At 55.8% G+C, this 115,343-nt stretch carries 95 protein-coding genes, 1 tRNA gene and 3 pseudogenes (1 of these 99 running past the window's edge); 49 read left to right on the forward strand and 50 right to left on the reverse strand.

What is annotated here, in order from left to right:
• Nucleotides 1-166: 166 nt before the first annotated feature.
• The 4 genes from pabB to AU511_RS02755 form a co-directional block, all read right to left on the reverse strand.
• On the reverse strand, nt 167-2,167 hold the full coding sequence (gene pabB / locus AU511_RS02745; RefSeq protein ID WP_205756403.1) for an aminodeoxychorismate synthase component I: 2,001 nt from the start codon (nt 2,165-2,167) through the stop codon (nt 167-169).
• A complete protein-coding gene (locus AU511_RS17515; protein ID WP_205756405.1) occupies nt 2,160-2,792 on the reverse strand; it encodes an anthranilate synthase component II in 633 nt (210 codons plus the stop codon). The genes pabB and AU511_RS17515 overlap by 8 nt, the downstream gene beginning before the upstream one ends.
• A gap of 1,180 nt (nt 2,793-3,972) precedes the next feature.
• Nucleotides 3,973-4,509: a hypothetical protein gene (locus AU511_RS02750; protein WP_094108692.1), complete on the reverse strand. Its 537-nt coding sequence runs from the start codon at nt 4,507-4,509 to the stop codon at nt 3,973-3,975.
• A gap of 362 nt (nt 4,510-4,871) precedes the next feature.
• Nucleotides 4,872-5,756 carry a LysR family transcriptional regulator gene (locus AU511_RS02755; protein WP_094108693.1) on the reverse strand — a complete coding sequence of 295 codons (885 nt, stop codon included), beginning with the start codon at nt 5,754-5,756 and terminating at the stop codon, nt 4,872-4,874.
• 1,493 nt (nt 5,757-7,249) lie between these two features.
• On the opposite strand from AU511_RS02755, the gene AU511_RS02760 reads away from it, so the two are divergent.
• On the forward strand, nt 7,250-8,017 hold the full coding sequence (locus AU511_RS02760; RefSeq protein ID WP_094108694.1) for an SDR family NAD(P)-dependent oxidoreductase: 768 nt from the start codon (nt 7,250-7,252) through the stop codon (nt 8,015-8,017).
• A 248-nt stretch (nt 8,018-8,265) separates the two neighbouring features.
• Here the strand turns inward: AU511_RS02760 and potF are convergent, their stop codons facing one another.
• The 6 genes from potF to AU511_RS02790 all read right to left on the reverse strand — a co-directional run bounded on the left by potF (nt 8,266) and on the right by AU511_RS02790 (nt 15,546).
• The gene (gene potF, locus AU511_RS02765) at nt 8,266-9,378 is read right to left on the reverse strand and encodes a spermidine/putrescine ABC transporter substrate-binding protein PotF (protein ID WP_094108695.1); all 1,113 of its coding nucleotides are present in this window, start codon (nt 9,376-9,378) and stop codon (nt 8,266-8,268) included.
• 270 nt (nt 9,379-9,648) lie between these two features.
• The gene (locus AU511_RS02770; protein ID WP_094108696.1) at nt 9,649-11,130 is read right to left on the reverse strand and encodes an aldehyde dehydrogenase family protein; all 1,482 of its coding nucleotides are present in this window, start codon (nt 11,128-11,130) and stop codon (nt 9,649-9,651) included.
• A 145-nt stretch (nt 11,131-11,275) separates the two neighbouring features.
• Nucleotides 11,276-12,121: a helix-turn-helix domain-containing protein gene (locus tag AU511_RS02775; protein ID WP_094108697.1), complete on the reverse strand. Its 846-nt coding sequence runs from the start codon at nt 12,119-12,121 to the stop codon at nt 11,276-11,278.
• A gap of 87 nt (nt 12,122-12,208) precedes the next feature.
• The gene (locus AU511_RS02780; protein ID WP_094108698.1) at nt 12,209-13,606 is read right to left on the reverse strand and encodes an FAD-dependent oxidoreductase; all 1,398 of its coding nucleotides are present in this window, start codon (nt 13,604-13,606) and stop codon (nt 12,209-12,211) included.
• Nucleotides 13,607-13,942: 336 nt separating this feature from the next.
• Nucleotides 13,943-14,019 (reverse strand) — tRNA-Val (locus AU511_RS02785).
• A 153-nt stretch (nt 14,020-14,172) separates the two neighbouring features.
• On the reverse strand, nt 14,173-15,546 hold the full coding sequence (locus AU511_RS02790; protein WP_094108699.1) for an MATE family efflux transporter: 1,374 nt from the start codon (nt 15,544-15,546) through the stop codon (nt 14,173-14,175).
• 265 nt (nt 15,547-15,811) lie between these two features.
• Here AU511_RS02790 and AU511_RS02795 point away from each other — a divergent pair, with 265 nt between their 5' ends.
• The gene (locus AU511_RS02795) at nt 15,812-16,459 is read left to right on the forward strand and encodes a riboflavin synthase subunit alpha (RefSeq protein WP_094108700.1); all 648 of its coding nucleotides are present in this window, start codon (nt 15,812-15,814) and stop codon (nt 16,457-16,459) included.
• Between the two features lie 49 nt (nt 16,460-16,508).
• On the opposite strand, the gene cfa is transcribed toward AU511_RS02795, so the two are convergent.
• Nucleotides 16,509-17,660: a cyclopropane fatty acyl phospholipid synthase gene (gene cfa / locus AU511_RS02800; RefSeq protein WP_094108701.1), complete on the reverse strand. Its 1,152-nt coding sequence runs from the start codon at nt 17,658-17,660 to the stop codon at nt 16,509-16,511.
• A 347-nt stretch (nt 17,661-18,007) separates the two neighbouring features.
• Nucleotides 18,008-19,033, reverse strand: a complete 1,026-nt coding sequence (purR, locus tag AU511_RS02805; protein WP_094099835.1) for an HTH-type transcriptional repressor PurR — start codon at nt 19,031-19,033, stop codon at nt 18,008-18,010.
• 376 nt (nt 19,034-19,409) lie between these two features.
• Here purR and cydH point away from each other — a divergent pair, with 376 nt between their 5' ends.
• Nucleotides 19,410-19,502, forward strand: a complete 93-nt coding sequence (cydH, locus tag AU511_RS17085; protein ID WP_099017386.1) for a cytochrome bd-I oxidase subunit CydH — start codon at nt 19,410-19,412, stop codon at nt 19,500-19,502.
• A gap of 119 nt (nt 19,503-19,621) precedes the next feature.
• Here cydH and AU511_RS02815 read toward each other — a convergent pair whose 3' ends face one another.
• Nucleotides 19,622-20,539, reverse strand: a complete 918-nt coding sequence (locus AU511_RS02815; protein WP_094108703.1) for a C40 family peptidase — start codon at nt 20,537-20,539, stop codon at nt 19,622-19,624.
• A gap of 337 nt (nt 20,540-20,876) precedes the next feature.
• Between AU511_RS02815 and AU511_RS02820 the strand changes: the two genes are divergently transcribed.
• A complete protein-coding gene (locus tag AU511_RS02820; protein WP_094099838.1) occupies nt 20,877-21,227 on the forward strand; it encodes a Grx4 family monothiol glutaredoxin in 351 nt (116 codons plus the stop codon).
• Nucleotides 21,228-21,305: 78 nt separating this feature from the next.
• On the opposite strand, the gene rnt is transcribed toward AU511_RS02820, so the two are convergent.
• Both rnt and gloA read right to left on the reverse strand, forming a co-directional pair.
• The gene (gene rnt, locus AU511_RS02825; RefSeq protein ID WP_094099839.1) at nt 21,306-21,980 is read right to left on the reverse strand and encodes a ribonuclease T; all 675 of its coding nucleotides are present in this window, start codon (nt 21,978-21,980) and stop codon (nt 21,306-21,308) included.
• A gap of 108 nt (nt 21,981-22,088) precedes the next feature.
• On the reverse strand, nt 22,089-22,496 hold the full coding sequence (gloA, locus tag AU511_RS02830) for a lactoylglutathione lyase (RefSeq protein WP_094099840.1): 408 nt from the start codon (nt 22,494-22,496) through the stop codon (nt 22,089-22,091).
• Nucleotides 22,497-22,811: 315 nt separating this feature from the next.
• Here gloA and AU511_RS02835 point away from each other — a divergent pair, with 315 nt between their 5' ends.
• The gene (locus AU511_RS02835; protein WP_094108704.1) at nt 22,812-23,051 is read left to right on the forward strand and encodes a DUF1289 domain-containing protein; all 240 of its coding nucleotides are present in this window, start codon (nt 22,812-22,814) and stop codon (nt 23,049-23,051) included.
• 180 nt (nt 23,052-23,231) lie between these two features.
• On the forward strand, nt 23,232-23,669 hold the full coding sequence (slyA, locus tag AU511_RS02840; protein WP_026740287.1) for a transcriptional regulator SlyA: 438 nt from the start codon (nt 23,232-23,234) through the stop codon (nt 23,667-23,669).
• A 143-nt stretch (nt 23,670-23,812) separates the two neighbouring features.
• Here the strand turns inward: slyA and AU511_RS02845 are convergent, their stop codons facing one another.
• Entirely contained in the window at nt 23,813-24,280 is a 468-nt protein-coding gene (locus AU511_RS02845; RefSeq protein ID WP_094108705.1) for an outer membrane lipoprotein, read from the reverse strand.
• 339 nt (nt 24,281-24,619) lie between these two features.
• Between AU511_RS02845 and anmK the strand changes: the two genes are divergently transcribed.
• The 5 genes from anmK (at nt 24,620) to pdxY (ending at nt 29,356) form a co-directional block, all read left to right on the forward strand.
• Nucleotides 24,620-25,735: an anhydro-N-acetylmuramic acid kinase gene (gene anmK / locus AU511_RS02850; RefSeq protein WP_094108706.1), complete on the forward strand. Its 1,116-nt coding sequence runs from the start codon at nt 24,620-24,622 to the stop codon at nt 25,733-25,735.
• A 75-nt stretch (nt 25,736-25,810) separates the two neighbouring features.
• Complete coding sequence (locus tag AU511_RS02855; protein ID WP_094108707.1) at nt 25,811-26,119, forward strand: MliC family protein; 309 nt, start codon at nt 25,811-25,813, stop codon at nt 26,117-26,119.
• Nucleotides 26,120-26,213: 94 nt separating this feature from the next.
• Nucleotides 26,214-26,915, forward strand: coding sequence for a pyridoxamine 5'-phosphate oxidase (pdxH, locus tag AU511_RS02860; protein WP_094108708.1), 702 nt, complete (start codon nt 26,214-26,216; stop codon nt 26,913-26,915).
• A 214-nt stretch (nt 26,916-27,129) separates the two neighbouring features.
• Nucleotides 27,130-28,407 carry a tyrosine--tRNA ligase gene (gene tyrS / locus AU511_RS02865; protein WP_094099845.1) on the forward strand — a complete coding sequence of 426 codons (1,278 nt, stop codon included), beginning with the start codon at nt 27,130-27,132 and terminating at the stop codon, nt 28,405-28,407.
• Nucleotides 28,408-28,492: 85 nt separating this feature from the next.
• The gene (gene pdxY / locus AU511_RS02870) at nt 28,493-29,356 is read left to right on the forward strand and encodes a pyridoxal kinase PdxY (RefSeq protein WP_094108709.1); all 864 of its coding nucleotides are present in this window, start codon (nt 28,493-28,495) and stop codon (nt 29,354-29,356) included.
• 72 nt (nt 29,357-29,428) lie between these two features.
• Here pdxY and gstA read toward each other — a convergent pair whose 3' ends face one another.
• The gene (gstA, locus tag AU511_RS02875) at nt 29,429-30,043 is read right to left on the reverse strand and encodes a glutathione transferase GstA (RefSeq protein WP_094099847.1); all 615 of its coding nucleotides are present in this window, start codon (nt 30,041-30,043) and stop codon (nt 29,429-29,431) included.
• A gap of 431 nt (nt 30,044-30,474) precedes the next feature.
• On the opposite strand from gstA, the gene acnA reads away from it, so the two are divergent.
• Together acnA and AU511_RS02885 are read left to right on the forward strand one after the other, a co-directional pair.
• A complete protein-coding gene (acnA, locus tag AU511_RS02880) occupies nt 30,475-33,159 on the forward strand; it encodes an aconitate hydratase AcnA (RefSeq protein ID WP_094108710.1) in 2,685 nt (894 codons plus the stop codon).
• 116 nt (nt 33,160-33,275) lie between these two features.
• Entirely contained in the window at nt 33,276-34,892 is a 1,617-nt protein-coding gene (locus tag AU511_RS02885; protein ID WP_094108711.1) for an ABC transporter substrate-binding protein, read from the forward strand.
• 54 nt (nt 34,893-34,946) lie between these two features.
• Here AU511_RS02885 and ribA read toward each other — a convergent pair.
• Nucleotides 34,947-35,572, reverse strand: a pseudogene (ribA, locus tag AU511_RS02890) (GTP cyclohydrolase II).
• Between the two features lie 234 nt (nt 35,573-35,806).
• Here ribA and pgpB point away from each other — a divergent pair.
• From pgpB to yciH, 5 genes are all read left to right on the forward strand, one after another.
• Complete coding sequence (gene pgpB, locus AU511_RS02895; RefSeq protein WP_094108712.1) at nt 35,807-36,586, forward strand: phosphatidylglycerophosphatase B; 780 nt, start codon at nt 35,807-35,809, stop codon at nt 36,584-36,586.
• Nucleotides 36,587-36,763: 177 nt separating this feature from the next.
• A complete protein-coding gene (locus AU511_RS02900) occupies nt 36,764-37,069 on the forward strand; it encodes a LapA family protein (RefSeq protein ID WP_094108713.1) in 306 nt (101 codons plus the stop codon).
• 13 nt (nt 37,070-37,082) lie between these two features.
• Nucleotides 37,083-38,252, forward strand: coding sequence for a lipopolysaccharide assembly protein LapB (gene lapB / locus AU511_RS02905; RefSeq protein ID WP_094099851.1), 1,170 nt, complete (start codon nt 37,083-37,085; stop codon nt 38,250-38,252).
• 269 nt (nt 38,253-38,521) lie between these two features.
• Nucleotides 38,522-39,253, forward strand: coding sequence for an orotidine-5'-phosphate decarboxylase (gene pyrF / locus AU511_RS02910; protein WP_094108714.1), 732 nt, complete (start codon nt 38,522-38,524; stop codon nt 39,251-39,253).
• Between the two features lie 2 nt (nt 39,254-39,255).
• Nucleotides 39,256-39,585 carry a stress response translation initiation inhibitor YciH gene (yciH, locus tag AU511_RS02915; protein WP_094108715.1) on the forward strand — a complete coding sequence of 110 codons (330 nt, stop codon included), beginning with the start codon at nt 39,256-39,258 and terminating at the stop codon, nt 39,583-39,585.
• 54 nt (nt 39,586-39,639) lie between these two features.
• Here the strand turns inward: yciH and osmB are convergent, their stop codons facing one another.
• From osmB to AU511_RS02930, 4 genes and pseudogenes are all read right to left on the reverse strand, one after another.
• Complete coding sequence (gene osmB / locus AU511_RS02920; RefSeq protein WP_026740271.1) at nt 39,640-39,855, reverse strand: osmotically-inducible lipoprotein OsmB; 216 nt, start codon at nt 39,853-39,855, stop codon at nt 39,640-39,642.
• A 511-nt stretch (nt 39,856-40,366) separates the two neighbouring features.
• Nucleotides 40,367-40,501, reverse strand: a complete 135-nt coding sequence (locus AU511_RS17860) for a hypothetical protein (RefSeq protein WP_276207159.1) — start codon at nt 40,499-40,501, stop codon at nt 40,367-40,369.
• Nucleotides 40,502-40,850: 349 nt separating this feature from the next.
• Nucleotides 40,851-42,782: an exoribonuclease II gene (locus AU511_RS02925; RefSeq protein WP_094108716.1), complete on the reverse strand. Its 1,932-nt coding sequence runs from the start codon at nt 42,780-42,782 to the stop codon at nt 40,851-40,853.
• A 183-nt stretch (nt 42,783-42,965) separates the two neighbouring features.
• A pseudogene (locus AU511_RS02930) lies at nt 42,966-45,274 on the reverse strand (FdhF/YdeP family oxidoreductase).
• A 248-nt stretch (nt 45,275-45,522) separates the two neighbouring features.
• On the opposite strand from AU511_RS02930, the gene AU511_RS02935 reads away from it, so the two are divergent.
• Together AU511_RS02935 and AU511_RS02940 are read left to right on the forward strand one after the other, a co-directional pair.
• A complete protein-coding gene (locus tag AU511_RS02935) occupies nt 45,523-47,115 on the forward strand; it encodes a PTS transporter subunit EIIC (RefSeq protein WP_094108717.1) in 1,593 nt (530 codons plus the stop codon).
• A gap of 31 nt (nt 47,116-47,146) precedes the next feature.
• Nucleotides 47,147-48,472: a 6-phospho-alpha-glucosidase gene (locus AU511_RS02940; protein ID WP_094108718.1), complete on the forward strand. Its 1,326-nt coding sequence runs from the start codon at nt 47,147-47,149 to the stop codon at nt 48,470-48,472.
• Between the two features lie 12 nt (nt 48,473-48,484).
• On the opposite strand, the gene AU511_RS02945 is transcribed toward AU511_RS02940, so the two are convergent.
• Nucleotides 48,485-49,243, reverse strand: a complete 759-nt coding sequence (locus AU511_RS02945; RefSeq protein ID WP_094099858.1) for a GntR family transcriptional regulator — start codon at nt 49,241-49,243, stop codon at nt 48,485-48,487.
• A 395-nt stretch (nt 49,244-49,638) separates the two neighbouring features.
• On the opposite strand from AU511_RS02945, the gene AU511_RS02950 reads away from it, so the two are divergent.
• Nucleotides 49,639-50,574, forward strand: coding sequence for a LysR family transcriptional regulator (locus tag AU511_RS02950; RefSeq protein ID WP_094108766.1), 936 nt, complete (start codon nt 49,639-49,641; stop codon nt 50,572-50,574).
• A gap of 54 nt (nt 50,575-50,628) precedes the next feature.
• Here AU511_RS02950 and fabI read toward each other — a convergent pair whose 3' ends face one another.
• The 7 genes from fabI to pspF form a co-directional block, all read right to left on the reverse strand.
• A complete protein-coding gene (fabI, locus tag AU511_RS02955) occupies nt 50,629-51,417 on the reverse strand; it encodes an enoyl-ACP reductase FabI (protein ID WP_094108719.1) in 789 nt (262 codons plus the stop codon).
• Between the two features lie 153 nt (nt 51,418-51,570).
• Entirely contained in the window at nt 51,571-52,386 is an 816-nt protein-coding gene (gene sapF / locus AU511_RS02960; protein WP_094099860.1) for a putrescine export ABC transporter ATP-binding protein SapF, read from the reverse strand.
• Nucleotides 52,386-53,378 (reverse strand): putrescine export ABC transporter ATP-binding protein SapD, encoded by a 993-nt coding sequence (gene sapD / locus AU511_RS02965; protein ID WP_094099861.1) that lies wholly within the window; start codon nt 53,376-53,378, stop codon nt 52,386-52,388. Before sapD ends, sapF begins: the two co-directional genes overlap by 1 nt.
• A 15-nt stretch (nt 53,379-53,393) precedes the next feature.
• Nucleotides 53,394-54,284 (reverse strand): putrescine export ABC transporter permease SapC, encoded by an 891-nt coding sequence (sapC, locus tag AU511_RS02970; protein ID WP_094099862.1) that lies wholly within the window; start codon nt 54,282-54,284, stop codon nt 53,394-53,396.
• The gene (gene sapB, locus AU511_RS02975; protein WP_094099863.1) at nt 54,271-55,236 is read right to left on the reverse strand and encodes a putrescine export ABC transporter permease SapB; all 966 of its coding nucleotides are present in this window, start codon (nt 55,234-55,236) and stop codon (nt 54,271-54,273) included. Before sapB ends, sapC begins: the two co-directional genes overlap by 14 nt.
• The gene (gene sapA, locus AU511_RS02980) at nt 55,233-56,921 is read right to left on the reverse strand and encodes an ABC transporter substrate-binding protein SapA (RefSeq protein WP_094108720.1); all 1,689 of its coding nucleotides are present in this window, start codon (nt 56,919-56,921) and stop codon (nt 55,233-55,235) included. The genes sapB and sapA overlap by 4 nt, the downstream gene beginning before the upstream one ends.
• 128 nt (nt 56,922-57,049) lie before the next feature.
• The gene (gene pspF / locus AU511_RS02985) at nt 57,050-58,039 is read right to left on the reverse strand and encodes a phage shock protein operon transcriptional activator (protein WP_094099865.1); all 990 of its coding nucleotides are present in this window, start codon (nt 58,037-58,039) and stop codon (nt 57,050-57,052) included.
• A gap of 223 nt (nt 58,040-58,262) precedes the next feature.
• Between pspF and pspA the strand changes: the two genes are divergently transcribed.
• From pspA to tyrR, 7 genes and pseudogenes are all read left to right on the forward strand, one after another.
• Nucleotides 58,263-58,928: a phage shock protein PspA gene (gene pspA, locus AU511_RS02990; protein ID WP_094099866.1), complete on the forward strand. Its 666-nt coding sequence runs from the start codon at nt 58,263-58,265 to the stop codon at nt 58,926-58,928.
• 65 nt (nt 58,929-58,993) lie between these two features.
• Complete coding sequence (gene pspB / locus AU511_RS02995) at nt 58,994-59,221, forward strand: envelope stress response membrane protein PspB (protein ID WP_094099867.1); 228 nt, start codon at nt 58,994-58,996, stop codon at nt 59,219-59,221.
• Nucleotides 59,221-59,577, forward strand: a complete 357-nt coding sequence (gene pspC / locus AU511_RS03000) for an envelope stress response membrane protein PspC (RefSeq protein ID WP_094099868.1) — start codon at nt 59,221-59,223, stop codon at nt 59,575-59,577. The genes pspB and pspC overlap by 1 nt, the downstream gene beginning before the upstream one ends.
• A 155-nt stretch (nt 59,578-59,732) precedes the next feature.
• Nucleotides 59,733-61,129: pseudogene (locus AU511_RS03005) on the forward strand (YcjX family GTP-binding protein).
• A complete protein-coding gene (locus AU511_RS03010) occupies nt 61,126-62,166 on the forward strand; it encodes a YcjF family protein (protein WP_094108721.1) in 1,041 nt (346 codons plus the stop codon). Before AU511_RS03005 ends, AU511_RS03010 begins: the two are co-directional and overlap by 4 nt.
• 101 nt (nt 62,167-62,267) lie before the next feature.
• Nucleotides 62,268-63,509 (forward strand): MFS transporter, encoded by a 1,242-nt coding sequence (locus AU511_RS03015; protein WP_167371989.1) that lies wholly within the window; start codon nt 62,268-62,270, stop codon nt 63,507-63,509.
• A 100-nt stretch (nt 63,510-63,609) separates the two neighbouring features.
• Nucleotides 63,610-65,184: a transcriptional regulator TyrR gene (gene tyrR, locus AU511_RS03020; RefSeq protein ID WP_094108723.1), complete on the forward strand. Its 1,575-nt coding sequence runs from the start codon at nt 63,610-63,612 to the stop codon at nt 65,182-65,184.
• 168 nt (nt 65,185-65,352) lie between these two features.
• Here tyrR and AU511_RS03025 read toward each other — a convergent pair whose 3' ends face one another.
• Together AU511_RS03025 and AU511_RS03030 are read right to left on the reverse strand one after the other, a co-directional pair.
• Nucleotides 65,353-65,889 carry a GNAT family N-acetyltransferase gene (locus AU511_RS03025; protein WP_094108724.1) on the reverse strand — a complete coding sequence of 179 codons (537 nt, stop codon included), beginning with the start codon at nt 65,887-65,889 and terminating at the stop codon, nt 65,353-65,355.
• Between the two features lie 41 nt (nt 65,890-65,930).
• Complete coding sequence (locus tag AU511_RS03030; RefSeq protein WP_094108725.1) at nt 65,931-66,809, reverse strand: helix-turn-helix transcriptional regulator; 879 nt, start codon at nt 66,807-66,809, stop codon at nt 65,931-65,933.
• A 117-nt stretch (nt 66,810-66,926) separates the two neighbouring features.
• Here AU511_RS03030 and AU511_RS03035 point away from each other — a divergent pair, with 117 nt between their 5' ends.
• Nucleotides 66,927-68,384 carry an MFS transporter gene (locus AU511_RS03035; protein ID WP_094108726.1) on the forward strand — a complete coding sequence of 486 codons (1,458 nt, stop codon included), beginning with the start codon at nt 66,927-66,929 and terminating at the stop codon, nt 68,382-68,384.
• Nucleotides 68,385-68,438: 54 nt separating this feature from the next.
• Here the strand turns inward: AU511_RS03035 and tpx are convergent, their stop codons facing one another.
• The gene (gene tpx / locus AU511_RS03040; protein WP_094099875.1) at nt 68,439-68,942 is read right to left on the reverse strand and encodes a thiol peroxidase; all 504 of its coding nucleotides are present in this window, start codon (nt 68,940-68,942) and stop codon (nt 68,439-68,441) included.
• Between the two features lie 444 nt (nt 68,943-69,386).
• On the opposite strand from tpx, the gene AU511_RS03045 reads away from it, so the two are divergent.
• Both AU511_RS03045 and zntB read left to right on the forward strand, forming a co-directional pair.
• Nucleotides 69,387-71,003, forward strand: coding sequence for a peptide ABC transporter substrate-binding protein (locus AU511_RS03045; RefSeq protein ID WP_094108767.1), 1,617 nt, complete (start codon nt 69,387-69,389; stop codon nt 71,001-71,003).
• Between the two features lie 95 nt (nt 71,004-71,098).
• Nucleotides 71,099-72,088, forward strand: coding sequence for a zinc transporter ZntB (zntB, locus tag AU511_RS03050; protein ID WP_094099877.1), 990 nt, complete (start codon nt 71,099-71,101; stop codon nt 72,086-72,088).
• Between the two features lie 316 nt (nt 72,089-72,404).
• Here the strand turns inward: zntB and ttcA are convergent, their stop codons facing one another.
• On the reverse strand, nt 72,405-73,343 hold the full coding sequence (gene ttcA / locus AU511_RS03055; protein ID WP_094099878.1) for a tRNA 2-thiocytidine(32) synthetase TtcA: 939 nt from the start codon (nt 73,341-73,343) through the stop codon (nt 72,405-72,407).
• A 294-nt stretch (nt 73,344-73,637) separates the two neighbouring features.
• Between ttcA and AU511_RS03060 the strand changes: the two genes are divergently transcribed.
• Nucleotides 73,638-73,943 carry a putative hemolysin gene (locus AU511_RS03060; protein WP_094108727.1) on the forward strand — a complete coding sequence of 102 codons (306 nt, stop codon included), beginning with the start codon at nt 73,638-73,640 and terminating at the stop codon, nt 73,941-73,943.
• Nucleotides 73,944-73,959: 16 nt separating this feature from the next.
• Here the strand turns inward: AU511_RS03060 and AU511_RS03065 are convergent, their stop codons facing one another.
• Nucleotides 73,960-74,949 (reverse strand): 2-hydroxyacid dehydrogenase, encoded by a 990-nt coding sequence (locus tag AU511_RS03065; RefSeq protein ID WP_094108728.1) that lies wholly within the window; start codon nt 74,947-74,949, stop codon nt 73,960-73,962.
• A 334-nt stretch (nt 74,950-75,283) separates the two neighbouring features.
• Here AU511_RS03065 and AU511_RS03070 point away from each other — a divergent pair, with 334 nt between their 5' ends.
• Together AU511_RS03070 and AU511_RS03075 are read left to right on the forward strand one after the other, a co-directional pair.
• Nucleotides 75,284-77,887, forward strand: coding sequence for a YdbH family protein (locus tag AU511_RS03070; protein WP_094108729.1), 2,604 nt, complete (start codon nt 75,284-75,286; stop codon nt 77,885-77,887).
• An 11-nt stretch (nt 77,888-77,898) separates the two neighbouring features.
• Complete coding sequence (locus AU511_RS03075; protein ID WP_094099883.1) at nt 77,899-78,132, forward strand: YnbE family lipoprotein; 234 nt, start codon at nt 77,899-77,901, stop codon at nt 78,130-78,132.
• A 42-nt stretch (nt 78,133-78,174) separates the two neighbouring features.
• Here the strand turns inward: AU511_RS03075 and AU511_RS03080 are convergent, their stop codons facing one another.
• Nucleotides 78,175-78,780: an FMN-dependent NADH-azoreductase gene (locus AU511_RS03080; RefSeq protein ID WP_094108730.1), complete on the reverse strand. Its 606-nt coding sequence runs from the start codon at nt 78,778-78,780 to the stop codon at nt 78,175-78,177.
• A 253-nt stretch (nt 78,781-79,033) separates the two neighbouring features.
• Between AU511_RS03080 and hrpA the strand changes: the two genes are divergently transcribed.
• Nucleotides 79,034-82,921, forward strand: a complete 3,888-nt coding sequence (gene hrpA, locus AU511_RS03085) for an ATP-dependent RNA helicase HrpA (RefSeq protein ID WP_094108731.1) — start codon at nt 79,034-79,036, stop codon at nt 82,919-82,921.
• Between the two features lie 22 nt (nt 82,922-82,943).
• Here the strand turns inward: hrpA and AU511_RS03090 are convergent, their stop codons facing one another.
• Nucleotides 82,944-83,786, reverse strand: coding sequence for an EcsC family protein (locus AU511_RS03090; RefSeq protein WP_094108732.1), 843 nt, complete (start codon nt 83,784-83,786; stop codon nt 82,944-82,946).
• A 159-nt stretch (nt 83,787-83,945) separates the two neighbouring features.
• Between AU511_RS03090 and AU511_RS03095 the strand changes: the two genes are divergently transcribed.
• Complete coding sequence (locus tag AU511_RS03095) at nt 83,946-84,269, forward strand: hypothetical protein (RefSeq protein ID WP_094099888.1); 324 nt, start codon at nt 83,946-83,948, stop codon at nt 84,267-84,269.
• Here AU511_RS03095 and AU511_RS03100 read toward each other — a convergent pair whose 3' ends face one another.
• The 6 genes from AU511_RS03100 to chaA all read right to left on the reverse strand — a co-directional run bounded on the left by AU511_RS03100 (nt 84,270) and on the right by chaA (nt 91,403).
• Nucleotides 84,270-85,085 carry a trypsin-like serine peptidase gene (locus AU511_RS03100; protein WP_094108733.1) on the reverse strand — a complete coding sequence of 272 codons (816 nt, stop codon included), beginning with the start codon at nt 85,083-85,085 and terminating at the stop codon, nt 84,270-84,272.
• Between the two features lie 438 nt (nt 85,086-85,523).
• Nucleotides 85,524-85,871, reverse strand: a complete 348-nt coding sequence (asr, locus tag AU511_RS03105; protein ID WP_094108734.1) for an acid resistance repetitive basic protein Asr — start codon at nt 85,869-85,871, stop codon at nt 85,524-85,526.
• 74 nt (nt 85,872-85,945) lie between these two features.
• A complete protein-coding gene (rstB, locus tag AU511_RS03110; RefSeq protein WP_094108735.1) occupies nt 85,946-87,301 on the reverse strand; it encodes a two-component system sensor histidine kinase RstB in 1,356 nt (451 codons plus the stop codon).
• A complete protein-coding gene (gene rstA, locus AU511_RS03115) occupies nt 87,298-88,029 on the reverse strand; it encodes a two-component system response regulator RstA (protein WP_094108736.1) in 732 nt (243 codons plus the stop codon). The genes rstB and rstA overlap by 4 nt, the downstream gene beginning before the upstream one ends.
• A gap of 203 nt (nt 88,030-88,232) precedes the next feature.
• Complete coding sequence (gene dauA, locus AU511_RS03120; protein WP_094099893.1) at nt 88,233-89,948, reverse strand: C4-dicarboxylic acid transporter DauA; 1,716 nt, start codon at nt 89,946-89,948, stop codon at nt 88,233-88,235.
• 351 nt (nt 89,949-90,299) lie between these two features.
• Nucleotides 90,300-91,403, reverse strand: coding sequence for a sodium-potassium/proton antiporter ChaA (gene chaA / locus AU511_RS03125; RefSeq protein WP_094099894.1), 1,104 nt, complete (start codon nt 91,401-91,403; stop codon nt 90,300-90,302).
• Between the two features lie 594 nt (nt 91,404-91,997).
• Between chaA and AU511_RS03130 the strand changes: the two genes are divergently transcribed.
• The 6 genes from AU511_RS03130 (at nt 91,998) to AU511_RS03155 (ending at nt 97,899) form a co-directional block, all read left to right on the forward strand.
• The gene (locus AU511_RS03130; RefSeq protein ID WP_094099895.1) at nt 91,998-92,672 is read left to right on the forward strand and encodes a gamma-glutamylcyclotransferase; all 675 of its coding nucleotides are present in this window, start codon (nt 91,998-92,000) and stop codon (nt 92,670-92,672) included.
• A 166-nt stretch (nt 92,673-92,838) separates the two neighbouring features.
• The gene (locus AU511_RS03135; protein ID WP_094108737.1) at nt 92,839-93,840 is read left to right on the forward strand and encodes an ABC transporter permease; all 1,002 of its coding nucleotides are present in this window, start codon (nt 92,839-92,841) and stop codon (nt 93,838-93,840) included.
• Nucleotides 93,840-94,706: an ABC transporter permease gene (locus AU511_RS03140; RefSeq protein WP_094108738.1), complete on the forward strand. Its 867-nt coding sequence runs from the start codon at nt 93,840-93,842 to the stop codon at nt 94,704-94,706. Before AU511_RS03135 ends, AU511_RS03140 begins: the two co-directional genes overlap by 1 nt.
• A complete protein-coding gene (locus AU511_RS03145; RefSeq protein WP_094099898.1) occupies nt 94,696-95,541 on the forward strand; it encodes an ABC transporter ATP-binding protein in 846 nt (281 codons plus the stop codon). Before AU511_RS03140 ends, AU511_RS03145 begins: the two co-directional genes overlap by 11 nt.
• Nucleotides 95,538-96,218 (forward strand): ABC transporter ATP-binding protein, encoded by a 681-nt coding sequence (locus AU511_RS03150; RefSeq protein WP_094108739.1) that lies wholly within the window; start codon nt 95,538-95,540, stop codon nt 96,216-96,218. The genes AU511_RS03145 and AU511_RS03150 overlap by 4 nt, the downstream gene beginning before the upstream one ends.
• 106 nt (nt 96,219-96,324) lie before the next feature.
• Nucleotides 96,325-97,899 carry an ABC transporter substrate-binding protein gene (locus tag AU511_RS03155; protein WP_094108740.1) on the forward strand — a complete coding sequence of 525 codons (1,575 nt, stop codon included), beginning with the start codon at nt 96,325-96,327 and terminating at the stop codon, nt 97,897-97,899.
• Between the two features lie 153 nt (nt 97,900-98,052).
• On the opposite strand, the gene AU511_RS03160 is transcribed toward AU511_RS03155, so the two are convergent.
• Together AU511_RS03160 and AU511_RS03165 are read right to left on the reverse strand one after the other, a co-directional pair.
• Nucleotides 98,053-99,114, reverse strand: coding sequence for a DUF481 domain-containing protein (locus AU511_RS03160; RefSeq protein WP_094099930.1), 1,062 nt, complete (start codon nt 99,112-99,114; stop codon nt 98,053-98,055).
• 222 nt (nt 99,115-99,336) lie between these two features.
• Nucleotides 99,337-100,608 (reverse strand): acyltransferase family protein, encoded by a 1,272-nt coding sequence (locus tag AU511_RS03165; protein WP_094108741.1) that lies wholly within the window; start codon nt 100,606-100,608, stop codon nt 99,337-99,339.
• Between the two features lie 451 nt (nt 100,609-101,059).
• Here AU511_RS03165 and AU511_RS03170 point away from each other — a divergent pair, with 451 nt between their 5' ends.
• Nucleotides 101,060-101,308, forward strand: coding sequence for a GlsB/YeaQ/YmgE family stress response membrane protein (locus tag AU511_RS03170; RefSeq protein ID WP_094099902.1), 249 nt, complete (start codon nt 101,060-101,062; stop codon nt 101,306-101,308).
• Between the two features lie 416 nt (nt 101,309-101,724).
• A complete protein-coding gene (gene yiaY, locus AU511_RS03175; RefSeq protein ID WP_094108768.1) occupies nt 101,725-102,873 on the forward strand; it encodes an L-threonine dehydrogenase in 1,149 nt (382 codons plus the stop codon).
• 225 nt (nt 102,874-103,098) lie between these two features.
• Here yiaY and AU511_RS03180 read toward each other — a convergent pair whose 3' ends face one another.
• Nucleotides 103,099-104,193, reverse strand: coding sequence for an ABC transporter ATP-binding protein (locus AU511_RS03180; protein ID WP_094108742.1), 1,095 nt, complete (start codon nt 104,191-104,193; stop codon nt 103,099-103,101).
• Nucleotides 104,194-104,498: 305 nt separating this feature from the next.
• A complete protein-coding gene (gene pdxR, locus AU511_RS03185; protein ID WP_094108743.1) occupies nt 104,499-105,992 on the reverse strand; it encodes a MocR-like pyridoxine biosynthesis transcription factor PdxR in 1,494 nt (497 codons plus the stop codon).
• Between the two features lie 126 nt (nt 105,993-106,118).
• Here pdxR and AU511_RS03190 point away from each other — a divergent pair, with 126 nt between their 5' ends.
• From AU511_RS03190 to AU511_RS03210, 5 genes are all read left to right on the forward strand, one after another.
• On the forward strand, nt 106,119-107,384 hold the full coding sequence (locus AU511_RS03190) for a 4-aminobutyrate--2-oxoglutarate transaminase (protein WP_094108744.1): 1,266 nt from the start codon (nt 106,119-106,121) through the stop codon (nt 107,382-107,384).
• Between the two features lie 10 nt (nt 107,385-107,394).
• On the forward strand, nt 107,395-108,855 hold the full coding sequence (locus tag AU511_RS03195) for an NAD-dependent succinate-semialdehyde dehydrogenase (RefSeq protein ID WP_094099906.1): 1,461 nt from the start codon (nt 107,395-107,397) through the stop codon (nt 108,853-108,855).
• Nucleotides 108,856-109,165: 310 nt separating this feature from the next.
• Nucleotides 109,166-110,197 (forward strand): ABC transporter substrate-binding protein, encoded by a 1,032-nt coding sequence (locus AU511_RS03200; RefSeq protein WP_094099907.1) that lies wholly within the window; start codon nt 109,166-109,168, stop codon nt 110,195-110,197.
• 35 nt (nt 110,198-110,232) lie between these two features.
• Nucleotides 110,233-111,501, forward strand: coding sequence for an ABC transporter permease (locus AU511_RS03205; protein ID WP_094099908.1), 1,269 nt, complete (start codon nt 110,233-110,235; stop codon nt 111,499-111,501).
• 15 nt (nt 111,502-111,516) lie between these two features.
• Entirely contained in the window at nt 111,517-112,341 is an 825-nt protein-coding gene (locus AU511_RS03210; protein ID WP_094108745.1) for an ABC transporter permease, read from the forward strand.
• Nucleotides 112,342-112,520: 179 nt separating this feature from the next.
• On the opposite strand, the gene sbmA is transcribed toward AU511_RS03210, so the two are convergent.
• The 3 genes from sbmA to sctT all read right to left on the reverse strand — a co-directional run.
• Nucleotides 112,521-113,753: a peptide antibiotic transporter SbmA gene (gene sbmA, locus AU511_RS03215; RefSeq protein ID WP_094099910.1), complete on the reverse strand. Its 1,233-nt coding sequence runs from the start codon at nt 113,751-113,753 to the stop codon at nt 112,521-112,523.
• A 244-nt stretch (nt 113,754-113,997) separates the two neighbouring features.
• Nucleotides 113,998-115,095 carry a type III secretion system export apparatus subunit SctU gene (gene sctU, locus AU511_RS03220; RefSeq protein ID WP_094108746.1) on the reverse strand — a complete coding sequence of 366 codons (1,098 nt, stop codon included), beginning with the start codon at nt 115,093-115,095 and terminating at the stop codon, nt 113,998-114,000.
• Nucleotides 115,096-115,117: 22 nt separating this feature from the next.
• Nucleotides 115,118-115,343 carry the 3' portion of a type III secretion system export apparatus subunit SctT gene (gene sctT, locus AU511_RS03225; protein WP_094108747.1) on the reverse strand. 578 nt of this gene lie beyond the right edge of the window, so only the last 226 of its 804 coding nucleotides appear in the window; its start codon lies off the right edge, out of view; the stop codon is at nt 115,118-115,120.

Below are 115,343 nucleotides of genomic sequence, written 5' to 3' on the forward strand. Positions count from 1 at the left end.
GGCGAGGCGCAGGAGACCCTGGGCTGGCGAAGGAGTCCTCGGCCAATGATGGCGGTTCGCTCAGACACTTCTTTGGAGGGGACGAATTGGCCGTCACCGGTAGCCAGTGGCGCGGCGGGCGTCGGCGCCGTGTCTGTCACCTGATAAATCCGCATGGTTGTCTGTGTCATCCCTGGCGTCTCCTGTAGCGTGTCCCGGCGCTGGCGTAGCCGGCGGCCTGATAAAATCGAGTCAGTTTTTCCAGCGCCGGATAGCCGTCCATCGGCAACGTGGCTTCTATCATCGGCCACCCTCGTCGTTGCGCTTCGCGATCCACCGCCGCCAACAACTGTTGCCCCAGACGCGCCGAGCGGTGATCGGGTGCGACCCATAGCTCCTGCAAAATGCCGTATTCGCTGCTGGCGCGCAGCGCGTGCACCCGGGAGACGGTGGCCAACCCGATAATCGCGCGGCTGAAGGGATCTTCGACCAGATAGGCAAAGCCAAAATCCGGGGAGGCGGTGATGCGGAGGGCGGCCCGGCGGGCGCCGTCGTGGGAAAACTGCGGCCCGGGTCCGCCCAGCTCTCGCAGTAGCTGATAGACCGCGTCCGTCATCGCCTGTGCGTCTTCCGGTTTGGCTAAACGCAGCAGCGCCTCAGCGGCAGGTGACTTGGCCGCTTCGCTGAATTCACCTGCAATCGTGAAAGGCGCATCAGCCTGACCGGTGACAGACTCGGCGATAGCGGCGAGCGGCGCCTGCGCTTTTAACAGGATTTCGTCGAACTCTGCGACAGGGTCGGACAGCGCGACGATAGCGCCTCCGCAGCCGACCGAGACACGGTCCGACGTACAGACGATGGTCCGTATGACAATGTTGAGATCCACGATGCCTGACAGCGACAGGTAGCCGATGGCGCCGGAATAAATGCCACGCGGAGCTTCTTCCATCGCATCGATGATCTCCAGCGTGCGGATCTTCGGCGCGCCGGTCATGGAGCCGCCGGGGAAGCAGGAGGCGATACAACTAAGCGCGGTTTCATTGGCCCCAAGACGGCCTTGAATGACGCTGACTAACTGGTGGACGGTGCGGTAGCTTTCGATATGCATCAGGCTGGGGACGTTGACGCTGCCGGGCTCGCAAACGCGGCCGAGATCGTTACGCATCAGATCGACAATCATGAGATTTTCGGCCCGGCTCTTCTCGTCCAGACGTAGCGCCTCGGCAATAGAGGCATCACGAACGGGATCGTCGTCTCGCGGCGAAGTGCCCTTAATCGGTTTGGTCTCTACGATGCGGTCGCGGTCGATGCGCAGAAAACGCTCGGGAGAGGAGCAGGCCACCGCCAGTTCCCCGAAGCGAAGATACGCGGCGTACGGCGCCGGGTTGCGGCGACGCAGTCGGCGGTACAGATCGAGTGGGTCAACATGGACCTGGGCGGAAATGTCATTAGTCAGGCAGACTTCATACGTTTCCCCGGCAGTGATTTGGGCCAAACACGCCTCGATGTTGGCCAGATAGGTCTCTCTACTCTGGCGCAACGCAAAGTTCACTGGAGGAGAAGCGGTGCCTCCCGTAAGGGGAGGGGCAGACGGCAGGTGGCTTAACGTTGCTTTCATCGTCTCGGCCCAGCCACGCGCCGCGTCCTCCTCCTGAGGGTGATAGAGGGCCACGACATACAGCCGTTTTTCGACGTGATTAAACGCCAAAAAGCGTGAGCAGAACAGAAATGCGGCGTCCGGATAAGGCGACGGGACCGATGGCACGTTGCAGGTCAGGGTTTTCAATTCATAGCCGAAATAGCCGACGTGGCCGCCGAGAAAAGGGATGTCGGGCAGCGTTTGCCGCTCGTCCAGAGTGAGCGAGGCTTGGCCCTGTTCCAGATAGTCGAAAATCGACAGCGTCAGCGTCTCCTCGCTGTTGTCGACGGGCCGAATAACTTGCACGGTCTGCCGTTGGGCATCGTAAAACGTGACGCTGGCATCGTGGCTCGAGGCGTCCCCCATAAAAGACCAGCGCGAAAGAGGGGGAGCAAGCAGGCTGCTGTCTAGCCAGAACGCGTAGTCGCTGCGGCCGTAAACGTGCACGAAAACGTCTTCGGCGTCGACGGTCAGCGGCAGTGGCTCGCACAGCAATGCGTAACATTCAGAGGTGGCGGGCGCGGGGGCGCGGTCTTGGTCTTTAAACATGTAAACCGTCCTTGTGTTGTGCAGTTTTTATCTGAAACGGGGTGATGTCGTCGGAGAGAAAGTTGTTGAAGAGTTCTCGGCCATACTCTGAGCAGATTGACTCTGGGTGAAATTGGACGCCCCAATGCGGCTGAGTACGGTGCCGCAGCGCCATGACGATGCCGTCCTCCGTCTCTGCGATCAGTTCCAGCTCATCGGGTAAGACGCTGTCGGCCACCAGAGAGTGGTATCGCGTGACTTCGAAGGTGTCGGGTATCCCGCTGAACAAGGGGGTGCCGTAATGTCGGATGCGCCGGAGGCGACCATGCATCGGTTCTGGGGCTGTAATGACGCGACCGCCGTGATGCAACGCCAGACATTGGTGGCCAAGACAGACGCCCAGCACCGGTACATCGGCATACGCCAAAATGTCCATTGAGCTGCCGACGTCTCGTCGCTGGTACGGCGTGCCGGGGCCGGGGGAAAGGATGATACGGTCATGGGGAATTTTATGAATTTCGCGCCAGGAGAGCGTATTCGGTAATACGAGAGCCTCCCGGCCATTCACCTCACCGACCATTTGCGCAATATTGAATGTAAAACTATCGAAATTATCGATGATAATAACACTTTTTTGATGACGCATCGTATATTCCTCCATGAAATAGAGAGCGGCTCAATATCAGCATATAAAAGGTTTTATCAATCTGGTTTGGGAACATGTAGTGTCAATCTTCAATAATGAGTCTTTATCACGACCAGACTATTTAATGCAAGATTTTCCTGGTGTGTTATTGATGTGTTCATCATTCGTTGTCTCAGTAGTGACAATATTCTCGCGATATTGGTTCGGGGTTAACGATGATATTTATTTCTAATTATTATGAGATATCGTGCATAATATGCGCGTTCGCGACCCAATAAGGAACGGTCTCGCTATTTATATTTTCCTGTTGATTTATAGTGTTTTTTTTATCGAAGCTAGGTGTAAGTAAAGATCACGTTTTAATGTATCAGTTGTGGGCGGTAAGAATGGATAGGCTATTGGGATTTCGGTATTCAAAGTCATCGCCCGTAAAATTCATAATGAGAATGACTTAGGGTAATCATGAATTAATTTTTAGGTAAAACTAAGGGTTATTTTTAGTCAGAAAAAGGTGCGTGATAATCACAAATTCATTTTCTGAGGAGGTGTCTGTTCTTGAATGGTTTTTTCGTTTTTTACAAAAAATGGCCATCGCGCTTTATTTGTTGGTTCAAGTTTTATCTAAAAGAGAGGCTTCATGTTTTACGTCACCGGTTCAATGGCTTTATTCGTACGTCACAATGAATAACGTAATTTCACTCATTGTATTGCCGCGCGTCTCTCCGTTACTCGAATGATGTGGAGTCTCGATTCCGTTTTCCTGACGTAGAATGTTGAGTCTTTTTCGATACTCAACAACGGCCTGGCTACATTTCTCTGTCTTATGAGGATGTCTATCAAATGACCGGGTTGTCCCTGAACGTGGGCTTCATCGGCGTGGTTGGCGCTCAGGTCGCATGTGAAGGCTCGCGACAACCCGGCAGGGGACGCTTTCGCTTAAGGCTTGGTCAAAAACGCTACTAGCTGAAAAGATGTTGAATGCAGGTTGTCGAGAGCACCTGCTGGCTGGTGGGTGGGTGGGGAATTCAGAGGGAGCGTCAGGTAAGAAAACGACGTTGACTCATGGGCGGCTTCGCCGACCTTGTCCTGCATCTTGGGTCCGCAGCTCTAGAGAGCGGTTCGTCAGATAACGCCCGATGGGGCTTGGGCGTGGTGTCATTAGCAACGTCTTGCTGTGCCGTTAGCGATTTTCCAGCCCGGCTTCTTGGCGTTTGGCGCGAATTTCGGCTTCGTTATCGCGTATATACTCACCCAGTTGCTCCAGCCCTGAGCGTACCTTCTGCCACTCGGCGGCATGCTGGGCTTTCGGCGTCACGGGGTTGGGGTGGGCGGCATCCCATGCCAGTGCTTGCTGGATTGAAGCAGACCAATTTTTGGGCGAACCGCCAGCCCATTCGTTGATGGTCTGTCCGAGCGTGGCGTTCAGAGAGGCCATCAGCGCGGGCTCGCCATCCGGCGGAAGATTGGGGTTAGCCAGCAGATAATAGCGAAAGCGCAGTTGGCCGATGTAAAACCAGGTGACGGCTTTATCACGTTCGCCAGCCTCATATAGCCGCTGGGCATACTGATAAAGTTCGCTGGGATGCGCCTGTGCGAGCTGTGCGTCGGTTTCCGATTGAACGGCAACGAGGACGGGGTTGATCTCAGCCGCGAAGGCGAGGGGGCAGACATTGGCGGATAGCGCCGTCAAAAACAGTAGGGTGCAACTCCGATTCATGGAAACTCCTGTCAGCGCCGAATCGGCGGGGTGGTCACGATGTGTGCGCGTCGAAACCTGGTGAGGTAGACATGCGATAAAACAGTAGCAGGATTTGTTATACGTCACACGAGCGCGTTTCAATGATGTTAACGTCGAATACCCTGTCAATGCTGTTGGGCTATGGTACAACGCGGCGTCCCGGTAAGCGTCCTATCGCGTTATTTGCCACGTCCGCGATGTCACTTTCCGCGGCCGTGAATCGCGGCATGAACGTTTACACCTATGCCTGCCGAATTAGGCCGCCGGCGGCCTATTTTATCTTTCCGTGCCTGCCTGGCAGGCGGAAGGCGCGACCGGCGGTACTGAGAAGTGCTGAAACCTCAGGGGACGTTATGGCACTCTTTGATCAGTTGAATGAAATGGCGCAGCTCATCCTCCTTTCGCTTGAGATAATAAATATACGACACCTCGGCGGGCTGATTGAGAAAGAGGGGACGAGTGGCCAAAGGAATATGACGGGATATTTCGAAGTTCATAAAAGAAGAGCAGGAGAATGAATAACCTTTACCCGCAGCGAGATATTCGATGACGTGCGAAAAGTCCGGGAAAATGTGCACTCTGGCGCGAGTATTCGCCATTCGACGGTGCTGGATAGTTTTTTCCAGAATGGGATGAGACAGCATCGATGAGTGAGCGACTAAATCCTCCTCGACGATCAGCTCCATAATATCCTCATATTTATCATTCACATTATGCGCACTGATAAGCATGCAACTGTCATTCATGAGAGCGAAGCAGGCAATACGCTCGAAGCTATCGACATACTTAGGACAGGAGGAGATGAAGAAGTCGAGCTCTTCCGATAACAGCTTATTTTTGAACTCGGTGTAGGAGTGCTGCATGCACAACAGGTTAATCCCTTTTTTTATCGAGTTCGAAAAGATGATTTTATAGAAACTGTCGTTGTAGGCGTCCGTCCCTATTTTCAGCTCACGAAAAAACTTTGTGTTTTTGGTGACCAGCTTGGTGATATTTTCCAAGCGCTCCCTGACGGGCAACAGCTGTCGATAAAATAAATCACCTTCTTTCGTCAGATTGATGCCTGAATTTGAACGATTAAACAGCCGATATCCGAGAGAGTCTTCGAGATCGCTAATACTTTTGCTCAGTGCAGGAGGGGTCACATGGATGCGTTCTGCGGCGGCTTTGAATGAGCCTAATTCCGATATCACGATAAAATGCTCAACTTTTTTTGAAAATATCATATACCACCTCTATGGGTTCCATAAAATACAACTCATCTTCCTAATTGATAAATGAAAAGTCTGTGGGTCTTATCAGACCAGGACCTCTCAGCGCCCAGAGCAAAAGAAATAGAAATACTGCGTCTTGGGGACGAATTTTTTAGTATTCGTGTTTTTTATTTCAATAGATTATGTGCTTTTGAAGGGTTTTATGATCATGATAATAATGAGAACAATATTCGATTTTTTTGGGCTTCATAACAGCGAATAAGAAAATATGTGTCTTTTTATTTCGTAATTCTTCTCGGTGGGTGTATCTCGCAGCGGCATTGGGAAATATCCTGATGTTCTATTTTGGTTAAAAATAAGTGAGCTTTATATTCTATACACTACTCTGAATCGATGGGCAAGCACTGTGCCGGATCAGAAATGGATGGCTTCCATGCTCAATATGTTAACCGGTATTTGGACCTGTGGAGAAGGGGATAAGACCGGTTCGCGGCGGCGCTATCGCCTGCCCCATCAGAAAATATGAGCATTGCGGCTCCCCGTCAGCGAACTGTTGTTCCCTATTTGGAAATGACTAAACGCAAGCGCGCTGGGGACGCGCTCGCGCATTGCAGCCCATTGCATGATGTCTGCTCTCTGTCGTGAATTTTGCGCCATCGCAATTTAATCCTGAACTTTTTTTCTTCATTTTGTGACGTGGCCCGGTGTTTGCTTATTTTTTAGAAAATCCAGTTCAATATCCAGGCTATTCGCCATCATGTCTTTTCTGTGTTTATCCGTTAATTTCGATAATGTCAAAAGAATAGAGGTGATTACGTCTGGTTTTATTAATAAAGATGGATTTGCTAACAAAGTCCGGGTGCAGTGGCTGTCATTATAAGTATGAATGGATTCAAGGCCAGACGTTTATTTGAGCCGCGTTGAAACTTTTATTTTTTAGAAACTGATGTGAGTTATTTTGTAATTAATGAAAAATAGCACATGCCCAATATAGACAAAGGGCAGATATCGAAATAGCCCGGGCCATAATGGGTTATCGATTGTTGGGGTTTGGATATTGCCAGCGTTTATTTTCGGTGAGACGGTGGTCCGAGGGGCGCTTCATTTAATCATCAAGGGGGCGATATTGAAAACGTCATAGTGTCGTCTTGATTTTTTCTCAGACAGAACAGGCGAATGGGCCGATGTCTACCGGCAGCCTCACGCTTCGCGGCCTCAGGATAGGCGGCGTTTGATGCGGTGCACGATCGCGATCCGCTACCTAGACTGTAATAAGAACGGAACGCATTACTGCCGTGAGCCACGCTGCCGAAGGGGCTTTCCGCATGCGAGGGCTTGCTGCCCATGGGGCTTCAACGTCCCTTATCCGTTGCGGGCACGGCCTCGCCGTCGACCTGTCATGAACATTCACCGTCTCACATGGACGGCGTCAATACGGTTGATGGCGAAGGGCCGGCAGAATGCATTCATTATGTGACTCAAACACGCAAATTACAGGAGATATCATGAGCGTAAATACTCACCACGATCGGCGTCTGGCAGGCAAAGTCGCCATCATTACGGGTGCGGCGAAAGGTATCGGACGCGCGACGGCGGAACTCTTTGCCGCACAGGGCGCTCAGCTAATGCTCGCCGACGTAGATGCTGCTGGGGTCAAGGACCTGGCCGCCCGCCTGAGCGAGAGCGGCAATAAAGTCACCGCCCAGGCCTGTGATGTCCGGCATGAAGATGATATTCGCCGCACGATCGATGCCACTCTCGCTGAGTTCGGGCATATAGATATTCTGGTGGCCAATGCCGGTATTATCCCGGAAGCCACGCTGGAAGAGGCGACCGCGGAACTGTGGGACGAGACGTTTGCCGTTGATGCGCGCGGCATGTTCCTTTCGGCAAAATACGCCGCCAGCGAGATGGTGAAGGCGGGCAAGGGCGCCATCGTCTTCCTCTCGTCTATTTCCGCCGCCGGGGGGCAGCCGGGGCAGGCCGTCTATGGCCCCGCGAAATTTGTGGCGTCGGGCTTGACCAAACATCTGGCGATTGAACTGGCGGGGAAAGGGGTTCGCGTTAACGCCGTGGCGCCGGGGACAATTGATACCCCGGCCGTGGCCGGTCTGACCAAGGAGGGTATTGAAAAAGTGGTGGCGATGCATCCGCTGGGACGCATGGGAAAACCTGAAGAGATCGCCTGGGGGATTTTATTTTTGGCGTCCGATGAGGCATCGTTCATCACCGGTGCCGTGCTGCCGATAGACGGCGGGTTCCTCGCGCAGTAGGGGGATATAAAACGGCTCGCTCGGGCGGGTGTGCCGCGTCTCAACCAAAGCCTCGTTTCCCTCGGGATGCGAGGCTTATTTTGCGCGCCACCCATGAACCGCCCTTGCAATTTACTGAGTAGCTAAGAGTGGCGACCGTTTCAACGCTCTGCGTTATTTTGAGTGTCAGGTAAGCGGTTATGCTGCCGCGATAACCGCTTACCTGCCCGCATTGCAGGGCGCAACGTCGCAGGGGGATCCTGGATGCGTTATTTTCCGCCGCTTTTCACGCGCGTCCAGGCGCGGGTACGGGCGCGGTCGAGTTTGGGTGACTTGTCCATGGTGATAAAGAGTTTGGCGCGGATAGCATCCGATGGATAAATGCCCGGATTATTACGGACCTCTTCGCTTAACAGCGGCAACGACGCTTTATTGGCGTTGGCATAGAACACGTGATCGCTGATTTTGGCCATGACGTCCGGACGCATGAGGTAGTTAAGGAATTGATAGGCTTCGTCGACATTTTTGGCATCGGTCGGGATGGCGAAAGTATCGAACGTCACTTGAGCGCCTTCCTTCGGAATACTGTAGCGGATATTGACGCCGTTCTTGGCTTCCTCGGCCCGTTGCGCTGCCTGTAACACATCGCCAGACCAGCCGATAGCGACGCAGATATCGCCGTTAGCCAGATCGTTAATGTACTGCGACGAGTGGAAATAGCGGATAAAGGGACGTAGTTGCAGCAAGAGATCGGCTGCCGTTTGGCTGTAGTCCTTCACGTTTTCACTGTTAGGATTTTTGCCCTGATAATTAAGTACCGCGGCGAAAACGTCATCCGGCGCATCCAGGAACGAAACCCCGCAGCTTTTCAGTTTTTCCAGATTTTCCGGTTTGAACACCAAATCCCAGCTGTCGACCGGCGCGTCTGCGCCCAGCACCGCTTTTACTTTATCGACGTTATAACCGATGCCCGTGGTATTCCACAGGTAGGGAACCGCATATCGATTGCCCGGGTCGTGTTGTGCGACCAGTTTCATCAGGTCGGGGTCGAGATTTTTGGCATTTGGCAACTGGCTCCAGTCCAGTGGGCGAAAAACGCCTGCGGTGCGAAGACGCGCCATAAAACTGTCCGACGGCACCACCAGATCAAACCCGGTGCTGCCGGCCATCAGTTTACCCTCCAGCACTTCGTTGGAGTCGAAAACGTCGTAGATGACCTCAATGCCACTTTCTTTCTGGAAATTTTCCAGCGTATCCGGGGCAATATAATCAGACCAGTTGTAAATGTGCAGTATCTTCTCTTGTGCGGACGCGGAGGCGGAAACAGCCACCAGCAAGCCCGCAACCGCGTGAAAAACCCTTTTGATATTGTGGGTGAACATCCGTTGCTTCCTCCTATCGCGAGTGAATGAGCCATTAAAGATCGGGAACGAGAATGTTTAACGTTGTACGAAGACGGTTTTCAGGAAGTGGACTATCACACGCCCTATAGCAAACAGGGCGCTTTAGCGAAAAATAAAATATAAGACATTGTTTTAATTGATATTTATAAAACAAATTGCCGGTGATGAAAAATAGGAAAAACAGATGTCAGAGGTAGAATGAAGTCGGCTAATGCCGCCCGAATGACACGATGCCTTGAGCTCGGGCAATCACCCCTGATCCTTGAGATACCACCCCCACGCCTCTTCGCTGACATATTCCGTAATCTGTTTCGTTTCCAGATAGTTGTCGAACCCCCAACGGCCCAGTTCGCGGCCTATGCCGCTTTGCTTGTAACCGCCCCAGGGGGCTTGCGTGAATGTGGGCTGCGAGCAGTTCACCCAAACAATGCCCGCGCGTAACGCCCGACTGACGCGTCGGCAGCGTTCTGCCTCTGTAGACATTACCGCCGCGGCAAGTCCGAAACGGCTGTCGTTTGCTTGTTTCACCGCGTCTTCTTCAGCGCGAAAGCGCCGAACGGCCAGGACGGGGCCAAAAACTTCTTCCGTCCACAGCGCGCTTTCCAGCGGAGTGTCTACAAAAATGGCCGGTTCGATAAACCAGCCCTGCGTGAGATGATCGGGGCGTTCACCACCGCAGACCAGACGCGCGCCTTCCCGTTTGCCGCGTTCAATCGCCTGAAGCACTTTCTGGTATTGTTCGCCGCTGACCAGCGGACCGAGCTGTACGCCTTCCTGCAGACCGTCACCGATACGAATGTTTCGGGTGGCCTCAATTAATCGCTCGATCAGACGTTCATAGAGGCCATCTTGCACCAACAGGCGCGATGTCGCGGAACAGACTTGTCCCTGATTCCAGAAAATGCCAAACAAAATCCACTCGACGGCGGCGTCGATATTGGCATCATCGAAGACGATAAATGCCGATTTCCCGCCCAATTCGAGACTGACGTTTTTGATATCCTGTGCGGCCGCCTGCATGATTGCGCTGCCCGTCGGCACACTGCCGGTGAAGGCCAGTTTGTCCACGCCCGGATGACGGGACAGGGGCGCGCCCGCTTCACCGCCCAGACCAGTGACGACGTTGAGGACGCCAGCCGGCAACCCGGCCTCGTCAGCAATGGCGGCGAGTTCCAGCGCACCCAATGGCGTCAGCTCAGAAGGTTTGAGCACGGCAGTACAGCCTGCGGCCAGCGCCGGAGCGACTTTCCAGGCCGCCATCAGCAGGGGGTAATTCCAGGGGATGATCAGACCGGCGACGCCCAGCGGCTCGCGCACGACACGGCAGGTAAAACGGGGGTCTGGCAGAGAAATGCTCTGTTGTTCTTCGTCCAGTTCCTCGGCCAGTGATGCGTAGTACTCAAAGCACCCGACGGCATCCTCGATATCCCACACGGCTTCCGCCAGTGGTTTGCCGTTGTCTTTGACTTCGAGCTCGGCCAGTGCGCGTTGACGTTGACGCAAGAGGTCCGCCATCGCGCGGAGGTAAACCGCGCGTTCTTTTCCGCTCATTCGCGGCCAGGGACCGTCATCGAAGGCGCGTCTGGCGGCCGTTACCGCCTTTTCGATATCGTCGGGCCCGGCTGCGGCGACCGTGCTGATGAGCGCCTCGGTCGACGGATTGACGACCGCCAGACGCTTGTTTTGCGTGGCCGCCTGCCATTGTCCATCAATATAAAGCTGATCATGCATGGTGTTTTTCTCCCGGGTGACGATGAAATTCCGTTAAGCGGTTACAGCGACCGCTTGCCAAAAGAGGGCGGTCTCGCTGGTCGGCCGTGCGCGTTGTAAGTGGATGACGCCAGCACACGTGTGAAGGTCCGTCGCAGGGATCGGGTCAATCCGCTTTTTCGACGATTCTCTGCTGCAAGTAAGATTTGGGCGAAAGTCCGGTCTCCTCTCTAAAGCAGCGGTAAAAGGTCGAAAGGGAGTGAAAGCCTGCCGCTTTGGCATCATCGTCAATGCGTTTGGACGAATATCTGCCGTCATTCCACTGCGTTAACACATGGCGAAGCCGGAGCCGGTTGAGATATTGATAAAAACTACAGCCCATGACGTGATTGAGAAGAAACGAAATCTGATTGCGGGTGTAGCCCGTGGCGGTCGCGACCTGAACCAGATTCAGATCCGCATTTAAATGGGGGCGCTGTTGGGTGAAATACTGCTGAATGTCGTCAGCCATGATACTTAGCTGGCGGGCCGAGAGCCCCAGTCGTTGGGAAGCGGCACGGTGGTCCAGCTCGCTCGGGGAGCCTTTCCCCTGCGGTTGAGAGAGTAGGGACGCGTATTCATTGACGCGGGTAATCACGCCATCGCAGACCGTCACCACCTCGCAACAGCAGATAATGACCCGGCTGTCGCTGCCGCTGAGCGGGGTTTGATATTGCAGGGTTGCCGTATCGCCATCGACGCGCAGGCGATCGGTATAGTGAAGCGTGTCTTCCGCCGTCGTTGAAAGACAAGCACTCAGATAATCGCGTAGCGCTTCGGGAGTGATGCGGCATCCCTGAAAAAAGTCGTTGTACTCGACCGTCGGAGAGTACAAGGCGAGAAGCCCATCCAGGTCGCGCTGCCACCAGGCTTCGTAATAACGCATCATGACTTGCTGCGTGTGATGATTCGCCGTTTCGGGTGAATAGAGGGCTGTCGTTAATCGTTCAGGGGTGCGTAAGTCATCATCCATAATCTATCCCATTGCAGATTCTTTCACAGAGAACCTAACCGATATCAGAAAAAAACGCCGCCGTTTTTTGACATCTGTCAGGTACCGTCAGGAGTCGAAGCCGATACCCAGAGCATCGAAGGTTTTCAGCAGCATATTGCGATGCCCATCCCGGTCTTCCCGGGCCAAAGATCGGATCGCGGCCTGTACGCCGGCAAAACGCAGCGGTTCAGGGGGAAAGTGGATCGGCGCGCGGGACAGCATACGTAACTCAGTGCGGGGTGTTTTTTCGCCAGCGAGCTGGTCCAGCATATTCAGCGCGGCAAAACGACAAGCGGAGACGCCGAGTCCGGTATAACCCAACGCGTAGGCGATCTTGCCGTCGGCTTCACAGCCGGTAAACATCGTCGTGCGAGCGGATGTGTCGATGATCCCCCCCCAGGCGTGGCTGAAGCCGATGTCCTGAATGGCCGGGAAAACGTCGCGGAACTGTTCGGCCAGACGGTTGAACGTTTCGGGACGTTGTGTCAGCGATTCGTCCCGGCGGCTGCCGTAATGGTAGACCGCATCATATCCGCCCCACAGGATGCGGTTGTCTGCCGTTTTGCGGAAATAGTGAAACTTATTGCCGCTGTCGGAGATGCCGTAACGTCCCGTCCAGCCGATATCGGCTAATTGTGCGTCGCTCAATGGATGTGTAACCAGTACGTAGTCGTAGACAGGGATGACCGTCGACGCCAGATGACGCAGCAGCGGCACGGCAATGTTCGTCGCGAGGACAACCTGTTTGGCCAGCACTTCTCCTGAAGCCGTCCGCAACCGGACGTCGCCGCCGTGTTGCGTCAACGCTTTCACCTCACTGTTTTCATACAGTTCGATGCCCTGCGACAGACAAACCCGATGTAATTCGCTCACCATTTTGGCGGGGTTCACCATGGCGTAGTTCGATTCGAACAGGCCCGCGCTATAGCGGGGAGAGTTCAGCTTCTCGGCCAGGCTGTCGCCTTCCAGCCATTCGCTTTCCAGGCCGAAGCGTTGGTAATCCTGCTGCATGGAACGCAGCCCTTCAATTTGCCAGGGCTGGCTCGCCAGATTCAACTGACCGGTGAGCTCGAACTCGATCTCCATGCCAAATTCATGAAGGTCCGCTTCCAAATCTTTCAGATTGGTCTTGCCTAATTCGATGATTTTTCTGGCTTCTTTAGGCCAGCGATTCAGTGCGATGGAGACCCCATGGGAGATGCTGGGAGAGCAGAAGCCGCCGTTGCGGCTGCTTGCCTCGGAGCCGCAGCGCCTGGCTTCAATAATGACGATCCTTTTTTCAGGCCACCTGCGGCGGGCCAATAACGCCGTCCACAGACCGGTATAGCCGCCGCCGACGATGGCAAGATCGCAGCTGATGCTGTCTTGCAGCGAAGGGGCGGGCGCCCCGGCGGTAATGGTATCCAGCCAGAACGGATAAGGTTTTACGTTAACAAATGCTTCTGGATTTGAATAAGTGGTCATGGGCGGCTCCTGAAACACAACGAATCTTGGTCTCTTTGCGCTGAGTCTAAACACGGCCAAAAATGAAACATAGACCGCGGCTTTCCGTGCGGGTCCGCGAGAAAAAATAGCCTGATAGGCGATCGGGTGAATGTTGAGAAAGGGAGGTGAAAATAGCGATTAAAAACAGAGAATTAATTTGGGTATGCCCAGCAAAGGTGTTGTGGCGCTCATAGGACCGTAATCCGGAACCTGTTGAAGGTCGGTCGTTTTTCGATAGGACGTATCAAGTCTTGAGAAGAGTTCGGAGAGTCACAAAAACAAAGGTTGAAACGTATCGGGAAGGAGAAGCAGGAATGGTGCGTTCTAATGGACTCGAACCATCGACCCCCACCATGTCAAGGTGGTGCTCTAACCAACTGAGCTAAGAACGCATGCCTGAAACACTGCTGTCAGTGCGACAACGGGGACGGATATTAACGACCTGAATGGCGGCTGGCAAGGGGCAATTATACTAAATTGCCGCCTTGCCGGTTCGATTGACGAGCTTATATCCAGTTCGGCGTTTTTTTCATCATTTCAGTGAGTTAATGCTCAGAACGCGCCAGCGTGACCGCGGCTGGTTGGTTTTGCACCCAGCGAATACGCAAGCCCATCATGATGGCGGAGGCGGTCAGGCCAATGATGAATCCGCACCAGAATCCTGCCGGCCCCATCGGCGCAACCAATCTATCCGTCAGCGCCAGTAGGTATCCTGAAGGCAGGCCGAGCACCCAATAAGCCGTGAAGGTGATGAAGAAGATAGCGCGGGTATCTTTGTAGCCACGCAATACGCCGCTGCCAATGACCTGAATGGCATCGGACACCTGATAGATGGCGGCGAGCAGCATGAGATGCGCCGCCATCGCCACGACCAGTGGATTGTCGTTGTAAAGCAAAGCGATGGGCTCACGCAGTATCACGGTGAAAATCGCTGTGCAGCATGCCAGCGCGACGCCGCAAAAAAGACTGGTGCGTGCGGCGATGCGGGCATCGGCCACCGAACCTTCCCCAAGTCGGTGTCCTACTCGGATGGTGGCGGCGACGCCCAGCGACATCGGCAGTACAAACATCAGCGAGCTGAAGCTAAGCGCGATCTGGTGACCGGCAACATCAACAACGCCGAGAGGCAGGACCAGCAAGGCGACGACCGCAAACAGGCTGACTTCAAACAGCATCGCAAGCGCGAGAGGCAGTCCGAGGTTGAATAGCCGTTTGATGACGGGCCAGTCGGGACGCAGGGGCGTGGCATGGCTGCTAATGCTTTGTATCCAGCGCGCTCGGTGCAGATAGCCCGCCAGTAACAACAGCATTATCCAGTACACCGAGGCGGTGGCGACGCCACAGCCAACACCGCCCAATTCGGGCATGCCCAGCGTTCCGTGAATAAACACGTAGTTGATAGGAATATTGACCAGCAGGCCAATGAAACCGACGATCATCCCCGGTTTGGTTTTGGATAACCCTTCGCACTGGCTGCGCAGTACCTGGAAAAACAGATAGCCGGGAACGCCCCAAAGCAGCGCGCGCAGATAGCCGACGGCTTTTTCTGCCAGCTCCGGCGAGTCGTTATGCATTAGCTGAATCACCTTGTCGCCTTGATAGAGCACAAGCATGGTGACGACCGAGATCATGGCGGCCAGCAGAAAAGCCTGCTGCCGCTGATGCGCAATGCGTTCACGTCGGCCTGAACCATTGAGCTGGGCCACGACCGGCGTTAACGCCATCAGCAGGCCGTGGCCAAACAGAATGACTGGCAACCAAATCGACGTTCCAACTGCGACCGCCGCCATATCGGTAGCGCTGTAGGAACCGGCCATGATGGTGTCAACGACACCCATGGACGTTTGTGAGACCTGGGCAATGATGACGGGGATCGCTAGCGCCAACAGCTGACGCGCTTCCGTGAGATACTTTTGCACGCTAACACCTTTATGAAGATCGACAGTTCGCCACACTAGATGACGCCATCATCCTATTTTTTGGGAAAAAGTGGCACATTGTAATGTGTTAAGGCTCTATTACCAATAACTTGTCTATTTACACGCGGTGATTTCAGTAGTTAAATCTTTCAGGCTAACTACCCACATCACACGATATCGTGCGAACTGACGGTAGCGTTTTTGTTGGTGATTTCAAGCCAGCAACATTCAACAGACGAGTTTGATTTGTAAAGAGGCAGAATCCATGTTTACTGGTATCGTTCAGGGCACCGCGCCGGTGGTATCTATTGATGAAAAAAACAACTTCCGCACTCATGTTCTGCAACTGCCCCAAGCGCTGCTGCCGGGGTTGCAGATTGGTGCGTCTATCGCCAATAACGGGTGCTGTTTAACCGTGACGAAAATCGATGGCGACTATGTTAGTTTCGATATCATGAAAGAGACGTTGCGTTTAACCAATCTGGCGGATCTGCAGGTCGGTTCTTGGGTCAACGTAGAGCGCGCCGCCAAATTTGGTGATGACGTCGGGGGGCATGTGATGTCCGGCCATATTATGTGCACGGCGGAGATCGTGAAGATTCTCACCTCGGAAAACAACCAGCAGATTTGGTTCCGCCCGGCGGACGAAACGCAGATGAAGTATATCCTGCACAAAGGATTTGTCGGTATCGATGGGATCAGCCTGACGGTGGGTGAAGTGACGAAAAGCCGCTTCTGCGTGCATCTGATCCCCGAGACGTTGCAGCGTACGACGCTGGGTAAAAAACGACTGGGCGAGCACATCAACATCGAAATCGATCCGCAGACTCAGGCGATTGTCGACACCGTCGAACGCGTTCTGGCGAATCAGAACCTTTCCCTGTCCGTGGTTCCTACGCCTTCCCAAGCCTGATCGCGGTTGCAGGTTGGCGAAACCCGATGGATTCCGCCAACCTTGACTGTCAACGTGGCGCGCGAATTCCGCCTTCCACGCCATTGGTGCTGAACAACACCTGCCATAACTGGATATTCCGCGCCCGGAAGGCGCCCGCGCAGGCGTTCAGGTAATAGCTGAACATCCGCTGGAAACGTCCGGAATAGGCGCTGGCCAACTCCGGCCAGTGCTTCTGAAATCGCTCATGCCAGGCCATTAGCGTGCGGTCATAGTCGGCCCCGAAATTGTGCCAATCTTCCATAATCATGTGACGCTCGCTGGCGTGCGCAATGTGTTGCACGGACGGCAGACAGCCGTTGGGGAAAATATAGCGGTCAATCCACGGGTCAACGGACAGGTCGGTTTTATTCGCGCCGATGGTGTGCAATAGAAACAACCCCTTGGGCTTCAGATTTTTGCGAACGACGCGGAAGTAGGTGTCGTAATTTTTTGGCCCGACGTGTTCGAACATGCCGACGGAGACAATGCGGTCAAACTGGCGGTCTAAATCGCGATAATCTTCCAGCAGGATGGTGACGTCCAGATCCCGACATCGCTCCTGCGCCAGTCTTCGCTGTTCCCGCGAGATTGTCACCCCGGTGACGGAGACCCCATAGTGCCTTGCCGCGTATTCAGATAATCCCCCCCAGCCACAGCCAATATCGAGTAGGGTCATACCGCGTTTCAACTGCAGTTTTTCGCAGATCATGCGCAGTTTGTTTTCTTGGGCCTGCTCCAGCGTTTCGGCTTCTTTCCAGTAGCCGCATGAGTACTGCATGTAAGGGTCAAGCATGAGTGAGAAAAGGTCATTGCCGAGATCGTAATGCTCTTTTCCGACGATCCAGGCTCGTTTTTTGGACTGTAGGTTGGTGAGGCGGGCGATGAGAACGCGGGCGATATCACTAACATGCTTGGGGAGCTTGTTATCAAGTCCCGCTCGGAGTACGCGGTGGAAGAAGATATCGAGTCTTTCACATTCCCACCAACCGTCCATGTAACTCTCTCCCAGACCGAGAGAACCTTCCCGCAACACGCGTTTATAGAGATCAGGATTCTTGACCTGAATATCGAACGGACGCCCGCCATTGATAGCGATATCCGCCGAGGACAACATTTCTTTCACAATTTGGAACCAGGACGTGTTATGGATGTCCAGTTCCTCCATACAAGATGAACTCATAACCTCTCCCTATCTTGCTGTTAGCGAACATCGCAAGAAACAGCCTAGACAAAATAACCTGCAGAAGGTGTCGGTGGACGTGATCCATCGTCTATCCCCCGAAAAAGGGACTGGGGGAAATTAAGAGAAAAGCCGGTACGAAAGGCATCTATCCGTGCCACAAAAGCCAGAGTAGGCAACATGTTATATCGACAGGATAGCAAACTGCTCAGTATGTCTTGTTCGTAGGTTATTGTCTTATAAGACAGGGACAAGTTTATGACTGCTTCAACCAGGGTACAAGCTTTAAATGGCTGAAGCAGGGGAAAAGGTGGGGGTAATTATTTCAATCGAAATAGATGTAATCACTAACGGCGATAATCTCGGAATGGGCCGTCAGCCACGGATCGACGCTCGATTAATCGAGGATGTACCTCAATCACCTGAGACGTTTCCCGTTTACTGGTAATTCGGTCCAACAGCATGGCAAAGGCGGATTGCCCCAACCGTTCTTTCGGCTGATGAATGGTGGTCAGCGCCGGGGTGAAATAGCGTGAATGACGTACGTTATCATAGCCGATGATAGAGATATCCTGCGGCACGCGCAGACCAAGCTCGTCTGCCGCGCAGAGCGCGCCCATTGCCATGATATCGCCGCCGCAGAATACCGCGGTTGGCCGATTTTTCTGCGCCAATATCTGATGCATGGCTTTGTAGCCGGACTCAGGTTCAAAGTCACCCTGCACGACCCACTCTTCACGGAGTTCGATGCCGGCTTTGTCGAGCGCTTGTTTGAAGCCCAGATAACGTCCGCTACCGGTATTACGCTCCTGTAACCCGGGGATCGCCCCGATATCGCGATGGCCGCGTTCAATGAGGTATTGTGCAGCGAGGTATCCACCTTCGAAAGCATTATCAATGACGGTGTCGGTGAAGTCGCTGTGCGCCTGTCCCCAGTCCATGACGACCATGGGAATATGGCGATAACCCTCCAGCATCGTCAGGAGCTCGGGTGGGTATTCCGCACACATGACCAGCAGCCCGTCCACGCGTTTTTGCGCCAGCATGGCGAGATAGGCCCGCTGTTTGTCTAGATCGTTATGGGAGTTGCAAAGAATCAGCGTATAGCCTTTGGCGTAGCAGCTGTTTTCGACGGATTCGATAATCTCGGCGAAATAGGGCGCCTCGCTGGATGTCGCCAGCAGTCCGATAGACTTGGTGTTATTGACTTTCAGGCTGCGCGCGACAGCGCTCGGAGAATAATGCAGTTCGTCAATGGCAGCGCGAACGGCGGCTTTGGTTTCTTCGGCGACGAATCTGGTCTTATTAATGACGTGGGATACGGTCGTGGTCGAAACGCCAGCACGTTTTGCCACATCTTTAATCGTTGCCATCTAAATGACTCCTAAACCTACTTCCTGCAGCAGTAAGTAACTTGTTAATCGTTTGCCTGCGCGAATTCGTCTCTTTCTGAAGATGAGTGTATTTCAGAAGGAGGGGTGTCGACGGATATACCTGAAGATAGGAAATGATGCTCGACCAACGGAGTTCGTACAGCAGTAAACCGGCAATTCTGTCCGATCCCGCCGAAAAGTGAAAGCGTTAATTCTACTCCTTTAACGATAAATGGACGTTATTGGTGAAATGGAACAGAAAGGTCACTTTCTCATAACATAATGTTCATCATTTGGGTGCTGGCAGCTATCAGTTCCTCTATACTGAAACGGTATAACGGCCTTGAGGGTTGTTCTGAAAATAAAGGGGAGAGTTATGGATACTAATTTGAAAATGTCGTTGTTGACGACTGTCGCGGCATTGGCGGTAATTATCGCCTTCAGTTTTACCGCGGTATTTGGCGCGTAAGCCATTCCGCCAAGGTTTGCGCCCGCTAAAAATCCTTCTCATGAGCACATCGCAAAAAAAAGGGACTTCTGTCCCTTTTTCTATCTCGTCATTGCGTAGATTAGAAACATGGCTGCAATTTATCTGACTGTCTGTGGCATGACCACCCGACGCGCCCCAATGTAATGTTCTTGCCAATAATCTTCGCTGAGTTTGCTTATTTTGATATCTGAACCGGCGCGTGGAGACTGAATGAATCGTCCGTTTCCAACATAAACGCCTACATGGTCGGCCGTACCGCGGTGGTTGATGCGGAAGAAGACCAGATCGCCGCTTTCCAACTCGTTTTTCTTGATAGGCGCGGCATCACGCAAATGAAACATCTCATTGGCGGTACGGGGAATCGGAATCTTCACAATATCTTTGTAGGCGTAATAGACCAACCCGCTGCAATCGAAACCGGTGTACGGTGATGAGCCGCCCCAGTGGTAAGGTTTGCCAATTTGACTCATCAGCTTGTTGAGCGCGGTGACTTTTGCGCGTTGAGAGCGGAGCTTATGGGCTGCGCTTAATGTCAGGCCACGTGGTTCGTTGACGTCATCATTTCTAGTACGAGTAACACGCGCGGCAGTCGATTTCTCTTCATTCATTCGAACTGTGCGGCCCCGTTTTGGCGTTCTATTAGTCAGCGTGGGTTGACCGCGGGATAGCCGTTTGACGGTCTTGGGCGTGGATTGACGGAAAGTGGCGTCTCTATGTGAAAAAGAGTGGGCTACGGTCGGTATGCGTTTTACGCTGCGTTTGATCTTTTTGTCGTTGTCGGCGTCAGCGGCAGTTTTAGTGTTGAGTGGTTTACTGCGGATTTTTTTCTTGTCTTGTGAGGTCATTCCTGACTTTTTAGCGTTTTTGGTTTCTTTGTTTTTCTTCGTATTAACTGCGTCTGAGGGATCGACTGTGGATTTACGGGATGTTATCGCCGGATCATGGGGGGCAGATATCGCCTGGCTGAAGACCAAGCTACTAAAAACCAATACGAAAAAAGTAGTAAGTAAACGCATAATAGTCTGACCGATGGGTGTTCTTAATCGTCCGGTATCCACAGTATTCCTCAGATCAGCATGATGACAAAGCGCGAAAAAGCAGTTAATGGGTACAGAATAGTGAAAAATCGTTAATGCGTGTTTTTTTCTCCGGATTAAAGCTGATTTTTGTAGTTGATTTAACCGGTTATCGTTTCTAAAAACCATCCGGCGATAACCTTACAAAAGATGGCGTTTTTTGTGGTTATCGCTATCGTTAAAATGTGTCAGAGTAGCTGGGTGAGCGTATGCCCTGTACTGATGCTATGGCTAGTGGCTTATCACCAGCCATCACGTGCTTTAAGGAAGCAATAGAATGACGACAACGACAATTGAAAAAATCCAGCGTCAAATCGCTGAAAACCCGATTCTGCTGTACATGAAAGGTTCCCCGAAACTGCCGAGCTGTGGTTTTTCTGCTCAGGCGGTTCAAGCGTTGTCGGCATGTGGCGAGCGTTTTGCTTATGTCGATATCCTGCAGAACCCGGACATCCGTGCGGAACTGCCGAAATATGCCAACTGGCCGACATTTCCTCAGCTGTGGGTTGACGGCGAGCTGGTGGGCGGTTGCGATATCGTGATCGAAATGTATCAGAGCGGCGAGTTGCCAAAACTCATCAAAGAAACGGCTGAAAAATATAACGCTCAGCAGCCGGGTCAAGAGTAAGCAAAGGGCTTGGACTGACGCGGGAGCTGACCGCGTGTCCGGCGCTGTTCAGGGCGGCTTAGGCCGCCCTGATTATGTCTAGCGATGAACCACCGCGGTATTGTCTTCTTCGGACTCGTTCAGCGCCAATGGCCATCCGCCCAATTTTTTCCAGCGATTAACCAGTTCGCAAAACAGCAGCGTGGTGCGTTGAGTATCGTATAGCGCCGAATGCGCCTGCGAGGAATCAAAGGGAATTCCGGCGGTGATACAGGCTTTGGCCAGCACCGTTTGGCCGACAACCAGCCCACTCAACGCGGCGGTATCGAAGGTAGCGAAAGGGTGGAAAGGGTTGCGCTTGAGGCTGCAACGCTCGGCCGCGGCCATGAGAAAGCTGTGATCGAAAGTGGCATTATGCGCCACGACGATAGCGCGATTACAACCTTGATCTTTAATGCCTTTACGCACCATTTTGAAAATTTCGTGCAGCGCGTCGTACTCTTTGACGGCGCCGCGCAGCGGATTACTGGGATCGATGCCGTTGAAGGCCAGCGCTTCGGGCTGCAGGTTCGCGCCTTCGAAAGGTTCCACATGGAAATGTAGCGTCTGGTCCTGCTGTAACCAGCCGTTGTCGTCCATTTTCAGTGTGATGGCTGCAATCTCAAGCAGCGCATCCGTTTTAGCATTGAATCCTGCGGTTTCCACGTCGATCACGACAGGATAAAACCCGCGAAAACGGGCGCTCAGTGCGTTCAGATTAATTTTCTCGGCCATCAGTCTCTTTTCTTTAGCAAAAATGCAGTGCGTATTATGGCAAATTTTTGAAGGGGATGCAGTAATGCAGAGGTGACGGACGCAGCACGCGCCCGACAGTGGGGTAGGTTAGTTGCCCAGGCCCTGGCCGGCATGGTTGTTTTCAATCAGCTCGATTTTATAGCCATCAGGATCTTCAACGAAGGCGATGATGGTGGTTCCGCCTTTTACTGGACCTGCCTCGCGAGTCACCTTTCCGCCGTCCCGGCGAATGCGCTCGCAGGTCGCAGCCACGTCGTCCACGCCCAGCGCGATGTGACCATAGGCCGAACCCAAATCATAGCTCTCAACGCCCCAGTTATACGTCAACTCAATCACGGCTCCTTCGCTTTCTTCCGTATAACCCACAAAAGCCAATGAATAGCGGTATTCCGTATTTTCGCTGGTGCGTAACAGGCGCATGCCCAATACCTGGGTATAAAAGTTAATGGAACGTTGTAAATCGCCAACGCGCAGCATGGTATGAAGTAAACGCATAATGTCCTCTCATTCGGCTTTTGTCAGTCACCATCCTCGTGTACCACGGGAAATAGCCTGCAAAGTATAGCGGTCATAAAACTTTGAGTCCAAATCATTATTTTTCAATGTGTTAAAACTTTGTTTAATGAACGAAAATTCGCTTTTGTGATTTTAGGGTTTTCATCGACAGAAGACTATCAGACCTGTTATGGTCTGCTAAGAATTGGGTTGCGGTTAGTCAATTATCTGAACTATTATTCCGGATATCCGCAATGAACGCTTGCCTGCCATTGCGAACAACGGTTCAATAAAGGGATCCGACGAGGAGGTCCCGTGGCTGAGCAGCTTGAACTTTTCCCTGTACCCAATCCCTGTCGTGGTATCTGCCAAGCTAATGAACGTGGGTTTTGCCGCGGTTGTTTCCGTAGTCGGGCCGAACGTTTTAACTGGGCACGGATGAGCGATGCTGAAAAACAGAATATTTTGAGGCTGTGTCGGCAAAGAATGAAGCGTTACGAGAGAGTAGAACAACAATTAACAACGACTGCGCCAGATCAACCGCCCTTGTTTTAATGTTTGTTGTGATGTTTAATGCCAAAAATTAAGTGTGAGATCATTTTTAATTAATTATTATTTGATAAGATCTTCATACGTTTTTAGAACAAATTTTAACTTCTTATTTTCTTTTCTATTAAATCAGAAATGGTTGCAATCCAGGGATATAACTTAGTCTGCTAATTATAAGGAGAGGTGATGGAATTGCCATTAGGATCTGATTTAGCTCGGTTGGTACGTGTTTGGCGCGCTTTGATTGATCAACGTTTAAAGCCTTTGGACTTGACCCAGACACATTGGGTGACTTTGCATAATATACATGAACTCCCGCCCGGACAGTCTCAAATACAGCTGGCGAAAGCGATTGGTATTGAGCAGCCTTCATTAGTTCGCACGTTGGACCAACTGGAAGATAAAGGGCTGATCACGAGACATATTTGTACTCATGATCGACGTGCAAAGCGTATTCTTTTGACTGAAATGGCTGACCCAATCATTGTGGCGGTGAATGACGTTATACAACAAACGCGCAGTGAAATACTGGATGGTATTACGCCAGAGGAAGTAAATAAATTAACTGTTATTATATCTCGATTGGAAAAAAATATACTTTCATTACATGAGAGCCAGTCTTAATTAAATGCATTTCTAAAATGTATAAGTAATAGCGATTTATTTGTGCCATCGTTTATTGACGAGAGTTGGCTGAACGGTTTATCAACGATTAATTGAAGCACACAATCACCACCCCTTTGGGTGGTGATTGTGTTTGTTTGAGTTTAACGGGGGGAAACCGTCAGGGTTCGGCCGTTGTTTGCCATTGCTACGCGTTGACCAGAGTAAAACCGGGTATTGCCTTGTTTCTGAACCACCATGATGGTGCTGCCATCATCCCGGCGAATTTCCAGTTCGACGCCTTGCGTCCGGTTAGCTGCGCCTTCAATGCTCGACCCAGCCACTCCACCTGCGACTGCGCCGGCGGCGGTTGCCAGGCTACGTCCTGCGCCACCGCCGATAGTATTCCCCAGGAATCCGCCCAGCACAGCGCCGCCTACAGCGCCGATGACGTTGTTATCCTCGCCGGCCTGAATTTGCACCGGACGGGTGGATACGACCGTACCGTAAGTCACGGTCTGGATCTGCTTAGCTTCCGATGCGCTGTAGACATCGCCTGATAACGTGCTGGTGTTTGCGCAGCCAGCCAATGTGACGCTTGCGATGGCAATGACAATGAAACGCTTCATCATAAAAAACTCCTAATGACTATGTCGGGCTGGCACAGCCGGGTGCCGGCGAAAGGTATGTGTTTAGATTATGGTCTGTTCTTGGTGTCATTCCACTTTTGAACACTAAGTTAGAACACTGCGCTTAAATTGATGATAAACACGCGAGCAAGTTCCTGAATCAACTCCATTAGGTCGTCATTTTTGTCAAATTCAGGCGTGTTGATAAAAATGACGATATCGGAATACTGTATTTCATGTCATCAAAAAAGGTAACCTGCTTTTTTGGTTGATTATTTTTCTAAGACCCTCCATTAGCAATAAGACTAACTTACTGTTAACTATAGGCGCAGGTAAGCAGACATGCAGTCAGGAAGATATATAGGAGTAATGTCAGGCACTAGCCTTGATGGCGTCGATGTCGTGCTGGCTGAGATAAGCGAAGGGCGCGTGGTTCAACTGGCCAGTTATTGCCATCCCATGCCGGAAACGATGAAAAAAGCAATTCTTGGCATGTGTCAGGGACAGGCGGTGACGTTGTCAGCGGTGGGGCACTTAGACACCCAGTTGGGCCGGCTTTTCGCCGAGGCGGTCCAGACGCTGCTGACGCGGGTTTCACTGCGTGCGCGAGACATTACGGCTGTCGGTTGTCATGGGCAAACGGTGTGGCACGAACCTCTAGGCTTGGATCCATGCACGATCCAACTAGGCGATAATAACCGGATTGCGGCCGTCACCGGCATCACGACGGTGGGGGACTTCAGGCGGCGCGATATGGCGTTGGGGGGGCAGGGCGCGCCGTTAGTACCGGCTTTCCATCATGCGTTGCTGAGCAGCGACGCAGAACGGCGGGTTGTCCTCAATATCGGCGGTATCGCCAATCTTTCCCTCCTGCTGCCAGGCCGACCGGTCACCGGCTTCGATACCGGCCCAGGCAACATGCTGCTTGACGCATGGATTCTCAAGCATAAGTCACTGCCTTACGACAAAGACGCCGCATGGGCACTTGGCGGAAGCGTGAATAATGGGCTGTTGAAGAGAATGCTGAGCGACCCTTACTTCTTATTGCCTGCCCCCAAGAGTACGGGACGAGAATATTTCAATCTGCAGTGGCTTGAACACCAGTTGGCGACATTCCCTGAAATTGAACCCGCCGATGTACAGGCAACACTTGCAGAGCTGACCGCCATCAGCATTGCACAGCAGATAACCCAGTCCGGTGGGGCCGAAAGACTACTGGTATGCGGCGGCGGGGCGCGGAATCCCCTCTTAATGCAGCGTCTAACGGCCCTGTTGCCGACCACTGCCGTTAGCACGACCGATGCATTCGGCATTAGCGGCGATGACATGGAAGCCTTGGCTTTTGCCTGGCTGGCCTACCGGACGCTCTCGGGATTGCCCGGAAATTTACCGTCCGTGACCGGCGCGTGCCGGGAAACGGTGCTGGGCGCGATCTTTCCTGCCAGCTCTCACGAATAGGACTTTGCTGAGCTCATCCCATCTGACCGGTTGGTAGACTGCTTTCCAGGTGAACGATCACGATGGGAGAGAAAGATGAACAGACTGTTAATGATGGGGATGGCGCTGACGCTGTTAAGCGGATGCAGTCACTTTAGGCAGGCTCAGGATAGTGTCACGCACTATCAATGCGGGACGATGCCGTTGACTGTGACCCAAACGCAGGGTCAGGGTCGTGAACAGATCGCGTTCTTCCTCGATGGCGAACGGCACCGCTTAACACAGGTAGCCAATGAGTCCGGAACACAGTACGGCGATGATAAGTATACCTTTGTTCGAAATGGCAATCAGGCGGCAATCCAGAGGGACGGCAAGCTTATCGTGGATGATTGCGTGCTGAAGTAGCGGACGATATAGGGGGGCATCAACGTTGAGATTTTCACCCGCCGGGCGCAGAATGATTTTACTTTGATACCCGTTTGTGTGATGGAAGGATGCAATGACAACGGAAAATGAACCCTCACGTAATACGATAGCGATAGCGCCCGATGCCGCCGCCGCGCATATCGATATCGCGGATTTACGTCGCGAATATACCCAGGGCGGGCTGCATCGCCACGATCTGACAGAAGATCCGTTGGATATGTTCGAGCGTTGGTTAAAACAGGCCTGCGACGCTCAATTAAGCGATCCCACCGCGATGTGTGTCGCGACGGTCGATGAAACGGGCCAACCCTATCAACGCATTGTGCTGCTGAAACATTTCGACCGTCAGGGGATGGTGTTTTATACCAATCTCGGTAGCCGCAAAGCGCAGCAGCTGGCTAACAACGCTCGTATCAGTCTGCTTTTCCCATGGCAGATGCTGGATCGCCAGGTGGCGGTGCTCGGCCGAGCGGAAAAACTCCCGACGCTGGACGTATTGAAGTACTTCAATAGCCGCCCCAAAGATAGCCAAATTGGCGCCTGGGTATCGAGGCAGTCCAGTCGTATCTCCGCACGCGGCATTCTTGAAAGCAAATTTTTGGAATTGAAACAGAAATTTCAACACGGCGAAGTGCCTCTGCCCAGTTTTTGGGGCGGTTACCGCGTGCATATCGACAGCATGGAATTTTGGCAGGGCGGAACGCACCGTCTGCACGACCGTTTTCTGTATCAACGCCAGGAAAATGGCTGGCAAATAGACCGTCTCGCGCCGTAAGGGACGAAAACCTGCACATGCCTCTGGCGCTCCCGCTAACCGCGCTTTATTCTATGGCGTTTTCTGCCGCGCTCGGCGACCGGCGGCTTATCGTATAGCATCAGATTCGACGGTTATCCTTTGTTCCAACGTTGTTGGAATTACGGCACCAGTACGTTGCCCGGCAGCTCAACGTCGGGGAAACGACACGATTTTTTATAAAATGGAGTTCTCAATGGCGAGTAGTAACCTGGTAAAACAATTGCAAGAGCGGGGCCTCGTGGCTCAGGTGACGGATGAGGAAGCGTTAGCAGAGCGACTGGCGCAAGGGCCGATTGCACTGTATTGCGGTTTCGATCCTACCGCCGACAGCTTGCATTTGGGGCATCTGGTTCCGCTGCTTTGCCTGAAACGTTTCCAGATGGCGGGCCACAAGCCGGTGGCGCTGGTGGGCGGGGCGACCGGCCTGATCGGCGACCCGAGCTTTAAAGCGACTGAACGCAAGCTGAACACCGAAGACACGGTGAATGAGTGGGTGGAAAAAATTCGACGTCAGGTTGCGCCGTTCCTGGACTTCGACTGTGGCGAGAACAGCGCGATTGCCGCCAACAACTATGACTGGTTCGGCTCCATGAACGTGCTGACGTTCCTGCGTGACATTGGTAAACATTTCTCTGTGAACCAGATGATTAACAAGGAAGCGGTCAAACAGCGTCTTAACCGCGATGACGTCGGTATTTCTTTCACCGAATTCTCTTACAACCTGCTGCAGGGTTACGACTTCACCTCGCTGAACAGCGCGCACGGGGTTGAGCTGCAGATCGGAGGTTCCGATCAGTGGGGCAACATCACGTCCGGTATTGACCTGACGCGTCGTATGAATCAAAAACAGGTCTTCGGCCTGACGGTTCCGCTGATCACCAAAGCAGACGGCACGAAATTCGGGAAAACCGAAGGCGGCGCGGTGTGGCTGGATGCCAGCAAAACCAGCCCGTACAAATTCTACCAGTTCTGGATCAACACCGCCGATGCGGATGTCTATCGCTTCCTGAAATTCTTCACCTTCCTCAGCATTGAAGAGATCAATGCGCTGGAAGAAGAGGACCGCAACAGCGGCAAAGCGCCGCGTGCACAGTACGTACTGGCCGAGCTGGTGACGCAGATGGTGCATGGCGATGAAGGTCTGGCCGCGGCGCGTCGTATTACGAACAGCCTGTTCTCCGGCGCGTTGCAGGACATGACGGCGGAAGACTTCTCCCAGCTGGCGCAGGACGGTATGCCAACGATCGAACTGGAAAAAGGCGCCGATCTTCAGCAGGCCTTGGTCAGTGCTGAGCTGGTTCCATCCCGTGGGCAGGCGCGGACGATGATTTCATCCAACGCCGTTTCCGTAAACGGTGAAAAGCAAAGCAATGCGGAATACACCTTCAGTGATGAAGACCGCTTATACGGGCGTTACACGCTGTTGCGCCGAGGCAAGAAACATTACTGTCTGGTTTGCTGGAAAGCCTGATCGTTTTTGAAGGGAGCGTGATGCTCCCTTTATTCATTGAATAACGAGAAAAATCGCAACACAGGGGCAAGGGTAGCTATCGTTGATGAAAAATATACTGTCGATCCAGTCTCACGTCGTCTTTGGCCACGCCGGTAATAGCGCCGCCGAGTTTCCGATGCGACGCATGGGCGTCAATGTCTGGCCGTTGAATACGGTGCAGTTTTCCAATCATACCCAGTACGGACAGTGGACCGGCTGTGTCATGCCTGCCGAGCACCTGACAGAGATAGTTCAGGGCATTGGCAACATCGACCGACTGAAGGACTGTGACGCGGTATTGAGCGGCTATATCGGCTCCCCCGAGCAGGGCGCGCATATCCTGGATATCGTCCGCCAGGTCAAGGCGGCGAACCCCAATGCGATCTATTTCTGTGATCCGGTGATGGGCACGCCCGAGAAAGGCTGCATCGTTGCCCCCGGCGTGACGGACTTCCACTGTCACCAGTCGCTGCTGGTCAGCGACGCTATAGCGCCCAACTTACCTGAACTGGAGCTCCTGAGCGGACGCACGGTACACAACGTGGATGCAGCGGTATCGGCGTGTCGTGAGCTGTGTCGGCGCGGGCCCAAGCTGGTGTTAGTGAAACACCTGAGCCGCGCGGCCTATCGTCAGGACAGCTTCGAAATGCTGCTGGTGACGGCGACGGAGGCTTGGCACATCAGCCGCCCGCTAGTGGATTTTGGCGAAAAACAGCCCGTGGGCGTGGGCGATCTGACCAGTGGTTTACTGTTAGTGAACTTGCTTAAAGGCATTGCGCTGGAGAAAGCGCTGGAGCATACCACCGCAGCCGTATACGAGGTCATGCTCATGACGAGCGAGATGCAACAGTACGAGCTGCAGCTGGTGGCGGCACAGGATGGGATCGCTCGTCCGCGCCATCATTTCCAAGCCGTCCGTCTCGGTTAAGACGTTATCGGACAACTGAAAAAAGGGGAGAACGCGATGTTCTCCCCTTTTGTGACTTGAACAATGGGTCACTCAGGTAATCAGCTCAAGTCCTTCCGCCGTCATGGCTTTTTCAACGGACGGCCGACAGCCTACACGCTCAATGTAGTTGTTCAGCGCCGGGAAAGTACTCAAATCGAACTTCAACTTATGCGTCCAGCGGGCGATGGTGAACAGATAGGCATCGGCGACGCCAAACCGGTTGCCGATAAGATAGTCGTGCTCGCTCAACACCCTATTCAAATAGTTGAATCGTTGTTTCAGGTAGCTTCTCATCAGGTCTTTGTAAGACTCGGGGGTGCCTGAGCGGAACAGTGGCGATACCGCTTTGTGCACTTCCATCGCGATGTAGTTCAACCACTCGATGGCATGGTAATGATGGATGGTGTCAGGGGGCGCAATGAGATTGTATTGCGGCGATTTATCCGCCAGATAGAGCCCGATAGCGACGGCTTCGGTGAGGACGCTGCCGTCGTCCAGCTCCAGCGCCGGGACTAAACCTTTAGGTGCGATGTGCAGATAATCCCGGCCTTGTTCGGTCCTTTTGGTGTGCAGGTCCACCCGTTCCAGCGTGAAGTGCGCGCGCGTTTCGCACAAGATGATATGAGGAAACAGCGCGGAACTGCCAGGGGTGTAATAGAGTTTCATACGTCGTTCCTTCCGTAAAAACTGCCATTTAATTTGATGTATTGTTCTTGTTGTTAGCTGCTTAAGTAAGGTGGCGAGTTGTCCTTGAGGCGTAATAGGCATTGCCTCGCTTATTATTTACAGTAAAAATTAATTTTTGTCTGCTCTTCCAGGCGCCAATCTGCGCGCTATATAACCGAATTTCTCTCGACTTTCTCGCCACATGCCGAAGGTATCGCCGTATTTTCAGCCCATGCCTGTCGTTATGATAACGGCCATTGTTATAAAAACGTTATTTTTTGTTTGTGTTATTTTTAAATAAGACCACAAGCAGATGCCGGTTATTGTCTACCGGCGGCCATCAGTCATGGCTCTCATACCCGCTGGCGCGAACGTCCTGCTCTGCCCCACGGCACCCCGCAGGACAGTCACGGCATTAGCCCGGAGGAAGCATGTCAATACAACGTTGTAATGCCTGCATGGAAACGCTGACCGCGGGTCAGCACACCTATCATTTCTTTAGTCTGGCGCTGGCCGCGGAGCGGTGGGGTAATATCGACGGCTTACCCAAATCCCTCAAAGTGTTATTTGAAAATGTGCTGCGATTCTTCGACGGCGGTAGCGTAGGTGATGACGATATGCGTGCGCTGGTCGCGTGGCAAGCCAGTACCCACGGAGATCGAGAGATCGCCTATCGACCGGCTCGCGTGCTGATGCAGGACTTCACCGGCGTCCCCGCAGTGGTTGACTTGGCGGCGATGCGGGATGCCGTTCGGCGCCTCGGTGGCGATGTCGACAAGGTTAATCCTCAGGCCCCGGTTGACCTGGTGATTGACCATTCGGTGACTGTGGACCATTTTGGCGAAGAGGGCGCGCTAGCGGAAAATACACGGCTGGAAATGACGCGTAATCATGAGCGGTATGCATTTCTGCGTTGGGGGCAGAAAGCCTTCCGTCACTTCAGCGTGGTGCCGCCCGGCACGGGAATTTGCCATCAGGTGAATCTAGAGTATCTGGCTAAAACCGTCTGGTTCGAGCAGGACGGAGAGCGGCGAATCGCCTATCCGGATACGCTGGTCGGTACAGACTCCCATACAACGATGGTGAATGGTTTGGGGGTCTTGGGCTGGGGCGTCGGGGGTATCGAAGCTGAAGCGGCGATGTTAGGGCAGCCCATATCCATGCTGATCCCAGACGTCGTGGGATTTAAATTGACGGGACGGCTGCGTGAAGGCATCACCGCAACCGATCTGGTGCTGACGGTCACTCAGATGCTGCGTAAGCATGGCGTAGTAGGAAAATTCGTGGAGTTCTACGGCGACGGCCTGGCCTATTTACCGCTGGCCGATCGGGCGACATTAGGCAACATGGCCCCGGAGTACGGCGCAACCTGCGGCTTTTTCCCCGTGGATGAGGTGACGTTGAATTACCTGCGTCTGACCAATCGCAGCGAAGAGCAGATTGCGCTGGTGGAAAATTACTGCAAGCGGCAGGGACTGTGGCGCAATCCAGGCGACGAACCTCGCTTTTCCAGCCAGCTTGAACTGGATATGTCCGAGGTCGAAACCAGCCTGGCGGGTCCCAAACGCCCGCAGGATCGCGTCGCCTTGGCCGATGTCCCCGCGGCCTTTCAGGCTAGCTGTGAACTGGATCTAAATCGGAAGCCACCGCAGCAGGCCCCAGCGCCGAACAACTCGCCGGTGGGTGAAACGCAGGTATTGCGGGACGGCGCTGTGGTTATCGCGGCAATCACGTCCTGCACCAACACCTCCAACCCGAATGTCTTGATGACGGCGGGCCTGCTGGCGCGCAACGCGGTGGCGCGCGGACTGCGTACCCGCCCGTGGGTGAAAACCTCTCTCGCGCCAGGCTCGCGAGTCGTCACGGAATATCTGGCGCGTGCCGGGCTTACCGCTGCGCTGGATCGGCTGGGCTTTAATCTGGTGGGGTATGGCTGCACCACCTGTATTGGCAACTCCGGGCCGTTGCCTGCGCCGATTGAAGCCGCGATCCGACAAAGCGACTTGACCGTCGGCGCAGTGCTGTCCGGCAACCGCAACTTTGAAGGCCGCATTCATCCTCTGGTGAAAACGAATTGGCTGGCGTCTCCACCGCTGGTGGTAGCCTATGCGCTGGCGGGGAATATGACGGTGGATCTCAGCCGGGAGCCGCTGGGTAAGGATGACAAAGGCCAGCCGGTTTATCTGCGTGATATCTGGCCATCCGCGAAAGAAGTCGCGGAGGCGGTTCAACTCGTCAGCACCGATATGTTTCGCCGTGAGTACGCCGAAGTCTTTTCCGGAACGGAAGAGTGGAGGGCGATAGCGGTTGGCGACGAACCGACTTATCGCTGGCCGGCTGATTCCACTTACATCCGCCAAACGCCGTTTTTCAATACGATGCAGATCGCCCCGGAGCCGGTAAAAGACATTCATGGCGCCAAAATCCTCGCTATTCTGGGCGACTCCGTCACCACCGACCATATTTCACCTGCCGGGAATATTAAGGCTGACAGTCCGGCGGGGCGCTATTTGGAGGCGCATGGCGTGGCGCCAGACGCGTTCAACTCCTACGGTTCTCGTCGGGGAAATCATGAAGTCATGATGCGCGGGACGTTCGCCAATATTCGAATTCGCAATGAGATGGTGCCGGGTACGGAAGGGGGGTATACCCGACATATTCCCTCGCAGGAAATTCTGGCGATTTACGACGCCGCGATGCGCTATCAGCAGAAGCAGATCCCGTTGGCGGTCATTGCAGGCAAGGAGTACGGCTCCGGGTCAAGCCGAGACTGGGCCGCTAAAGGCCCCAGCCTGCTGGGCGTTCGCGTGGTAATCGCAGAAACATTTGAGCGTATTCACCGTTCCAACCTGATTGGCATGGGGATCCTTCCCTTGGAGTTTCCCGCTGGTGTGACTCGTAAGACGCTAGGGCTGCGCGGTGGGGAGCGTATCGATATTGCAGGGCTGATGGAGTTGCAACCCGGCAGTACGGTGGCAGTGACTATCACCTCAGAGGAGGGGAAAGCCCAAACGGTGAGCACCCACTGCCGTATTGATACCGGTAACGAACTGACTTACTACCGTCACGGCGGCATTTTGCACTACGTCATCCGCAATATGCTGAACCAAAAGTGACGTTGTCACCTGGGATAAATAAGGTCATAGGAACGTCCTCTTGTTGAAGGTCAAATAATCGCGTATCACTGAGGCCGCAGTTTTTAACCATCACATCGTGTAAGAGGGAAAACACAATGGCAAAGGAACATCTGAGGCTGGTGGTGATGCTGGGCGCGTTGAGCATGGGGGCCGCAGCGGAGGCGGCGGTAGTCCCCGCTGGCACCGTGCTGTCGGACAAGCAGGAACTGGTGCGCGGCAACGGTTCGGAACCTGCGACGCTGGACCCGAATCGGGCGGAGAGTGACGTAGAATCCAATATTATCCATGACTTCTTCGACAATCTGATTTGGGCGAAAGATGACGGCACCTTTAGCGGCGGCATAGCAGAACGCTGGGAGAACAAGGATTATCGGGTCTGGACTTTCCATCTGCGGCCGGGGTTAACCTGGTCCGACGGAAGTCCGATCACCGCTGACGACGTCGTGTTCAGCTGGCGTCGTCTCAGCGATCCGAGAACGGTGTCTCCGTACCAGTCGTTTATTCAAAGCATGCATGTGCTGAATGGAGAGGCGATTACTCGTGGCGAAAAGGGACCCGAGACGCTAGGTGTTAAGGCGCTGGATCCGCAAACGGTGCAAATTACGCTTGATCAACCCCTGTCTTACTTCTTGTCGATGGCCGCGCATTATGTATTATCCCCGCTGCCAAAAGCGGTAGTCGAAAAGTATGGCGAGAGGTGGACGCAGCCAGGCAACTTCGTCAGCAGCGGTCCTTATACGCTCAGTGAGTGGGTGGTTAACGAAAGGCTGGTCGGAAAGCGCAATCCGCGCTACTGGGATAACGCGCATACGGTGATTGATAAGGTAACCTATCTGCCTATCCCGTCGCCGACCGCAGAGACAAACCGTTTTAAGTCCGGCGAAATCGATATCACCAATACCTTGCCGCCGCAGTTGTTTAAGTCTCTGCAGCAGTCGCTACCGGGTCAGGTCAAAATTTCGCCTTTCCTCTCCACCTATTTCTATAAATTTAACACGCAAGTACCGCCGTTTAACGACGCGCGCGTGCGGCGTGCGCTCGATTTGGCATTGGACAAAACAGTGATGGCCGAGAAGGTGATGGGCATGGGGGAGAGACCGGCTTACAACCTGGTTCCGCCGGGGATGGCGGGCTATACCAGCAACCAGCCGGCCTGGGCTGACTGGACCCAGCAGCAGCGCATTGCTGAGGCAAAAAAACTGCTGCAGGAAGCCGGCTTCGGCGCGGGTCATCCTTTGCGCTTCGAACTGTTGTACAACACGTCTGAGGCTCATCAGAAGCTGGCGATAGCGGCCAGCGCCATGTGGAAACAGTCACTGGGCGTAGAGGCTAAACTGGTCAGTCAGGAGTGGAAGACCCTGCTGGATACGATGCGCAACGGACGCTTCCAAGTAGTGAGGTCATCATGGGTTGCGGACTACAACGAGCCGTCGACCTATTTTAATACCCTGCGCAGCAATGACAGTAACAACCAGGGCAAGTTCAGCAATCCCGCCTTCGATGCGTTGCAGGACGAAGCGATCAATGCCGGAAGTCTGGAAACGCGCAATGCGAACTACCATCAGGCGGAAGCGATCCTCCAGCAACAAATGCCGCTGATCCCGATTTACTATTACGTGCGTAGTCAACTGGTCAAACCCTACGTAGGAGGATTCAAAACCGACCTGCAGGGGAATTTCTACACGCGGGATTTTTATATCATCAAACACTAAGCTACTAAGCCCGGTACAGCCTAACTGTTTAGGTTGTACCCGGTGTTGTGATGACTATTTGTTTTCCAGCAGATGACCCATCTTGGCGGCTTTGGTCGCCATATAGCGTTCGTTTTTCGGATTTTGACCTACGATCAGCGGCACACGTTCGACGATGTTGATGCCTGCTTCGGTCAGTATTTTCACCTTTTGCGGATTATTCGTCAGCAACCGTACCTGCGCTACGCCCAACAGCTTGAACATATCCGCACATGGCGTGAAGTCTCGCTCATCCGCGGCGAAGCCAGTTGGTGATTCGCCTCAACGGTGTCAGCGCCTTTATCCTGCAATGCATAAGCGCGAATCTTGTTCAGCAAACCGATGTTACGGCCTTCCTGACGATGATAAAGCAGTACCCCGCGACCCGCCTCGGCGATTTGATTTAATGCGGCTTCCAGCTGAAAACCACAGTCGCAGCGCAGACTAAACAGGGCGTCGCCCGTCAGACATTCGGAATGGACGCGGGCCAGAACGGGCTCGGAGCCGGAGATATCGCCATACACCAACGCAAGATGGTCATGCCCGGTCGCTGTTTCTTCAAAGCCTACCATCAGGAAATCGCCCCACGGAGTGGGTAATTTGGCCTCGGCGACCCGTTTTAGCTGCATGTTAATCTCCAACAAAAAAAAGACAGAGTGCATCCTACTACTTTTGCTTGAAACCTCTATAGCAGGCTAACAAAAGACCGGATGAATGACGGTTTTTTAAACGGGTGGGGCTTATGAGAGGCGAAACAAAGCCTACACTTTAACTCACTAAGCCGTTGACGTAACCGAAAGGTATTTTACGTCATACTAAACGCCTATGTCCTCTTTTCTGATAATATCGGAAAAATTTTATTGGCCTGATATCCCTCTGAATTATAGGGAGAATTGATGTACGGAATCACTAAAAGAGTTACCATCGGCGCGCTGTTGCTGCTGATTATGCCCCTCGGGGTCTGGCTGAGCGGCTGGCAGTGGCATCCGCACCTGACTGGCGGGTGGCTGCGGGTGCTGTTTTGGATCACGGAAACAGTGACGTCACCCTGGGGTGTCGTTACGAGTATCGTGCTGTCGCTTTGGTTCTTGTGGTGCCTACGTTTTAGCCTGAAACCGACGCTGGGCGTGTTCGCTATTCTTATCGTGACCATTGGTATCGGGCAGGGAGTTAAATCGGCGATCAAAAGCTGGGTACAAGAACCCAGACCTTTTGTCGAGTGGCTGGAAAAAAGCCATCAGATCGATGAGTCTCATTTCTACTCGTTGCCGCGATCCGAGCGGTCGGCATTGGTTAAAAGCCAATTGCATGATGATCCACAGTTGCCCAAATGGTTACGTCGTCATTGGCAGGCGGAAACCGGCTTTGCATTCCCGTCGGGGCATACCATGTTCGCCGCCTCTTGGGCGCTATTGGCGGTCGGCCTGCTGTGGGCGCGTCGCCACTACATTACTGTAGCGATAGTGATGGCGTGGGCGATGGCCGTCATGGGGAGCCGTTTAGTGCTGGGGATGCATTGGCCTCAGGATCTGATGATGGCGACAACCATCAGCTGGTTGCTGGTCTTGGTCGCGACCGGGCTGGCATCTCGATGGTGTGGGCCACTGACAGCGGCAGAGACCGAGGCTGAGCATGAAAAACGAGCGGTGACGTTGTCACAGAAGGGTGATGCTTAAGCCTGCCGCGTGTACGATGATGCGCTACGCACGCGGAAACTCGTATTCCAGCGACTCGCGCGGCGCTCTTTTCCTCTCGAGTTTCCCACGTCGGGGTGGAAGTGCTAACTTAAATGGGGTCCGTTGCCGATTTCGGCATAATTCATTTTATTTCAAGCGATATCACAGGAAAAAGACGTGAAATATTTGCTGATTTTTTTAATGGTGTTGGCGATCTTCATTGTGGCTATCACGCTGGGCGCCCATAACGATAAAGTTGTGACCTTTAGTTACCTCATCGCGCAGGGGCAATACCGTCTGTCTACGCTGTTAGCGACGTTATTTGCCGCCGGTTTTGTCCTGGGATGGGTCATTTGCGGACTGTTTTATCTGCGTTTACGCATTGCGCTAGGCCGTGAACAACGTAAAATCAAACGTCTTGAGCAGCAACTGCCCGACTCGGATGAGAGCAAAACGGTCTCTCCCGAGCCTGTGACTCACTAAGGAATGATTTTTTATGCTTGAACTGCTGTTTCTGTTGTTGCCCGTTGCTGCCGCATACGGTTGGTACATGGGCCGCAGGAGTGTACAGCAGGACAAACAGGATGAGGCCAACCGTCTGTCGCGTGAATATGTGACGGGCGTAAACTTCCTGCTGTCCAACCAGCAGGACAAGGCCGTCGAATTGTTTCTTGATATGCTCAAGGACGACAGCAACACCTTCGAAGCTCATCTGACGCTGGGTAACCTATTTCGCTCCCGAGGCGAGGTAGACCGGGCCATCCGCATCCATCAGGCGTTGACTGAAAGCGCCTCCCTCAGTTTTGAACAACGCCTGTTGGCCGTGCAACAGTTGGGTCGCGACTACATGACGGCCGGGTTGTATGACCGAGCGGAAGAGATCTTCACTCAACTGGTGGACGAGGACGATTTTCGTCTGACCGCACTCCAGCAACTGTTGCAAATTCATCAGGCGACCAGCGACTGGCAGAACGCAATTGAGACGGCCGAAAAGTTGGTCAAACTTGGCCAAGAGCGTCTGCGCAGCGAAATTGCGCATTTCTACTGTGAGTTAGCGTTGCAGGCGATGGGCAGCGATGATCTTGATAAGGCGTTATCTCTGCTGAAGAAAGCAGCGGCGTCCGATAAGCTTTGCGCTCGAGCGTCCATCATGATGGGGCGTATTTACATGGCGCAGCAGCAGTATGCCAAGGCGGTAACGGCTTTGCGCCAGGTACTGGATCAGGATAAAGATTTCGTCACGGAAACGTTGCCGATGCTCCAGGAGTGTTATCAACGCTTGAACCAACCGCTGGAGTGGGCGACGTTTTTAAAACGCTGCGTTGAGGAAAATACTGGCGCCACCGCCGACTTGATGCTGGCGGATATTCTGGAGAACGAAGAAGGCGCCGAAGTGGCGCAAATCTACATCAACCGCCAGCTGCAACGACATCCAACGATGCGCGTTTTCCACCGGCTAATGGATTTCCACCTTAGCGAAGCCGAAGAAGGGCGCGCCAAAGACAGCCTGATGGTCTTGCGAGACATGGTGGGGGAGCAAATTCAGACCAAGCCGCGTTACAGCTGCCATAAGTGCGGCTTTGCCTCGCAATCCCTTTACTGGCACTGTCCGTCCTGTCGCTCATGGGCCACGATCAAGCCGATACGCGGGTTGGACGGCCAATAATTTCCTGACCGTGCCGTCTTGGCCGCCTTTTTCCGTACATAGTTACAACATCCTTTTCCCTCCTCGAAAATAAGCGTCATACGCTGGCACTGAATACATCTCGGCTCAGCAGCCACTGGGATTTGGTGGGCGGGGCATGTAGAATGCGGCGGAAATTAACGCTTAGTCTCTAGTCGGTGGGAGACTGCTTGCGCCGTTCATTAAGTTGTCGTGCGGCGCTTTTCTCCCCGCGACGTTGAATCCACATCGATACCTCGGGGATAACGCCAGTGAAAGGCCAAAACGTAACGCAGAAAAAGACTTCCCACTCCTCGCCGATCATCGTTGCCCTTGATTACGCCAGCCAGCGCGATGCTTATGAATTCGTAGATCGCATCGACCCACAGCGCTGCCGGTTAAAAGTCGGCAAAGAGATGTTTACGTTGTTCGGGCCACAGCTGGTCAATGATTTACAACAACGCGGCTTCAAGGTGTTTCTCGATTTGAAATTCCACGATATTCCCAATACAACGGCGCGCGCTGTTGCCGCGGCGGCGGAATTAGGCGTATGGATGGTCAATGTGCATGCCAGCGGCGGCGCGCGCATGATGCAGGCGGCGAAAGAGGCATTGCTGCCGTACGGTGCTGATGCGCCCTTGCTGATTGCGGTCACGGTGCTGACCAGCATGGACGAGGACGATCTGCGCGGGTTGGGGATCACGTTGTCTCCGGCAGAGCAGGCAGAACGGCTGGCGGTGCTCACGCAGCAATGCGGGCTGGACGGCGTGGTCTGTTCTGCGCACGAAGCGGCGCGTCTCAGACAGCGCTGCGGCGCGGCCTTTCAGCTGGTCACGCCGGGGATTCGCCCGGCAGGCAGTGCGGCTGGCGACCAGCGCAGAATTATGACCCCAGAGCAGGCTAAGCTGGCCGGCGTCGACTACATGGTGATTGGCCGCCCAATTACCCAGTCTTCCGATCCGGCGCAAACATTGAACGCGATTCTGGCGACGTTAGGAGAATAAATATGAGTTATCGTGATGACAACCCGCTGGTGTATTCGACGGATAGCGGACGCATTGCGGAAAAAACCGCCCCGGTCGAGCGTCCAAAGGGCGATGGCATCGTGCGAATTCAGCGCCAGACAAGTGGTCGTAAAGGCAAAGGGGTGTGTGTGATCACCGGCATTGACCTTGATGATGACGCATTGCAAAAACTGGCGGCCGAGTTGAAGAAAAAGTGCGGCTGCGGAGGGGCACTCAAAGACGGCGTAATCGAAATCCAGGGCGATAAACGAGACGTGCTGAAACAGCTGCTGGAAGCGAAAGGGATGAAGGTGAAGCTGGCGGGGGGGTAACCGCGGGCGAGACAGACATGGGCAGGTCCGGTAACGGAAACCTGCCCATAAGAATTATCTTTTGACTTCGTGGCCGATAACGCCGCCGAGCGCTGCGCCACCTAACGTGCCGAGCGTACTACCGCCGGTCAGAACGGCGCCGCCCACAGCACCTACCCCTGCGCCGATGGCCGTATTGCGATCGCGTTTAGACATATTGGAACAACCGGTCAGGCTTCCTGCCATGACTACCGCAAGTACCGTCACTGCCAATGCCTTATTTACTCTCATGGTCTTCTCCTGTTGATGCCGTCTTATGGTGGAATAAGCGGCATATGACCGCTTTTTCATAAGAAAATAGGGTGGTGGCATCATGCTGTAAAATTAACTACGAATTACTCACTTTTTGTTACCTGAAGCGCAGTATAAGTGTCGGCAAAATTTACGATAGGTAAAAACTCTTAATTCTAGCCATCCCATAGATCACTTTGTGTGACTGGCTGTCCGCCGACTTATCTCACGGCATTTTCGCGATGTCTCCTTGCTGGGTTACACCTTCACTCCCCATGAGCTGACAACGAGGGCGGTGCTGACAAATCATCGTGGCCATTACGAAGAATCACCTTTGCACTTTTGAGTCGTATCGGCAGGATTACCCCGTTATCCATTCGTTCAGAGGGCGGGTATGCTTTACCTCATTCGGGAGATGAATAATAAAAATGGCTAATGATTTAGAGGGAGTAAGTAAGGAGAGTTGGCGACCGCTCGGAAAATAAACCCGCTGTAACAGCGGGTTTGATGTTCAGAAAGAACAATGTCCCCCTTTATGATGGGAGCCGGTTCCTCCATGAGGATGTTGTCCTTTTGGGCAGGCAAATGCTGATGTAGACAGAGTGCCAATAAGGGTGATTAACAATAATGCGGCGATCTTTTTCATGATTTTTCCTTTCTATGATTGCTGTGAAAATGTGCAACATTAGTCTACGTCGCATAAGCAAAGCAGGTAAGCCTGATATTTGATCAGTAAATTATATTTATCATTTTAATGGCGACATGGCGTTTTGACAATGCAAGGTGCGGGTCAATGGGTCAGTAGTACGTTGGTGGCTAACCTAATGACCGCGCAGGGGAACGCGTTCAGCCATCAGGCAAATGCGCTTTTTACTATCTCGTGGATGGTGTAGAGGCAGGGCGATAACGAGTGGCTCGGAAGCAGAAGAACGAAGGGAACAGGATCAGCTGACGGGAGCTGACGCCATCAGGAGATTCTGATGGCGTCGTAAGCTTTATGCTGCTGGTTTGGCGATGATGCTGCGCGTCTCCAGACGCACCTCTTTCAACATCACGTCCAGCTTGTCGCTCTGGCGGTAGACTACCTCACCTTTAATGGTGACGGTGCCCGTATCCTGACTGCAAACCAACTCATCGCGGACGGCATGAAGGAATGAGGCTGGGATAAATGCCGTTGCGCCGTTGTCCAGCAGGCGAACCCGCAGACCACCGCGCGTGACGTCCATGATCTCGGCGGAGAAGCGCGTATCGGTGCCCGCATGCGCCTTCAGATAGCGCGCGTACAGCCAATCGCTGACGTCGCGTTCGGCCATACGATTAAGCCGACGACGTTCCGCCAACTGAACGGTGACGTCTTCCTGTGGTTTTTGCGCGGCCTGACCGGTGATGATCGCTTTCAGCAGGCGATGGTTCACCATATCGCCATATTTACGAATGGGCGAGGTCCAGGTGGCATAAGCTTCCAACCCCAGACCGAAATGAGGACCCGGTTCGGTGCTGATTTCCGCAAACGACTGGAAGCGGCGCATACGGCTGTCCAGGAACTGCGTTGGCAGGGCGTCCAACTGGCGACGCAACACGCAGAAGCCTTCCAGCGTCAGTATCTGCTGCGCCTCGGCCTGAATTCCGTTGCTTTCCAGAATGGCGATCGCCTGTTCAACCGTTACCGGATCAAACCCGTTGTGGATGTTGTAGATGCCGAAGCCCAGTTTTTCGCGCAACACGATGGCTGCGCAGACGTTGGCGGCGATCATGGCTTCTTCGACGATGCGATTGGCGATACGGCGTGGTTCGACCACGATATTCAGCACTTCGCCTTTTTCTCCCAGCAGGAAGCGGTAGTCCGGACGGTCTTTGAACACTAGCGCGTTCGCCGTGCGCCAGGCGCTGCGCCGCTGAGACATCTCGTGCAACAGACGGACCTGAGTAGCGATGGCCTCGCTCTCTGGTTGCCATTCGCCTTTCTCTTCCAGCCAGTCGGACACGTCGTCGTAGACCAGCTTGGCGCGGGACTCAATCCAGGCGGCGAAAAAGTGGATGTCGCTCATCGCGCCATCCTCGGCCAATGTGACGCGGCAAGCCATCACCGGACGGCGTTCCTGCGGGCGCAGGGAGCAGATATCGTCAGAGAGATGACGCGGCAACATCGGGATGTTAAAACCGGGCAGGTAGTTGGTAAAAGCGCGTTTGCGGGCAACGGCGTCCAGCTCGCTATCAGCAGGAACATACGCGGTCGGATCGGCGATCGCTATCATCATTTCGAGCGTCCCGTCACCGTTGTCGCGCACATACAACGCGTCATCCATATCTTCGGTGCTTGCGCTATCGATGGTGACGAACGCCAAAGCGGTTAAGTCTTCCCGCGTTAGTACGCCATCATTTATCTCAGCGGCGTCGTTTTCCGGCGCGCTGCGCTCCAGATTATGACGTGACAGTGTCACCCACCATGGCACCAGCGGATCGTCGCCGGTAGTAATGTATTCGGTGATTTCCGCGTGGAAATTACGGTCGCCTTTGAGCGGGTGGCGACGCATCTCCGCTACCGCCCAGTCGCCATCCTGAATCTCGTGGTCCAGTTGACGCGCGACACGGCAGCTGATCGCATCTTTCAGCAACGGATGGTCGGGGATGATCGACAGGCGGTCCTCTTTTTTCTGGACTCGACCTACGAAACGAGTCAGGAACGGTTCAATCAGGGATTCCGGCTCGGCGATTTCACGATCTTTTTCCGTGTGCAGCGACGCAACGATGCGGTCGCCGTGCATCACTTTTTTCATGTGCGGCGGCGGGATGAAGTAGCTCTTCTGTGCGTCGGCTTCAAGAAAACCAAATCCCTTATCGGTGCCTTTTACGACGCCTTCTACACGTGGCGTCTTAGAGTGGAGTTGCTGTTTAAGCTGTGCAAGCAGCGGATTGTCTTGAAACATAGCGTCCAGAAATGCGGTTATAGGTGGCTTTAGCGGCCCACAGTTTTACGCGAATCGTGCCCCGGCGGCAAGCGTTGATCCGAGGCTCCCGCAAGATTTGCCGAGCATGACGAAAGAGGAAAAAGAGGGCGTAACCAGCGGCATAGGGCACCTGAGCGCTTCTGCCGCCGGTTACACCTTTAATCAGGCTATCCTTTGCAGTGGCGCTGCCGGACTTCGAGAGACGCGTACGGGAATCGATTTGGAGGTGGGGGTAAACGTCTGATCGCCATAGCTGGAGAGCGGCACCAGCGGATTGGTTTCCGGATAGTAGGCGGCCAGATTCCGCGCGGGATAGCATATTCCACGAGTCGGAATCCGCTGACTTTACGGGTAATGCCGTCATGCCACAACGTTTCAATGTCTACCCGATCGCCGTCTTGAAGCCCCAGCGCACCGATATCGTCCGGATGCATGAATAACACTTCACGTTGGCCATAAACACCCCGATAGCGGTCATCGAGTCCGTAAATGGTGGTGTTGTACTGGTCATGGGAGCGCAGGGTCTGCAAGGTAAACGGCGCCCGTACGCCGTTCTGTTCGGGAACGACGTTGGCAGGCAACGGCGTATTGCTGAACTGGGCTTTTTTAGTCGGGGTGTGAAATCGTAACTCGGCGGCCGCGTTGCCCAAATAGAAGCCGCCCGGTTCGGCGCAGCGCTGGTTGAAGTTGTCAAAGCCCGGCAGCGTCGCGGCGATGTGGTCGCGTATCAAATCATAATTTCCCGCCAACCCCAGCCAGTCGAGCGGGTCATCACCCATTACGGTGTGGGCGATACCGGCGACGATGGCCGTCTCGGAACGTTGCTGAGGCGAGAGCGGTTGGCCGACGCCTTCGGAAGCGTGAACCATGCTGAAAGAGTCTTCGACGGTGATGTATTGAGGACCGGTCGCCTGCACATCCTGATCTGTGCGTCCCAGCGTCGGCAGAATCAAAGATTCCTGTTGGCCGGTGGTCAGATGGCTGCGATTCAGTTTAGTGCTGATGTAAGCGGTCAGATCGCAGCGGCTGATGGCGTCCGCCGTCCGCTCGCTGTCCGGCGCGGCGGCGGCCAGATTGCCGCCCAGTGCGATCAGCACCTTGATTTCATCGCGCAGCATCGCTTCGATCGCTTGCACGGTGTTGTGGCCGTGCTCACGCGGCGGAGTGAAGTTGAAGTGGGCGGCGAGGCTGTCCAACATCGCCGCCGAGGGATTTTCATCAATCCCCATCGTCCGATTGCCCTGTACGTTGCTGTGACCGCGAACAGGGCACAGGCCAGCACCTGGTTTGCCCAATTGACCGAACAGCAGTTGCAGATTGACGATCTCTCGTACGGTCGCCACCGAGTGTTTGTGCTGGGTGATGCCCATCGCCCAGGTGCAAATGACTCGCGGGGAGTTTAGGTAAAGCTCGGCGACGTGGCGAAGCTGCGCTTCGCTCAGGCCCGATTGTTCGACGATATGGGCCCAACTTGTCGCATCAACCTGCTCAAGATAGGCTTCAGCCCCATCAGTGTGGTGGTCGATAAACGCCTGATCGAAGATGCCGGTCTCGCCGGCGGCCAGACGCTGGCGATGCGTTTCCAACAGGATTTTGACGAGCCCGCGGACGGCGGCCAGATCCCCGCCTAAATTCGGCTGTAGGTAGGTATCGCTGATCGTGCCCGATAACGGCGTCAGCATCTCTACCGGTTTTTGCGGGTCAGTAAAACGCTCCAGCCCGCGTTCGCGCAGCGTATTAAAGGTGATCACGTGCGCGCCGCGTGCCGCCGCGGCACGCAGGCTGTGCAGCATGCGCGGGTGATTGGTGCCGGGATTCTGGCCGAACACCAAAATGGCGTCGGCATGGTTGAAATCATCCAGCCGCACGGTGCCCTTACCGATCCCGATACTCTGTTTCAGCCCGGTGCCGCTCGCTTCGTGGCACATATTGGAACAGTCCGGGAAGTTATTGGTCCCCATCATGCGGCCGAACAGCTGATAAAGATAAGAGACTTCGTTGCTGGCGCGTCCGGACGTATACAGCTCCATCTGATTGGGGTTATCCAGGCCGTGAATGTGATGCGCGATCAGCGCAAATGCCTGCTCCCAAGTGATGGGAACGTAGTGGTCCGTATGGCGATCGTAGCGCATTGGGTGCGTCAGGCGCCCTTGATACTCCAGAAAGTAATCGCTCTGGCGCCGCAGCGAACTCACGCTGTGCGCGGCGAAAAATTCGGGTCCGGCCGCTTTGCGCGTGGCTTCCCAGCTCACCGCCTTGGCGCCGTTCTCGCAGAAGCTGAAAGTGCTGTGGTTATCGTCGCCCCAGGCGCAGCCCGGGCAGTCGAATCCGCGCGGTTTGTTGACCCGCATCAAGTTGCGAATATTTTTGAAGGCCTCTTTGCTGTCCAGAACATAACGCGTCGTGGCTTCCAGCGAGCCCCAGCCGCCCGCAGCGCGGCGGTAGGGTTTGATTTCTGATTTAAATTTCATCATAGGATGCGCAGGCCATATTGTTTTTAATATGTGAATGGTTGTTTAAATAATTGCTGTCGGACGTTAAGTCTAGGATCGCCAAGCCGGGACGTCTAATCAAATACAGCTATCGCGAGATAGAGGGGGTTTATCGCAAATAAAGTGTGACCGGGGGCAGAGTCTTGCTCTTTTTGTCTAGTTGTATATACAAATTTTGTTATTTTCCGGTTATTCCTTAATCAGAACGAGAACAGGAAGGGTAAATAATGAAAGATCTTGGCAATAAGGTTCACGCCTTTGGTAAGGCTCTCATGATGCCGATTTCGGTCATCGCCGCCGCCGGGATTTTCCTGGGGTTAGCGGCAGCGATGCAAAACCCGGCCGTCACCGGCGATGCGTTTGCCAATATGCAAATTCCGCAGCTCATTATTGGTTTCATTCGTCAGGTCGCCGGCGCGCTTTTCGCCAACCTCCCGCTGTTTTTCGCTGTTGCCAGCGCGATAGGTCTGGCGAACGCCGAAAAACCGACGGCGGCCTTTGCCGCCGTCATCGGTTTTCTTTCTATGCACGTCGGCGTGCAGGCGACGCTCACCGCGCAGAATCTGACGCCGGTTACCACCACGGTAGAAGCGTTGATGGCAGGAGGCATGGACCGCACGGCGGCGCTGATGTATGCCGCCGAGTTCACTAAAACGTTGGGTATTTTCACCTACAACATGAGCGTGCTGGGCGGGGTAATCGCCGGGGTAGTGACGGTCATGCTGCATAACCGCTTCTACACGATTGAATTGCCGACGGCGATCAGCTTTTTTGGCGGTCGCCGTTTCGTGCCGATCGTGACGGTGGTGTGCCTGCCGCTGGTGGGTATCGTTCTGGCGTTGATTTGGCCGACTATCGGCACCGGCATCGCCTGGGTCGGGTCGCTAATCGGCCACAGCGGCCAGTACGGCGCGTTTCTTTATGGTTTTTCCGAGCGCATTCTCATCCCCACGGGTCTGCACCATATCCTGAACGAAACCGTGCGCTTCACGCCTATCGGCGGCGTGGCGACGGTGGACAGTCAAACGGTGGTGGGGGCGTTGAATATCTTCAACACCTCGCTGACTCACCCCGGCGCGGTCAGCGACGACGTGATCCGCAACGCCACCCAATTTCTGGCTCAGGGCAAGATCCCCGTCATGATGTTCGGGCTTCCCGGCGCCGCCCTGGCGATGTATCAGAGCGCCCGGCCCGAGCATAAAGAGCGCGTGAAAGCGCTGATGCTGGCCGGGGGACTGGCGTCTTTCACGACAGGGATCACCGAACCGCTCGAATTCTGCTTTATCTTCGCCTCGCCCGTCCTGTATCTGCTGCATGCCGTGCTCAGCGGCCTGTCTTTCATGCTGATGTCTCTGGCTCACCTAATGATCGGCAATATTCAGGGCGGCGCTATCGACCTGATCGTGTTCGGCGTGCTGGGCGGGCTAAAAACCCACTGGTGGTATGCGGTATTGCTGGGGGTGTTTTACTTCCTGATTTACTACTCCGTGTTCAAGTTCGTGATCACGCGTTTGAACGTCGAGACGCCGGGGCGGGAGTCTGAGACAGCGCCAGCGCCGGCGGCCGTGAACGCCAGCGAACTGACGAAAATCATCATCGACGGACTGGGCGGGCAGAGCAATATCGCGGAAGTGGATTGCTGCTTTACCCGGCTGCGCGTGCAGGTGAAAGAGATCCATCGGGTCGAAGATAAAACCCTGATGACGACGGGCGCGAATGGCGTCAAACGCGTGAATGAACATAACGTTCAGGTTATCTACGGGCCCAAGGTGGAAAAAATTGCCGCCGACGTCAAAGCGGCGCTGGGCATCACGACGTAATGAAAACTCAACCGGAAAATGGGGAACAGCGATGACAAAGACATACAGTATTGTGATTGTAGGCGGCGGTTCAACCTGGACACCGGGTTTACTGAAGGCACTGTGCAAGCGACAGAACTCGTTTCCCCTCAGACGGGTGGTGATGTACGACATCAACGCCGAACGTCAGGCGGTCATTGGTGACTTTGCGCGGCTGCTATTCAGCGAAGAGTACCCGGCGCTGGATTTCTCCTACACAACGGACGTCGAAGAGGCGTTTCAGGATGTCGATTTCGTCTTCTGCCAGATGCGTACCGGCGGTTATGCCATGCGTGAGAAAGACGAAAAGATCCCGCTGTCCTTAGGCGTGATCGGTCAGGAAACCTGTGGGCCGGGAGGATTCGCCTACGGCATGCGTTCCATCGGCGACATGATTGCGCTGGTGGAACAGGTGCGGGTGCGTTCACCGCAGGCCTGGATTCTGAACTATACCAATCCGGCGGCTATTGTCGCCGACGCGCTGCGCGTCAAATTCCCGGATGACAAACGCATTCTCAATATCTGCGACCAGCCGGTCAATCTGCTGCGTTCTTATGCCCGCATTCTCAGCCGCGACGTCAATGAGTTCGAACCGGTCTACTTCGGCTTGAACCACTTTGGCTGGTTTACGCATTTGTACGATCGCGAAGGAGAGGACCTGCTGCCGCAGTTAAAAGAGATCATCCTTAATCAGGGCTTCAAACCGGCGGATGCGGAGCAGCGCGACGCTTCGTGGCTGGAAACCTACGCGGCGGTGGCCGATATGCTGCGGGACTTTCCTGACTATCTGCCCAACACCTACCTGCAATATTACCTCTACCCGGATTACAAGCTTGGCAAGCTGGACCCGAACTTCACCCGCGCCAACGAGGTGATGGCGGGAAGGGAAAAGCGCGTGTTCGAAACGTGTCGCCATGCGGTCGCGGCGGGAACGACTAAAGATGCTAGCGTGGTACACAACGACGCGCACGGAGACATGATTGTCGAGGTCGCCGAATCCATCGCCTACAACCAGCATCGTATCTTTGTGGTTATCGTGGAAAACAACGGTCTGGTGAACAATCTGGACGACAGCGCGATGGTGGAAGTGGCGGCAACGCTCGGCATCAATGGCCCGCGGCCTTATGGCGTCGGCACTATTCCCACCTTCTATAAAGGGATGATCGAGCAGCAGTTCGCCTATGAACGCCTGACGATTGAGGCGTGGTTTGAGGGGTCTTACACCAAGGCTTTGCAGGCGTTGACGCTGAATCGGCTGGTCGTGGATGCGAAAAAGGCACGCAAGGTACTGGATGCGCTGATCGAGGCAAACCAAGGGTATTGGCCGGCGTTAAGCTGATTGTGCAAGCGACTAAGAGGGTGACGGCGTGAATAAAGGACGCAGCGGCGCGTCGAGGGTAAAGGCATAGCGCCGCTGATTGTAATAAACGTTGGAGAGCTCAAAGGGCCGCTCGTCAGCGAAAAAAGCGACGACGCTTGCGCGCAGCACGGGTTCGTCACGAGCCAACCCGAGCGCTTCCAGCACATCGACGGAGGGGAGCTCGGCGAAAATCTGCTTATGGCTGCCGACGGCATCGTAGCCTTTGGATTTAAGGTAGGCGTACTTAGACTGATTCAGATCATGCTCGCTTAGGTCGGGGAACAGTGACTGAATCATCCAGGATTGTTCATACACAAACGGCGTGCCGTCAATCAACCGCAGGCGCACCATGTAATGCACCCGCGTCTCCGGCTCTATGCGCAGGGCATGAGCCACCTCGGCGGTGGCGGTTTGTTGAGAAAAATGGAGCAATCGGTTGACGATCTTGCGCTGCGTGCTGTTGGCGACTTCGCTGGAGGTCAGATGCTGGTCCAGCGGCAACTGCACTTTTACCTGGGTATCCGGCTGGGCGACGAAGGTGCCTCGTCCGCGAAAACGTTCGACCAACCCCTGTCGCACCAGGTAGTCGACGGCTTTGCGCGCCGTCATGCGTGAAACCTGATACTGCTGACACATTTCCGCTTCGGTGGGGAGCGGGTCGCCGGGTTTCAGCGTGTTGTCATGGATCTGACGGGTCAGGATCTGCTCGATTTGCAGATAAAAAGGAACAAAGGAATGTTTATCAATCATCTTTATTCTTCCCTCCCGTTCGTTTCAGCAGCGTTGATAGTATAGGGGGATAGTTATCTATACAAGTTTTGGCTTTTTTCGTACAAGTCCACGATATACAGCAGGAAACCGTGATTGGTATTCGGGCATGATGCTTCTAAAATGGGCGTGTAAAGAGGCCAATTTCTCCGATGTGGTTGTCAGCGTTGCTTTCCTGAATGGTGTCATTCCTTAGACAGCCTCATGCGGCGGCGATATTCCACGGCCGAGAGATGCCTTCGCTCGGTGTGAATACCTTGCTGCGTGATTTCCGCATCTCTCGGCGCTTAGGCTAACCCATCAATCGAAAAACAGTGTCTGACGCGAGTCAAACGGCCGCGGTTTTCACCCGATCTCAACTTTTAGGAACTACGAAAATCGATATCAAACAACTCATCTACCTGTGCAATCTGGAAAAGGCACGCCACTTTGGCCATGCGGCCGAAGCCAGTTTTGTAAGCCAGCCTACGCTCTCCATGCGACTTAAAAATTTGGAGCGAGAACTGGGTTTGTCGCTCATCAACCGCGGTAATAACTTCAATGGTTTCACCGCGGAAGGCGAACGCGTGCTGACCTGGGCGCGCGAAATGGTGACGGTCTACCAAGGGCTGAAACTGGAAGTCGATGCTCTGAAACGCGGCACGAGCGGGCTGGTGCGCCTCGGCGCTGTCCCGCAGTGCGGTATCGCGGTGTCGCAACTGCTGGCCGATGTGCGTCAGGTCTATCCAGAATTGGCATTTCAGGTGTCGCTGTTCAGCGCGGACCGACTATTGGAGGCGCTGCAAGCGCATAACGTGGACGTCGGGATCGGCTTTTTCGAACCCGCGATGCTCGAGGCGCCGCGTTTCCAGGTGAGTCCGCTGGGCGCGCCGCAGATGGCCTTGCTGTTCAATCCGCGGCATTTCCCTTCGCTACAGGGCGATACGCCGCTTTCGCTGGCCGACGTCGCCGAACTGCCGCTGTGCCTGACGGACACCGAACGCTATTTGCGGGGATACTTGGATTCGCTCTGGCAGGATGCAGAGTTGACGCCGAATGTGGTGGTGGAAAGCGACTCGGTGTTGCAACTCATTCAAAGCGTATTCGTCGGTCTGGGGTGCGGCATTGTGCCTCAGGGCAGCTTGCTGCCGGAAATGACGCCGCAGCTGGCGTGGCGCGACCTGACGTTGCCATTGATGCCGCGTACGACGGCCATAGTGATTTCCGAACAGGGGCGTGCAACGGCGTTGGCTCAACATTTTTTCAACGTGGCGACAGCGTGGTTAGTACGGCAAAAAAACGGTTGCGAAGACAAAGCGAGAGTCGACGTGTAAGGCTTGGGAGGGGGGAGAAAACAAGCGAGCCCGAAGGCTCGCTTGCCGGAGGGATTAATCCAGCTCCAGCTCGTTCATCGCAGCGATGTTGAAACCGCCATCGACGTGCAGGACTTCACCGGAGATCCCGGCAGCCAGGTCGGAGCACAAGAAAGCGGCTGAATTGCCGACATCTTCAATGGTCACAACGCGGCGGATCGGCGTGACGGCTTCGCAGTGAGACAGCATCTTCTTGAAGTTTTTGATGCCGGATGCCGCCAGAGTACGGATCGGACCTGCGGAGATCGCGTTCACGCGCACGCCCTGAGCGCCCATGGCGTTCGCCATGTAACGCACGTTGGCTTCCAGAGACGCCTTCGCCAGACCCATCACGTTGTAGTTCGGGATGGCGCGCTCCGCGCCCAGGTAGGACAGGGTCACCAGCGCGGAATTCGGGTTCAGCATCTTGCGGCAGGCTTTCGCCATCGCCACAAAGCTGTAAGAGCTGATGTCGTGGGAGATAGAGAATCCTTCGCGCGTAACGGCATCGACATAGTCGCCGTCCAGCTGGTCGCCCGGTGCGAAGGCGATGGAGTGCACGAAACCATCGAAGTTCGGCCACACTTTCGCCAATTCGGTGAACAGCGCTTCGATGCTGGCATCTTCCGCAACGTCACATGGCAGAACGATGTTGGAACCGAGCTCGCTGGCAAAACCTTCTACGCGAGACTTCAGTTTGTCGTTCTGATAAGTGAACGCCAGTTCGGCGCCTTCGCGTTGCATCGCCTGAGCGATACCGAATGCGATGGAGCGGTTACTGGCAACGCCCGTTACCAGAATGCGCTTACCATTAAGAAAACCCATAGCAGTATCCTTGTAATCATTATTGCTGCGATCGCCGTTAAAGAATTATTGGTTAATGGCGACCGGTGTGAATAAACCGGGCGATTCTAGCATGAGTGATGCCATATGTAATACTTTGGTCATCACCGCGGTTTCCTGCCCGGACTGGGTAAATCAAAGAACGCCGCCGTCGCTTCGCCAAGCGTCGGCGCTCAATGCTTCGCCGAAATGGCTGGCGATCAGGCGCTTGGTTAAATCGTGCAACGGCGCCGCCAAAACGTCCGCTGTACTGCCGCGTTCCACGACTTCGCCGTTATGCATCACCAAAATCTTATCGCTGATATGCTTCATCATGCCCAGATGCTGAGTGACATAGATGTAGGAAATACCGTGTTTTTCCTGCAACTCCAGCATCAGATTGATGATTTGCGAACGCATAGACATATCCAGCGATGCCAACGCTTCGTCAGCCACAATCACTTTCGGCTGCAAGATGAGCGCTCGCGCCAGCCCGACGCGCTGTTTCTGGCCCGGTGCCAGCGCGTGCGGATAATACGAGGCGTGGTCGGCGCGCAGGCCGACCTGACGCAGCGCCAGATAGACGGCTTTTTCACGCTCTTCCGGACTAAGCTTCGTATTCAGGCGCAGCGGTAGTTCCAGCAGCTGACCTATACGCTGACGTGGATTCAGCGCGTTGCCGGCGTCCTGAAAAATCATGCGAATACGCTGGCTGCGGTAGCCGTAATCGCCATATTCCAGCGGATGGTCGTCAATCACCAACTGACCTGAGGTCGGCGGAAGCACGCCCGCCAGCATTTTCGCCAGGGTCGACTTCCCGGAACCGTTCTCGCCGATAATCGCCAGCGTTTGCCGCTCGCGCAGGGTAAAACTCACCGATTTGACCGCTTCGATGTGCTGCCGCCGAAACAGGCCGGTGCGATAGCGGAACGTTTTGGTGAGATTGCGGGCTTCGAGCAAAGTCTCCACCATCAGGATTCCTCCATATTGAGCGGGAAGTGGCAGGCATACCAATGGTTTTTCGATACGATCAGTGGCGGCGTGATCATGCATTCGCGCTGCGAATAAGGACAACGCGGACCGAGACGACACCCGACCGGAAGATGCTCCAGAGATGGGATCGCGCCGGGCAGCGTATTCAGGCGGCTCTTGTGGGGAAGCGCGCGGCCGAAGTCCGGCATCGCGCGGATCAACGCCTGAGTGTAGGGATGGTACGGGGTGCTGATGAGTTCGCTACTCTGCGCGCTTTCGACGGTCTGCCCGCAGTACAGCACGTTGATGCGATTAGCCCATTTACTCATCGTCTGCAGGTCATGGCTGATCAGCAGGATCGTCGTGTTGTTGTTTTGGTTAAGCCGCGACAGTAGGCGGAATATCTGCGCTTGCGTGGTGGCTTCCATCGCGTTGGTTGGCTCATCGGCGATCAGTAGCCGGGGCTGATTGGCCAGCGCGATGGCGATCATGACTTTCTGGCACTCCCCCTCGGTCAGCTCATAAGGGTAGCTGCTCATGATGTCCTTGTGGTCCTTAATCCCCACGCGGTGCAGCAGCGCGACGGCGCGACGTTTACGCCAGTTGAAGCGCTGCCACCAGCGTCCCTTGTAGGTCCAGCCGGGAATAGACTGAACCAGCTGACGCCCGATTTTAGCCGACGGGTCAAGACATGACTGCGGCTCCTGGAAGATCATCGACAGATTATGTCCCACCAGTTTGCGGCGTTGCCTGGGCGTGAGCTTGAGCATGTCGATATTGTCAAAGCGGAAACGGTCGGCGGTCACGCGCCAGTTGTCTTTGGTGATGCCGCAGATCGCTTTGGCGATCAGGCTTTTCCCCGACCCGGATTCCCCTACCAGACCGCGGATTTCGCCTTCGCTGAGGCTGATGCTGACGCGGTCGACGGCTTTGACCGGCCCTTCGGCGGTCATGAATTCGATGGTCAGATTACGAATGTCCAGTAATGGCATACCTTTTTTCCACCACTATTCGGTTTGTGCCAGCAGAGAACGGCGCAGGCCATCCCCCAGCAGGTTGACGATCAGCACGCTCAGGGTAATTGCGCCCCCGGGCAACATGACGGTCCAGGGCGCGGCGTAGACGAGCTCCAGCGAACTTCCCAACAGCGTTCCCCACTCGGTCGTCGGCAACTGCGCGCCCAGATTGAGAAAGCCCAGCGCGGCGATATCCAAGATGGCGACCGACAAGGCGCGGGTGAATTCGCTGACCAGCAACGGCAAGATATTGGGCAGCACGGCATACCAGATGATATAGCGCGTGGATGCGCCATCCAGACGCGAGGCGATGACGTACTCTTTTTCCAGCTCGTCATGCACGGCGGTGTATATGGTGCGCACCATCCTCGGCAACAGCGCCAGCCACACGGCGAGCATGGCGTGTTCAAGCTTCGGGCCGATAAAGGCGATGACCACAATCGCCAGCAGCAGAGAGGGGATGGACAACAAAGTATCCAGAATATGGTTCAGGACGGCGGAGCGCAGCCCATGGGTCACCCCCGCCATCAGACCGACCAGAATGCCGAACAACGCCGCACCCAGCGTGACCAGCAGCGCGGAGCCAATGGTCGGGGCCGTGCCGCTCAGCAGTCGGCTGAGCAGATCGCGGCCTAAATCGTCCGTTCCCAAAAAGAAGGAGACTTCACCATAATGCGACCATGACGGCGGTAACAGCTGATAGCCGAGGAACTGCTGGTCTACGGCATAAGGGGCGAGGGTGTTGCCGAACAGACACAGCGCGATCAGCATCAGAAAGCCGTAAAACCCAATCATGGCCAGGTGATCCTGTTTAAACATGGTCCAAGTATCACGCCAGCGGCTGGGCTGATGCTTTTCGCGGTAAATGTTATCGGAGAGCATACCATTCCTTGTGTTTCAATGGGTTGGCCATCGCCCCCCAGATATCCGACAGCACGCCGATAGAGGAAACCATCATCCCGATCACCACGACGCCCCCCGAGATCGCCGCATAGTCCTGCTGGCGAATCGCGTTCACCAGCCAGCGTCCCGCGCCCGGCCAGCTAAACACCACTTCGGTAATCATCGCCAGCGTCAGCATGGCGGAGAACTGCAAACCCAGCTTGGGAATGATGGGCGGCAATGCGTTATGCAACAAATGACGGCGAATGATGGTGGTGCGCGACAGACCCCGCGTGTAGGCCGCCTTGATGTAGCTTTTGCCGATGATTTCGGTAGTGCTGATCCGCATCAATCGGAACACTTCCGTCGTCGGGGCGACGGACAGCACCGTCACGGGCAGAATCAGGTGGCGGACGGCGCTCATCATCATCTCGTCCCGGTAGGGAGACTTCGCCAGCCAGGCGTCTATCAACGAAAATCCGGTGACGCGCGGCACCTGATAGAGCAAGTCAAAGCGACCGGAGACCGGCAGCCAGCCCAGATGCAGCGAAAAGAACAGCGTCATCAATAGCGCCAGCCAGTAAACCGGCAGCGAGAACCCCAGCAGCGCCAGCCCGCTCAAAATCTTGTCCTGCGTTTTGTTTTGCAGGATACCTGCGGTAATCCCCAGCACGATACCGATGACCAGCGCGAGCGAAAAGGCCAGCACGCACAGCTCTATCGTGGCGGGCAGCACCTCTTTCAGCTGTTCGCTGACCGGTTGTCCGTTGATACTGGATAGCCCGAGGTTCCACTGGAACAGCCCGACGATGTAAAAGCGGTAGGCGTCAAACAGCGCCACGCCGCGCAGCGGGGCGTGGGGGGTGAAATAGAGCAGGCTGAAGCCGACCAGCGTCAGCAGAAATAGCGTCACCACCAGCAATAACAGGCGGCGCAAGGCATAGATAATCACGGCGCGACTCCTTCCATCGGCGGCGGTTCCGGCGGTGCAGACTGCGGCGCTTCGCTTTCGCGGTAGACCCCGGCGAAAGAGGTATTGCCGAAGGGGCTGAGCACCAATCCTTTCATATCATAACGATAGGCCTGCATGCGTAGCGAGGAGGCCAGCGGAAGCACGGGCAGCTGATCCGCCAGAATCTGGTGCGCCTGCTGGTAGTAATCGATGCGTCTGGAGAGCTGTTGCGATGAAAGCGCGTCCTGCAACACCTGATCGAATCCGCTATCGCACCAGTGGGCATAGTTGGTTTGTGACCGGATGGCGGCGCAGCTGAGCAGGGGGCGGAACACGCTGTCCGGATCGTTGCTGTCCGTGGCCCAGCCAGCGAGGGTTAGATCGTGATTCATTTCCATCAGGCGCGCTTCCTGAAAGCGGCCTTCGACTGGTATCAGCGTCACTTCGACGCCCACCTGGGCCAGGTCGGCCTGAATCAGTTCCGCTGTTTTCACCGGACTGGGGTTGTAGGACTGTGATGTGCTAGGTACCCACAGTTGGAGGTGCAAATGATTCACCCCCAGTTCCTGAAGCATCCGACGGGATTTCTCCGGATTGTACGCGGTGATCTGCGCTTCGCTGTTATAAGCCCATGACGCGCGCGGCAAAATGGACGCGGCGGTTTCCGCCGTGCCGTAATAAATCGACTGCATCAGCCGGTCGTTGTTGATTGCCAGCGCCAGAGCATGGCGGACGCGCGGGTCGTCCAGCGGGGGCTTACGCACGTTGAACGCCAGATAAGCGACGTTCATGCCCGGACGTAACGACAGACGCAGACGAGGGTCGTTACGCAGGATGCTGAGCTGACTGGCGGCCGGATAGGCCAGGACGTCACACTCGCCGGTCAGCAGCTTGGACAGCCGCCCGGTGCCGCCCGCGCCAAGGTCGAACACGACCTGTTCCATGCGCGGCTGGCCGCGCCAGTAGTCGCTATTGCGCCGCAGACGCACAAACTGTCCGTAGCGATACTCGTTTAGCATGTAAGGGCCGGTGCCGACCGGCTGGCGGTCGATCTGCTCCTTTTTATCCTGCTTTTGCAACTGCTTGGCATATTCGGCCGACAGGATCGGCGCGTAGTGTGTCGCCAGGTGCCACAGGAACGAAGCGTCCGGTTTGTTAAGACGGATCTCGATGGTGTAGTCGCCGATTTTGCGAATACTCTGCACCGTATCGGCAAACTGCAGGCTGTCGAAATAGGGGTATTCGCCGCCGTTGATGTCATGGAACGGGTGATGGATATCCAGCATCCGCTGGAAGCTGAAGAGCACGTCGTCCGCGTTCATGGCGCGGGTGGGCGTGAACCACGCGGTGTGTTGAAACGGTACATCGTGGCGCAATGTGAAGCGGTACGTCGCGCCGCTGTCCAACACTTCCCAACGCTGGGCCAGCTCAGGCACTAGTCGATAGGTGTAAGGGTCCACGCCGAGCAGGCGGTCGTACAGCTGTGCGGCGAGCGTATCCACCATCACGCCGCTGCGCGCCATCTGGGGGTTGAATGTCGTCAGTTCGTCGTTGACGCAATACACGAAGCCGCTGCTGCGGATATCTTCCGGCGGCGTCGGGCTTGGCGTGGGCGGCAACGGTGCTGCCAGCGCGGAACCTGTTAACCAGGCCAACGCTAGCGCAAGAGTATATTTTCCAGACATACGGGAGTTTTCAGGCAATATGCGATAGACAGAGTGTAACGCACTCTGCGTCTCGTCCCAATTTCTTGTCGCCAACCGTCGCCTTTTTCACCATCGCGCGCTCGCCTTTTCCATCGGCAGGTCGGGATTTAAAGCTCATTAACCGTGATGGCGTGTTTTTTCAGCAGTCCGCGTAGCTGGTGGTAGCTCAGTCCCAACAGCTCGGCGGCCTTGCGCTGGTTGAAGCGAGACTGGACCAACGCTTGCTGCAACAGCTTCTGCTCTTGCTGACTCAGCCAGCCGCGCATATCCAGTGGTAGCGTGGGGAGGGGGTCTGCCGACGCGTCCGGCAGCGGGAGGAGCGCGGTCGGTTTAAACGGGTTAATGATGATATGGTCCAGCGGCTCGCTGCTGGTGCCGTGGCGATAAACGGAGCGTTCCACCACGTTTTTGAGTTCGCGTACGTTGCCGGGCCAGTGATAGTCGAGCAGGGTGCGTTGCGCGCGGTCGGTCATTCCGGGGAAAAGTGGAAGTCCCAGCTCCCGGCACATCTGAACGGCGAAATGTTCCGCCAGCAGCATGATGTCCTGCTGACGCTGGCGCAGCGGCGGAAGCTGCACCACGTCGAATGCCAGACGGTCCAGCAGGTCGGCGCGGAATTTGCCCTGCGCCGCCAGCGCGGGGAGATCGTCGTTGGTGGCGCACACCAAACGCACGTCGACCTGCAAAGATTGTCCGCCGCCGACGCGTTCGAGCGCGCCGTATTCAATGACGCGCAGGAGTTTCTCCTGCACCAGCATCGGCGCGGTCGCCAGTTCATCCAAAAACAGCGTGCCGCCGTCGGCGCGTTCGAAACGGCCAAGATGACGCTTTTGCGCGCCGGTGAATGCCCCGGCTTCATGGCCGAACAGCTCCGAGTCCAACAGGTTTTCATTCAAGGCGGCGCAGTTGAGTGAAATGAATGGCCCTTGCCAGCGGGGGGACAAGTAGTGAAGGCGGCTGGCGATCAGCTCTTTGCCAGTACCGCGTTCGCCGATCACCAACACCGGTTTGCTGAGCTGCGCGAGCTGGGAAACCTGTTCCAGCATTTCGAGGAAACTGTTGGCTTCCCCCAGCAGCGAATCTTGTTCGTAGGCCACAAAATCACCTTGCCATATTGACTAACTGTTAGCGAATTTAACCAGCATAGCAGTCGTGCGTCGTTCCGTAAAAAACAATAATGCTTTTAAATTCAGTTAAATATTCATGTTTACGACATTGGCACGGATATTGAAACAGCTTAAGGAGAGAACGTGACCCGATACGCCGGGGCGGATCTAATGGGCGTGCTAAAACGCCGGAAATTATTAAGAGGATAACACTATGGGTATTTTTTCTCGTTTCGCCGACATCGTTAACGCCAACATCACCTCCTTGCTGGACAAGGCAGAAGATCCCCAGAAGCTGGTTCGGCTCATGATTCAGGAAATGGAAGACACGCTGGTCGAAGTGCGCTCCACCTCAGCGCGAGCGCTGGCGGAGAAAAAACAGCTGGCGCGCCGTATCACTCAGGCTCATGCCCAACAGACGGAATGGCAGGAAAAAGCAGAGCTGGCGCTGCGTAAAGATAAAGAAGATCTGGCCCGCGCCGCCCTGATTGAGAAGCAAAAGCTGACCGATCTGATCGCGCTGCTGGAGCAGGAAGCAGAGAACGTCGATGAAACGCTGGAACGCATGAAGCGTGAAATCGGCGAGCTGGAAAATAAACTGACCGAAACCCGCGCGCGCCAGAAGGCACTGACGCTGCGTCATCAGGCTGCCAGCTCCTCGCGCGATATCCGCCGTCAGTTGGATAGCGGAAAACTGGATGAGGCGCTAGCGCGTTTCGAGCAGTTTGAACGCCGGATCGACTCTATCGAAGCCGAAGGTGAAAGCGTCGGTTTGGGCAAGCAGAAAACGCTGGATCAGCAGTTCACCGAGTTGAAAGCGAACGATGAAATCGACGCGCAGTTGGCGGCGTTAAAAGCTAAAGTAAAACCTGCGGAGTAACCGCTACGGGCTGTCGCCGTCGGCGGCAGCCTGAGATACGCATCATGATTATTTAAGGAGAGAAAATGGGCACCCTGGTTCTGACGATGATACCGCTGACCATTTTTCTGCTATTCGTCGCTCCGCTTTGGCTTTGGCTGCATTATAGTCAGCGAAAAAACCGTGCTCAGTTGGGGACGGCGGATATGCAGCGACTGCACACATTGACGCAAGACGCGCAGCGTATGCGCGAACGTATTGAAACGCTGGAAGAGATTCTGGATGCGAAACATCCGAACTGGAGGCAATCCTGATGAGACTGAACCGGAGTTTTAACAAGCTGTATCTCATGCCGGAAGAGGGCATGTTCAAAGGCGTTTGCGCCGGACTGGCCCACTATTTCGACGTACCGGTGAAGCTGATCCGCCTGATTGCCGTACTGTCGATCTTCTTCGGCCTGTTCTTCTTTACCGTGGTGGCGTACATCGCGCTGTGCTTTATTCTGGAGCCGGCGCCGGACGGCGCCTACGGTACGCCGGACGCGTCTCCCAACCAACTGTTGGATCAGGCGGACGCGCAGCTGGTGGAAAGCGAGCGCCGTCTGCGTGATATCGAACGATACATCACGTCAGAAACTTACGGCGTGCGTAGTCAGTTCCGCCAGATGTAATCCTATCCGCCACGGTCAAGCCTACGCTGACGCCGTGGCTGTCAATGCTCCCGATACGTGCGCTTTCGCATTTCGCCATCGGGCACCATAATAGCGTTTATCTACCATCACCCTCAGAAACGACACACAGGGAAAGGAGCGTCATGGCAAATCCCCTGAATCGACTACAGCAAGACATCGGCGCGCTGGTGAATCGCGGCGTCGATCGTCATCTGCGTCTGGCCGTCACCGGTCTGAGCCGCAGCGGAAAAACCGCGTTCATCACGGCGCTGGTCAATCAACTGTTGTCGGTGCATAACGGCGCGCGTCTGCCGCTGTTCTCGCCCGTGCGCGAAAATCGTTTGCTGGGTGCGCGACGCATCCCGCAGCGTGATTTAGGCGTACCGCGCTTCGCCTACGACGAAGGCCTGGCCGCGCTGTACGGCGAGCCGCCCGACTGGCCGACGCCGACGCGCGGCGTCAGCGAGATAAGACTGGCGCTGCGCTACCGCTCCAACGACTCGCTGCTGCGGCATTTCAAAGATAACTCCACGCTGTATTTGGAAATCGTCGACTATCCGGGGGAGTGGCTGTTGGACCTGCCGATGTTGGAGCAGCGTTATTTGGACTGGTCCCATCAGATGAGCGGACTGCTTCAGGGCGAACGGCGCACGTGGGCGCAGCCCTGGCTGTCGCTGTGCGAACAGCTGGATCCGTTAGCGCCTGCGGATGAAAACCAACTGGCGGCGGTGGCGCAGGCCTACACGGATTATCTGCTGCGTTGCAAACGGGAAGGCTTGCACTTTATTCAGCCGGGCCGATTGGTATTGCCCGGCGATCTGGCCGCGCGCCGGTATTGCAATTTTTCCCTTGGCCGCGGAGCCGCGACGGGCAGGAGTCTGCGCTGGCGCAGGCTGACGCATCAACCAATATCGGCATGTTGCGTCAGCGTTTTGAGTACTACTGCCAGCACGTGGTGAAAGGGTTTTATAAGCAGCACTTCGTGCGTTTTGACCGTCAGATTGTGCTGGTGGACTGCCTGCAGCCGTTGAACAGCGGCGTTCAGGCTTTCAACGATATGCGTCTGGCGCTGACGCAGCTGATGCAGAGCTTTCATTACGGCAAACGGACGCTGTTTCGCCGTCTGTTCTCTCCCTGTATCGACAAGCTGATGTTTGCCGCGACCAAGGCGGACCACATTACCACCGACCAGCATGCCAATCTGGTGTCGCTGTTGCAGCAGTTGGTGCAGGACGCCTGGCAAAACGCGGCCTTCGAAGGCATCAGCATGGAGTGTGCCGGTATCGCCTCGGTACAGGCGACGCAGAGCGGTCTGATCGACCACCAAGGTCAGAAAATCCCCGCGTTGAAAGGCCATCGGCTCAGCGATGGGGAGCCGCTGACGGTTTATCCCGGCGAAGTGCCGTCACGTCTTCCTGGACCGGCGTTTTGGCGCGAGCAAGGGTTCCATTTCGATGCCTTTCGGCCGCCGGAAATGAGCATTGATACACCGCTGCCGCATATACGTCTGGATACGGTGATGGACTATTTACTGGGGGACAAACTGCGATGACGGAACCGCTGAAACCGCGAATGAAGTTCGAAGAGGCACCGCCGATGGACATGCCGCCCACGCTGCGCCCCAACGTGACTTTCGACGGTGAGAACGCTCATCAATTCACCCCTACGGTGACGGAAAACGAGCGGGAAGAAGGCGTGGCGGAGGCGGCCGTGAGCGGCGCGTTGCGTCCACGCCGCAGCCTGTGGCGACGTATGGCGATGGCCGGCGTCGCACTGTTTGGCGCCAGCGCCGTCGCTCAGGGCATACAGTCGCTTCACCATGCGTGGCTGAATCAGGACTGGATTTCTCTCGGCGGTATCGCCGCCGGAACGCTGATTGTCGGCGCGGGTGTCGGCTCGTTGGCGATGGAGTGGCGTCGGCTATATCGCCTGCGCCAGCGAGCGGAGGCGCGCGATCGCGCCGCCGAGTTGTTGCACAGCCACGGGATGGGCGCGGGGCGTGAATTTTGCGAACAACTGGCGCGGCAGGCCGGACTGGACCACGGACACCCGGCGATGCAGCGCTGGCTTGCTTCGCTACATGAAACCCACAACGACCGGGAAGTGGTGGCGCTGTACGCGGAACTGGTGCAGCCGGTGCTAGACGTTCAGGCGCGGCGCGAAATTAGCCGATATGCAGCTGAATCCGCCCTGATGGTCGCCGTGAGTCCGCTGGCGTTGGTGGATATGGCTTTCATTGCCTGGCGTAATCTGAGGCTGGTCAATCGGATCGCCGCGCTGTACGGCATTGAACTGGGCTATTTCAGCCGTATTCGCCTGTTTCGTCTGGTGCTGCTCAATGTCGCTTTCGCCGGCGCATCCGAGCTGGTGCGTGAAATCGGAATGGATTGGATGTCGCAGGATCTCGCAGCCCGTCTGTCCGCGCGCGTCGCCCAAGGGCTGGGGGCCGGGCTTCTGACCGCGCGTCTCGGCATCAAGGCGATGGAGTTGTGTCGTCCGCTGCCGTGGTTGGACGATAAGCCGCGCCTGGGCGATTTCCGACGCGAGCTGATCGGCCAGCTGAAATCCACGCTCGCCGACAAAAAATAATTCGTCAAAGCCCGGTCCGCGTAAGGTGATCGCAGAAAGGGAAAAGCGTATATTGCATGCACGATGACACCAGACCGTTCGCCATTTCATGTGATGCCACTATGCGTAATAACCGACTGCGGTTGCCGCTTCTAATCCTATTCGCTTTGCTTGCCCTCGCGCTCAATCTGCGCAGCCCCCTGACCGCGATTGCGCCGGTTATCGACCAAATTCGCGCGGATCTCCACATCAACGTGACCCTCGCTGGGCTGCTAACCACAATCCCCGTGCTGTGCTTCGGCTTGCTTACGCCGCTGGCTTCGCTACTAATCTCCCGCATCGGCATCGAGAGGGCGATTATGGCGTCCTTGATAGGCGCGACGTTGGGGACGCTGCTGCGACCCATGGGCGGCGTCACGATGGCGCTGGTGGGGACGTTGACGATCGGCGCGTCCCTGACCGTCGGCAATATCGTCTGCCTGATGGTCATCGCCCGGGACTTTCATCAGCGGCGCAACATGGCCACTGGACTTTACACGGCGGCCATTAATGTCGGCACCATGTTGACCTCCGCGCTGACCGCGCCGCTGGCGCTGCTGTTTGGCTGGCGGGTTGCGCTGGGGATCTGGTGCCTGCTGGCGATAGTAGCGATGGCGGTCTGGGGACGCGTGATTCAGCGCAAACGCGGCGCGCGCCAGCCGGAGAGCGGCGGCCCTGTCCCGCTCAAGGTTCAGATGAGCCTGTCGCCGTTGCCGCCGCTCACGTTCTGGCGCCAGCCAATTTTGTGGTATCTGGTGACGGCCTTTACCGTTCACCTTTTCATTTACTACGGCATGACCGCCTGGTTGCCTGCCTACTTGACGCAGGAAGCGGGAATGAGCCTTGCGGAGGCCGGTCTTATCGCCTCGGTCTTCCAAATCACGGCGCTAATCGGTTCGTTCGGCGTACCGATGGTGGCCTCATTGTGGCGCGTACCGCGGGCATTATTGCTGGCGATCGTCGGTGTCTTCTGGTTGCTGACGCCAGCGGGGATGTATTACTGGCCGCATCAATGGCCTTTTTGGTCGTTGGCCAGCGGCATCGCGCAGGGCGGCGGCTTCACCGCTATTTTCATGCTGATTATGGAAAACGCCCGCGATCTGGATGAGAACCGACGTTTCTCTTCTGCTGTGCAGGGCGTGGGGTATTCTCTGGCGTCGGTCGGACCGCTGGTGACCGGCGGGCTTCATACGCTGTTCGGCAACTGGGCCGTCAGCTTCCTGCTGCTTTCCGCACTCTCTATCCTGATGCTGGCGATGGGGGTGGCTATCGGTCTGATGAAGCAGCGCGATGCGCCGCCGCCAGAAAACGCCAGGCCAGAGTAGAGTGTCAACTTTTGCTGACACTCTACTTCATCCGATGATGGCGAATAGGGTATCATTCGATTTTCGTCCCCCCCGCACGCCTGATGAAGAAGGTACGTTGATGCGTCTGGAAGTTTTTTGTAAAGACCGTATGGGCCTGACCCGTGAACTGTTGGATCTGCTGGTGCTGCGCAACATCGATCTGCGCGGTATCGAAATTGCCGCCGCCGGACGAATTTATCTCCATGTTGATTCGCTTCGCGTCGAGGATTTTCAGGCGTTGATGGCGGACATCAGGCGGACGAAAGGCGTCAGCGATGTTCGTACGGTGGCGTTCTTGCCGTCCGAACGTGAGCATCGAGCATTGAAAGCGCTGCTGGAATCTATGCCCGAGGCCGTGTTTTCGGTTGATCTGAAAGGCCACGTCGAAATGATGAACGCGGCGGCGCTGACGCTGTTTGGGCAGACGGCGGAAAAAGTGCCTCAGTTAAACATTAGCCAGCTAATCGGTCGCTATGCTTTCAACCGCTGGCTGGAGCAGGGCGCCAAACCGGAAACGGAGCGGGTGGCGGTTCGCGGACGGGACTTCCTGCTAGAGGTCACGCCAGTCTACCTGGGCGATGACGGTGGGGAAAGGGTCGCATCGGGGGCGCTGGTGATGCTTAAATCCACAGCAAGGATGGGGCATCAGTTACAAAACCTGCCTGCGAACGACGACCGGGTTTTCGACACCGTCGTGGCCGTCAGTCCGGCGATGCGTCAGGTGATGGAGCGGGCGCGCAAGCTGGCGCCGTTGGATGCGCCGCTGCTGATCGTCGGCGAAACCGGCACCGGTAAAGACATGCTAGCACGCGCCTGTCATCTGCGTAGCCACCGCTCCGGACAGCCGTTTTTGGCCCTTAACTGCGCGGCGCTGCCGGACGATGTGATGGAAAGCGAGCTTTACGGCCACGCGCCGGGCGCCTATCCGAACGCGCTGGAAGGTAAAAAAGGCTTTTTTGAGCAGGCGAATGGCGGGTCGGTGCTGCTGGATGAAGTCGGCGAAATGTCGCCCCAAATGCAAACCAAACTGCTGCGTTTCCTCAACGATGGGACGTTTCGACGGGTGGGGGAGGAGCACGAGCTGCACGTCGACGTGCGGGTGATTTGCGCTACGCAGAAGAACCTGCTGGAACTGGTGCAGCGAGGCCAGTTTCGGGAAGATCTTTATTACCGCCTGAACGTGTTGACGCTGGAACTTCCGCCTCTACGGGCGTGCCCGGAAGACGTCATGCCGCTGGTCGAACTGTTCGTCGCGCGTTTTGCGGACGAGCAGGGTATGCGTCATCCGCGCATAGCCCCCGAAGTGCGGCAACTTCTGCCCCAATATGGCTGGCCGGGCAATGTGCGGCAGTTGAAAAATATTATTTACCGGGCGTTGACCCAGTTGGACGGCGACGCGCTGACTCTGGAGGATATCGATTTACCCGCGTTCTCCTCCGCGCTGGCGCACAGCGAGACGCTGCTGGAAGGCTCACTGGATGACATCACCAAACGGTTCGAACGCTCCGTTCTGACTCGCCTTTACCAGAGCTATCCCAGCACGCGTAAGCTGGCAAAACGCCTGGGTGTATCCCACACGGCTATCGCCAACAAGCTGCGCGAGTATGGGCTGAGCGCACGTAAGACGCCGGGCGACGAAGAGTCTTCCTCCTGAAGTGCTATTTGACGGCATGTCCGGACAGCTCGCCGCTTGCCTTTTCCGTGACACATCGGCATCAGCCAACACCGCGCCCCTTTTCGGCTGCGCGGCGACCTGAATCCAGTACTCTTTTTCATCGGTGAGATGTCGGCGGGCAGAGACTGCGCGTCTCTTTCCCGCGCATCAACGGGCGGGGATCAGCGAATACATGGCGGCGTCGGTGGGGTGGCCGTGGATGACCAGACGGTTGTAAGCAATGCCTTCGAAACGCGCGCCGGCTTTTTCTGCGATGCGGCGGCTTGGCAGGTTGTGTTCAGCCGCGATGATCTCCAGTCGGGTCAGGCCCAACTGGTCGAAACCGAAGGCGGTAATCGCCTTGACGGCTTCAAGAGCGACCTGCTGCCCCTGTTCGGACTGACGCACCCAATAGCCGATGTTCCCCATCTGATAGCCGGAATGAATGCTGTTGATGCCGACGGAGCCCATCAGCCGCCCGGCGCTTTGTTCAATGATGCCAAGGTCAAATGCCATGCCTTCCTTAATCCGCAACGCGCTCTGTGCGACCCAGTGTGAAATCTCCGGGACGTTGTACTCTTCGTTGCACCACGACAGCCAGCGCCCGACGGTATCCCTGGACTCGCGAACCGCCTCGGCGATCTGCGGGATATCGTCAGGGGTGAAAGGACGGATAAAAAAACGTGGCGTGACTAACGGAAACATTGTGCATTCTCCTGCTATTCGATAGGGCGCGATCTGTGTGCTCAGACGGGAAAATCCAGCCGAGCCAATTTTTCCAGCCTCTGTTGATCCTGCGCCTCTGCGGGCATATAGACCAGCATGCGATCGCCGTTATGGCTGGCCGTCCACCAGTTGATCTGCCGCAGAGAAAGGACGCCCAACAGCGGATGCTGAAAACGTTTCACCTTGTTTATCACGCCCTGAATTTCATAGCGCTGATGCCAAAGTTGCCGAAACAGCTCTGATTCGTTCAGGCAGCGTTGCAACAGCGTTTCCCATAGCGGCTCTCCGCTGTGTTCCACCAGCCGCGCTCGAAACATGGCGACCATGTTGGGAAGAAATTCCTGTAAGTCCGCTAATCCTTTCTGCCAGTCAGGGTGCGTGAAAGCCAGATAGATGCAGTTACGATCTTCGTGCGGGATCTGATTCAGATCGATATTGAGCAGCCGGCACCAGGACTGATTGAAGCCCAGAATACTGAAGCGGGCGTTGACGATGACAGCGGGATAAGGATTGAGCTGGTCCAGAATTGTCTGGCTATCTTCGCTGATTTTCTCGCAACTGGCGCGCACCGCCGGTGAAAAGGGCAGTTCTGCCAGCATGAACAGGTGTCGGGTCTCTACCTCGTTAAACTGTAGCGCTTTGGCGATCGCCAGCAGCGTTTTCACGGACGATTTAATAGGGCGTCCCTGTTCCAGCCAGGTGTACCAAGTGATACCGACATCCGCCAGCAGGGCGACATCTTCGCGACGCAGCCCCGGCGTACGCCGCTTACGTGGGGTAGACAGCCCCAACCGCTCCGGATCCAGGCTCTCTCTGCGCGTGCGCAGGAATTTTCCCAGCGTGAGCCTGCGGTTTTGTTCGGTACTGTCGGCGAGGGGGGCCGTCGTTAGTGCTGACATATCAAGGACTCCGCGCCAGACGGGTGGAATTTATACCAGGATAATCAAGGACTGGTACTCGTTTTCATAAACCACGATGCTAGCGCTCGTGGATTATGAATACAATGGGCATACACAATGAAGCAACGTTCACCATTACAGGGTTTGAGTCGTATCGGTCTGCTGGTATTACTGGCCGGTCAACTCCTGCCGATGATTGATTTTTCCATCGTCAACGTCGCGCTGGAATCCATCACCCATTCGCTCTCCGCGAGTCCGGCCGAACTCGAGCTGATTGTCGCGGTTTACGGGGTGGCGTTTGCCGTCGCGTTGGCGATGGGCGGACGTCTGGGCGACAACCTCGGGCGGAGGCGGATCTTTATGGCGGGTGTAGCCGTGTTCGGCGTGGCCTCGCTGTTATGCGGTATTGCGCAGTCCGTCTGGCTACTGCTGTTTGCGAGGACGCTGCAAGGGCTTGGCGCCGCGCTGGCCGTACCGCAAATCCTGGCGACGATACATGTCTGCCTGAGCGGACGGCGGCATGCCCGGACGCTGGGGCTGTACAGCGCCATCGGTGGACTGGCCTTCATCATCGGACAGGTGCTGGGCGGAACCCTGCTGAAGCTGGATATCGGTGGCTACGGCTGGCGCTGCGCCTTTCTGGTGAATTTGCCGTTCTGTCTGCTCATTCTGATGTGCGCGCCGTTTTGGGTACCGAACACCCGTAGCGATAAGCGCAAAGCGATCGATCTTCCCGGCACCGTATTGCTGGCGCTAGCCTTGTCGTGCCTGCTGTTTCCCTTGGCTTTGGGGCCGCTATGGCACTGGCCCTTGATCTGTGTCGCGGCGCTGGCGGCGAGCTTTGGCCTGTTTCCGCTGTTGTGGTGGGTTGAACGACGTCAAGAGCGACGTCAGCAGGAGCCTTTACTGCCTCCCGCGCTGTTCCGGCTGCCGAGCGTTCGTTTTGGTTGCGCCATCGCGCTGCTGTTCTTCTCCAGCTGGAGCGGCTTTATGTTCATCGTCGCCTATGTCCTGCAATCTGGCGCGGGATTTTCGCCGTCGGCGTCCGGCAACAGCTTTATCGGATTGGGAATGGCTTATTTTATCTCCTCGTTGCTCAGCAGCCGGATTACGGAACGCCTGGGCAATATTCCCACCCTGATTATCGGCAGTGCTATCCAGATGAGCGGCCTGTTGCTGCTCATGGCCACGCTGGCATGGGTTTGGCCTGCGCCAACATTGTGGACGCTATTGCCCGCAACCTGTCTGGTCGGGTTTGGTCAGGCGTTCATCGTCAGCAGCTTTTATCGCATCTTTTTGTCCGATGTGCCGCTGTCTCATGCGGGGTCGGGCGGCGCGCTGTTGTCTACCTTGCAGCAAACGGCGATGGGTATGGGCCCCATCGTTTTAGGCTCGGTGCTGGTTCATCTGCTGCATAGGTTTCAGGGACGCCACGACATTGCGCTGATCGCCTCGTTGGGCGTGGAGTGGGGCGTGATGTTGCTGCTGGTGGTTGGGGCATGCTGGATGCATCGACGGAACAGGCGGTCCGAAACGAATCGGGGAGAGGGGGAAATTCTGGCTGTGGGCGAGTAAGGGCGAGCAGCACCCCGGCGAGCTCGGCCGGGATGCTGCGGCAGGGGATTCCGTTTATTTCAGGGAAGCCAGCGCCTTATCGTAGTTCGGTTCTGTCGAGATTTCGTCGACCAGTTCGCTGTGCAGCACAACGTCATTTTCATCCAGCACGACGACGGCGCGCGCCGTTAATCCCTTCAGACCGCCATCGGCGATAGCAACGCCGTAGTTTTCTTTGAACTCGGCGCCACGCAGCGTGGACAGCACGTCCACGTTGTTCAGCCCTTCAGCGCCGCAGAAACGCGCCTGAGCGAAAGGCAGATCGGCGGAGATGCACAGTACGACGGTGTTGCTCAGTTCAGAGGCCAGCTGGTTGAATTTGCGCACGGAGGTCGCGCAAACGCCAGTATCAATGCTCGGGAAAATATTCAGGATTTTACGTTTGCCCGCGTAATGGCTCAGCGGAACATCAGAAAGGTCTTTTGCCACCAGTGAGAAAGCCTTGGCCTTGCTGCCTACAGCGGGGAATTCGCCGGAAACCGGTAGCGGTTGACCTTGGAAGTGTACATTCTTTGACATCGTTGCGTCCTTTATTACAGGTGGTTAACAAGGCATTCAGTGTAGGGCAACATTATCAACATTGGTATAAAAAAGTAAGTCGACTTAATTCGACCTAAGTCTCGGTTTAGTCACGTTTTAACCTAACCCTCACTGGGATAACGGACTTTTAGCTCGGTATCCTGTTTCCCCTCGGTCTACATGCGGTACATGCGACAACGTCGCACGCACCCTGTCGACGCATGTTTGGATTTGGCGTCATTCCGATAGGCAACGTCTGATTACAGGCTATGATAATGCATCGCCCGACAGGGGGGATTTATGTCGTTTTTTCAGAGGTATCCGTAGAGAAAATACCGTGTTGGAAAAATTTTTGACCTCAGCGCTGAATGACCGATTTTATAAGTTATTGGGGCCGGTTTTTTTGCGGCCCGCGCCGCAGCTATTTTAAGGAATGAACCCATGATGCCATTTCGCTATTCCGCTCTTTGCGTCGGACTGCTGGCGACGCTGACCGGCGCCGTCAACGCCGCGCAGGTTCCCGCCGGCACCGCGCTGGACGCCCGACAGGAGTTAGTCCGCCATATCAAGGATGAACCCGCCTCTCTAGACCCGATCAAAGCCGTCGGTTTGCCTGAAATTCCGGTGATACGCGATCTGTTCGAAGGGCTGGTGAATCAGGATGAACATGGTAATCCCATACCCGGCGTCGCTGAGCGCTGGCAGACCAGCGACAACCGCACGTTTACGTTTATCCTGCGTGATAACGCACGCTGGTCTAACGGCGATCCGGTCACGGCTAAAGACTTTGTCTATAGCTGGCGTCGCCTGGTCACGCCGGCCAACACCTCCTCCTTCAGCTGGTTCGCGAGTCTGGCCGGGATCATCAACGCCGACGAAATTCTGGCGGGTAAATTGCCTCCCGACCAACTGGGCGTCGTCGCGATGGATGACCATACGCTGAAGGTGATGTTGAGTCGGCCTGTGCCGTATTTCGTTAATTTGATGGCGAACTTCAGCCTGTTTCCGGTTCATCAAACCACGGTTGAAAAGTACGGTGCTGACTGGACTCGCCCCGGCCATCTGGTGGGCAACGGGGCGTTCAAGCTGGACGAACGCGTGGTCAATGAGAAGCTGGTGCTGACGCCGAACGAGCACTACTGGGATCATGCTCGCACGGTCCTGCGTAAAGTCACCTATCTGCCGATTAGCCAGGAGTCTAACGCCACCAAGCGCTATCTGGCCGGCGATATCGACATCACCGAATCGTTTCCAAAAAACCAGTATCAAAAACTGCTGAAGACGCTGCCGGGTGAGGTGTATACGCCTCCGCAATTGGGTACCTATTACTACGCTTTCAACACGCAAAGAGCGCCGACCAGCGACCAGCGGGTGCGCAAGGCGTTGTCGTTTGCGATTGACCGACAGGTGATTGCCCAGAAGGTCTTGGGAACAGGCGAGAAACCGGCCTACCGGCTGACGCCGGACGTGACCAGTGGATTTGCGCCGGAACAAAGCGAGTTGGAGCAGTACTCGCAGGCCGAACTGAATGCGCAGGCCAGGGCGCTCATGGGCGCGGCCGGATACGGTCCGGACAACCCATTGACGTTGTCCCTGTTATATAACACGCAGGAAACCAATAAACAGGTGGCTATCGCCGTCGCCTCCATGTGGAAAAAAACGCTGGGAGTCGACGTTAAACTGGTCAATCAAGAGTGGAAAACCTACATCGACAACCGCAACAGCGGTAATTTCGACGTTGTGCGCGCTTCTTGGGTCGGCGACTACAACGAACCCTCGACGTTTTTGTCGCTACTGACCACGCAGCACAGCGGCAATATCTCGCGCTTCAACAATGCGGAGTTCGACCGGCTGATGAAAGACACCGGCGGGCAGACCGACAGTCAGAGGTTGAATCAGGAGTACAATCAGGCCGAGCGAATTCTCATGAATGAAGCGCCGATTGCGCCCATTTACCAGTACACCAACGCCCGCTTGATCAAACCTTGGGTGAAGGGCTATCCCATCAATAACCCTGAAGATACGGCTTACAGCCATATGCTCTATATCATCAAACACTGATCATGCGCGCGCCGCGCCCGGCCGCCACGGAGTCGTTGCCGTTATGGTCGGAAGCGCTAAGATAGTGATTAAGGGGAGTCAATGGGAGATACCGAGTGGAAGCAGACGTGATTAATGGGACCGCATTGCAGCGCACGGGCGCCGTATTTTCTTATCAGCTGGATGGAAAAGGCGGCGTCGTTCCCATCAATGATGATGATATCGTCAACAACACGCAGCCTTGCTGGCTGCACCTGGACTCCACTCATCCTGAAAGCAGTCGCTGGCTGCAAGAAACCCGGCTGTTGCCGGATACGGTGCGCGATGCGCTGTCAGGCGAAAGCGCACGGCCCCGCGTCAGTCGGCTGGGAGAAGGCACGCTAATAACGCTTCGCAGCATCAATTATAATGGAGACGCGCGGCCGGATGAGCTGGTGGCGCTGCGCATCTACATCACGGATAAACTGATTGTCTCAACGCGCCGCCGCAAAGTGGCGGCCATTGATGCCGTGATGAGCGATTTGAAAGAGGGCAACGGGCCGACGGATAGCAGCAGCTGGCTGGTCTCCATCGCCGAGGCGCTGACGGACGATACCAGCGAGTTCATCGACCAGCTTCACGAACGAATTATCGATCTGGAAGATGCGCTGCTGGAACAGGCGATGCCCGCGCGCGGCGAGCTATCGCTGATCCGCAAACAGCTGATTGTCCTGCGTCGCTACATGACGCCGCAGCGCGATATTTTCTCTCGCCTTTCGGGAGAGAAGCTGTTCTGGCTGCAGGATGATGACCGTCGGCGGATGCAGGAGATTGCCGAACGGTTGGGGCGAGGGTTGGAAGACCTGGACGGCAGCATCGCCCGTACCGCGGTCATTGCGGATGAGATCAATACCCTGATGGCGGAGTCGATGAACCGGCGAACGTATAATATGTCAGTGCTCGCGATGCTATTTCTACCGACGACCTTTCTTACGGGGCTGTTCGGCGTCAATCTGGGGGGCATCCCAGGCTCAGGCAGTTCAATCGGCTTTATCTCTTTCTGCATGATGTTGGTCTTCATGGTGCTAATGGTAGCGTGGTGGTTAAAGCGAAGTAAATGGATGTAAGGCAAGCTAAATTTTCAACTGAGGAAATGCGATATTGTCGCCCGATACTCAAAAAAATCGGACAACTTTGAGCGACATCAACATTCCAGGACGGCGCCTACGGCAAGATTCCGGCTGCAGGTGAATGCAACGTCAAGCGATGGACGTTGCGCTCCATATTGTCTTACTTCCTTTTTTGAATTACTGCATAGCACACTTAATTCACACCAAGCCGGCACTGTTATGCCGGCTTTTTTTTCACCTGTATCGCCACGCCCCGCGCTAAAAACAACAACGGCCGGTACAGAGACCGGCCGCTTCAGACGTGTTCTCGCCCTTATTTAACTTCGACGACATCCAACCGCTGAGCGGCGGGAGGCGCCATCTCATCCTCCTCGGGCTGCCAGCCCAGCGGCTGTAGCGGGAGTGTCTCCCGATCGAACGCCAGATCGCCGCCGTCCACCACGTCGCTGTTGTGGGTAATAGATTTGAAGTCGAACAGCGTTTCGTCGGCCAGATGGGACGGCACGACGTTCTGTATGGCGGTGAACATGGTTTCGATGCGTCCCGGATAGCGCTTATCCCAGTCGCGCAACAGATCTTTAATCACCTGACGCTGTAGGTTGGGCTGTGAACCACACAGATTGCAGGGGATGATCGGGAAGTGTTTCGCCTCGGCGAAGCGCTCGATATCTTTTTCCCGACAGAAGGCCAACGGACGGATCACCACGTGTTTACCGTCGTCGCTCATCAGTTTGGGCGGCATACCCTTGAGCTTGCCGCCGTAAAACATATTCAGGAACAGCGTCTGCAATATGTCGTCGCGATGGTGGCCGAGCGCAATTTTAGTGGCCCCGAGTTCGGTGGCGGTGCGGTACAAAATGCCGCGGCGCAGGCGCGAGCAGAGCGAACAGGTGGTTTTACCCTCGGGGATCTTCTCCTTGACGATCCCGTAGGTGTTCTCTTCAACAATTTTGTACTCAACGCCCAGGCTGTCGAGATACTCCGGCAGCACGTGCTCCGGGAACCCCGGCTGTTTCTGATCAAGATTGACGGCGACTAGAGAGAACTGGATCGGCGCGCTTTGCTGAAGGTTGCGCAATATCTCCAGCATGGTGTAGCTGTCTTTGCCGCCGGAGAGGCACACCATGATACGGTCGCCGTCTTCTATCATATTGAACGCGGCGATGGCCTCGCCCACGTTGCGGCGCAAGCGCTTCTGGAGTTTATTCAGGTTGTACTGCTGTTTGGGCGTCACCGATTGAATTTCTGACATTTCACTGTGGCTCACGTTCAGGTTTAAGCAGGGTTAGGGCATAAAGCTTTTGGCGGGCAAGTTTATCATCAAGCGTCGCCACAATCGCTATCTCATTGTTGCCATCCTTTTGCATCAACGCCAGTCGGCGATTTTCCCGGCATGTAAACGGGGCGAACGGCCAGTTAGCTATGCTTTTTTCGCCATTTGTTGCATTTTGAAAAAATCTTTCACGGCTAACGGCTTGCCGGTCTGCTATCACGCAATAAACTGTGGTAAATAGGATTGGGACTAATTGGGCGATGAGGGCGGGACATGAAACTGCGGCAGGGGATGTTGGCAGCGTGGGTGCTGGTGCTAGTTGGATGCGGCAGCAGTGAAAAAGCGGCGGAAGAGAATGCGGTCGTGCCGGCGGATGCCGTCAGGTTGTCCGCTCAGGAAATGACGGCCTGGCAGGGTAAGGATTCGGCCGCCGCATCCTGTACGCTGGCTGGCGGTAGAATAGGGCTGGCTCGTCAACTGAACGGCGCCAGCGTGGGCACCTGCCTGCTGACCAACGGACGTCGCTGCGACGCCCAGTCGCTCGAAGATGGCTCCTGCCTGGCCGGTGAATTCCGCTAGCCTAACGGCAGCGGCGTTAGGTCAGCGCGAACGGGCTGTCCTCGCCAAGGCTAATCTGACGCAGACTTTGCAGCGTGGTGCCCGCAATGCTGGTCAGCGCTTCCTCCGTCAGAAACGCCTGATGCCCCGTGAAGAGCACGTTGTGGCAAGCGGAAAGCCGACGGAAAACGTCGTCCTGAATGACGTCGTTCGAGTTGTCGGTAAAGAACAGCGTGCGTTCGTTTTCATACACATCCAGTCCCAGCGCGCCGATTTTTTGCTGTTTTAGGGCTTCGGTTGCGGCCTGCGAATCAATCAGTCCGCCACGGCTTGTGTTGATGATCATCACCCCGTCCTTCATCTGAGCAAATGCGGCCTCGTTGAGAAGATGATGATTCTCAGGCGTAATGGGGCAGTGCAGCGAGATTACGTCCGATTCCGCGTACAGTGTTTTCAGATCGACATACTCCGCCCCTAACTCTTTCGCCTGCGGATTCGGGTAAGGGTCGAACGCCAGCAGCCGCATGCCGAATCCCTTCAGGATGCGCAGCGTCGCCACCCCGATTTTTCCCGTACCGATGACTCCCGCCGTTCGCCGATGCATGTTGAAACCGATCAGCCCTTCCAGTGAAAAGTTGGCATCGCGGGTGCGTTGATAGGCGCGGTGAATCCGCCGGTTCAGGCTCATCATCATGCCGACGGTATGCTCCGCTACGGCTTCGGGCGAGTAGGCCGGTACATAGACCACGGCGATCCCCAGCGCTTTGGCGGCATCGAGATCGACGTTATTGAAACCCGCGCAACGTAACGCCACGATCTTGACGCCGAGCGCGGCCAGTTCGGTCAGCACTTCGCGCCCGCCGTCGTCGTTGACGAAAATACAGACGGCATCGAATCCCTCAGCGGTTTTCACCGTCTGCGGACTGAGCATGAAGTCGTAGTACTCTACCGGGTAGCCATAGTCCTGATTGACCCGATCCAAATATTTTCGGTCATACTGTTTGGTGCTGTAGACAGCTAGTTTCATTGTCGGATACCCCGCCATTTTAGGTTAGGCTAGCATAAAACAGTGATCGTGATGGGGGCCACCGTCAAAACCTCCGTTCCCGTTGCGATAGCGTTTATCAGCATCCCGAGGCGTTCGACGCGTATAAAGAGCCTACCGCTATCCGGCTGCCGGCGTGAAAGGTGGTATCTGTCACATCAGGGTACTATTATGCAGGCCGATGAATGTTGGCTGTTTTTCACCGCGGAAGTCGTTGAAGAGCGGAATGCTGCTACTGTTATCGATGCGCTCAACCTCGCATGGCGTGGAATTCAACGCCGTGCTCACCAAAGACTGATATGCATAATGATGGCGAATGAATAAACACTTTCTACCCCGCGTGGGCCTCGGGCTGGGCGCTATCGCGCTGGTGATGCTGATAAGCTGGCTGACGATTCCGCTCTGGCTGCCTCGCCTGCTGACCTTCCTGGCGCCCCCCGGCGTGACGGTGACGCTGGGCGAGCGGCCCTCCTGGCAACAAGGCGGACTGACTGTGCCGGGGGTCTCCCTACAACTCTCTCAATGTCATCTGCTTACCGTCGATAACGGCCGTCTAACGCGACAGGATGGCGGCTGGCGTATTCATGTCGCCAGCGTGGCGCTGGATGGAAGCTGCCTCGCGCAGTGGCCGAAAAGCGCGGATTCGGCCTCAGAGACGTCAACCAGCCTGTCGGAATGGGAGCGGCGTCTGCCCGTGGGTGAAGTGATCATTGACCGCATCACGCTGACGCCTTGGCTAGATGACGTCAGCGCGCTGCATCTGACCTCCCGTGACGGGAAGCAATCACTGAACATCGATAACGCACGTCTGAAGCTGCAGGCCGACCTCATCGGCCAGACATTGACGCTGCGACGTGCGGAGTTGACCGCGCTGCCCGATCGCCCGCCGCTATGGATTGAAGGCGAAGCGCAGCTTTCAGATTCGCTGACTAGCCTCCCGGAAAAGGGACATTTGCTGGCAGGCCGACTGCCGTTCGATTTACCTGAGGCGGTTCAGGCGACGCTTGATTGGCAGGATTCTCAAGGAGAGCTGAGGGTGGCGAAAGAGGCGGACGCCCAACCGTTATTAAGCCTGCCGTGGCACGTCAGCGCGGATGCCATCACCGTGAGCGGGGGGCGCTGGACGTGGCCGTACAGCGCGCAGCCGGTTTCGGGCGGACTCTCGCTGGCGCTGCGCGACTGGCGTCAGATCCACGGGCTGCCCCAGATCGAGGCGCGCGTCAATATGTTAACGCAGGGCCACAATGGCCGGGCCAACGCAGTGTTGACGTTGGGGCCAGGTTCGCTCGGCCTGAGCGACAGCGATCTGCGTATCCAACTGGCCGGACAGGCTAATCTGGCGAATCTGTCCTTTTCAGCCACGCTGCCGGGCGTGCTGCGTGGCGCGTTGCTGGATCCCGATCTAGTCTTACTGCCCGGTTCTCTGCTTCGCGCCTGGGGACAGCCCCAGCCTGGCCTGACGCTGGAAGATGCGCGCTGGCCGCTGGCCGGGATCGTGGTCAACACGCATGGCGTGAGCGGACGACTGCAGGCGATTGTCAAAGCCAACGACGCCTACTGGGGACGATTCAATCTGCACATGGACGGCAAAGCGGAGCGTTTTTGGCCGGACAACGGCGTGTGGAATTGGCGCTACTGGGGAAAAGGACAGTTGCCGCCATTGCAGGGGCAATGGGACATCGCCGGGCGCGGGCGCTGGGAGGACGCATTGCTGGAAGTCAGCACATTATCCAGCGGGTTAAACCAACTGCGTTACGGCGGGATGACCGTCGCCCAACCCCGGTTGACGTTGGTGCAGTCGCTGCGATGGCAGCGTGATCAGACACAGGATGCATTCGCGGGCGCGTTCCGGTTAGTGGCTGACCGTATCGCATTCAGCGGCGCCGGCGCACTACCGCCCGCCGAGCTGAACGTTCAGGTCCAGGGCGAACATCCCAACCATTTCCTGTGGCGCGGCGCGTTGCAGGCTAAGGAGATCGGGCCGGTCAAACTGATTGGGCGCTGGGACGGCGAGCGCCTGCGCGGCAGCGGCTGGTGGCCGCCGCAATCGCTGCACGTCTTCCAGCCTCTGCTGCCGCCGGACTGGAAAATCAAACTGCGCCGCGGGCAGTTTTACGGACAGGGTGCGTTTTCTGCGGCCCGCATACAGGGTTTTCGCGTCGGCGGTCACTGGGTGGTTAAAAATGGCAGCGCCTGGCTCAACGACGGCGACGTCAGCGGAGTGGACTTCGTTCTGCCTTACCGCTATGCCGATTCGCGTTGGCAACTGGGCATTTCGAGACCGGTCTCGTTGCGGATCGCCGAACTGAACAGCGGACTTCGGATGCAAAACATCCGTGCGGATGTGTTCGGCGCTTATCCCTACAGCGATCGACACCCGCTCACGCTGGCTGGGGTAGAAATGGCGCTATTGCGGGGTAAGGTGTCGCTGACGCCGCTGCGTTTCCCACAGCGCGACGCGGCGCTGTTGAGGATGGATGGGATTGAAACCAGTGAACTTATGACCGCGATTAAGGTGAACAAGGTGGCGTTATCCGGCCGCGTGAGCGGCGTGTTGCCGATCAATTTCAATCATCCCACGATGCTGGTGCAGAACGGCCGCGTGACCAACGACGGCGCGTTGACGCTAAGGCTGGATAAGGATCTCGCGGATGAAGTGGCGCAGAGCAATTTAGTGAGTGCGGCGCTGGTGCGCTGGCTGCGCTATCTGGAAATTGACCATTCCACTGCGACGCTACAACTGAGCAATCAAGGGGAACTGTTGATGAAGTCCTTTATCAGCGGTCATAATTCGCCGCGAGATGCGCGACAGCAGGTCGATCTGAACTATCGTCATCAGGAGAATCTGTTCCAGCTATGGCGTAGCCTACGCTGGGGCGACACGATACAGAACGCGCTGGAGCAGCGGTCAATCCAATAAGGAACCACACGATGCATGACAGACGAGCCGTTTTATGGCTGGCCGCTCTTTTTTTGATCGGTTGTACGCCGCGTATTGAAGTGACCGCGCCGGAGACGCCTATTACCATCAACATGAATGTGAAGATCGATCACGATATTCACATCAAGGCGGACCATGAGGCCACGCAGTTGTTGGAAAAGTCGGATACCGACGTTGCGGAACAGATAAAAGAAAGCGCGCCGTCGGGCGCGCAGAAAGAGTAGTAGATCCAAAGCACTTAGCACGAACGAGGGAAGAGAGAGAGCTTACACGTTGGCCAGTTGAGTGAGCTGGGCCTTTGCGTCCTGCAACGATTTCTGAGCGATTTCCGGGCCGTAGCCCATGCCTTCTGCAAATACGAATTCGACGGCGGTGATGCCGATAAAGCCCAATATCAGCTTCAAATAAGGCGCGACCAGATCGCGCGGGGTGTCTTTATGTATGCCGCCGCGGCTGGTCAGCACCAGCGCGTGTTTGCCTTCCACCAGACCTTCAGGGCCTTGCTCGGTGTAACGAAAGGTCACGCCCGCGCGGACGATGAAGTCGATGTAGTTTTTCAACTGCGTCGAAATGTTGAAGTTGTACATCGGCGAGCTGATCACAATGAGATCATGGGACAGAAGTTCGTCGATCAGCGTATCAGATAAGGTTAGCGCTTCCTGTTGACGCGGCGTCAGCGGCGTTTCTGAAGGACCAAAAGCCGCGACCAGTTCACCGTCCAGCACGGGCAGCGGCTTCGCCGCCAAATCACGAAGGGTGATGGTGTCACCGGGGTGTGTCGCCTGCCACTCAGCAACAAAATGGTCAGCCATTTGGCTAGACTGGGAGTAGTCCGCCAGAATGCTTGATTTCAGCACGAGTACTTTCTTCATTGCCTGTTCCTTGTCTTGGAGAGTTAGAGGGTGGAGTCAACGCGGCGTCAGTCGCTGATGAGTTTCCTTATAAGCAGTCTAGCATAGACGCGATAGGGTAATATTTCGAGAACCTCGTTTGATTTAATTGAACAATTTGGCGGGGTGGCAGGTTATAGCCTGCGGCGTCAATGTGATACCATGCCGCCGCCAAATCTAAGCGTGGCGGCCAGTCTCTTCGCCACGTCTGCCAGACGTATTTAAGGAACCAACCGTGAAATCACAGCTCACCGCATTTTATCCCCACATCAATGCGTTAATGCTGCGCGACCAGCAGCGGCTGCGTCGCCGGGTTCAGGGCGCCCTGAAGGTGAAAAATCCTGAAGCTCAAGCGGCCATCGCCAGCGAAATCGAAGCCGATATGGAGACGGCCCGCCAGCGGGTGGAAAATCGTCGCGCCTCGCTGCCGGCTATCCGCTATCCCGACGCGCTGCCGGTCAGCCAGAAAAAAGACGCCATTATGAAGGCGATTCGCGACCATCAGGTGGTGATTGTGGCTGGGGAGACCGGTTCGGGGAAAACAACGCAGCTGCCGAAAATGTGTCTGGAGCTGGGTCGTGGCGTGACGGGCTTGATCGGGCACACTCAGCCGCGTCGTTTGGCGGCGCGTACGGTGGCGGATCGTATCGCCGCCGAACTGGAAAACCCGGTTGGCGGCACGGTGGGTTACAAGGTGCGTTTTAACGATCAGGTTGGCGACAACACGCTGGTCAAACTGATGACGGACGGGATCTTGCTGGCGGAAATTCAGCAAGATCGGCTGTTAATGCAGTACGATACCATCATCATCGATGAGGCGCATGAACGTAGCCTTAATATCGACTTTATCCTCGGCTATCTGCGCCAGCTACTGCCTAAGCGGCCCGATCTGAAAGTCATCATCACCTCGGCGACGATCGACCCGCAGCGTTTTTCTCGTCACTTTAACCATGCGCCTATCGTCGAAGTTTCCGGCCGCACCTTTCCGGTGGACGTGCGCTACCGGCCGGTGGTGGAAGAGGCGGAGGACAGCGACCGCGATCAGTTGCAGGCCATTTTTGACGCGGTGGACGAACTGAGTCACGAAGGTCCGGGCGATATCCTGATCTTCCTCAGCGGCGAGCGTGAAATTCGCGATACGGCGGATGCGCTGACGCGACGCGATCTGCCGAATACCGAGATATTGCCACTGTATGCCCGCCTGTCCCATCAGGAGCAAAATCGTGTTTTTCAGTCCCATCACGGCAGGCGTATCGTACTGTCCACCAACGTCGCCGAAACCTCGTTGACGGTGCCGGGAATTCGCTATGTGATCGATCCCGGCACGGCGCGGATCAGCCGTTATAGCTACCGAACCAAGGTGCAGCGCCTGCCGATTGAAGCGATTTCTCAGGCATCCGCCAACCAGCGTAAAGGGCGCTGCGGACGCGTTGCGGCAGGGGTATGTATCCGCCTTTATTCGGAGCAGGACTTTCTGTCGCGCCCAGAGTTTACCGATCCGGAAATTCTGCGCACCAATTTGGCCTCCGTGATTTTGCAGATGACGTCGCTCGGTCTGGGCGACATTGGCGCATTTCCGTTCGTTGAGGCCCCGGACAGTCGTCATATACAGGACGGCGTGCGGCTGCTGGAAGAGCTGGGCGCGATCCAGACGGCGGACAACGGTCACTATCGACTGTCTCCGCTGGGTCGACAACTGGCACAGTTGCCTATCGATCCCCGATTGGCGCGCATGGTGCTGGAGGCGCAGAAGACACGCTGCGTACGTGAAGTGATGATCGTGACCGCCGCGCTGTCCATTCAGGATCCGCGCGAACGGCCGCTAGACAAAAAGCAGGCATCGGACGAAAAACACCGTCGTTTCGCTGACAAAGACTCCGACTTCATGGCCTTCGTCAACCTGTGGAACTATTTGCAGGAGCAGCAGAAAGCGCTCTCGTCGAGCCAGTTCCGCCGCCAGTGCCGCACCGACTTCCTCAACTATTTGCGCGTGCGTGAATGGCAGGATATCTACACCCAGCTGCGTCAGGCGGTGAAAACGCTGGGGCTGCCGGTCAATAGCGAACCTGCGGACTACCTCAGCCTACACTGCGCGCTGTTAACCGGACTGCTGTCTCATATTGGTCAGAAAGACGTAGAGAAGCCGGAGTTCAGCGGTGCGCGCAATATGCGCTTCTCCATTTTCCCCGCCTCAGGTCTGTTCAAGAAACCGCCTAAATGGACGATGGTCGCCGAGCTGGTGGAAACCAGCCGTCTGTGGGGGCGCATTGCCGCACGTATCGAGCCGGAGTGGGTGGAGCCGCTGGCACAGCATCTGATTAAACGCAGCTACAGCGATCCGCACTGGGAAAAAGCCCAGGGCGCGGTGATCGCGCAGGAAAAAGTGACGTTGTACGGTCTGCCTATCGTCACCGCGCGTAAGGTCAACTACGGGCCGATCGATCCCGTGGTCTCGCGGGAGTTGTTCATCCGCCATGCGTTGGTCGAGGGCGACTGGCGCACCCGCCATGCGTTTTTCCGCGCCAATCTGAAACTGATGGCCGAGGTTGAAGATCTGGAAAACAAATCCCGCCGCCGCGACATTTTGGTGGACGATGAAACGCTGTTTGCTTTTTACGACCAGCGGCTGCCGCACGATGTGGTGTCTTCGCGGCATTTCGACGCCTGGTGGAAACAGGCGGAGAAGGAAAATCCCGATCTGCTCAACTTCGAAAAAACCATGCTGATCAAAGATGGCGCGGGCAGCATCAGCGCGTTGGACTATCCAAACGTCTGGCAGCAGGGCAACCTCAAACTGAAACTGAGCTATCAGTTCGAGCCGGGCGCCGACGCCGACGGCGTTACCGTGCATATTCCGCTGCCGATCCTCAATCAGGTGCAGGACGAAGGTTTTGAATGGCAGATCCCAGGCGTGCGTCGCGATCTGGTGATCGCGCTCATAAAATCGCTGCCCAAGCCGATTCGTCGCAGCTTTGTGCCTGCGCCAAACTATGCCGAAGCCTTCCTGGCGCGCGCCAAACCGCTGGAACGCGGGTTGTTGGATGCGCTGGAGCGTGAACTGCGTCTGATGACCGGCGTCACCCTTCCTCGGGAAGAGTGGCACTGGGAGCAAGTGCCTGAGCATTTGCAGATGACATTTCGCGTTATCGATGAAAAAAATCGCCCGTTGCGTGAGGGAAAATCCCTGAGCGCGCTGAAAGAGCAGCTCAAAGAGAAAGTGCAGGAGACGCTGTCCGCCGTGGCGGACGACGGTATCGAACAGAACGATTTACATATATGGAGTTTCGGCGATCTACCGACCCGCTATGAACAGAAACGCGGCGGCTATGCGGTCAAAGCTTATCCGGCGCTGGTGGATGAGAAGGACAGCGTGGCGATCCGATTATTCGACACGCCGCATGAGCAGCAGCAAACCATGTGGAAAGGGCTGCGTCGATTGCTGTTGCTGAATATCCCATCGCCGATCAAATACCTGCATGAAAAGCTGCCGAACAAGGCGAAGCTGGGATTGTACTTCAATCCTTACGGCAAAGTGCTGGACTTGATTGACGACTGCATCGCCTGCGGCGTGGACAAACTGATCGCCGAGGCCGGCGGCCCGGTGTGGACTGAAGAGGGTTATCAGCGTCTGCACGATAAAGTCCGCGCAGAGTTGAACGATACGGTGGTCGACATCGCCAGTCAGGTGGAGAAAATCCTCACTGCGGTCTTCGCCATCAACAAACGTCTGAAAGGGCGGGTGGACATGGCGATGGCGCTGGGCTTGAGCGATATCAAAAGCCAGATGAGCGGTCTGGTGTTCCGCGGCTTCGTCACGGAAAGCGGTTGGCAGCGTCTGCCGGATGTCCTGCGTTACTTGAACGCGATCGAACGGCGGTTGGATAAGCTGGCCCAGGACGTCCACCGCGACCGCGCGCAGATGTTGAAGGTGGAGCAGGTGCGTCAGGCATGGCAGCAGTGGTTGAACAAGCTGCCGCCCGAGCGGCAGGAAGAGGAGCAGGTCAAAGCCATTCGCTGGATGATCGAGGAACTGCGGGTCAGTTACTTCGCTCAGCAGCTGGGTACGCCTTATCCGATCTCCGATAAGCGCGTGCTCCAGGCGATGGCGCAGGTGGCGGAATAACGCGACGGCTTACCGGACGCCGCTAAGCGTCAGGCAGGCCTAGCGTCCGGTTTTTAATGCCCTGATAGGCCGTTTTAACCTCTTCTTCACCGTATTTCAGCTCCAGACGTTTGACTGTGAAATGCCCCTTGGCCATATTTTGATAATGCCGTGTGAAGAGCGTATTGATGGTCGCGCCGCTGGCGGCGCCAATCACCGGTATGATCTGCGCCGCCATTTTCTGCGTCAGCGTCACGCCGAACCGGGCGGCGACCGCGTCAATCACCTTCGCCAGAATCGACGCCGCGTGGCGTGAACTCACCGTGCGCGTCGATCCTTTCTTACTGACTAATGCCATCAACTCGCGTGATGCATGACGAGTGATGTCGGACAGAATGGCGCGTGACGCGTAATAGCCTGAGTCCGTCGGGTCTAGCGTTTTCTCCCGCCCCCCCAGAGCGAAGACTTCGACACAGGCGCTTTTGACGTCTTCATCCGCCAGCGAAAACCCTTCGCTGCGGGCGATATCCGCCACCGCGCGCATCATGATGGTCGTGCTGATGGGCATTTCCACCAGCAGTCCAGCCATCCCAAAGAATCCAGATATCGCGCCGGACGTGGCGGCGGCAACCCGGTGCAGCCCTTGAGACGGCGCGTGGTGAGGGTCATCTCCCAGTGTATAGAGCGCGGCATCCACCGCTTTATGCAGCGCGGCTCGGACGCTCTGCTGTATTTTACGTTGCAGACTCTGCGGCAGCCTCGCCAGACTCCAGGTCAACGGCTTTCCGATCGCATCGGCGATTTGCAGCGTCAGCGCCGGGGCTTCGAGTAGAGTGACGGCCCGCTGGAGCGCACGCAGATCGTCGGGGTGTTCAATGAGGGTCATGAGCAGCTCGCATTATGGCGGAGAGTGATCTAGGTGTAATAAATGATGCTGGAATTTGCAACGTGAAGACGGTTGTTATCTGCCGCGACTCAATATAGGCTGAGTGTTTTTAAATGCACTTAAAATGCATGAATACCTACTTACTTGAGGGGGGATTCTATGATAGTCAGAACCTGGCACGGCTGCGTGCCCCTCGAACATGCGGAGGGATTCGCCCGCCACTTGCAGCGTACCGGCGTCGATCATTCACGAAGCGTTCAGGGCAACTGCGGCGCGGAAGTGCAGCGGATGAGCCAGGGCGCCCATGCGCACTTTTTTTTGGCGACCTACTGGAAAGACCTGTCCGCTATCAAGGTTTTTGCGGGGGAAGACTACCCGCTGGCTGTGACTTACCCTGACGACGAACAGTTCGGGTTGATTTCAGATCCGTTGGTGCTTCACCATGAGATAGCGGACATCCAACCGCTATTGCCGTCAACCTGATCATGGAGCAGGGCGCTGAGACAACACATCCAGCGACTGGCGGATGGCCGTGACGGCGACCGCCTGATTATCCGCACGATCCCGCTCGCTGGCATCCGGCGCGGAGCTTTGAATCGCCGCCAGCGCCCAGCTATCTCCCGTTTTCAGCATCAGCGGCGAGCCGCTGTCGCCAGGCAGTGTGTCGCAGCGGTGCGTCAATACCGCCTGATTTTTCCACCCGGTGACAAGGCAGTCCTGATGCCGATACAGCGTATCGGGGTGATCTTCAGGATAGCCAGCCTGCGTCACCTTGCGGCCCTGTTTCTTCAACGACGATTTGAGATCCTGCGCATCCCCTTGCCATAGCGGGAGCGGCGCAATGCCCGGCGGCGTTTTTTCCAGCCGAATTAACGCATAGTCTAACGGCGCCGCTGAAGGAGGGACGATCCAACCGTCGCCGTCCGCCTTGAGCTGTTTCGCCAGCTGCTTATTAACCATCGCTTCCAGCTGGTGCGTTTCAAATTTCCAGCCCGACGGCGTGGCGTGAAAACGCAGCGCCACCGGCTTGTCGGCGACGCCCGGCGGCGCCAGCACGCAGTGTCCGGCGGTGAGCGCAAGATGCGGCGAGATCAGCGTCGCCGTGCAGAGATTGCCGCTAGCGGTCTCTACCTGACCAATGGCCTGCCACGGCCATTGCGCGGTATCCGGTACGGTATCGCGGTCATCATGGTTAAAGAACAGAATGCGTTGCTGCTGGAGAACGTCTTTGGGCGGGGTGGCGTTGACGCCCGTCGACAACAGGGTGATAGAACAGAGCAGCCAGGCCGATATGCGCATGAAATAATTCGCCTTTAACAAAAAAATTTTCTGTTAACAGTATGGTTAACTTCCCCGATTTTGGAAACGATGTACAAAAATTCAGAGCTGAGCAGGGCGACGGTGTTTTCGGCGTTGGCGGACGGGCGGGCTGAACGCGCTATCGTGGTGTCGAAAACGCTATTAAATGATCGAAAGTCAGAAAAAAAACAGCATGATGATCAACGCGCCGAGGAGCAGAAGCGATAATACAATTTCAAAGGAGTAACGACGAAACATCATCTTGGCTCCATGAAATCGACGCCCGCTGAATGGGGTGCCGGACGGTTGATAAACGCGCCTTTGACTCAACATGATAAAACCACTCGTGCAGGAATCTATTTCTATATCAGACCATTATTTCAAAATAGATCCCCGCTCGCGCGGGGATTGAGTCTGGTGCTGGACGTGACCGATGACTTATGCAGCCGGAGTTGCTACGGCTTTTTTGGCTTTCTTCACGTGTTTTTTAGCGGCCTGCGCTTTCTGCGTCGCTGGTTTTTTGACATGTTTTTTCTTGGCGGCCTGAGCTTTCTGGGCCGGTGCTACCGCTTTTTTCTTAGCCGCTTTTTTCGTAGCCTGAGCTTTCTGCTCGGTTGCTTTCTTCGCCTGTTTTTTCACGTGCTTTTTGGCGTGTTCGGCTTTGGTCTGCGTGGTGGTCGTTGTCGTGGGTGCGTTTGCAGCAGGCGCGGCGGTGGTGTCAGCTGCAAAAGCGACAGAGGACAGACCCAGTGTTGCGCCAGCGATCATCACTAATACTTTATTCATTATCAATTCCTCATTGTCCGTTTACGTTCGAACCCCAGTGTTGGGCCGATGTAAGGAGAATAGGGAATGATGCGCTAACGGTCTGTGAGTGTTTGGTTTCCGCGTGTAACGGTTTGTACAACGTTAGCTCCCAACATGTCTGCCGCCGCCGCGCTGGCGACGACGGGCCAGAGAAACGTCATTTTGGCGCCGCCTAATGTGCTGGACTCCGCGCGAATAGTGCCGCCGTAGGCGCGAACAATCGCGTGGACGATAGCCAGCCCCAGCCCACAGCCGCCGCTGCTGTTCTCAATTCCCGCTTCCAGCCGCACGAATGGCTCGAAGATGCTCTCCCGGTCCTGGGGGGCAATGCCGGGGCCATCATCCTCTACCTGGAGACAGGCGAAGCCGCGATCGCGCGTCAGTCCCACGCGAATGCTATGTTGGGAGAAGCGCAGCGCGTTATTGACCAGATTATTCAGCACGCGCTCCATCAGTCGCAGGTCCACGTAGCCGAAGTGCTGATGGCGGGGCGCGTTCAGCTCCAGCCTCTTGTCGGCATGGACCAGACGAAAGTCTGCTATCCGCTGCTCCAGCCACTGGGAAAGATCGATCTCTTCAAGATGCAACGTCACCTGAGGGCGGTCCAGCCGGGCGTAGGTCAGCAGTTCGTCAATGAGAGACTCTAACTGGCCGATATCCCGATTAAGCGCCTCTTGCTCGTCTTCCGGCAGGTTTTCGCTCATCGCGAGACGATAACGCAGACGCACCAGCGGCGTGCGTAGTTCATGCGCGATATTGTCAATAAGCTGTTTTTTGCTGGCGATCAGCCGATTGAGGTTGTCTGCCATCAGGTTGAACGCCACGCCCAGACGAAAGAGGCTGGACGTATTATCGAAGTGGGTGCGCTCCTCCAGATGACCGTCACCGAGCCGCTGCGCCGCGTTTTCCAATTGCAACATCGCCTTCCAGTGCGGCCGTATCCATAAAAAGACCGGCAGCGCCAGAGAAAGCCCGATGAGGACCAGCATCAGCAGGTTCAGCAACCGCATTTCGTGCAGGAAAAACAGGTAGGGGATCGGGCCGACCGCCAGCACATAGTGACTGCGGGGAATGCGCTGTATGAACGTGTATTCGTCATCCAGTGCGATGATTTCGCCCTGCGTCAGGCGCTGTTGCGCCTTGTTGCTGAGCTTGTATTTATTCATCGGCTCGATGTGCATTTTGAACGACAGATTGAGGTCCATCTGACTGAGGGTTTTGTGCCACTCGCGCGGCGGCAGGGTGCGCAGTTCGTTGCGGATCAGATAGAGCGAGCTTTTCATCAGGTCGTCCATCGATTGACGTCCCGCGCGTTCTGCCGTGGCTTTGTAGACCAACCCGACCAGCAGGGTCATGACCAGAAAGCTGGCGAACAACAAAAGAAAGAACTGAATGAACAGTTTTTTCATGGCGCGTGGGTCTCCCAGGCGTTGGGCGCGAACAGATAACCTTTGTTACGGATGGTTTTGATTCGCACCGCCTCCGGCGCCGTATCGTACAGTTTCTTGCGCAGGCGGGAGATGGCCACATCGATGCTGCGATCCATGCCATCGTAGCTGACGCCGCGCAGGTTTTTGAGCAGCGCATCGCGGTCCATGATGTGTCCGGCGTGGGTAGCCAGCTGCCACAGCAGGTCGAAATCGGCCGTCGACAGGGTGATGTCCTCGCCGGCCAGCATAACCTGACGATTCACCGGATCAATACACAGCAGACCGAAGTTTAGCGACTTGTGTACCTGTACTGTTGCGCTGGTGTCCAGCGTCGGCTGGGGCGGGGTGGCGTACTGGCGGAAGTGCAGACGCAGACGCGCCAGCAGTACGGCGGGAGGCGTGGTTTTCAGAATGTAGTCGTCGGCGCCCATTTCCAGCGCAAGAATATGGTTCATGTCGCTGTCCAGTGAGGTCAGCAGCACGATGGGGCCAGAGAAACAAGGGCGCAGCTCGCGGCACAGCGTCATTCCGTCTTTGCCCGGCAGCATGATATCCAGCAAAACCAGATCGGGTTTATTCTGCTCGATTACCGCCAAGGCGTTATCGCCGCGCGGCTCAATGCGCACATCAATATCGTGTTTGCCCAGATAGGCGGCAATCAGTTTTCCCACTTCGGGATCGTCTTCAACAAAAACAATCTTATACATACCGTCGAACTCTTTTTGTTAATCGGCTACAGCATAGCGCGCGTCACCTTTTGTCACCATGTGTCAAGCGTAAGCGGGTGTTAAAAGCCCTCGACCAGATGGAAGCCGGTGAGCAGAAAAAGGGTATTCAGAGTGAGTGATAGCGGGATGAGGGTGAAGAAACCGGCCAGTTTTAGGGCTGGCCGGTGAAGGGAAGACAGCGATCAGGCTGTCAGTGGAAGCGGCGTCGTTGGCGTCGCTTCGAGCGCAAGATCCAGTGACGGATAGAACACCAGGCGGTTTTCTATCGGCACCACGTTGGCGCGGGCCAGCGTTTTTAACGGCTGGAACGGAATGTCGGTAATCACCAGCCGCTTTTCAGGCGGCAGCAGTTCGGTGAAGCGCAAGAGCGCGTTCAGTCCGCCCGCATCCAGGACCGGTACAGCGTCCCATTGCAGGACGATGGTCTGGTACTCGTTGCTGCGAACCAGCAGCTCGCCGAAGATACGCTCGGCGGCGGCAAAGAATAGCGGGCCGTTGATGCGAATCACCAGGCGCTGCCCTTGTACCGTGGCGGGCAGTTCGCTGAGACGTGTCATTTTCGCTATCCGGCGCATGAACAGGATAGATGCGAGAACGATGCCGACGGTAATCGCAATCACCATATCGAACAGCACCGTCAATGCCAGGCACAGCACCATCACGATAATGTCGTCTTTCGGCGCGCGACGCATCAAGTCGATAACTTTGTGCGCTTCGCTCATGTTCCAAGCGACCAGCAGCAAGAGTGAGGCCATCGCCGCCAGCGGCAGATAAGACAGCCACGGCGCCAGCACCAACAGCGCCAGGATCACCAACAGCGCATGCACCACGGCGGAAATCGGCGACGTGGCGCCGGCTCGGACGTTGGCGGCGGAACGGGCGATAGCCGCCGTGGCTGTAATCCCCCCGAAGAACGGGGTTACGATGTTGCCGATGCCTTGACCGATCAGCTCGGTGTTGGAGTTGTGTTTACGTCCGGTCATCCCGTCTAACACCACGGCGCAAAGCAGGGACTCAATCGCGCCGAGAATCGCCATGGAGAAGGCGGCGGGCAGCAGCGCGGAAATGGTGCTCCAGCTCAACGGCATGATGCTACCGTCGCTCCCCGGCATATTCCACGGCAGGACGAATTGAGGCAGGATCGGCGGAATACCGTGTCCCGCCGTACCGTCAGCCAGCAGGTAGCTGAAACGTGAACCGATAGTGGCGACGTGAATGTCCAGCAGCGACAGCAGCCCCATCACCAGCGTCCCCGCCAGCAGCGCGGGCAGATGGCCGGGCAGGCGGATGCCGAGCTTGGGCCAAATCACCAGCACGGCCAGCGTGACAATACCGATCAGCGTGTCGCCCAAATGCATGGATGGCAACGCGCTGCCCAGCGCTAGCACTTTGCCGACGTAATGCTCCGGCATCGCCGGGATAGTCAGGCCGAAGAAGTCTTTCACCTGCATGGTGGCGATGGTGATGGCGATACCGGAGGTGAAGCCCAGCGTGACCGAGACCGGAATATATTCGATTAGCCTCCCCATACGACAGAGTCCAAGCACCAGCAGGAAGACCCCGGAAAGCAGCGTCGCAATCAGCAGGCCAGAGAGGCCATACTGCTGGGAAACCGGATAGAGAATGACGACGAAAGCCGCCGTGGGGCCGGATACGCTATAGCGCGAACCACCGCATAATGCGGTGATCAGGCCGGCGACCGCGGCCGTATATAGACCGAATTGAGGGGGCACGCCGCTGGCAATTGCCAACGCCATCGCCAGAGGAATTGCGATAATGCCGACGGTGATACCGGCGATAAAGTCTTGGGAAAAACGTTTGAACGTGTATTTTTCCCGCCAGCAGGCGTCAATAAACGCGCTAAACGGTTTAATGCCGTTAAATAGGTATGATTTCATCTAAGACTAGGACCAACAAAATGAAAACAGATGGCGGGTCGGCAGGAGGCCCGTCGCGGGTTAAAGTATTACGATACGCCCATTGTTCGGCGAAGATCCAGATGTAAATCAATAGAAAAGCATTCTGTATTACCTTTCGGTTCCAAGCGGAACCTTTGAACCTACTCCACAGGTAATGGATTAAATGTTTAAAAAAAGGCTTACCGTCCGAGCTGATGCCCTAACCCCTGGAGGTTCAAGAATGCGCATTGAGCGCGGGTTCGGGGAGAAGAGGGGGAAAATGCAGGAGGAAGCTTGCATGCGGGTTGAAAGGGCATCGGCGTCTTGCTTCGATGCCCTTTCAGAATAGGATCACAGCATGATGGTCATGATGTAGGCGGCAAACATCGCCAAATGCGCACTCCCATTAAGCACGTTGGTACGGCCGGTGGAAAATGAGATGTGGCACAGGACTAGTACGGTCACCATCACGACGATGTGCGGCATATCCAGCGCGAAGTTCAGCGTGTTGCCCGTGATCATCGCGATCAGCGTAACGGCGGGGACGGTCAGCGAGATTGTCGCCAGCACGGAGCCGAAGAACAGATTCATCGCCCGCTGAACCTGGTTTTGCAGAACGGCTTTGATGGCGCCCAGACCTTCCGGCGACAAAATCAGCAGCGCGACGAGAAACCCCGTGAACTGCGACGGCGCGTTCATGCGTTCAAGCAGCGTCTCCAGAAGTTTGGAGTCCATTTTGGTGACGCTAATGACGGCAACCAGGTGAACCAATAACCAAACCGCATGCCAGAGCGAACTGTGGGCCGACGGTTTGCCGTGATGGCTATCCCCTTCGCCGTCGCTCTCATCTTCATGTTCATAGACGAACAGACTTTGGTGAGTGCGGGTTTGAATTTTCAGGAAGACGCCGTACATCACCGCCGAGATCAGCGCGATGATCAGCGACTGCGAGACGGAAAAGTTGCCTGCCGGTAGCGCGGCGGGAAACACCAACACCAGGACGGCCAAGGGAATAATCGCCATCAGATACTGCTTGATGCCGCCCAAATTGACGTACTGCGTGGCAAATTTACGTCCGCCCAGAATCAGGGCGAATCCCACCAGCCCGCCGGTGACGATCATGATGATGGAGTAGAGCGTGTCGCGCATCAGATGCGGGCCGGCATCGCCGGTCGCCATCAGGGCAGAGATCAGACTGACTTCCAGAATGACGACGGACAGGCTGAGAATCAGCGATCCAAAGGGTTCTCCCAGACGGTGGGCCAGCACGTCCGCATGACGGACAACGCTGAAGGCGCTGGACAGGATCCCAACCAGCGCCAGGGCGTTAATGGCAATGATCGCCCCCAGACTGGCGGTGTCGCCCCACATCACCAGCACCAGTAGCGTTACGAGGGGAAGAACGAGCGTATATTCATGATGACGGGTTTTTACCGTTTCGGCGGATGAGGTCATTCTTGAAGGTTCCTTAATTTGTGTAGCGAGCCTGCTGTTAGAAATAACGTATAACGTCGTTATGGAATAATCGCCATGCCAAGCACCAAGCGCCGCTAAAAGCCCTGATTTGTGACTCTAGCTATGCATTTTCTGCAAAAAGATATCTGAATATATTATTTTTATATTTTTTACTTTTATCTCTCTAATAATAAACGAAATTGCTACAACCAGTCACTATTTAATCACTTTCCGCGAGCAATTTATGAGCATATTATGGTGATATTTACAAACCAACCGATGAAAAAGAGCGTAAGAAGCGGATTTAATTAAGTTTTCATTTTCGAGCGTAGGTGGAACGGCATACTGACGTCACCCGTGAGACCGCACGAAGTGATTTCCCCTGCAAGTATGATGGCTTTTTCCCAGAACAAAAAAACAGAAAATTACCACGGTACTTCATGATGTTGAGCAAATTGGTCTGCAAGGAGAACGTTTCCGACGCGGCGGCAAAATAATCAACGTGCGCGTTGATTGTACGGTTCATGATCGTTCAGAATAGCCGGGCGACGCCATTCGGCACGACAGCATTAAAGGGGTGAGGAAAAAAAACTTGTGTTAACGCGTGATTTTTTACGGAAAGCCGATTGCCGGACGTCGTTCGGCCACATCGAAGAACATTTATTGCTTACCCCGCAGCAGCGAGCTGACTCTCTGGAAACCACTTTATCCTGTCGCCCCAACCATGAGGGCGTGTGGATTTTTGGCTACGGCTCGCTCATGTGGAACCCGGCGTTTGATGCGACAGACAGCTGTCTCGCTACGCTCAAAGGGTGGCAGCGCGCGTTCTGCTTACGCCTTACCGCAGGGCGGGGCACTATCGCACAACCCGGCAGAATGCTTGGACTCAAGCCGGGCGGTGAAACGACCGGTCTGGCCTATCGTTTACCGGAAGAGCGCGTGCGCGAAGAGCTTGAGCTGCTGTGGAAACGGGAGATGCTGACCGGTTGCTATCGCCCACTATGGTGTGAGCTGGAGTGCGCCGAAGGGGGCTACCTTACCGCGCTGGTTTTCGTCATCAATCCTGACCATCCATTATTGGAACAGGACACCTGCATTCAGCGTGTGGCGCCGCTAATCGCCCGCGCCCGAGGGCCGCTGGGCACAAATGCGCAATACCTTTTCTCCTTGGAACGTGAGCTTCAGCATTATGGTATGCCGGACGACAATCTGATTGCGCTGGCGCAGCGGGTAAGGGAGCTATTGGACGTGTCACCCGCTCGCGAATAACCCTCCTAACGCCGTTATATAACTTATAGTTATATTTATATTGCTGAATATAATTTCATACGCTTTTGTCATCTCGCCTACACTCCGGGCCTTATTTTTTGCTCGGCAAATGAGGGATTAGGCAGTGCGGACAATTCATGAACACCTCCAGGCCGGGTGGCAACGAATGGGCAGGGGGCTAAGCAGTCTACTGGCGCTGGCCGTCACGCTGCTGGGGCTTCTGCTGTTCACTTTTTTACTGACTCATCTGGCGCCTATCGACCCGGCGCTGCAAATAGCCGGCGACCGCGCCAGCGAGGCGACCTACCTGCAAGTTCGGCAGCAGTTGGGGCTGGACCAACCGCTATGGGTGCAGTTCTGGCATTACCTGACGGCGCTCGCTCACGGCGATCTCGGCATTTCCCGCAGTACGTCTCAGCCGGTCTTCGATGATTTGATGCGGGCGTTCCCCGCGACGTTCGAGCTGGCGACCTGCGCCATCATCATCGGATTCGTCTTTGGCGTGACCCTGGCGCTGTTGTCGGTGTTGAAGCCCGGCAGCGCACTGGACAATGCGGTGCGAATGTTCTCGCTGGTGGGTTATTCCGTCCCCATTTTCTGGCTGGGATTGTTGAGTTTGCTGCTGTTTTACGCGGTCCTGCATTGGGCCGGCGGACCGGGACGATTGGACGATATCTATCAATACACGATGGAGTCACGTACGGGATTTGTGCTGATCGATACCTGGTTCAGCGGCGATCCGGAGATGTTCCGTAACGCCATTCGGCATCTGTGGCTACCCGCCAGCGTGCTGGGCCTGCTGTCCATGGCGGGCATCACCCGACTGCTGCGGGCGGCCATGTTGGATGAATGCCATAAAGAGTATGTTTTGCTGGCTCGCGCCAAAGGGGCCGGGCAACTGCGGATCTTACTTTGCCATGTCCTGCCGAATATTCGCGGCGTCATGGTCACCGTGCTGATGCTGTCTTATGCCAGCCTGCTTGAGGGCGCGGTGCTGACCGAAACGGTCTTCTCATGGCCTGGCGTGGGACGTTATCTGACGACGGCGCTGTTTGGCGCGGACATCCCCGCCATTTTAGGCTCCACTCTCCTTATTGGCCTGTGCTTTATCCTGATGAATGCGCTAGCCGATGCGCTGATTTACCTGATCGACCCTCGGACACGATGATGCGATTGACACTCTTAAAGGGACTGCGCTCGCAGCCGCGCGCCCGACGAACTCTCTGGCCTGCCGTTAACAGTCTAAATATCGGCGGCGTTCTCCTGGTCCTGTTGATCTTGCTCGCGCTGTTTGCCCCGTGGCTGGCGCCGTTTGACCCGAATGCGCAGTCCATCACCCAGCGCCTGCTGCCGCCTTCGCCCGAACACTGGCTGGGAACGGATGGTTTTGGCCGGGATCTGCTATCACGGGTGCTTTATGGCGCTCGGCCGACATTGCTGCTGGTCTCACTGATCCTGGTTCTGACCGTGCCGGTCGGGCTGCTGGTGGGGATCAGCGCGGGCTATCTCGGCGGCGGGATCGAGAAAGCGCTAATGCGGCTGACCGACATCGTCCTGTCTCTGCCGGGGCTAGTGATCGCGCTGGCGATGGTGGCGGTGCTGGGACCGGGACTGCTCAACGGCGCTTTGGCGCTGGCGCTGACCAGCTGGCCGCAGTTCGCCCGTCAGGCCCGCGCTGAGACGCTGGCGCTGCGCCGCAGCGACTATTTGGCCGCTGCCCGTATGCAAGGCATTACCGGCCTGCGGCTGATGAGTGGACACATATTGCCGCTATGTTTGCCCGGCGCGGTGGTACGCGCCGCGTTAAGTCTGGGCGGCATTATCCTTGCCGCCGCCGGACTGGGCTTTCTGGGTATGGGCGTACAGCCGCCAACCGCCGAATGGGGCTCCATGGTCGCGGAAGGCAGCAAAGTCATTTTCGACCAATGGTGGGTGGCGGCCGCGCCGGGCGGCGCAATCTTGTTCGCCAGCCTGACATTCAACCTGCTGGGCGACGGCCTGCGCGACAAATTGGACCCGCGACATGAAAAATAGTGAAACCACGTTGCTGGATGTCAACCAGCTGTCCATTGGATTGGCGGACGACCCCGACACGCTGCTGGTGCATCCCTTATCGTTTCGTCTGGGCCGGGAGCGCGTCGCGCTGGTCGGCGAATCTGGTTCCGGCAAATCGCTGACGGCCAAATCGCTGATGGGGTTGCTGCCGTCCGCATGCCGAATTCGCAGCGGCGATGTCGTGATGAACGGCCAGTCGCTGGCTTCGTTGAGCGAAAGCCAATGGCGTCAATGGCGCGGCGACCGGGTGTCGATGGTATTACAAGACCCGAAACATGCGCTGAACCCGATGCGTCAGGTCGGCTGGCAGGTGGAAGAGCCGCTGAAACTGCATACTTCGCTCCCGGCGCGCGAACGACGCGAAAAGGTGTTGGATATGCTTGACGCCGTCGGGTTGGCGGAACCGAAACGGTTGTATAAGCAGTACCCGCATCAGCTTTCCGGCGGAATGGGACAGCGCGTCATGTTGGCCATTGCGCTGATCACTGAACCGGAGCTGCTGATCGCCGATGAGCCGACGTCTGCCCTTGACCATGAGCGACGCGATCAGGTGCTGTCGCTGATTGACCGGCTGGTGGAAGAACGCAATATGGGACTGTTGTTGATCAGCCATGATTTACCGCAGGTGGCGCGACACTGCGAACGGGTGCTGGTGATGTACAAAGGGCGATTGATGGATGCCCTGGCGGCGGAGGATTTACCGCAGGCCACTCACCCCTATACCCGAACGTTGTGGAACTGTCAGCCGGGTAAACACACCCGGGGTCAGGTATTGCCAGTATTGGATCGCGCGTTGCTGGAGTCGTTGTCATGAGTCGTGATGCTGTGTGTCTTCGTCATTTAAGCGTGTCTCACCCGCAGGGGGGACACGTCAATCAGGTTGTTCACGAAGTCGATCTGACCATTTCGCGCGGCGAATGTTTCGGGCTGGTCGGCCCGTCCGGTTGCGGCAAATCGTCGTTGCTGTGGGCGCTGGCGGGCCTGAATCTGCATTGGCAGGGCGAGATGACGTTGCTCGGTCAGCCTGTGAAACCGCGCCATACTTTTACGGGAGAACTGCGCCGTCGGGTACAGATGGTCTTTCAGGATCCGTTTGCTTCTCTGCATCCGCGCCATCGTCTGAAGCGCACGCTGTCCGAGCCGCTAAAACTACGCAGGGAAACGGATATCGACGGGCGGATTGAACGCGCTTTTCAGCGCGTCGACTTGCCGTTGACGCTGTTGGATCGCTATCCGCATCAGCTTTCTGGCGGCCAGCGTCAGCGGGTGGCGATCATCCGGGCGCTGCTGCTTGAACCGGAGCTGTTGCTGTTGGATGAGCCCACGTCGGCGCTGGATATGTCGGTACAGGCCGAAATTCTCAACCTGCTGAACGAACTGAAATCGGCGGGCGACCTGACCCTGATATTGGTCAGCCATGACGGCAACGTGATCGACCATCTGTGCGACCGCGCCGCGGCCATGTCGCAGGGGCGTCTGCTGATGGGCTGATGAGATTATCGTGAACGGTTATATCAAAGCATTTTATGCCATTAGCGTTATAACCGGTCTTTTCTCTAGACTCTATCCAACATTGAACTTGTGTCATGGAGACATTATGAAAAAGTGGCTTCCTGTTATCCTGGCGACGGTTTTACTCGCCAGTCCATCGCTGCGAGCGGCGACACCGCCGAATACGCTCGTGGTGGCGATTTCCCTCAACGGAATTATCAGCCTGGATCCTGCGGAGAGTTTTGAAACGGTCAGTACCAGTTCGCTAGATGCGCTGTATCAGGCGCTGGTGAAAAGCGATCGCGTTAACCCGACTCAGATCAACCCCGACCTGGCGACATCCTGGCAGGTCGGCGCGGACGGACGCAGTTTGATCTTCACGCTGGATCCGAAAGCCACCTTTGCCTCCGGCAACCCGGTATCGGCAGACGACGTGATTTACTCGTTCACTCGGGCGGTGAAGATGAACAAAACGCCGGCGTTTATTTTAAACGAGCTGGGCTGGCAGCCGGAAAACGTGGATGCGCAGTTTAAAAAGCGGGATGACCATCAGCTGGAGGTCCGCTGGCCGGCGGATATCGGCAGCGATCTGGCGCTCCGGCTGTTGTCCTCCGGCGTGGCCTCTATCGTCGATAGCAAAGTGGTGTCCAGCCATAGCGTCGGCGATGATTTCGGCAGCGGCTGGTTGAAAAGTCACTCAGCGGGGAGCGGCGCCTATCAGCTCCGCAACTATATTCCTCAGCAGGCGCTGGTGCTGACAGCCAACCCGCACGGCGTGAAACAGCCGAAGCTCAAGCAGGTCATTTTGAAGGACGTGGCCGATCCGGGCGCGCGTCGCCTGCTGTTGATTCAGGGCGATGCCGACGTGGCGTACGATCTGGGCGCGGATCAGTTCAGCGCGCTGGCGAATCAGCCGGGCGTCAGCATCAGCACCTCGCCGGGCGGTAAAATCTACTATCTCGGCTTCAACACGCAGGATAAACGGGCGCCGACGCTGGGTAACCCTGCCTTTTGGCAAGCGGCCCGTTGGTTGGTGGATTATGAAGGGATCTCGAAAAATCTGCTCAATGGTCAGTTTATCGTCCATCAAAACTTCCTGCCGGAAGGGTTTGATGGCGCGGCGAAAGACCAACCCTTCAAGCTGGACGTCAATAAAGCGAAGAAAATCCTCAGCGATGCCGGCATTAAACCGGGCACTCGCTTTGCGCTTACCGTGATCAATCAGCCGCCGTACACGGATATCGCACAGGCGCTACAGGCCAGTTTTGCCCAAGCCGACATCCATATCGACATACAGCCGGTGGTGGAAAGCGAGCTGTGGACAAAAATGCGCTCGCGTAATTTCCAGTCAATATTTGTTTATTGGGGCCCGGACTACATTGACCCGAATACGAATGCCAGCACCTTTGCCTATAACGTGCCAAATGGCCCGAAAACGCTGGCCTGGCGCGTGGGTTGGGATATTCCGGCGCTCAGCCGGCAGACGCAGGCAGCAGCGGCCGAGCGCGATCGTGAGAAGCGCCAAGCGTTGTACCAAACGTTACAGCAGGAGATTCGTGAGCGTTCTCCGTTCGTGGTGGCGCTTCAAGGCATGCGTCTCGTGGCGGTGCGCGACAATCTGAAGGACGTGAAACAAAGTCTGGCCAACTCCATGTTGTATTACGATGACATTGCCAAGTAGGGCGGCAAGCCTTCCCGGCGTACTCCAACGCGGGGACAGACATCCCTAACTCGGTGAGCGAGCCGCAAAAGAAAAAACCATCGACCGCAAGGCCGATGGTTTTTTTATGTCGCTAGCAGAAGGGACTCTCGCGATAGCGAGGAACGAGTGGCCTTACCAGCCGACGCCCAGACCCAGAGAGTACAGGGTATCGTTGACGTTGCCCTGAACGCTTTGCGTCCGATTGCGCGCCACCTGCATGCTGACGGAAGACCAGTTGGTGAGCTTGTAGCGCAGACCGGCACCCGCTTTGAAGTACAGCTTGGTGGTGTTGTCGAAGGAGCGTCCGACTTCGCCCGTGGTGAAGAGCTGCGTTTTCTTACCAGAGAAGTAACGGCTGTAGTCCCATTTCAGCGCACCGGCGAAGAAATCGTCCTGGCCGTCTTCCTGATAAACGAACTGCTGGCTGCTCACCAGCGCGGTGACAGAGAAGGCGCCCAAATCGTTATCCCAGAACTGATAACCCGGACCCGTACCGATCGCGCGGCTGATCTTAATTTCTTCCACCCAGTCGCGTTTGTATTGGTAGCGGCCCTGCCAGAACCAGTTCTCGTCGATGAATTTGTCCAGCGCATATTCGCCTCCGACGTTTTTGGTGCTGTCGACGTCGTCTTCCTCGGCCATGTGGTAGCCCGCATCCAAGTTATGACGCCACGTACCGTGCAGGAGTTTGGTGCTCAACACCACATCGTGATTGTTGGTGGTCGTCGAGCTTTTCTTGTGTGAAAAGCCGGCATCAATGTTGCCTTTCCAAGAGAGGTCCTGCACCAGGGGCTTAGGAATGATCATAGAGTTGATGTCGCTCAGCGCCAGCGTGCCTTCGTTCGCCGTTCCTGACTGATTGCTGCCCTCGCTCAGCGGCTTCTGGACCACAATCCCGCGGGTTTCCGCCGGTTTAATGGCCGGGTAGAGCACACCTTCTTCGTACCGGTGGCCCTGAATGACCATCGCGTGGTCGGTCTGGAAGGTTTTGACTTTATCCCAGGAAACGGACAGCGTATCGGCATAGTCCGTTTTGATAAACAGCTTGCCGCTGTCCAGCAAAGTAATCTGTCCGGTGACTTTGTCACCATTGGTGAGCCAGAGGGTATCGGCGGCGTAACTGGTGGAAACACCCGCGACAGTCAGGCCGACGTACAGGCCGAGAGTGGATAGTGCAAATTTGGAATATGTCATGTTGTGAGATAAACAAATGGTGACTGAAGGTGAAAGACGTCCTTGAGACGTTCGGCCGTTAGAACACCGGTTGTTAACCGGCGCCGCAAACATTAACAGGAAACGAGCCGTGTCTCTAGGCATAAGTAAGTATCAATTAGAATGTAAATCGTTATAACCGAGGTCATTAATGATTTACCGATATAATCGTGTGGAAAGCCCATGCTTCCCACGGCGAAACGATTAAGCTGCGCTGCTCGACTCAGTGAGTCGACGGTTCAGAAAGCGGTTTGTCAGCGCATTACGTATCCGCACCACAACCTGTTCCTGAAATATGACGCACAGCGCCACCGTCGTTAATAGGAAAATGCCGTAACCGGTCATCGAAAGCTGTACTTGACCCGCCGTAGTCACGCACTGAGACCAGTTGCCGAAGCAGCTTATGGGGTTGGCCCGGACCAGCTGTTCGAGCGTGCGGTAAAGATTAAATAATGGTACATGCAGCGCAAAGATAGACAACGACGCGGCACCCAGTCGCGGGGACCATTTCCTGATCATCTCGCTGCCAGGGTCGCGGGCTTGCGCCGACAGACAGACTAGCAGGACCTGCGAGGGCAGTAAAAGTCCGTTGTGCAGCAGGAAATACCAGTGCGCTCTGCCACGGGTAAACAGAACGGTGGCGATGACGAAACAGACCACAATAAAAGCCACCAGCCCTCTGCGCTGCCGCGCTGTTAACGCGGGGACGACACCGTCTTTGTACTGTCGAAAAATCGCATAACCGAGGATCCCCGCCAGAAACTCGGGCAGCCGGAAAATTGGGCCGCGTTGCAGCAGACCGGTATACGGCATGCCGTAGAGTTTGTGCCAGACCACCCATACTGCAGGCAAAAGATAGAGTACGAAGATGAACGCCAGCCAACGGCGCGGGTAGTGGCTATTCATCAGACGGGGCGCCAGCAACGGAAACAGCAGATAGAAGAAGAACAGGGTGGATAGCGACCACAACGGCGCATTAAAGGTTAGAAAATAAGGGTTCCACGCCTGTAGTAATAACAGTTGTAACAGGCTGTTGAACGTGAGTTGGGCGTTATCCATATAGTGACGCAGCGTGGCCGGATCGACTCCGGGCTGGTTACTGTCATAAATCACGAACCGCGCGCTGGCGACCTGACCTTCCGGTGGAATCGCCAGCCACTGCATCAACATGACGACCAAAATTGAGCTGATAAGGCCGATGATGTGAATGGGGTAGAGATTGAATAGACGCTTAGCCATAAATCGTCGGGCCGGTTCACGTAGCTGACCGTCCCGAATATACACGTGGGCGAGTAAAAAGCCGGACAACACAAAGAAGGTGCTGGTCGCAAAGAACCCCATACTGGTCAATTCATCCAGAAACGGGATGTTGAATCGCTGAGGGTAGACGTGCAGCGTGTGGTAGACCATAACGTAACATCCCAGCAGAAAACGGAGCCATTCGAGTCCGATAAACCGCTCTTTACTGACTTTCATCTCTATCCTCCGTATGCCTGGCTGCCAGGTTTTAATCAGTACAATTGACTCAGTTTAGGAAAAGAATGCGGAAATATATGTAGGAATCGGGCGATAAATGCTTTGGATACAACGCTAAGCATCCTTATCACCGTGGTTGAGACGTTACAGCTAAAAGGGATTGCGCGGGTGAATGACACCTGACTGCTTGGACGCTATTAACCAATAAAAAGGCATTTCGGTCTAGTCGTTTATTTGTGATGGTATGTAACTTTTCCGCCTGTTCCGGCGACGTGAAGTCCTTGGAAAACAGAGGGCGGTCAACAAACCAGCAGTCGGATGTATTGGGCGGTACAACGTGAAATTTTGACTATACTTAACCTCGGTTTCGAATTGCGATGGTTAATCAACCATTACGCTGCGATCCTTTTTAATGGGCAAACAGGTCAGTCACTAACTAGATGAGGTAGGTATGGGCATTCTTTCATGGGTTATCTTCGGTTTGATCGCGGGTTTCCTCGCCAAGTGGATCATGCCGGGAAATGATGGCGGCGGTTTCTTCATGACGGTACTGCTGGGCGTAATCGGCGCGGTTGTCGGCGGGTATATCAGTACCTTCTTCGGCTATGGCCGCGTAGACGGTTTCAATTTCGGCAGCTTCATCGTGGCTGTTATCGGTTCACTGGTGGTGCTTTGGATCTATCGTAAAATCCGCAGTTAGCCTATAGCGATCGTTGTCCGCATCTGACAGGTGCGGACATAAAATAACCTCTGTACCTTTATTCCCCCTCCTTTATTTCTTATTGTTATCGCTGTCGACATCCTCATTTACTTTTGTTACTTAAATTTATTATTTATTTTTACTAGAATAACCGTTTCAGCGGCAATGTTCTCTTCACCCCCCGCGGACTCACGAATCTCGGCGGCATGCTTCTTTTTTTTGTCATCCTGCGGGACTCGAAAGTATTTATCATTTCATTAACAATGGCGTGTCGATAATTGATGTTCGTCATAATATTCATATCAATCGCGATAGAACCAGTCAGGTTAAGTTGTTTCAAATCAATTTAGCCTGCATGCCTCGGTGATAGGATTGCCGTTAGTTAACATTTAAAATCAATGGATATGGTGAAAAATATGAGTAGCGCATTTTATATTCCGGCAGTAAACCTGATGGGCGAAGGCTCTTTGCAGGAAGCGGCTAAGCAGATTCAGACACAGGGCTTCAAACGCGCGCTGATTGTGACCGATAGCGTACTGAACAAGATCGGCGTGGTCGCCACGGTGCAGACTTTGTTGAATGAACATCAGGTTTTCAGCGCTGTTTATGATGGCGTGCAACCTAACCCGACGGTCAAAAACGTGGACGAAGGACTGAGCTTGCTTAAGTCCAACGACTGCGACTGCATCGTTTCTCTGGGCGGTGGCTCCTCACATGACTGTGCAAAGGGGATTGCGTTGCTGGCGACCAACGGCGGCCAAATTGCAGATTACGAAGGGGTCGATAAATCACATCGTCCGCAGCTGGCGCTGTTTGGCATTAACACCACAGCGGGTACTGCTTCCGAAATGACACGCTTCTGCATCATTACTGATGAAGTGCGCCACGTGAAAATGGCTATCGTCGATCAAAACGTCACTCCGCTCATGTCCATCAACGATCCTGCACTGATGGTCGGCATGCCGGCGTCTCTGACGGCGGCAACCGGTATGGATGCGTTAACGCATGCGATTGAAGCCTACGTATCAACAGCCGCAGATCCGATCACGGATGCCGTCGCAATCAAAGCCATCGAGCTGATTCGCGACCATTTGAGCAACGCGGTACACGACGGTAAAAATATGGAAGCGCGTGAACAAATGGCCTATGCGCAATTCATGGCGGGGATGGCCTTTAACAACGCCTCTCTGGGTTATGTGCATGCGATGGCTCACCAACTGGGCGGCTTCTACAATCTGCCTCACGGGGTCTGCAACGCCGTACTGCTGCCGCATGTCGTGCGTTATAACGCCGCCGTTGCCGCCGCTCGCCTGAAAGACGTGGCGAAAGCCCTGGGCGTTGACGTCACCACCCTGAGCGACGCGGATGCAGCCGAAGCGGCGATTGCGGCTATCGTCAAGCTGTCCAGCGACATTGGCATTCCTAACGGCCTGAAAGAGCTGGGCGTCAAAGAAGAAGACTTCAATACGCTGGCGGACAACGCCCTGAAAGATGCTTGCAGCCTGACCAACCCGAGACAGGGTACGCACGCTGACATCGTCTCCGTGTTTGCGGCCGCGATGTAATTCGTCCGGGTTTCATACACTCTTGAGGGCGGCGTGAGCTGCCCTTTTTTATGCCCGAAGCATGACGACAATAAAGCGGCGGGTTGTCTACCCCGCCTGGGAATGGCCTGAGAAGCGTTATTGGTCGCGACACGCCCACGAATGCCGCGCCGGACTGGCGCGTAAATAGCCGCGGCAGTCCGACTGCGTGCACTCAAGACGTTTTCGAGGTGTGGATAAGGGCAATTAATGTGTGGTGATCACATCTAACGCCCGCAGATTTTCCGGCATCCAGGAGAGTTTTACCCCGGTGCCGACCTTCCAGGACGGATCCACATCACTAGCCGGTAGTTTGACCATAAACTGAGATTGCCCCGCGACGTCGGTCATCATCCGTACGTGGTCGCCCAGATAGATAAACTGACTGATACGCGCATTGACCTGCTGCGCGCCGGGTTGAAGATGTTCGGCGTTGATTTTGATCCGTTCGGGGCGGATGCACACCGAGATGGTTTTGCCTGGCGAACTGGGGCGGACCTTCAGCGCTTTCAGCTCGGTGCCATCTCCCAGCGTCACGTTGTAATAGTCGCCGTCGCTGCCTGACTGCGTGCCGATCAACGTGTTGTTCTCGCCGATAAACTGCGCCACGAACGCATTTTGCGGGCGTTCGTAGATATCGTTGGGGCTGTCCATTTGCTGGATGATGCCGTCATTAAATACCGCTACCCGGTCGGACATCGTCATCGCTTCGCTCTGATCGTGAGTCACATAAACCACCGTCAGTTCCAATGCGCGATGTAGCTCTTTGATCTCTAATTGCATATGCTCGCGCAGCTGTTTATCGAGCGCCCCTAGAGGTTCATCCATCAGCACCAAACGCGGCTCAAACACCAACGCGCGCGCCAGCGCCACGCGCTGCTGTTGTCCGCCGGACATCTGTGCTGGATAGCGGTCGGCAAGACTGGTCAGTTTTACGCGATCCAGCACGCGGTCGACTTTCTCTTTGATGTCACTGCGATTCAGACGGCGGATGGAGAGCGGAAAGGCCAGGTTTTCCGCCACGGTCATATGCGGAAACAGGGCGTAGTTTTGAAATACCATGCCGATGCCGCGTTGATGCGCGGGCTGATTATGTAGCGGGGTATCGCGTAACAGTATTTCTCCCTGCGTCGGGGTTTCAAACCCGGCCAGCATCATCAAACTGGTGGTCTTACCCGAGCCGGACGGGCCGAGCATCGTCAGAAATTCGCCTTCCTGAATATCCAGATTCAGGTTCTTGACGACCAGACGATCGCCATCGTAGGTCTTTTGAATATTTTTGAAGCTGACAAAGTTTTTCATTACGCCACTCTCTCACTGTGTCTGTATTCAACGAGATATGCATAAATCATGCCCGCTTAAAAATCGAGGGTGAAGACGAGAGAGTGTCGTCGGGAGGCACTGCGCGTTGGGCCGCGGTCAGGACGGTTATCTTATGGTCACCACGCGGGAAATAATTCTGCGGCGTGGTTATATTCACTGGCGAATGACTGGGCATGTTGAACGGTTTTTCGACATAGCAAGCGAGAGATCAAAAAAAGCGATGCCTCAAAATGGTGAGGTCACGGGTGGGGAAAGGCACCAAAATAGTGCCTCCAGCCTCGCCATCAAGCCTGCTTTGAAAGTGTGCGCATCTCCTTCAAACAGCTCACGACCACGGCGAACGCCCGCGCCATATCTTCCTCGTTAACGCAGGCGTACCCCAGCAGCAGCCCGCGCTGGGGGCGAGGGTGGAGGTAGTAGCTGGAAAGGGGTTTCACCATGACGCCGCGCTGAATGATGCGGCTGCTCAGCAGCACGTCGTCTGTCGCCTCGGGCAGCCGTAGAATCAGGTGCAGGCCCGCGTTGCTGTTATAGCCCAGATAGTCTTCGCCCAGATGTTCTACGATCAACTCGCTAAGCAATGCCCGGCGGCGGCCGTACAACAGGCGCATCCGGCGTATATGCGCGGCATAGTGGCCCTCGCGTAGAAACTGGCTCAGGGTCAGTTGCGTCAGCATGTGACCGCCGCGGTAGAGCTCGTCGTGACCGGTTTTAAGCTCTCGCGCCAGATGCATCGGCAGCACCATGTAACTCACCCGCAGACCCGGATAGAGCGTCTTGCTGAACGTGCCGATATAAATCACCGGCGGTTGATTCTTCAAGCCGCGCAGCGCCGGGATCGGGCAGCCGGAAAAGCGAAATTCGCTGTCGTAATCGTCCTCGATAACCCAGCTGCCGTGCTCCTGCGCCACTGCGAGCAACCGTTGGCGACGCGCCAGGCTCATCACCGCGCCCAGCGGATACTGATGCGACGGCGTAACACAGATAAGGCGAGGTATCGACTGAGGCGAGATGGTTTCCGGCGGCACCATGCCTTGCTCATCGACCTCAACGGGCGCAATGCGCAGCCCGTTGATGGTCAGTACGTTGCGCATCCCCCAGTAGCACGGCTCTTCCAGCCAGGCCAAATCCCCCGGGTTGCACAGCATTTTCGCGAGTAAATCCATCGCCTGATGCGTGCCTTCCGTGATGAGAATCTGTTCGGGGCGGCACTCCACCGAACGCGCGATACGCAGATAGTCGACTAGCGCCTCTTGGAGTTCGGGGCTGCCGCCTTTCGGCGAATAGGAAAGCTGTTCCGGCTTCATACGGCGGGTGATGCGCGTTTGCAGCCTGCGCCACAAATCGTGAGGAAAGCAGGTGATATCCGGAATACCCGGCATGAATGCGCCCCATTGACGCGCCGACGCGCCGGTATAACCCAGCAGGTTCATTCCGCGTCGCGACAGCTCCTGCATTGCGGGCCTGACGGCGCTTTCGCTGTTGTCCCGCAGTGGGGGAACGGTGGCGGACGGCAACTGCTTGGTCACATACGTTCCACTGCCGGTACGTGTTTCGATATAGCCCTCCGCCAGCAGTTGCTCGTAGGCGGCGATGACGGTATTGCGGGACAGCGACAGCTGCTGCGCCAAGTCCCGCGATGAGGGCAGGCGACAGCCGGGAGCGATAGCGCCTTCCAGGATGGCAAGCCTAATCGCGTCATTCAGCCGTTTGTTCAATGTCCCATCTTGCTGGTTTTCCAATCCCTGCAACAGCAGGTCTGTGAGTAGAGAGCGCAAATTGGATCCCTTAAATTTTATAAATTGGCTCTGGATTATAGAACCATGTAGGCGGTAAATAGCAACAACAGACGTCAATCGTCAGCCGCAAGCAATGCGTCAGTCTATCGAATCGGAGCAAACAAAATGAAAAACAGCGAACTCAATCAACGTCGTTTGGCGGCGACACCGCGTGGTGTCGGCGTCATGTGTGATTTTTTTGCGGCCAAGGCGGAAAATGCGACGTTATGGGATGTGGAAGGGAATGAATATATTGACTTTTCTGCGGGTATCGCCGTGCTCAACACCGGTCACCGCCACCCAAAACTGCTCGCCGCGGTGCGCGAACAGCTAGAATGCTTCACGCATACCGCTTATCAAATCGTGCCTTACGGCAGCTATGTCACCCTCGCGGAGCGCATTAACCAACTGGCGCCTATCGACGGCCCAGCTAAAACCACCTTTTTTACTACCGGCGCAGAAGCCGTTGAAAATGCGGTTAAAATTGCACGTGCACACACTAAGCGTCCGGGGGTTATCGCTTTCGGTGCCGCTTTCCATGGTCGTACGCTACTGACGATGACCCTGACCGGCAAAGTGGCCCCTTATTCAACGGGTTTCGGGCCGTTCCCCGGATCCATTTTTCATGCGCTCTATCCGAATGAGCATCAGGGCATCAGCGTTGAACAGGCGATAGAAAGTATCGATCGCCTGCTGCATACGGACATTGCCGCCGATCAGGTTGCGGCCATTATTCTTGAGCCAATCCAAGGCGAAGGCGGCTTCAACGTGGCGCCGCCGGAATTCATCAGCGCGCTGCGTAAATTGTGCGACCAGCACGGCATGTTGCTGATCGCCGACGAAGTTCAAAGTGGTTTTGCGCGTACCGGCAAAGTGTTCGCCATGGAGTATTACCCGGACAGAGCGGATCTGATCACGATGGCGAAAAGTCTCGGCGGCGGTTTCCCAATCTCCGGCGTTGTGGGACGTGCCGACGTGATGGATGCGCCGGGGCCTGGCGGGCTGGGTGGTACCTACGCCGGTAATCCGCTGGCGGTCGCTTCCGCGCTGGCCGTGCTGGACGTTATCGAAGAAGAGCAACTGTGCCAGCGAGCGCAGAAGCTGGGCGCTACACTGGTAGAGACGCTGGAGCAGGCCAAAGCGCACTGTCCGGCAATCGTGGATATTCGTGCTCGCGGTTCGATGGTTGCGGTGGAATTCAATGACCCGCAGACAGGAAAACCGAGCGCGGAAATCACCAAAAAATATCAGAAGGCGGCGCTGGATCAGGGGCTACTGCTGCTGACCTGCGGCGTGCACGGCAACGTCATCCGGTTCCTGTATCCACTGACGATTCCCGATGCCCAGTTCAGCCAGGCCCTGGCGCTCCTGTCCCGCGTTCTTTCTCAGTAAAGGTGGCTTCATGCAATTGAAAAATAAAACGTTATTTCGTCAGTCATGTCTTATTGACGGCCAATGGCAGGATAGCCTGAGCGGCGAAACGCTCAGCGTCAACAACCCGGCCACCGGGGCGACGCTGGGGACGATCCCGTTGGTGACGGCGGAACAGACTCAACAGGCGATCGACGCAGCGGAAAAAGCGCTCTCGTCTTGGCGTCAGCGCACGGGCAAAGAGCGTGCCGCCGTATTGCTAGAGTGGGCGCGTCTAATCCGCGAAAATCAGGCCGATCTGGCGGCGTTGCTGACAGCCGAGCAGGGTAAGTCTCTGGCGGAAGCGTCCGGCGAAATCGGCTACGCCAATGCCTTTATCGAGTGGTTTGCGGAAGAGGCCAAACGCGTTGAGGGGAGTGTGCTCCAGTCTCCGCAGGCCAATCAGCGACTGCTGGTGCTGAAACAGCCTATCGGTGTGACGGCGGCCATTACCCCGTGGAACTTCCCGGCGGCGATGATTACCCGCAAGGCCGCGCCAGCGCTGGCGGCAGGCTGCACCATGATCGTCAAACCTGCCGAACAGACGCCGTATACCGCCTTGGCGCTGGGTGAACTGGCTGTTCAGGCCGGGATTCCCGCCGGCGTTCTGCAGGTGATCACCGGCGAAGCGCCAGCGGTGGGCAAAGTGCTGTGCGACAGCCCGGTCGTTCGCAAATTGAGCTTTACCGGCTCGACGGAGGTCGGCCGTATTTTGATGGCCCAAAGCGCGCCGACGGTGAAAAAACTGTCTTTGGAACTGGGCGGCAACGCGCCGGTTATCGTATTTGATGACGCCGACCTTGAATTGGCGGTGAAAGGCATCATGGCTTCCAAGTTCCGTAACAGCGGACAAACCTGCGTCTGCGCGAATCGGATCTACGTACAGCGCGGGATTTATCCGGCGCTGGCGGCCCGGTTGGTCGAAGAAGTCAAAAAACTCAAGGTCGGCGACGGCACTGAGCCGGGAGTGACGCAGGGGCCGTTGATTGATGAACAGGCGGTCGACAAAGCGCGTCAGCACATCGATGACGCGTTGACGAAAGGTGCCACGCTATTACTCGGCGGCAAGTCCCACGCGCTGGGTGGCACGTTCTTCGCCCCGACGGTGATTGGCGACGTTACGCGCGATATGCGATTTGCACGTGAAGAGACCTTCGGTCCTGTCGCTCCGCTGTTTCCGTTTACGGATGAAGCCGAAGCCATTGCCATGGCGAACGACACCGAATTTGGATTGGCGGCGTATGTCTTCACGCGCGATGCGGTTCGTCAGTGGCGGGTGCCGGAAGCGATTGAATACGGCATGGTCGGCATCAATACCGGGCTGATTTCCAACGAAGTCGCGCCGTTCGGCGGCGTCAAACAGTCCGGGCTTGGTCGTGAAGGATCGCGCTTCGGTATCGAAGAGTATTTGGAGATGAAATATCTTTGCGTGGACCTTACGCCATCTGCCTGATGCCGCACTGACGCGGAAGACCATTCCGCGTCACCTCTCCGTCACATGGTGGTGCATTCCAACTCACGCAATGCACCATGCTAAAGCAAATTTCCCTCAGAACGCTCCCCCGTAAAATCGTGCGCACTGCACATGTTCAGGCTCTGCCCTTATCTCGCCGCACGTTGCCTTAATCCCCCTTTTTTTGCCCAAAGTGGCACGAAATATGCTTTTACAAATAGGGGATTCATCACCACAGCAATGACTGTTCACACAACTTTAAAGTGCCGCCGTTTGGCATTGCGTTCACACTTTTACCAGGAGCCAGATTATGTTGAAAAAATTTGCTTTATCCGCGCTGATTGTCGCAATGAGCTCTCAGGCCTGGGCTGAAAACCTGACCGTAATTTCCTTTGGCGGCACCAATAAGGATGCGCAGGACAAAGCGTTCTATAAGCCGTTTATGGCGGCGGGCATGGGCACGATCGAATCCGGGGAATATAACGGTGAAATGGCGCGCCTGCGTGCCATGGTTGAAACCGGTCAGATCAGCTGGGACATCGTTGAAGTCGAAGGGCCGGAGCTGCTCCGCGGCTGTAATGAGGGGCTGCTGGAACCGCTGGACTGGAAGAAATTGGGTGAGGCGTCCCAGTTTGTGAAGGGGGCGGTTTCGGAGTGTGGCGCCGGGATCTTCGTCTGGTCGACGGTGCTGACCTACAACGCCAACAAATTGAAGCAGGCACCGACCAGTTGGGCCGATTTCTGGGATGTGCGGAAGTTCCCCGGCAAACGCGCCTTACGTAAAAGCGCCAAGTTCACGTTGGAAATCGCCCTGCTGGCCGACGGCGTGAAACGTGAAGATCTGTATAAAGTGCTGGCAACGCCCGCTGGCGTGGATCGCGCGTTCAAGAAGCTCGATCAAATCAAGTCCAATATCCAGTGGTGGGAGTCCGGCGCCCAGCCGTTGCAATGGCTGGTTTCCGGCGATGTCGTAATGACCTCCGCCTACAACGGCCGCGTCGCCGTGGCGCAGAAAGAAAAGCCGGGTATCAACATCGTCTGGAAAGACAGCATTTACGATCTGGATAGCTGGGCGATCGTAAAAGGCTCGAAACACAAAGCGCTGGCGGAACAATTTATCGCCTTTGCCAATAAGCCGGAGAATCAGAAGGTCTTTGCCGAGAACATCGCCTACGGCCCCACCAATATCAAAACCAACGAACTTCTGCCTGCCGCCATCCGCTCCAACTTGCCGACCGCGCCGGAAAACCTGGAACAGTCTCTGGCAGTGGATACCGAATTTTGGATCGATCACGGGGAAGAGCTGGAGCAGCGGTTTAATTCCTGGGCTGCTCAGCAGTAATCCCGCGTCGGTCTGAAAGAGTAAGGAGAAAATTGATGACCCAGAACGAAAGGGTGGCCGCTGCGCCACCGGCCGAGCCCCTGGAGAACGCCTGCCTAAAACAGCAGCTGCGTCATGCCCAGTCGCGTTATAAGAAACGTTCGCTGCTGCTGATTGCGCCGCTGTTCTTGTTCATCCTGGCCAGCTTCCTGTTTCCCATTTTTTCGATTCTGGGCAAGAGCGTATCCAACCCTGAACTACGCACCCATATGCCCGCCACTATCGCCGCGTTGAAAGAGTGGTCGGGCAATGAGGTTCCCGATGAGGACGTATTCAAGGCGCTGATCGCCGATCTCCGCCAGGCCCGCAGCGGCGGACAGGTGGCGGCGATCACTAAACGGTTGGGGTATGAAGACGGTCAGTATCGTACGCTGGTGAACCGTACTCTGCGCAAAATGCCGCCTGCCGACAGTCCCTCGGTACGAGGACAGCTTATTGCCGATCAGCCTCTGTGGGGGGAGGTCAGCACTTGGAAAACCTTCCAACGCGCTTCCCGCCCGTTCACCAGCTATTACCTGCTTGCCGTGTTTGACCACCGGGTTGATCCGCAGACAGGAGAGATTACGGCGCAGCCGCCCGAACAATCTCTGTATATCGACGTGCTGGTGCGTACGCTGAAAATGGCCGGGGTCGTGACGTTGCTGTGCGTGGGGCTGGGCTACCCGCTGTCGTACTGGCTGGCTAAACAGCCGTCTAATCGCGCCAATTTGCTGATGATTCTGGTCTTGCTGCCGTTCTGGACCTCGCTCATCGTACGCACGGCGAGCTGGATTGTACTGTTGCAGTCCGGTGGTCTCATCAACCGCTCGCTGCTGGCGCTGAATATCATCGACCATCCGCTGGTGTTGGTGTTCAACCGCGTCGGGGTTTATATCTCGATGACGCATATCCTGATGCCGTTTTTCGTCCTGCCGCTCTATGCAGTGATGAAGGGGATTTCGCCCAATTATGTCCGCGCCGCCATCTCGCTGGGCGCGCATCCGTTTATCGCCTTCTGGCGCGTGTACGTGCCGCAAACCTATGCCGGAGTCACGGCAGGCGCGCTGCTGGTATTCATGATGGCCATTGGTTACTACATCACGCCCGCGCTGCTGGGCGGGCCGGCCGATCAGATGCTGAGCTACTTCGTGGCGTTCTTCACCAATACCACCATGAACTGGGGGATGGCGGCGGCGCTGGGGACGCAGCTGTTGGTCATCGTCACTTTGCTGTATGTGGTTTACATCCGTGTGACTCGCACCAACGCTGAGATTGCCGCGCAATAACTGGAGGACAGGGAAATGAGACAACAAGGTGCGCTGGTTATCCGTTTGTGGAATGCGTTCTTTAATTTTTACGGCGCGGCGATGCTGCTGTTCCTGATTGTACCCGTGCTGGTGATAGTGCCGCTGTCGTTCAATGCGGGCTCGTTCCTGAGCTATCCGCTGGCTGGCTTTTCACTGCGCTGGTATCGCGAGTTTTTCCACTCTAGCGAGTGGTTGAGTTCTCTCGGTAACAGTCTGCTGATCGCGCCGCTGGCGACGTTGCTGGCGACCGTGTTGGGCGTTCTTGCCGCGGTTGGCCTGGTGCGCGGTGAATTTCGCGGTAAATCGCTGGTCATGGCCGTGCTGATTTCGCCGATGATTGCGCCCGTCGTGATCGTCGCCGTCGGCATGTTTTTCTTCTTCGCCAAACTCTCGCTGCTCAACAGCTATCTGGGATTGGTGCTGGCGCATGCGATGTTGGGCGTGCCGTTCGTGGTTATTACCGTCACGGCCGTACTGAAAAACTACGACCAGAACCTCACTCGCGCCGCCGCGAGTCTGGGGGCGCCTCCGCTGTTGGCCTTCCGTAAGGTGACGCTGCCGCTGATTGCGCCCGGTGTGTTTTCCGGCGCGCTGTTCGCGTTCGCGACATCGTTCGATGAAGTCATCGTCACATTGTTTCTCGCGAGCCCGCGTCAGCGTACGTTACCGCTGCAGATGTTTGCCGGGATCCGTGAAAACCTGGACCCGACAATCGCGGCGGCCGCGTCGATGATGGTGGGGGCCGCGCTGTTACTGCTGATTGTGATGGAAGTGCTGAGACGTCGCGGTGAAAAGCTGCGCGGCGTAAAGCATGGATGATGGCGGATTGCACCCTTGAGTGAATTCGGTCAGCGCTGGCGACTGCACCGCGATAAGTTGTGTGCTGTTGGCGTCTAAACAGAAAGCCCCGAGCTAGTGACTCGGGGCTTTTTTGTGAGGATGACCGCGGGGAAGGGGCCGGAGGGGTATGCGGCATACCGCCTGCGGCTTATTCGTCGTCAGGCATCCGGCGAAGAGATGTAATCGGGATTGGGCGCGTCGTCGTCCTGGATAATGGACTCGAAGCTGCGTAGACGTTTATAGATCGACAGTAGCTCTACAATCGTGGTCCAGGAGTTGATCAAATACTGGAACGAACTGCGGACCTGGTCGAACACGTTGTTGATCTGCGACATCAGGCCCAGCGTGAGCGCACCGGCCACGATGGAGGGCAGCAACACGACGATCCCGAAGACATTGTCCACCTGCAGATACAGCACGCGCGCAATGTTGAAATAGGTGTAGTGGAAGTACAGCCGGAAGTAGTTTTTTCGCACATTGGTAAACAGCTCGCGCACGGTTGGCGGCGTGGCGCGCTCGGCATGATCCTCCCCGTAGACCAGTTCCTTACGGTAAGCGGCTTCTACGCGCTGGTTATTGAACTCCAATCCCGGCAGTTTGATGCCTATAAAAGCCAGCAGCCCGGTTCCCGCCAGCGACCAGACCAGCGCGGCGATCAGGAGGGCATAGGGGATTTGGCCGAGGATCGGCACTTCTTTGACGTGGACGGAGAGCGTAATCAGTACCGGCAAGAAGGCGATCAGCGTCATGACCGACTGGATCAGATTGACGCCCAGACTCTCGACCGTGGAGGCGAAGCGCATACTGTCTTCCTGAATACGCTGGGCGGCCCCTTCGACATGACGCAACCGCGGCCAGTGCGTCATGTAGTAGTCGTTCATCGCCATTCGCCAGCGAAAGACGTAGTGGCTGACGAAAAACATATTTAGTACGCCCACCACTACCGCACAGAGCGCGATGCCGAGAAAGACCGCCAGTTCGTGATAGAACGCGCCGATGGTGACGGCATGCGGGGTGCCGAGCGCTTTCTGAATCAGATCGTAGAAGGGCACGTACCAGGCGTTGACCGCGACGCCGACTTCCACGGAGAAGTAGGTGACGAAGATAATCAGAGCCGAACCAAGAATGGACCAGCGCTGCCAACGGTGCGGGCTGAATATAAACCAGCAGGCCGAGAACAGACCGACGGCGATCGCATAGTAGCCGTAAAACCACAGGAAGGCCGGGCTCCAGAATCGGACGGCGCTGGTGGGCAGCGGTTGATCGGTCAGATTCAGCAGATTGGCCCCCAGAGGGCGGGCGAAAGCGTACCAGAGGGCGATGCAGATCAGCGTCCAGATCGCGGCGGAAGAGAAGAACAGTTTGGGATGAGGAAAAAACGATTTAAACATAAAGTCTGTCTTACCTGTTAAACGCCGATGCACAGAGTCGGGTGCCTGTCGACCAGACCGTGGCGGCCGTTGCCGGGGAGGCGATTCTGCGCTGTGTTCAATGGATTACCATGCTTTGAGTAATACCAGATAGTGAACGGATGTGCAGGATTATATTGAAACTATTTCTAATTTTTTACCCGACAGCATGCTGTTTTCCACTTGCGTGACGGGCGACCTCAGCCGTCTTTTTGGCGAGCATACGTCACCTGACCGGCTCGTTATCCATATCGGTTACCTCCACGCCGCGCGTGGTGTCCTGCTCTAGTTGTCGCAGCACCCGATAGACCTGAGCGACGGCTTGTAGCGTGTCTCTCGGAATATAACGGCCTTCTGGCTGACGGTAGAGCGTGCGGGCGAGCCAGACGAAGCGGATCACCGGGATGTTGGCCTGATGCGCGCGCGCGATGAGCTGGCGCGCCTCCGCATCTTCGCCTTTGCACAGGATGCGCGGCAGCGGGGTTTGTCCCGGCCGGTAAAACAGCGCCACCGCGTAGTGGGTAGGGTTGACCAGCAGTAAGTCGGCATTTTCCACGTGGCCTGCCGGACGCGGCTTGGCCGGCGCGTTAAGGATGTCGCGCGCCAGCGACTTACGCTGGCCTTTCATATGCGGATCGCCCTCGGAATCCTTATGTTCGTTGCGAAGATCTTCATGACTCATTCGCTGCTGTTTCAGGAAGTAGTATTTCTGTAATCCGAAGTCGACGACGGCCAGGGCGAGCAGCGCCGCCAGCGTCGTGCGCTCCACGCGCTGGAGTACCACCGCGACACCGTGCCAGAAGCCATCCAGGTCGCCGTAAGCCAGTTCGACCAACCACTCCAACTGCGGGATAACCACGTGATAGAAGATAATGCCGATGGTGACGGTCTTCAGAGTGTTGGTCAGCATCTCCGTCAGCTTGCGCATAGAAAACATCTGCTTGATCTGATTGACGGGATTGAGCCGGTTAAAATCCAATTTAAGCGCCTCAGGGGCGAACAAGGGACCGTATTGGATCCAGGCGCCGACAATGCGCATCAATAGCGCAATCGCGACGGTCAGTAGGCATAACGTGGCCAACAGGCTGAGCGCCTCGCCGACGATCTCGTTGACCGCATGTCCGAAGGGATCGGTCAGACGCTTTAGCGGCAGTTGCATCAGCATTTCCAACTTTTCCATGCCGTCATTGACCAGCGCCAGGATCATTTCCAGCAGCGCGGCGCTAATCAACAGCTTGGGAATGTCCTGACTTTGGCCGACTTCGCCTTTGCGACGCGCATCACGTAGCTTCTTCGGGGTCGGCTTTTCGGTTTTTTCGCTCATGCGTCAGCCTCTGCGGGGCCCTTCAGGGGAACGCGGGGAAAAACTGCGGCAATACGTGTTTCAGGTCCGGCAGCGAATGAATCCGCCCTTCGGCGAGATATTGGAGCACCGGCAGGTACACGATGAAGAACGCCATCCCGGCGAGACATTTGGCAGGCACGGACAACACGTAGACCTGCAACTGCGGGCTGTACAGGCTGAGTATAGCGATGCTGAATTCCAGTAGCAGCAGCAGCGCCACCAGCGGT

It is taken from the genome of Lonsdalea iberica, assembly GCF_002111585.1.
In the GTDB taxonomy this organism is placed as follows: Bacteria; Pseudomonadota; Gammaproteobacteria; order Enterobacterales; family Enterobacteriaceae; genus Lonsdalea; species Lonsdalea iberica.

Coding starts and splice junctions, on each gene's coding strand:
- pdxH (WP_094108708.1), top strand. CDS start 26,214: ATGACAACGGAAAATGAACCCTCACGTAATACGATAGCGATAGCGCCC.
- AU511_RS03090 (WP_094108732.1), bottom strand. CDS start 83,786: ATGACCCTCATTGAACACCCCGACGATCTGCGTGCGCTCCAGCGGGCC.
- AU511_RS03155 (WP_094108740.1), top strand. CDS start 96,325: ATGAAAAAGTGGCTTCCTGTTATCCTGGCGACGGTTTTACTCGCCAGT.
- rstB (WP_094108735.1), bottom strand. CDS start 87,301: ATGAAAAAACTGTTCATTCAGTTCTTTCTTTTGTTGTTCGCCAGCTTT.
- AU511_RS03205 (WP_094099908.1), top strand. CDS start 110,233: ATGACCCAGAACGAAAGGGTGGCCGCTGCGCCACCGGCCGAGCCCCTG.
- AU511_RS03195 (WP_094099906.1), top strand. CDS start 107,395: ATGCAATTGAAAAATAAAACGTTATTTCGTCAGTCATGTCTTATTGAC.
- AU511_RS02755 (WP_094108693.1), bottom strand. CDS start 5,756: ATGATATTTTCAAAAAAAGTTGAGCATTTTATCGTGATATCGGAATTA.
- AU511_RS17515 (WP_205756405.1), bottom strand. CDS start 2,792: ATGCGTCATCAAAAAAGTGTTATTATCATCGATAATTTCGATAGTTTT.
- lapB (WP_094099851.1), top strand. CDS start 37,083: ATGCTTGAACTGCTGTTTCTGTTGTTGCCCGTTGCTGCCGCATACGGT.
- AU511_RS03210 (WP_094108745.1), top strand. CDS start 111,517: ATGAGACAACAAGGTGCGCTGGTTATCCGTTTGTGGAATGCGTTCTTT.
- AU511_RS03035 (WP_094108726.1), top strand. CDS start 66,927: ATGAAGCAACGTTCACCATTACAGGGTTTGAGTCGTATCGGTCTGCTG.
- AU511_RS03145 (WP_094099898.1), top strand. CDS start 94,696: ATGAAAAATAGTGAAACCACGTTGCTGGATGTCAACCAGCTGTCCATT.
- anmK (WP_094108706.1), top strand. CDS start 24,620: ATGCAGTCAGGAAGATATATAGGAGTAATGTCAGGCACTAGCCTTGAT.
- purR (WP_094099835.1), bottom strand. CDS start 19,033: ATGGCAACGATTAAAGATGTGGCAAAACGTGCTGGCGTTTCGACCACG.
- AU511_RS02820 (WP_094099838.1), top strand. CDS start 20,877: ATGACGACAACGACAATTGAAAAAATCCAGCGTCAAATCGCTGAAAAC.
- AU511_RS03165 (WP_094108741.1), bottom strand. CDS start 100,608: ATGAAAGTCAGTAAAGAGCGGTTTATCGGACTCGAATGGCTCCGTTTT.
- sbmA (WP_094099910.1), bottom strand. CDS start 113,753: ATGTTTAAATCGTTTTTTCCTCATCCCAAACTGTTCTTCTCTTCCGCC.
- AU511_RS02935 (WP_094108717.1), top strand. CDS start 45,523: ATGAAAGATCTTGGCAATAAGGTTCACGCCTTTGGTAAGGCTCTCATG.
- AU511_RS17860 (WP_276207159.1), bottom strand. CDS start 40,501: ATGAAAAAGATCGCCGCATTATTGTTAATCACCCTTATTGGCACTCTG.
- rstA (WP_094108736.1), bottom strand. CDS start 88,029: ATGTATAAGATTGTTTTTGTTGAAGACGATCCCGAAGTGGGAAAACTG.
- AU511_RS03170 (WP_094099902.1), top strand. CDS start 101,060: ATGGGCATTCTTTCATGGGTTATCTTCGGTTTGATCGCGGGTTTCCTC.
- AU511_RS03160 (WP_094099930.1), bottom strand. CDS start 99,114: ATGACATATTCCAAATTTGCACTATCCACTCTCGGCCTGTACGTCGGC.
- AU511_RS02780 (WP_094108698.1), bottom strand. CDS start 13,606: ATGACCACTTATTCAAATCCAGAAGCATTTGTTAACGTAAAACCTTAT.
- sapF (WP_094099860.1), bottom strand. CDS start 52,386: ATGGTGGAGACTTTGCTCGAAGCCCGCAATCTCACCAAAACGTTCCGC.
- dauA (WP_094099893.1), bottom strand. CDS start 89,948: ATGAAATCATACCTATTTAACGGCATTAAACCGTTTAGCGCGTTTATT.
- AU511_RS03190 (WP_094108744.1), top strand. CDS start 106,119: ATGAAAAACAGCGAACTCAATCAACGTCGTTTGGCGGCGACACCGCGT.
- AU511_RS02770 (WP_094108696.1), bottom strand. CDS start 11,130: ATGCATGATCAGCTTTATATTGATGGACAATGGCAGGCGGCCACGCAA.
- chaA (WP_094099894.1), bottom strand. CDS start 91,403: ATGACCTCATCCGCCGAAACGGTAAAAACCCGTCATCATGAATATACG.
- yiaY (WP_094108768.1), top strand. CDS start 101,725: ATGAGTAGCGCATTTTATATTCCGGCAGTAAACCTGATGGGCGAAGGC.
- pspB (WP_094099867.1), top strand. CDS start 58,994: ATGGGCACCCTGGTTCTGACGATGATACCGCTGACCATTTTTCTGCTA.
- AU511_RS02945 (WP_094099858.1), bottom strand. CDS start 49,243: ATGATTGATAAACATTCCTTTGTTCCTTTTTATCTGCAAATCGAGCAG.
- AU511_RS03010 (WP_094108721.1), top strand. CDS start 61,126: ATGACGGAACCGCTGAAACCGCGAATGAAGTTCGAAGAGGCACCGCCG.
- AU511_RS02925 (WP_094108716.1), bottom strand. CDS start 42,782: ATGTTTCAAGACAATCCGCTGCTTGCACAGCTTAAACAGCAACTCCAC.
- AU511_RS03075 (WP_094099883.1), top strand. CDS start 77,899: ATGCATGACAGACGAGCCGTTTTATGGCTGGCCGCTCTTTTTTTGATC.
- ttcA (WP_094099878.1), bottom strand. CDS start 73,343: ATGTCAGAAATTCAATCGGTGACGCCCAAACAGCAGTACAACCTGAAT.
- tpx (WP_094099875.1), bottom strand. CDS start 68,942: ATGTCAAAGAATGTACACTTCCAAGGTCAACCGCTACCGGTTTCCGGC.
- AU511_RS02760 (WP_094108694.1), top strand. CDS start 7,250: ATGAGCGTAAATACTCACCACGATCGGCGTCTGGCAGGCAAAGTCGCC.
- pgpB (WP_094108712.1), top strand. CDS start 35,807: ATGTACGGAATCACTAAAAGAGTTACCATCGGCGCGCTGTTGCTGCTG.
- AU511_RS03030 (WP_094108725.1), bottom strand. CDS start 66,809: ATGTCAGCACTAACGACGGCCCCCCTCGCCGACAGTACCGAACAAAAC.
- AU511_RS03015 (WP_167371989.1), top strand. CDS start 62,268: ATGCGTAATAACCGACTGCGGTTGCCGCTTCTAATCCTATTCGCTTTG.
- AU511_RS03060 (WP_094108727.1), top strand. CDS start 73,638: ATGAAACTGCGGCAGGGGATGTTGGCAGCGTGGGTGCTGGTGCTAGTT.
- AU511_RS03200 (WP_094099907.1), top strand. CDS start 109,166: ATGTTGAAAAAATTTGCTTTATCCGCGCTGATTGTCGCAATGAGCTCT.
- AU511_RS03180 (WP_094108742.1), bottom strand. CDS start 104,193: ATGAAAAACTTTGTCAGCTTCAAAAATATTCAAAAGACCTACGATGGC.
- AU511_RS02775 (WP_094108697.1), bottom strand. CDS start 12,121: ATGGATGATGACTTACGCACCCCTGAACGATTAACGACAGCCCTCTAT.
- slyA (WP_026740287.1), top strand. CDS start 23,232: ATGGAATTGCCATTAGGATCTGATTTAGCTCGGTTGGTACGTGTTTGG.
- pabB (WP_205756403.1), bottom strand. CDS start 2,167: ATGTTTAAAGACCAAGACCGCGCCCCCGCGCCCGCCACCTCTGAATGT.
- pspA (WP_094099866.1), top strand. CDS start 58,263: ATGGGTATTTTTTCTCGTTTCGCCGACATCGTTAACGCCAACATCACC.
- cydH (WP_099017386.1), top strand. CDS start 19,410: ATGGATACTAATTTGAAAATGTCGTTGTTGACGACTGTCGCGGCATTG.
- tyrS (WP_094099845.1), top strand. CDS start 27,130: ATGGCGAGTAGTAACCTGGTAAAACAATTGCAAGAGCGGGGCCTCGTG.
- AU511_RS03065 (WP_094108728.1), bottom strand. CDS start 74,949: ATGAAACTAGCTGTCTACAGCACCAAACAGTATGACCGAAAATATTTG.
- AU511_RS03025 (WP_094108724.1), bottom strand. CDS start 65,889: ATGTTTCCGTTAGTCACGCCACGTTTTTTTATCCGTCCTTTCACCCCT.
- AU511_RS03140 (WP_094108738.1), top strand. CDS start 93,840: ATGCGATTGACACTCTTAAAGGGACTGCGCTCGCAGCCGCGCGCCCGA.
- AU511_RS02940 (WP_094108718.1), top strand. CDS start 47,147: ATGACAAAGACATACAGTATTGTGATTGTAGGCGGCGGTTCAACCTGG.
- AU511_RS02845 (WP_094108705.1), bottom strand. CDS start 24,280: ATGATGAAGCGTTTCATTGTCATTGCCATCGCAAGCGTCACATTGGCT.
- sapC (WP_094099862.1), bottom strand. CDS start 54,284: ATGCTCTCCGATAACATTTACCGCGAAAAGCATCAGCCCAGCCGCTGG.
- AU511_RS03095 (WP_094099888.1), top strand. CDS start 83,946: ATGATAGTCAGAACCTGGCACGGCTGCGTGCCCCTCGAACATGCGGAG.
- tyrR (WP_094108723.1), top strand. CDS start 63,610: ATGCGTCTGGAAGTTTTTTGTAAAGACCGTATGGGCCTGACCCGTGAA.
- gloA (WP_094099840.1), bottom strand. CDS start 22,496: ATGCGTTTACTTCATACCATGCTGCGCGTTGGCGATTTACAACGTTCC.
- acnA (WP_094108710.1), top strand. CDS start 30,475: ATGTCAATACAACGTTGTAATGCCTGCATGGAAACGCTGACCGCGGGT.
- rnt (WP_094099839.1), bottom strand. CDS start 21,980: ATGGCCGAGAAAATTAATCTGAACGCACTGAGCGCCCGTTTTCGCGGG.
- AU511_RS03080 (WP_094108730.1), bottom strand. CDS start 78,780: ATGAAGAAAGTACTCGTGCTGAAATCAAGCATTCTGGCGGACTACTCC.
- osmB (WP_026740271.1), bottom strand. CDS start 39,855: ATGAGAGTAAATAAGGCATTGGCAGTGACGGTACTTGCGGTAGTCATG.
- gstA (WP_094099847.1), bottom strand. CDS start 30,043: ATGAAACTCTATTACACCCCTGGCAGTTCCGCGCTGTTTCCTCATATC.
- AU511_RS02885 (WP_094108711.1), top strand. CDS start 33,276: ATGGCAAAGGAACATCTGAGGCTGGTGGTGATGCTGGGCGCGTTGAGC.
- fabI (WP_094108719.1), bottom strand. CDS start 51,417: ATGGGTTTTCTTAATGGTAAGCGCATTCTGGTAACGGGCGTTGCCAGT.
- pspC (WP_094099868.1), top strand. CDS start 59,221: ATGAGACTGAACCGGAGTTTTAACAAGCTGTATCTCATGCCGGAAGAG.
- AU511_RS02855 (WP_094108707.1), top strand. CDS start 25,811: ATGAACAGACTGTTAATGATGGGGATGGCGCTGACGCTGTTAAGCGGA.
- AU511_RS03150 (WP_094108739.1), top strand. CDS start 95,538: ATGAGTCGTGATGCTGTGTGTCTTCGTCATTTAAGCGTGTCTCACCCG.
- asr (WP_094108734.1), bottom strand. CDS start 85,871: ATGAATAAAGTATTAGTGATGATCGCTGGCGCAACACTGGGTCTGTCC.
- AU511_RS02795 (WP_094108700.1), top strand. CDS start 15,812: ATGTTTACTGGTATCGTTCAGGGCACCGCGCCGGTGGTATCTATTGAT.
- AU511_RS02750 (WP_094108692.1), bottom strand. CDS start 4,509: ATGAATCGGAGTTGCACCCTACTGTTTTTGACGGCGCTATCCGCCAAT.
- sapD (WP_094099861.1), bottom strand. CDS start 53,378: ATGCCATTACTGGACATTCGTAATCTGACCATCGAATTCATGACCGCC.
- sctU (WP_094108746.1), bottom strand. CDS start 115,095: ATGAGCGAAAAAACCGAAAAGCCGACCCCGAAGAAGCTACGTGATGCG.
- AU511_RS02815 (WP_094108703.1), bottom strand. CDS start 20,539: ATGCGTTTACTTACTACTTTTTTCGTATTGGTTTTTAGTAGCTTGGTC.
- pdxY (WP_094108709.1), top strand. CDS start 28,493: ATGAAAAATATACTGTCGATCCAGTCTCACGTCGTCTTTGGCCACGCC.
- sapA (WP_094108720.1), bottom strand. CDS start 56,921: ATGTCTGGAAAATATACTCTTGCGCTAGCGTTGGCCTGGTTAACAGGT.
- potF (WP_094108695.1), bottom strand. CDS start 9,378: ATGTTCACCCACAATATCAAAAGGGTTTTTCACGCGGTTGCGGGCTTG.
- yciH (WP_094108715.1), top strand. CDS start 39,256: ATGAGTTATCGTGATGACAACCCGCTGGTGTATTCGACGGATAGCGGA.
- AU511_RS03135 (WP_094108737.1), top strand. CDS start 92,839: ATGGGCAGGGGGCTAAGCAGTCTACTGGCGCTGGCCGTCACGCTGCTG.
- cfa (WP_094108701.1), bottom strand. CDS start 17,660: ATGAGTTCATCTTGTATGGAGGAACTGGACATCCATAACACGTCCTGG.
- AU511_RS03100 (WP_094108733.1), bottom strand. CDS start 85,085: ATGCGCATATCGGCCTGGCTGCTCTGTTCTATCACCCTGTTGTCGACG.
- AU511_RS03045 (WP_094108767.1), top strand. CDS start 69,387: ATGCCATTTCGCTATTCCGCTCTTTGCGTCGGACTGCTGGCGACGCTG.
- AU511_RS03070 (WP_094108729.1), top strand. CDS start 75,284: ATGAATAAACACTTTCTACCCCGCGTGGGCCTCGGGCTGGGCGCTATC.